A 112,199-nucleotide genomic window follows, 5' to 3' on the forward strand; every position below is an offset into this window, starting at 1 on the left:
AGTCCGGTGCGAAAGCCAGGGCGCGGCAGGCGCATGATCCTAACCAGCTCCGTGCAGGTAAGTGTCGACGACCGCATCCCAGTGCCCCTGGGCGCGCAGCAGGGTATCGGCGATCTCGCGGGCCGCTCCCTGGCCACCGCCGCGCTCGGTGACCCAATCCGCATGCTTCTGGATATAGGTCGGTGCGTTGGGCACGCTGATGCCGATGCCGGCACGACGAATGGCGCCGACATCGGGCATGTCGTCACCGCAGTAGGCCACCTGCTCGAGCTCAAGCCCCAGACGCTTGGCGAGTTCCCGCAGGACCGGAAGCTTCTTCTCGACGCCCTGGAAGACATGCTGGATACCCAGTGCCGCGGCGCGGTGACTGACCATGCTCGATTCGCGGCCGGTGATCAGCGCCACTTGGAAGCCGGCACGCTTGAGCAGCTTCAGGCCGTGGCCATCCTGTACATTGAACGCCTTGATCTCGATGCCATCGGCCTGAAAGTAGAGCTGCCCGTCGGTGAGCACGCCATCGACGTCCAGCGCAAGCAGGCGAACCTGGCGTAGACGGGCGGTGAGCTGCGGGTCCTGGAGGGGGGAGGTATGGGGCATGAGGGCTCCGTATCGTTGGGGTCAGATCACACCGCTGGCCAGCAGGTCGTGCATATGCAGGGCGCCAACCGGGCGCCCCTCATCATCGACCACGGCCAGGGCGGAGATGCGGTGGTCTTCCATCAGGCTGACTGCCTCGGCGGCCAGGGTGTCCGGGGTGGTTCGCTTGCCGGGGCAGGTCATCACGTCATCGACGCTCAGGCCGCTAAGGTCGCTGTGCAGGTCCAGGGTACGGCGCAGGTCGCCGTCGGTGTAGACCCCGGCGAGACGGCCGTCAGGTGCCACCACGCAGGTGAAGCCCAGACCCTGGCGGGTAATCTCCAACAGGGCGTCGCGCAGCGGACTTCCCAGGGGGACCTGCGGCAACCGACTACCAGTGTGCATCAGGTCGCTGACGCGCAGCAGCAGTCGCTTGCCGAGACTGCCCCCGGGGTGTGAGAGGGCAAAGTCCTCGGCGGTAAAGCCGCGGGACTCCAGCAGCGCTACGGCCAGGGCATCGCCCATGGCCAGGGCGGCGGTAGTGGAGGCGGTGGGCGCCAGGTCGAGGGGGCAGGCCTCGCGCTCGACCCCGGTGTCGAGATGGGCATCGGCGTGGCGGCCAAGGCTCGACCTGGGTCGCCCGGTCATGCTGATCAGCGGTACCTTCATGCGCTTGAGCAGCGGCAGCAGAGCGGTCACTTCGGCGGTCTCGCCGGAGTTCGAGAGGGCCAGTACCACGTCGCCGGGGGTGATCATCCCCAGGTCGCCGTGACTGGCCTCCCCGGGGTGGACGAAGAAGGCCGGCGTGCCGGTGCTGGCAAGCGTCGCGGCGATCTTGCCGGCGATATGGCCGGACTTGCCCATGCCGGTGACCACCACGCGCCCGCGGCATGCGAGTATCAGCTCACAGGCGTGGTCGAAGGCCTCGTCGAGGCGTGCCGCCAGGGCGTCGATGGCTTGCTGCTCGAGGCGCAGGGTGCGTCGGGCGCTGTCGCGAAGGGCCGATCCGGCCCCAGGAGTTTCGGGTGTCATGATGCCGATTGTTGCCTGTTGTAAGGGTTCACTCAAGGGCTGCCGCCGAGACTGGCCGTGCCGAGCCAGGTCAGGTAACCGGCATAGGACGCGGCCAGCACCGCGCCGGGAAGTCGGCCGAGGTGGTTGCGGCGTTGCCAGAGCAGCAGTGCACCCAGCGCCAGAGTCAGCACCAGCAGCACGGGATAGTCACGCTCGCCGGCGGCGGGATCGGCGGCGCCGGGCGCCAGCAGGCCCGGGATCGGCAGTACTGCCAGCAGGTTGAAGAGATTGGAGCCGATCACATTGCCGATGGCGAGATCATGGTGACGCTTGAGCGCGCTGGCCACACAGGCCGCAAGCTCGGGCAGGCTGGTGCCGATGGCGACGATGGTCAGGCCGATGACGAGTTCGCTGATGCCCAGGTCGCGGGCGATCTCGCTGGCCCCCCATACCAGCCCGCGGGAGCCGGCTACCATCACGGCAAGTGTTGCCACCAGCCATAGCAGGGCACGAGTCAGCGGCATGTCGGGGATTTCGCCCGCCACTTCCTCCTCGGCATCCGGCGTATCGGCACGGAACAGCCACCACAGGCTGAACAGTAGCAGGGCAATCAGCAGTGCTGCATCCAGGCGGCCGAGGTGGCCGTTGGCCAGGGCGTAGCCGGCCAGGCCGGTGGCGCCAAGCAGCAAGGGGAGTTCGCGGCGCACCACGGAGAAGCGCACCGGGATGGGCACGACCAGGGCGGTGACACCCAGCACCAGGCCGATATTGGCAATGTTGGAGCCCAGGGCGTTGCCGGTGGCCAGGTCGGGAATGCCGTCGAGGGAGGCCATCAGCGACACTACGATCTCCGGTGCCGAGGTGCCCAGGGCAACGATGGTCATGCCCACCAGCATGGTGCTCATGCCCGCGCGGCGGGCGGTGGCGGCCGCCGCACCAACGAAATGGTCGGCGCTCCACAGCAGGGCCGCAAGGCCCAGCAGTATGGCGATCAGGGGGTACAGCATGACAACTCGGCTCGCTCAGTCGGTAGCGGAAGGTCGCCATTAAACGTGCTGGCCAGGCAGGGTGCAACCCGCCGCACCGCATCGGGCTAGCGTCTGGCAGGATGGTTAGGATACGATGTTCGATAATTTTTTCAGGATGGCTTGGCCGATGAGTGACACTCCCTTCGTGGTGGTGGAGGGGCTGCATTTCGCGCGTGGCGACAGGGAGATCTTTCGCGGCGTCGACATGACGATCCAGCGTGGTGGCGTTACCGCTATCATGGGCCCCAGTGGCAGTGGCAAGACCACCCTTCTCAAGCTGATCGGCGGTCAGCTCGTGCCGGATTCGGGGCGGGTGCTGATCGATGGCCAGGATGTCCATCGCCAGTCGCGGCGGGACCTCTTCACCATGCGTCGCCGCATGGGCATGCTGTTTCAGAGCGGTGCGCTGTTTTCCGACCTGAGCGTCTTCGAGAACGTGGCCTTCCCTCTGCGGGTACATACGGATCTGCCCGAGGCGATGGTGCGTGATCTGGTGCTGATGAAGCTCGAAGCGGTGGGACTGCGGGGCGCTCGAGAGCTGATGCCGGCGGAGCTTTCCGGGGGCATGGCGCGCCGCGTGGCCCTGGCGCGGGCCATTGCTCTGGACCCCGAGCTGATCCTCTATGATGAGCCTTTCGTCGGCCAGGATCCGATCTCCATGGGGGTGCTGGTGCAGCTGATCAAGCGCCTCAATCAGGCGCTGGGGCTGACCTCGATCGTTGTCTCTCATGATATCAAGGAGACGCTGAGTATCGCCGACTATGTCTATGTGGTGGCCGATGGTCGCGTGATGGCTCACGGTACGCCCGAGCACCTCGACGTGGATCGTGATCCGCGTGTCAGTCAGTTCGTGCATGGGGAGCCGGATGGACCTGTGCCTTTCCACTACCCATCGCAGGACTTCGTCAGCGACATGCTTGCCCCGGGGGGCGCCCGATGATCCATCGAATTCGACACCTGGGGCGCCGCGGCTGTGATCTGTTCGAGGCCCTCGGCCGTGCCGGTCTCTTCCTGTGTCAATCCGCCGTGGGGGTGCCGAGCAGGGAGGGGGTCTATCTCTGGGTGCGCCAGATGCACTTCGTCGGTGTGCTCTCTCTGGCCATCGTCCTCGTCTCGGGGCTCTTCATCGGCATGGTGCTGTCGCTGCAGGGCTATACCATTCTGGTCGACTTCGGTGCCGAGGATGCGCTGGGCCAGATGGTGGCACTCTCGCTGTTGAGGGAGCTGGCCCCAGTCGTGGCGGCCCTGCTGTTCGCCGGTCGGGCCGGGTCGGCGCTCACCGCCGAGATCGGACTGATGAAGGCGACCGAGCAGCTGACCAGCATGGAGATGATCGGTGTCGATCCGCTGCGCCGGGTGGTGGCGCCGCGCCTGTGGGCGGGCTTCGTGGCCCTGCCGCTGCTCACCGTGGGCTTTGGTGTGGTGGGTATCTACGGTGGCTACCTGGTCGGGGTCGACTGGCTGGGGGTCTTCGAGGGCTCCTACTGGTCCAATATGCAGGCCAGCGTCGACTTTATCGACGACGTGGGTAACGGCATCATCAAGAGTCTGGTGTTTGCCGTGGTGGTGACCTGGATCGCCGTGTTCCAGGGCTATGATCTGGTGCCGACGTCGGAAGGCATCTCGCGGGCCACGACACGCACCGTGGTCTACTCCTCGCTGGCCGTGCTCGGCCTTGATTTCGTACTGACCGCCATGATGTTCGGCGGGCTCGCCTGATGACAAGCGTCTGCCCTGTTGTATGGAGATTCTAGATGAAGCGCAGTAAAACCATGGAGCTGGGGGTGGGGCTGTTCATGCTTGCCGGTATTCTCGGCGTGCTCTTCCTTGGCCTGCGGGTCAGCGGCCTGGCGATGCAGGCCCCCAGCGATACCTTCCGCCTGGAGGCCAACTTCGCCAATATCGGCGGCCTCAAGACACGGGCGCGCGTGACCATGGCGGGCGTTACCGTGGGGCGCGTGGCGGCCATCGAACTCGATACCGACTGGTACGATGCCAGGGTGGTGCTGGAGATCGATGACGAACTGGAAGGTCGTCTCTCCAGAGATACCACCGCGTCGATCCTGACCTCGGGGCTGCTCGGGGAGCAGTACGTTGGCCTTTCCGTGGGGGGGGATCCCGAGACGCTGGCCGACGGCGATACCCTGCGTGATACTCAGTCGGCGCTGGTGCTCGAAGAACTCATCCAGCAGTTTGTGTCGAACATGGTCAGCGACTAGGGCGCCGATCGTCTGATGCAGGCTGACTCCTCCTTAATGACCCCGATATGGAGATGTTGAACATGATTCGTATCCCCTTGACCCTGGCGGCACTGCTGCTGAGCATGCTGTTCAGCCTGGCGGTCCAGGCGGCCCCCGAGCGGCAGCCCGACGAGGTCATCCGCCACAGTGTCGAGACGTTGACCGGCAAGATCGAGGGCAGGCGTGACCATTTCGCCGAGAACATGGCCGAGCTCGAGGCGCTGGTCGACGAGAGTCTCGACGAGATCGCCGATTTCCGTTATATCGGCGCCAGCGTGATGGGGCGTTACTTCTCCAATGCCACGCCCCAGCAGCGATCGCGCTTCGTCGATACCTTTCGCCAGACCCTGATCGATACCTATGCCAAGGGGCTGGTCACCTTCGACTATCGTGAGCTGCGTGTGCTTTCCAGCCAGGGCCCCAGGCGCCATGAGGATCAGGCCAGCGTCGATATGGAAGTGGTAGCCAAGGATGGCACCGTCTATCCGGTCAGCTATTCACTGCGTCTCTCGGGCGATGAGTGGCGAGTGGTCAACGTCATCGTCAATGGCATCAATCTGGGACTGACCTTCCGTAACCAGTTCGATCAGGCGATGCGCGACAACGCGCGCGACTACGATGCCGTCATCGATGGCTGGTCGCCCGATGTCGGCGTCGAGGAACTGGAGCAGGGCGCGTGAGCAGGTTGCTGGCACGCAACGGCCTGGACCTCGAGGCCAGGGAGAAGTGCCTGGTGGTCTGTGGTGCGGTGGGCTTCGAGCACGCCGCCGAACTCGCCGATGCAGGCAGCCGCTGGCTCGCCCGGCGCCAGGCCGGGGAGGTCGTCAGTTTCGATCTGCGCGGTGTCGCCGGCGTCAGCAGTGCGGCACTTACGGTATTGCTGGAGTGGGCGCGCGCGGCACGCCGGGCCGGCCTGACTCTCGAGCGAGTGCGCCTTTCCGCAGCGCTGTTGCGGCTCACTGATCTGGCCGGCCTCGAGCGCCTGCTGCCGGTGGAGTCGATGCGCGGCTAGTCGCGGCCAGCAGGGGCGATCGCCAAGAGCGGTGCTTTTCATTACCATGGGGCATCCATAATCCGCCGTCGACGATGAGATGATGTCATCGTGCGCGGTGTATTTGATCGTTTCCGCATCATATTTCGTACGATAAGGAGTGCCTGACCATGCAACCCAGTGACGTCAAGGAATTGCTCGAGTCACGTATCGATGACTGCGAGTTCCATATTCAGGGCGAGGGCTGCAACTTTCAGGTGGTGGCCGTTGGCGAACGCTTTGCTGATCTGTCGCCGGTCAAGCGCCAGCAACTGATCTATGGCGCTCTCACCGAAGAGATCGCTTCCGGCGCGCTGCATGCCGTGAGCATCAAGACCTATACCCCGGCGCAGTGGCAAGGTGCGCCGGAGAATTCCGGCGTCTGAGAACCCGAGCCCTCATGGACAAGTTGATCATTACCGGCAACGGGCCGGTCGACGGCGAGGTTTGGGCCAGCGGCGCGAAGAACGCCGCCCTGCCCATCCTCTGCGCCACCCTGCTGGCCGACGAGCCGGTGACCATTGGCAATCTACCGCATCTGCAGGACATCACCACCACTCTGGAACTGCTCGGGCACCTGGGTGTGGAAGCGGTGATGGGCGAGAAGATGACCATCCAGCTCGACGGTTCTCAGGTGGCGCACTGTGATGCCCCCTATGAGCTGGTCAAGAAGATGCGTGCCTCCATTTTGGTCCTGGGACCGCTGTTGGCTCACTTTGGCCACGCCGACGTCTCCCTGCCGGGGGGCTGCGCCATCGGCTCACGCCCGGTAGATCTGCATCTGAGAGGCCTGGAGGCCATGGGGGCGGAGATTCGCGTCGAGGGCGGCTATATTCGCGCCCGTGTGGAGGGGCGGCTGAAGGGGGTCACGATCTTCTTCGATACCGTCACCGTCACCGGTACCGAGAATCTCCTGATGGCCGCGGCACTGGCCGAGGGCACCACGGTGCTCGAGAATGCCGCACGGGAGCCCGAGGTGGTCGACCTGGCCGAGCTGTTGATCAAGATGGGAGCCCGCATCCGAGGTCACGGCACCGACACCATCACCATCGAGGGCGTGCCGCGTCTGCATGGTGCCTATCACGATGTGATGCCCGACCGGATCGAGACCGGTACCTTCCTGGTGGCCGCGGCGCTGTCGCGTGGCCGCGTCAAGGTGCGTCGCACCCGTGCCGATATTCTCGAGGCGGTGCTGGCCAAGCTCGAGGAAGCGGGTGCCGAGATCACCACCGGTGATGACTGGATCGCCCTGGACATGCACGGCAAGCGCCCGCGACCGGTCAATATTCGTACCGCGCCCTATCCGGCCTTTCCGACCGACATGCAGGCCCAGTTCGTGGCCATGAATGCGGTGGCCGATGGCAGCTCCCGGGTGGTGGAGACCATCTTCGAGAACCGCTTCATGCATGTTCAGGAGCTCAATCGCATGGGGGCGCGGATCGCGCTGGAGGGCAATACCGCGGTGATCGAGGGGGTCGAGCGGCTATCCGGCGCTCCGGTGATGGCCACCGACCTGCGTGCCTCGGCGTCGCTGGTGATCGCGGCGATGATGGCCGAGGGGGAGACTCTGGTCGACCGCATCTACCATATCGATCGCGGTTACGAGTGTATCGAGGAGAAGCTGCAACTGCTGGGCGCACGCATTCGGCGTGTACCCGGCTAGCCTGTACCCGGACCAAGGCAAGAGCATGAGCAAACAACTGATCGTGGCCCTCTCCAAGGGCCGTATCCTCGAAGAGACGCTGCCGCTGCTGGCCGATGCCGGCGTCGAGCCGGTGGAGGATCTGGGCAAGAGTCGCAAGCTGCTGTTCGACACCAACCTGCCCGACGTCAAGCTGGTGGTCATTCGAGCCACCGATGTGCCGACCTATGTGCAGCTGGGTGCCGCGGACCTGGGTATCGCGGGCAAGGACGTGCTGCTCGAGCATGGGGCGGCGGGTCTCTATGAGCCCCTCGACCTCGAGATTGCGCGGTGCAAGCTGATGACCGCCGGGATCGTCGGCGCCGAGCCGGCCAGCGCCAGGCGGCGGGTAGCCACCAAGTTCGTCAATATCGCCCGGCGCTGGTATGCCGAGCAGGGCATTCAGGCCGAGGTCATCAAGCTCTATGGTGCCATGGAGCTGGCACCGTTGATGAATCTGGCCGATGAGATCGTCGATATCGTCGATACCGGTAATACCCTGCGCGCCAATGGCATGGAGCCCCGGGAGCTGATTGCGCCGGTCACGACTCGGCTGGTGGTCAACAAGGCGTCCATGACCATGAAACATGCGCGCATCAAGCCACTGCTCGAGCGCCTCAAGCAGGCGGTTGTTGCCCGTCGCGAAGACGTTGCCGGCTGAGCTGCCTGACGACCGAATCGGACAGCTTGATATCAACAGGCCCGACACCATAGAGATACAGTCATGACCGAGACCAACGCCTCTTCCGGAATCTCCCGCCTCGCGACCGCCGACGCCGACTTCTCGGCACGGCTCGACCATCTGCTCGCTTGGGAGGGGGTCTCCGATGGCGAGGTACAGGCCCGGGTCGCCGAGATTCTCTCCGCGGTGAAGGAGCGCGGCGATGCGGCCCTGGTGGAGGCCAGCAATCGCTTCGATCGCCTTGCGGTCGCGGACATGGTCGAGCTCACCCTCGATGCGCCGCGCCTGCGCCGGGCCTATGAGGGACTGCCCGATGACCAGCGCGAGGCGCTGGCCCAGGCGGCGGAGCGTATCCGGCTCTACCATGAGCATCAGAAGCCCGAATCCTGGCACTACACCGAGGAGAACGGTACCGTGCTCGGCCAGCAGGTCATGCCGCTGGATCGTGCCGGCATCTACGTGCCCGGCGGCAAGGCGGCCTATCCCTCCTCGGTATTGATGAACGCTATTCCTGCCCATGTGGCCGGTGTTCGCGAGATCATCATGGTGGTGCCTACGCCGGACGGCGTGCTCAACGAGCTGGTGCTGGCCGCGGCACATCTGGCCGGTGTCGATCGTGTCTTTACCGTGGGTGGCGCCCAGGCGATTGCTGCGCTGGCCTTCGGCACCGAGACGGTGCCACGGGTCGACAAGATCGTCGGTCCGGGCAACATCTATGTGGCCACCGCCAAGCGGGCGGTATTCGGTCAGGTGGGCATCGACATGATCGCCGGTCCTTCGGAGATCCTGGTGATCTCAGATGGTGGCACCGACCCCGAATGGCTGGCCATGGATCTCTTCTCTCAGGCCGAGCACGACGAGGATGCCCAGGCGATTCTGGTGAGCTGGGATGGCGAACATCTGGATGCCGTGGAGGCGGCCATCGACCGCCTGCTGCCGACCCTGGATCGCCACGCGATCGTGCGCGAGTCTCTCTCCCGACGCGGGGCGCTGATTCGCTGTCGCGATCGCGCCGAGGCGGTGGCCCTGATCAATCGCATTGCCCCCGAGCATCTCGAACTCTCGGTCGCCAATCCCGAGGGGTGGCTACCCGAGGTGCGTCATGCCGGTGCCATCTTCATGGGGCGCTATACCGCCGAGGCACTGGGCGACTACTGCGCCGGGCCCAACCATGTGCTACCCACCTCGGGAACGGCGCGATTCTCGTCGCCGCTGGGCGTCTATGACTTCCAGAAGCGTTCATCGATCATCCACTGCTCCGCCGAAGGTGCTTCAACCCTCGGTAGGGTTGCCTCGGTGCTGGCGCGTGGTGAGTCGCTGACCGCGCATGCACGTAGCGCCGAGTATCGCATCAAGACGTGAACCGCTGTGTCGGGATGAGCAAAAAAGGCCCTGCCGAAAGACAGGGCCCTTCGCCTGGTAGGGCGAGCGCTTACTGGGAGGGGGGGAGTTGAGGGGATGGTCGTTCGCCGACCTCTACCGTCAGCGTCAGCTCCTCGCCACCACGCACTACGGTAAGGGGTAGATTGTCGCCGGGTTCCACGGCAGCGATATCGGCCATCGTTTCCCGCGCATCGAAGATCGCCCGGCCATCGATGGAGACCAACACATCACCGGGGCGCAGGCCGGCCTGATCGGCGGGGCTGCCAGGCACGACGCCTGCGATGATCACGCCGCGCGGCGTCGTCAGGCCGAAGGAGGCAGCCAGCTCCGGATTGAGCTCCTGAGCCTCGACCCCTAACCAGCCACGGATCACGCGTCCCTGGATGACCAGTTGCTCGAGGATATTGCGTGCCAGGTTGGCAGGGATGGCGAAGCCGATGCCCTGGGAGCCACCGGAACGTGAAAAGATGGCGGTATTGATACCGACCATGGCGCCATCGGGGTTGATAAGTGCCCCCCCGGAGTTGCCAGGATTGATGGCAGCATCGGTCTGGATAAAGTCCTCGTAGGCGTTCAGTCCCAGGTGACTGCGCCCGGTGGCGCTGATGATGCCCATGGTGACCGTCTGGCCGACCCCGAAGGGATTGCCGATGGCCAGGGCCACGTCGCCGATGGCCACCTCCGTGGAGTCGGCCAGCTCGATGACCGGCAGATCATCAAGCGTGATGCGCAGCACGGCTAGGTCGCTTTCGGGGTCGGTGCCGATCACTTCCGCCAGCGTCTCGCGCCCGTCACGCAGTGCGACCTGGATCTGATCGGCGCCACCGATGACGTGATGATTGGTCAGCACGTAGCCCTGCTCGCTGACGATCACACCCGAGCCCAGGCTCGAGAGCATGCGTTGGCGGGCAGGCATGTCGTCGCCGAAGAATTGTCGAAAGAAGGGGTCCGACATTAGTGGATGTTGGTCGCGTTCGACGACCCGAGACGAGTAGATATTAACCACGGCAGGGGCGGCACGCTCCACCGCTGCGGCGTAGCTGGCCGGTCCCTGCTCGCGGGAGAGCGGTGGCGCCTGACGCAGCTCGGGTGCCGGGCGCGCGATGGTGTCACGGGGTCCCTCTGCTTCGGGGGATGTTGCAAGTGGTTCGCGGGATGCGGGAGAGGGCATTACAACCGGGGCGTCACTGCCATGGCGCCCCGACAATTGCGGGAAGGCATTGAGCAGTGCCACGGCAAGCAGGAGCCCGATCACGACGGGCAGCAGATAGGGCGCGAGCAAGCGAAGGTGATGGCGCGGCGATCGGTAGGGCATGCGGGGCACGATCCTCGTCAGAGCGGTCGCCGAAGCGTGGCGGCGACGGTTACAATCGGCGCATGGTAACACCTTCATTCCACAGCGTCCGGAGGAGACGATGGCTCATCGCGATGCCCTGGTAGCCGCCTGCGATAGCAGGCTGCAGGCCAGCCGCTTCAAAGACTACACCGTCAATGGTCTGCAGGTGGAGGGGCGAGAGGAGGTCTTGCGCCTACTTAGCGGCGTCACCGCCAGCCAGGCACTGCTCGACGAGGCGGTCGCCTGGGGAGCCGATCTGGTGCTGGTGCACCACGGTTACTTCTGGAAGAACGAGCCGGTAGCGATTACCGGCATGAAGCGCCGGCGTCTGCAGACCCTACTGATCCACGATATCAACCTGCTGGCCTATCACCTGCCGCTGGATGCTCACCCCGAGCTCGGCAACAACGCCGAATTGGGGCGGCGTCTCGGTTTTACGGTGGAGGGGTGCGCCGACGGTGCAATGGGAGAGGGATTGCTGTGGCTGGGGGCGCCACCAGCAGCCATGAATGCCCGGGCGCTCAGCGCTCATGTGGGCGAGCGCCTGGGGCGCGAGGCGCTGCTGGTAGAGGCGCCTCATGTTGGCGAGATTCGCCGCGTGGCTTGGTGCACCGGTGGGGCTCAGGACATGATTACGGCGGCCTGGGAGGCGGGGGCAGATGCCTTCATTTCCGGCGAGATCTCCGAGCGCACAACCCATCTGGCTCGCGAGCTGGGCATCCACTACCTCTGTGCGGGGCATCATGCCACCGAGCGAGATGGCGTTCGGGCTCTGGGGGAGTGGTTGGGCGTGGAGTTCAGCCTCGAGCACCGTTTCGTCGATATCGACAACCCGGCATAGTCCCAGGGAGTGAGCGCCTCGCTTCATGAAGCGGGGCCTCGATCGTGACAAAAAGTAGTGGCAGGCGTCGAACGGCTCAGTAGCGGGGAGCGTCGAACTTCTCGCCATCCTGGCTATCGGCTTCTTTGAGACCGAAGTCTTCGGACAGGGTGCCGCCCGAGCCGTCGGCGTAGTCACGGGGCGTTGGGGGAGTGTTATCGCTCCCTTCTTCGGTAGCTGTTGCGGCCTCATCCATGGCCAGACCACGGGCCGGTCGGGAGCGTACACCGAGGGTGTCGGCGTCTGCGGCGAGGCGCGCGGCCAGCGCCTCGCCATTCTGGCGCAGTGTCTCCGTCAGTCGTCCAATCTCGTCGAAGTGTTCGCCCATGCCGTCGTGCAGGGCCGAAAGCTCCCTGTCGCGTTCGGCCAGGCGCTGGCGCAGACGCTGCATACCGTCGGTACCGGCATAGAGCAGGTGGTATCCCAGTGCCCCCAAGCCGACACCGGCCAGCAGGCAGGCAATGGCTAGAATCCAGTTGATGTTGCTCTCGTCCACGTCGGTCTCCCTGCGGCGGTGAACGATCCTGCGGCCGACGTTACGGCGAGCGGATCCGATGGTGGGGCGGTGGCCCCGACGCGCACTATTATAGGGGCGAGCCTAGGCGATGGGTCAACGCGTGCTGGCACCAGCGATGCGCTTCGTTGTTCAGACGCGTATAATATGCCTCCTGTCGAAGCCGAAACAGGCCGTTTTCGTCCTCATGAATGCCGCCAATCGAGACACTCGCCCGACCCCCATGGCCCGCTATCGGGCCGACCTGGAACGCCACGACTTCCAGTATGATGCCGCCCAGGCCCAGGCCGTGGAGCATCTGCAGCGTCTCTATGACGATCTGCTGCGTTCGCCCCAGGCACCTGCCCGCGCCAGCTCAACGGGCGGCGGGCTGGCTTCGCGCGTGGCGGGGCTGTTCGGCAAGCGAGCGCGCAGTGAGCCCGCCGAGACGGACCCGCCGGCGATTCGCGGCCTCTACTTCTGGGGAGGCGTGGGTCGTGGCAAGACCTATCTGGTGGATGCCTTCTACGAGTCCCTGCCTTTTCCCGAGAAGATGCGCACCCACTTCCACCGCTTCATGCAGCGGGTGCATAACGAGCTCGAGCACTACAAGGGCGAGAAGAACCCCCTGCGCCTGATTGCCGCCAAGTTCGCGGCCGAGGCCAGGGTGATCTGCTTCGATGAGTTCTTCGTCAAGGACATCACCGATGCGATGATCCTTGCCAATCTGCTCGAGGCGCTGTTCGAGCGAGGCGTGGTACTGGTGGCAACGTCCAATATCGTGCCCGGCGAGCTCTACAAGGAGGGGCTGCAGCGTGCGCGCTTCCTGCCCGCCATCGATCTGCTGGAGCGGCACTGCGAGGTGGTCAATGTCGACTCGGGTATCGACTATCGGCTGCGGGCGCTCGAGCGTGCCGAGATATTTCATTCGCCGCTCGATGATGCCGCGGAGGTCGAGCTGGCACGTAGCTTCCGCGCAATAGCCGGCCAGGATGGCGAGTCCGATGTTCCTCTGGAAATCAATCATCGTGTGCTTCACGCACGTCGACTCCACGATGATGTGGTGTGGTTCGAGTTTCGCGAGCTCTGTGATGGGCCTCGCAGCCAGAACGATTACATCGAGCTGGCGCGGGAGTTTCACTCCGTGCTGGTCTCCAATGTGCCGCGCATGGATGGGAAGTCAGATGATCAGGCGCGGCGCTTCATCAACATGGTCGACGAGTTCTACGACCGGGGTGTCAAGTTGCTGATGTCCGCCGAGGTGCCTGCCGAGTCGCTCTATAGCGACGGCCGCCTGGAGTTCGAGTTCGAGCGGACCCTCTCTCGCCTGCAGGAGATGCAGTCCCACGACTACCTCGCCCTAGCCCACAAGCCTTAGCCGGACTGCACCCGGGGCTGTGAGCTCTGAACAGTAAGTTCCCTTGACCTAGGCTTGGCTTACGGCTTGCACCGGCATTGCACAGCAGGGCCGCATTCATGTAGAATTCGCGCGCTCTACTCGTTGGTCTCGCGCGTCGAGGCCAACCAAGAAGAATAGGGATGGTTCCATGCCGGTCATCCGGTGGCAGAACCCAATACACTTGATTGGTGAGATTTCATGAAGACGTTCACTGCCAAACCGCAGTCCGTCGAGCGCGACTGGTACGTCGTCGACGCCGCGGACAAGACGCTCGGCCGACTGGCCACCGAAATCGCTCGTCGCCTGCGCGGCAAGCACAAGCCGGAGTACACCCCCCACGTGGACGGCGGCGACTATATCGTCGTGATCAACGCCGAGAAGGTGAAGGTGACCGGCAACAAGGCCAAGGCCAAGACCTACTATCGTCACACCGGCTATCCCGGTGGCCTGCGCTCCATGACCTTCGACAAGATGCTTGATCACGCTCCCGAGCGTATCATCGAGAGTGCCGTGAAGGGCATGCTGCCCAAGGGTCCCCTGGGTCGCGCCATGTACACCAAGCTCAAGGTCTACGCCGGTGCCGAACATCCGCACGCCGCCCAGCAGCCGCAAGAACTGAACATCTGAGGGAATCTCCGCCATGACACAGCAATACTACGGTACCGGGCGCCGCAAGACCTCTACTGCCCGCGTTTTCCTGAAGCCGGGCACCGGCAAGATCACCGTCAACAACCGTGAGCTGGACCAGTACTTCGGCCGCGTCACCGGCCGCATGGTCGTTCGTCAGCCCCTCGAGCTGACCGAGACCCTTGGTCAGTTCGATGTCTACGTCACCGTCAAGGGTGGCGGTGGCTCTGCCCAGGCCGGCGCGATTCGTCACGGCATTACCCGTGCCTTGATGGCCTACAACGAAGACTTCCGTGCGCCGCTGCGTCAGGCGGGTTATGTGACCCGTGATGCGCGTGAGGTCGAGCGTAAGAAGATTGGTCTGCGCAAGGCGCGCCGTCGTCCGCAGTTCTCCAAGCGCTGATCACCAGCCGCCATGGAGTATGCGACGCCCGGGTTATCAACCCGGGCGTTTCTTGTTCTGCGTCAACAATTTGTGTGCATCAAGCCGTCTTGGGCAGGGTCCTTTTCCTTGTGCACGGCGGCGCGATTTCTTAACATGTACCGCATTTGGTGTCCGTGGTCGCGGGGATGATGCCCGTGATGGGTCAACGGGTAAGCTGATGGGAGAAACCTTGAAATGGCAGATAACGGCGTGAACAAGGGTCGGCGCCGTTTCCTCGTGGGTGCTACCACCGTTGTCGGTGGGATTGGTGCTGTCGGGGTTGCGGTCCCCTTTGTGGCTTCCTGGCAGCCGAGTGCCAGGGCGAGAGCGGCGGGCGCGCCGGTTCAGGCTGATGTGTCCAAGCTTGAACCCGGCCAGCGTATGACCGTGGAGTGGCGTGGCAAGCCGGTGTGGATCGTCAACCGCACTCCGGAGATGATCGAGCGCATCGAGTCGTTCGATGACTCGCGGCTTACCGATCCTGCATCAGACGTGCCGCAGCAGCCGGCCTACATCGATGGCCCCCTGCGCTCCATCAAGCCCGAGATCGGGGTCCTGATCGGCATCTGTACCCACCTGGGTTGCTCACCGCTGTTTCGTCCAGAGCCCGATGCGGACGATGTGGGCACCGACAACTGGCCGGGTGGCTTCTTCTGCCCCTGCCATGGCTCGCGCTTCGATCTGGCGGGCCGGGTATTCCGCGGGGTGCCGGCGCCCACCAACCTGGAGGTGCCGCCTTACCGCTTCGAGTCCGACGATATCATCATCGTTGGCGAAGATGAGGAGACTGCCTGATGGGTAACCCGAACAAGCCGATGGCGGAAAAGGGCTTGATGCGCTGGGTCGATGAGCGCTTCCCCGCGACGCAGATGTGGCAGGAGCACCTGTCCAAGTATTACGCCCCCAAGAACTTCAATTTCTGGTACTTCTTCGGCTCGCTGGCCCTGCTGGTGCTGGTCAATCAGATTCTTACCGGGATCTGGCTGACCATGAGCTACAACCCCTCTGCCGAGGGCGCCTTCGCCTCCGTCGAGTACATCATGCGCGATGTCGAGTGGGGTTGGTTGATTCGCTACCTGCACTCCACCGGCGCCACGGCCTTCTTCGTGGTCGTATACCTGCACATGTTCCGCGGCCTGCTCTATGGCTCCTACAAGGCGCCCCGCGAGCTGGTGTGGATCTTCGGCATGGCGATCTACCTGGCGTTGATGGCGGAGGCCTTCATGGGGTATCTGCTGCCCTGGGGTCAGATGTCCTACTGGGGTGCCCAGGTGATCATCTCGCTGTTCTCCGCGATTCCGGTCATCGGTCCCGACCTGACCCAGTGGATTCGTGGTGACTTCCTGATCTCGGGCATTACCCTCAACCGCTTCTTCGCCCTCCACGTGGTGGCGCTGCCCATCGTGATCCTGGCGCTGGTGGTGCTGCATATCATCGCCCTGCACGAGGTCGGTTCCAACAATCCTGATGGCATCGACATCAAGAAGAAGAAGGACGAGACCGGCAAGCCGCTGGATGGCATTCCCTTCCATCCGTACTACACGGTGAAGGATATCGTCGGCGTGGCTGTCTTCCTGTTCGTCTTCGCGGTGGTGATCTTCTATTTCCCCGAGGGGGGGGGCTACTTCCTCGAGAAGCCAAACTTCGAGCCGGCCAACCCGCTGAAGACGCCGGACCACATCGCCCCGGTGTGGTACTTCACGCCCTTCTACGCGATTCTGCGTGCGATCACCTTCTCGCTGTTCGGGCTCGATGCCAAGTTTCTCGGCGTGATCTTCATGGGCGCTGCCATCGCGGTGCTGTTCGTGCTGCCGTGGCTGGACCGCAGCCCTGTGCGCTCCATGCGCTACAAGGGCTGGATGTCCAAGGTGATGCTGGTGCTGTTCGCGATCAGCTTTGTCATTCTTGGGGTCCTGGGCGTGCTGCCGGCTACCGATGGCCGTACCGTGCTGGCTCAGGTGTGCACCGCCGTCTATTTCGCCTTCTTCCTGCTGATGCCGATCTATACTCGGCTGGAGAAGACCAAACCCGTTCCGGAGAGGGTGACTGGCTAATGAAAAAGCAACTGTTCGCACTGCTCTTCGCGCTGGTGCCCCTCACGGCCATTGCCGCTGGAGGCGCGAGCGTCCCGTACTCCATGACCCCCGACCTCGATGACAAGGCATCGTTGCAGCGGGGCATGCAGCTCTTTACCAACTACTGCATGGGGTGTCATTCGCTTGAGCACCAGCGCTTCGCTCGTGCTGCCGAGGACCTGGGGATGCCTCAGGATCTGGTCGAGGAGAATCTGATCTTCTCCTCGGATCTGGCCTTCAATGACCAGATGCATATCGCCATGAACAAGGACGATGCCGAGGCCTGGTTCGGTGCGCCGCCGCCTGACCTGACCCTCGAGTCACGACTGCGCGGTACCGACTGGATCTACTCCTACCTGCTCTCGTTCTACAAGGACCCGAGCACCGGTACTGGTGTGAACAATGCCGTGTTCGACATGGTGGCCATGCCCAATGTGCTCGAGCCGTTGCAGGGCGTGCAGGAGATGGTGTGCTCCGAGACCGATCGTCCTGTTGAGGGTGCCGAGCTCGATCCGTTGACAGGCAAGTACCAGTCCTGTGATGTGCTCCAGGTGACTCAGCCGGGCGAGCTGGAGCCGGATGAGTTCGAGGAGGCGGTCTACGACCTGACCAACTTCCTGGCCTATGTGGGTGAGCCATCCAAGCTGCAGGCCCAGGCTCTGGCCCCGAAGGTGCTGATCTTCATCTTCATCTTCGGCGTCATTGCCTACCTGCTCAAGCGTGAGTACTGGCGCGACATCCACTGACCGACGGGTTGCAGAGAGACGGGGGCGCATGGCCGACGGCCATGCGCCCCCGTGACGTATGTGTCGCGTCAATCGCTTCCCCGCGGAGCGAGGCCCGCGTGTTATCATGGTTATTCGATTTGATGCGAGGATTGTTTCATGGGTGTAGTGGCCAAGCGGTCGTCGATGATCTTCTATTCCGGTGGCTCCGATCATTTCAGCCATCGGGTGCGTATCGTGCTCGCCGAAAAGGGGGTGGCGGTAGACATCGTGGAGGTCAACCCGGACCAGCCCCCCGAGGATCTCGCCGATCTCAACCCCTACAACAGCGTGCCGACCCTGCTGGATCGAGATCTCGTGCTGTATGAGTCCAAGGTGATGATGGAGTACCTGGACGAGCGCTTCCCACACCCCCCGCTGCTGCCGGTCTATCCGGTGGCGCGTGCCCAGAGTCGCCTCTGGATGCACCGTATCGAGCGCGAGTGGTGCCCGCTGGTGGAGCAGATCGAGCAGGGGAGCAAGAAAGAGGCGGACAGGGCGCGCAAGGAGCTGCGTGAGAGTCTCGTCGGAATCTCGCCCATCTTCGAGGACATGGCGTTCTTCATGAGCGAGGAGTTCACCCTGGTGGACTGCTGCCTGGCACCGATTCTGTGGCGTCTGCCCGCCCTGGGCATCGAGCTGCCCGAGAAGCAGGTAGTCCCCCTGCTCGACTACATGGAGCGAGTCTTCGAGCGAGACGGCTTCAAGGCGTCACTGAGCGAGCGCGAACGCGAGATTCGCAGCTGATACACTTTTCCCGGCCGCCTTCGGGCGGCCGGCCAACGCAGGAGGGAGAGGCGATGGACTCCAGTCGTCCCAGCCTATCCAGTCGCCCCTACCTGGCCAGAGCCTTGTTCGAGTGGCTGCTGGACCATGACCTCACGCCCCATATCGTGGTCGATGCCGAGCATCCCCAGGTGGAAGTGCCGCGACAGTTCGTACAGAATGGCCAGATCGTTCTCAACCTGTCGCCAAACGCCGTTCGTGAGCTGGCGATGGAGAACGACGCGATCAGTTTCGAGGCGCGCTTCGGTGGTCAACCCATGCGGGTGATGGTGCCGATTGATGCCCTGGTGGCCATCTATGGTCGCGAGAATGGTGTCGGAATGGTCTTCGGTCATGAACCGGTGATGCCCCAGCCGGCCGAGGACGAGCTGCCGACGCTGGCCGAGGTCGAGCGTGACGCCGACACCTCGCAGGAGAAGAAGGCGTCGGAAGAGAAGGATGAGGGCTCTCGACGGCCGCCCAAGGGAAGGCCTTCCCTGCGGGTGATCAAGTAGTTCTTATGCCAGCGCGGTGGTGGATCATGCAATACGGCAGGCCTTGGGGCCTGCCGTATTGCGTTTGCAGCGAGCAGTCGAGCTGTTTCGGTTCAGTCGAGCCGGCTTAGTCGAGATAGTCGAAGACCTTGACGATGCGCTGCATGCCGCCCAGCTGCGAGACCGCCTGGACGATGCGCTCGGCCTCGGCACGGGTCACGATGCCCATCAGATAGACGCTGGCATTCTCGGTGATCACTCGGATGCGGCTTGAGTCGATCGCCTGGTTGGCGGCCAGGTGGGTGCGGATGCGGGTGTTGAGCCAGGTGTCCGAGAGCCGCTGACTGGCGGGCAGGTTACCGGCGATGCTCAATTCGTTGTGGACATTGCGCACATTGCGTACCTGACTCGCCACTTCGCTGGCTTTCACCTTGAGTTCCTCGCTGGGTACCTGGCCAGTGAGCAGCACCAACCCCGCGTAACTGTCCACATTGATCCGCGCGTCACCCAGGCGGGCGTCGGTGCGGCCAAGGTTGTGGGTGATCTTGGTTTCGATGCTCTGGTCTTCGATCTGGTCGCCGGCAGTGCGCTTGCCGTAATTCTCCTCGATGGTGCCTTGATGGGTTACGCTGGTCACGGTGGTGCAGCCGGCGAGGCCCAGGGCGGCGATCAGCAGCAGGGCGCTGAGCAGGGGGAGGCGTGTCATCATTCACTTGCTCCAAAGAGTTGTTCGTCGATCAGGTCGCAGAGGCAGTGGATTGCCAGCAGGTGGACCTCCTGAATCCGTGCGGTAGAGGTCGCCGGGACGCGGATCTCGCAGTCGTCCTGGCCGAGCAGCGAGGCCATGTTGCCTCCGTCGCGACCGGTGAGGGCCACCACCGTCATGTCGCGGTCATGGGCGGCCTGGATGGCCTGAATCACGTTGGCCGAGTTGCCGCTGGTGGAGATCGCCAGCAGGATATCGCCGGGTTGGCCCAGGGCGCGTACCTGCTTGGAGAACACCTCGTTGTAGCTGTAGTCGTTGGCGATGGAGGTCAGGGTAGAGGTGTCGGTGGTCAGGGCCAGGGCGGGGAGGCTGGGGCGCTCCCGTTCGAAGCGATTGAGCAGTTCCGACGAGAAGTGCTGACTGTCGCCGGCGCTGCCGCCATTGCCGCAGGCCAGGATCTTGCCCTCGCTGACCAGGCACTGGACCATCATCTGGCTGGCGACCTCGATAAAGGGCGGCAGCACTTCGCTGGCATAGGTCTTGGTATCGATGCTGGCATTGAAGTGATCGAGAATGCGCTGCTGGAAATCCATGCTGAGTCAGGTTCCTGTGGCGGGTTAGTAGGCGTCGAAGGCGTTGACCACCCACTGGATGTCGAGTTCGGGTGGCAGGCCGGTGACGGCCACCACATCGAAGCGGCAGGGACATGATAGCCGGTTGTTCTGTAGATAAAAACGTGCCGCCCTGATCAGGCGGCGCTGCTTGGTGGCGGTTATGGTCTCGAGGGGGTGGCCGTGGCGGATATCGGCGCGATGGCGCACCTCGACGAAGACCAGGGTATCGCCATCGCGCATCACCAGATCCAGCTCGCCTCCCTTGGCGTGCTGGTTGGTGGCCACCGGCTCGAGGCCGCGGTCGGTCAGCCAGGCCGCAACGAGGCGTTCGACTGCCTCGCCGCGGGCCCTGGCATCACGGGGTCCGCTCATCGCCGAAAGCCCCTGGACTGAGTACCGGTTGCGGGACGCCATCGACGAAGCGTGCCCAGGGCAGCGTGCGCTGGATGCGTCCATCAGGAGTGGCGCGCAGTGTGCCGGTCGCCCCGAACAGTTCACTGCTCGGGACCAGCTGGAACTGGGGTAAGCGTCGCGCCAGCTCGAAGGCGTCGACCCCCATGGCGCTTAGCCGGAACAGGTTGGGGTCCGTCTCCTTCTGCAGGGCGCGATAGCTTGATGCGAAGGGGAGGGCATCCTCCCCGCCCGCCGCGGCATCGGGGATCTGCCAGGGGATATCCAGGAACATGACGTCATTCAGGTCGCTGTCGAGGCGTGGATTCAACTGTCCGCTGAACAGGTGAGAAGTGGCATAGATCGGTAGTTTGTTGGCACCGTAGTAGTCAAGGGTCGGGGGTACCTGGCGCGCGTAGTCGGGCAGTGCCAGCATGAACAGGAGGTCGGGACGGCTCTCGGCGATGGTGCGGCGAGTGCTCTCGGTGGCGGATGCGCCGGGGTTATAGCGCACCGCCTTGGTGACCTTGCCACCCTGGGCGCGCCACTCATCCCAGAAGGCCTCGCCGACCCGCTGACCCCAGCCGTTGTCCGGGACCAGCAGGGCCGCGCGGCGATGGCCGTCGTCCCAGGCGCGACGGGCGACTTGCATGGCTTCGCCCTCGGCAGAGAGGCCATACTGGAAGAGACCTTCGGCGGCATTGGTGGCTCCCTTTCCATAGTTGAGAGCCAGGGTGGGGAGCGGCACCTGGTTGAGACGCTCCAGCTCGCTTACCCGATCCTTGCTGAGCGGGCCAATGACCACCTGGGCGCCACGGTTTTCGGCTTCGCGGTAGAGCGATTCGAGGTTGCCCGAGGTGCTGTCAATAAAGCTGAGACGGACGCTGGCATCATCCGATAAACGGTGTTGGGTACGGATACCCTCGCCGATCGCCGTGGCGATACGCGACAGTGGGCCCGATTCTGGCAGTAACACAGCGATGTGTTGCACCTCCTGACCCCTCAAGTTGCGTAGCGCGATGAGATCCGCCGGCAGGCGTCGTGCCGCCGGGTGACGCTGGTTACGACTACGCCATTCGTCCAGGCGAAGGAAGAGACGGTCGATATTGCCATCACCACTGCGCACCGTCTCCATCAGCTCCACCCAGCCGCGGGTCAAAGCGCCCTGGAGCTCGCCGAGCTGGGCTAGTCGGCGCTGTTCGACGCCACCCAGGGCTCGCCAGATGGGGTCATTGAGTGCCTCGTCATCGGACTCAGCCTGCACCAGCAGTAGAGCCCTGGCAGCGGCGAAAGGTTTGCCTTGCTCGAGCAGGGCCAGGCCGCGTTGCTCGCGCAGGGCCAGTGTCTGGCTGCGGTTGAGGGCGAGCCCGTCGAGACCCTGGGTGGCCTGGATGACGGCCTCGGGATCGCCCTCGCTCTCGCCGAGGTCGGCCAGCAGAAGCGCCCAGCGAGTCAGAGGGTCGCCGGCAAGTTGCGATCGATCAATCTGGCGGGCGATCTCGAGTGCCTGGGTGCGCTGGCCCTGGCGTGCTAGGATGTCCGCCGCGTCCAGTCGAGTGCGGGCCGCCTGGGCCGGTTCCTGTTGTTGGGCCTGTTCAAGTAGCGTGGCGGGGTCGTCATCGGTGACGCGCTCGACGATGCCCGGCTGGTAGGCACAGCCGGCCAGCAGCAGCGCGAGAAGCGCGATGGCCAGCAGGCCGCGTGTCAGTTTGAGCATGAATCCTTCCTTTATTCATCCGTCGTATCGGGAGCCCGCCCAGGAGGCGACGTGTCAGAACCGAACTCAGCTTCATTGTACGTGGTCGCCACGCCAATTGGGAATTTGCAGGACCTGAGCCCGCGGGCCGCTACGGTGTTGTCCGAGGTGGCCATGGTGGCCGCCGAGGATACCCGGCACACCGCTCGCCTGCTGCGCCACCTGGGGGTGCGTGTGCCCATGCTGTCGCTTCATGAGCACAACGAGTCGGCGCGCGTCGACCGTATCGATGCATATCTGGCCGCGGGCGAGTCGATTGCCCTGGTCTCTGATGCCGGCACACCACTGATCAGTGATCCTGGCTTCGTGCTGGTACGCGAACTGCGTGCCCGAGGGCGACGCATCGTGCCGGTCCCGGGTGCCTGCGCGCTGGTGACGGCGCTCTCGGCCGCCGGCTTGCCCACTGACCGTTTTACCTTCCACGGTTTTCTGCCGGCCAAGGGTGGCGCCCGCCGCGCTCAGCTCGAAGAGCTGTCGGGGCGCGCCGAGACCCTGGTGTTCTATGAGTCGCCTCACCGTATTCGCGATACCCTGACGGATATCGGTGAGGCTCTCGGCGGGCGCCATCTGGTCGTGGGCCGGGAGTTGACCAAGACCTTCGAGACCTTTCTGGAGGGAAGTGCCCTCGAGCTCGCCGCGCGCATGGAGGAAGACCCGAACCAGGCGCGTGGCGAGTTTGTGGTGATGGTGGCCGGTGCACCGCCTCGCGAGAAGGGAGTGGGTGTCGAAGTGGAGGGCGAGGCGTTGCTGGCGGCGCTGTTGGCCGAGGGGGCTGGCGTCAAGCAGGCCGCGGGAGTGGCGTCCCGGCTTCTGGGTGGTGCCCGCAAGGCCTGGTATGCCCGCGCCCAGGCGCTGAAGGATGGCGATTGAGTCTGGCCTGTTCCTTCCGTCAGCATTCGGCCGAAGGCGTTTGGTGTCACTTTTGTTGAGGGGGTGCCGGGGCGCTGGTATCCTTGCCGCGGGAGTCGGCCAGACAGTCGCCGCCGGAGTGATCCGGGGGAGGAAAGTCCGGGCTCCACAGGGCAGAGTGCCAGGTAACGCCTGGGCGGCGTGAGCCGACGGAAAGTGCAGCAGAGAGCAGACCGCCTACGTCTCCCTCGGGAGGCCGGTAAGGGTGAAAGGGTGCGGTAAGAGCGCACCGCGCGCCTGGCAACAGTGCGTGGCACGGTAAACCCCACTCGGAGCAAGACCAAATAGGAACCCGCTGGCGTGGCCCGCGTCGGGTTCGGGTAGGTTGCTTGAGGGCCGTGGTGACGCGGCCCCTAGATGAATGGCTGTCCACGACAGAACCCGGCTTATCGGCCGGCTCCCCCCTGTTTCAAGAAGGTGTCCATTTTCAGTCCGGCGGCGGAGCTCTCCGTCGCCTTACCGTGGATCGAGAAGCGCATGCAGTCAGCCCCTGACACACCCCCGCGGGGATTTCGACACGCCAGCGTCCTGCTCGACGGAGCGGTCGACGCCCTGATCCACGATCCCGAAGGCGTCTATCTCGATGGCACCTTCGGTCGCGGTGGTCACTCGCGAGAGATACTTTCACGCCTCGCCCCCCGGGGTAGACTGCTGGCCATCGATCGTGACCCCCAGGCGATCGCCGAAGCCGGCACCATCGATGACCCCCGTTTCACCATCGAGCGCGCCGAATTTGCTCGTCTCGCCGAGGTGGCCCGTGGCCATGAGCTGCATGGCCGCCTGTCCGGCGTGCTGCTCGATATCGGCGTCTCGTCACCCCAGCTCGATGACCCCGAACGCGGCTTCAGCTTTCTGCGCGATGGCCCCCTGGACATGCGCATGGACCCCACCCGGGGCGAGAGCGCGGCGGAGTTTATCGCACGGGCCGGCGAGGCCGAGCTCTCCCGGGTCTTCAAGGAGTACGGCGAGGAGCGTTATGCCCGGCGCCTGGCCAGGGCGATTCTCGAACGTTGTGGCGAACGACCCTTCGAGCGCACCGCCGACCTGGCTGAGGTGGTCAAGGCAGCGCACCCCGCCTGGGAGAAGCACAAGCACCCCGCGACGCGGGTCTTCCAGGCCCTGCGTATCCAGGTCAACGGTGAGCTCGACCAGCTCGATGCGGCCCTGGAGGCCGCGCTCGAGGCACTGGCGCCGGGCGGGCATCTGCTGGTCATCAGTTTCCACTCCTTGGAGGACCGCCGGGTCAAGCGCTTCATTCGCCATCATGTGCGTGGCGATACCCACCTGCCGCGGGGCATGCCGATTCGCGATGACCAGCTGGAGCGCCGTCTCGAGGCCCTGGGCAAGGCTCGGCGGCCCGGCGAGGCGGAGGTCAAGGAGAACCCCCGCGCGCGCAGCGCGGTGATGCGAGTGGCGCGCAAGCGCTACTGAGGGAGATGGCATGACACAGGGAAGGTCCATTACGGCTCGTCTCGCCTGGCCCTCGGCGCTGCGCCTGAATCTGCCTGCACTGCTGTTACTGATGCTGCTGCTCGCATGCCTTGGGAGTGCCATGGCCGTCATCGCGGTCAGCCACCTGACCCGTGAGGAGTACGCTGCCCTGCAGCAACTCGAGCGTGAGCAGCAGCAGCTGCAGACCGAGTGGGGACAGCTTCTGCTCGAGGAGAGTGCCTGGTCGTCGCCGGCGCGCATTGAGCATCTCGCCGTGGAGCGTCTCGAGATGCGCCTGCCCGGGGTGGAAGAGGTGGAGGTGATCCAGCCATGAGTACCGAGGTACGCAGCGGTGTCTCGCCGCGTCGTCCATCGCCCGGTGCGCCCATGGGCCGGCTGCGCTATGGGGTGATCCTGGGGCTGGTGCTGGTTGGACTGGGACTGCTGGTGGGGCGCGTGGTGGTCCTCCACGTGCTCGACCGTCCCTTCCTGCAGGGGCAGGGTGACGCACGCACGCTGCGTACCGACTCGCTTCCCGCCCACCGAGGCATGATCGCCGATCGCCACGGCGAGCCACTCGCCATCTCCACGCCGGTGGTCACCCTGTGGGCCAATCCCCAGGATGTGCCCGAAGATCCCATTCAGCGCGTCCAGCTGGCAACGGCGCTGGGCGTGGACCTCGAGGCTCTCAATGAGCGCCTGGCACGCTATTCCGAGCGTGAGTTCATGTATCTGCGCCGTCAGATGACGCCCGAAGCGGCCCAGCGGGTTCTCGACCTGCGGGTACCCGGTGTCTATCGTCAGGATGAGTACAAGCGCTACTACCCGGCCGGCGAGGTAGCCGCCCAGCTGCTTGGCGTGACCAACGTCGACGACATGGGGCAGGAGGGGCTTGAGCTCGCCTATCAGCCCTACCTGGCGGGAACGCCGGGGCTGCGCCGGGTGCTCAAGGATCGCCGCGGTCGCCTGGTGCGTGATCTCGAAGTGTTGCGCGAAGCCAAGCCCGGTGGCGAGCTGACGCTCGCCATCGACCAGCGCCTGCAGTACATGGCCTATCGCGAGCTCAAGGCCGCGGTGGCGGAACACGACGCCGATGGTGGCGTGGTGGTGATGCTGGACGCTCGCACCGGCGAGGTGCTGGCCATGGCCAATCAACCCTCCTACAACCCCAATAATCGTGCCGGGCTCGACCCCCAGGGACTGCGCAACCGTGCCATCGTCGACCCCTATGAGCCGGGGTCGGTGGTCAAGCCTCTGGCGATGGCGGCGATGATCGAGCACGGTGGCATCGATCCGGATAGGGTCGTCGACACCGCTCCGGGCTGGATGGTCATCGACGGATTCACGATCAAGGACATTCTCAACTACCGCGACTTGGACTTGGCGGGGATCCTGCGCAAGTCGTCCAACGTCGGCATGTCCCGGCTGGCCCTGAGCCTCGATGAGCCGGTCATCCCCCAACTCTACCGTCGTCTGGGCTTCGGCCAGCCGCCGGGAACCGGCTTTCCCGGGGAGGCCGCCGGCGAGGTGCCGGCGCCGGTACGCTGGTCGAGCAGCCAGTGGGCGGCACTCTCCTATGGTTATGGCCTCTCGGTCACGCCACTTCAGCTGGCCAGTGCCTTCACCGCCATCGCCAACGAGGGGCGCCTGCTGCAGCCCTCGCTGCTGCGCCTGAATGAGCCGGTGGCGGGTGAGCAGGTCATCTCGTCCGCGGTGGCGCGCCGGGTGCTGGAGATGATGGACAAGGTTGTCGAGCCGGACACCGGGGCGCGCCGAGCCGAGGTGCCGGGCTACCGGGTCGCCGGCAAGACGGGCACCGTGCGCAAGACCGGTGCCGGCGGTTATCAGGAGAACGCCTATCGCGGCTTCTTCGTGGGCATCGCTCCGGTCAGCGATCCCCGTATCGTGACGGTGGTGATGATCGACCACCCGCGCGGTGACGCCTACTACGGTGGCGCGGTGGCCGCTCCGGTATTCTCGCGTGTCGCCGGTAGTGCGCTGCGGCTTCTCGATGTGCCTCCCGACCGGCGTGACCTCGTGAAGGTCGAATAGCATGCCTCTCCTGCCAACCTCTGTCTGAAGCGAGTCCAGCCATGATGATCGCCATGTCCCACCTCGACGCTACCCTGGCGCGGCTCTGGCCCGGTTGCGGGCTGAACGGTGCGCCAGAGGGGAAGACCCGACTACAGACCGACAGCCGGCGGGTGACGGCGGGTGATGTGTTCGTCGCGGTACCCGGGGTGCAGGTGGATGGGCGCGATTATATCGACAGGGCGCTCGCCGACGGCGCGGTAGGGGTGCTCTGCCACACCGGAGACGGTCGTGACTGTCCGGATGATGCCCGGGTGGTGGCGCTTGCCGGGCTGCGCGAGCGACTGGGAGAGCTCGGCCGTCTGCTCTACGGCGTGCCCGACGATCTGGAGCTGATCGGTGTCACCGGTACCAATGGCAAGAGTTCGGTGACCCACTACCTGGCCGAGCTGAGTCAGGCGCTCGGTGTCGATGCCGCGGTGATCGGCACCCTGGGCCATGGGCGTCCCGGTGAGCTGTCGGATATCGGTTTGACGACGCCGGGGCCGCTGGCGCTCCAGGCCTCGCTCGCCGAGCTCGCCCGGCAGGGCGTGGCGCGGGTGGCGATGGAGGTCTCCTCTCATGCCCTGGAGCAGGGACGTCTGGCTGCCTGCCGGTTGAAAGCCGCCGTGTTTACCAATCTGAGCCGAGACCATCTCGACTACCACGGCAGCATGGCCGCCTACGCGGCCGCCAAGGCGCGGCTGTTTCGACGCCCGGAGCTCGAGCTTGCCGTGGTCAATGGCGACGATCCCCTGGCGCGCCTGATGCTGGCCGGGGTGGCCGATGGCGTGCGGGTGCTGGCGACGGGGCGCGATGAGGCGGTGACCCTGCGGGTGCTGGAGTGCACTCCCCGCGCCACCGGCCAGCGAGCCCTGATCGCCACCCCCAAGGGTGAGCGAGAGCTGATGCTGCCGTTGGTGGGGCGCTTCAACCTCGATAACGTGCTGTTGGCCATGGCCACGCTGCTGGGCCGGGGGCATGATCTCGAGGCGCTGATCGAAGCGGCGGCCAACCTGGTGCCGGTACCCGGACGCATGGAGGTGCTGGCTCACCCCGGGGCGCCCACCGTGGTGATCGACTATGCGCACACCCCGGACGCCCTCAACAGCGCGCTGGAAGCACTGCGTGACCACCTGCCCGGGCGAGGCGAGCTCTGGTGCCTGTTCGGTTGCGGCGGCGATCGTGATGCCGGCAAGCGAGCGCCCATGGCCGCCGCCGCCGAGCACCATGCCGACCGCCTGGTGGTGACCGATGACAATCCACGCAGCGAGGACCCCCGCGTCATTCGCGACCAGGTGCTGGCAGGACTGAGTGAGGAGGCCAGGCGCAAGGCCTGGGCCATTTCCGGGCGCGGTGCGGCCATCCGGCAAACGCTCCGAGCGGCGGGACCCGAGGATGTCGTGCTGGTCGCCGGCAAGGGGCATGAGACCTATCAGGAGATCGCCGGTGTTCGCCACCCCTTCGACGATCGGGAGGTGGCCCGGCAGGCGCTTCAGGCTCGCTGCACGGGAGGGACCGCCTCATGACCCGCTGCGGGCTGACGAGCCTTGCCGAGGTGGCCGATGCGCTGGGTCTCGAGTGCGCGGAGGATGATCTGCCGATCGAGGCGATCGTCACCGATACGCGCCGGGTGTCGCCAGGTGCGCTCTTCGTGGCCCTGCGCGGCGAGCGCTTCGATGCGCATGACTTCGTGGCCGGGGCCCGCGAGGCGGGGGCCGTGGCCGCCGTGGTCGAAAGGGTGGTGGAAGATCCGTTGCCGCAACTTGTCGTGGCCGATACCCGTCTCGCCCTGGGGCTGCTGGGCCGGGCCAGGCGCCGGGCCTGGGGTGGCCCCGTGGCAGCGGTAACGGGCAATAGCGGCAAGACCACCGTCAAGGAGCTGCTGGCGGCCATTCTCGGCCGGCAAGGAGTGACCCATGCCACTCGAGGTAATCTCAACAACGATTTCGGTGTCCCTCTGACCCTGCTCGAGCTGACCCCGCGCCACCAGCAGGCGGTGGTCGAGCTGGGGGCCAACCATCTGGGCGAGATCGCCTGGACGGTGGGCCTTGCCGAGCCGCGCGTGGCGCTGATCACCAATGTCACCGGCGCCCATGTCGGCGAGTTTGGCGGCATGGGGCAGATCGCCCAGGCCAAGGCCGAGATCCTGGCGGGGCTGGGTCCCGAGGGCATCGCGGTACTCAATCGCGATGATGCCTACTTCGCTACCTGGCGTCGGCTCGCGGCGCCGCGGGAAGTGCTGGATTTCGGGCTGAGTGAGGGGGCCAGGGTCACGGCCCACTCGCTGGTCGCCGACGCTCTCGGACGTTATGCTTTCACGCTTGTCGTCGATGGCTGCCGGCTTGGCGATGTCAGGCTGCGATTGATGGGGCGGCACAGCGTCGCCAATGCCCTGGCGGCGACGGCAACGGCCCTCGCCATGGGTGCCTCCACGCATGATGTGCTGGCAGGGCTCTCGGCGGCCGAGGCGATGCCGGGCCGCCAGGATGTGGTGGCCGGTATCCGCGAGGCCCGAATCATCGATGATAGCTATAACGCCAACCCCGGCGCGGTGAAGGCCGCGCTCGAGCTCCTGGCTGCCTTGCCGGGACCGCGCTGGTGCCTGCTGGGTGCCATGGGAGAGTTGGGAGAGGCGTCCGCGGCGCTGCATGCCGAGGTCGGACGCCACGCACGGGAACTGGGGATCGATTTCCTGGGCACCCTGGGTGAGGCGGCACGCCCCGCCTGTCATGCCTTCGGTGAAGGCGGGTGCCATTTCGACGATCGCGAGGCGCTGGTGCGCCACGCGCTGGATCATCTTCCCCCCGGCGCCAGCGTGCTGGTCAAGGGGTCGCGCAGTGCCGCCATGGAACAGGTGGTGACGGCACTGCGCCAGGACACAACACGGTGAACGTGATACATGCTTCTCTATCTGGCTGAGTTTCTGGCGCAGTACTTCAGCGCCTTCAATGTCTTCGAGTACCTTACACTGAGGATGATCCTGGCCACCATCACGGCACTGGTGCTCTGTCTGTGGCTGGGGCCGGTAATGATCCGTCGCCTGGTCGAGGGGCAGATCGGCCAGGCGGTGCGTGACGATGGACCTCAGTCGCATCTCTCCAAGGCCGGCACCCCGACCATGGGGGGCGCCATGATCCTGATGGCCATTGCCGTGAGCACCCTGCTGTGGGGCGATCTGGCCAACCATTATGTATGGATCGTGTTGGCCGTGACGCTGGGCTTCGGCGCGATCGGCTGGGTCGACGACTACCGCAAGGTGGTGGAGAAGAATCCGCGTGGCCTGCCGGCACGCTGGAAGTATCTCTGGCAGTCGGTGATCGGCGTGGCCGCGGCGGTGCTGTTGTATGCCACCGCCGCCTCGCCGGTGGAAACCAGCCTCATCGTGCCGCTGTTCAAGGAGTTCGTGCTGCCGCTGGGCCTCTTTTATGTGGTGCTCGCCTACCTGGTGATCGTGGGCAGCTCCAATGCGGTCAATCTCACCGATGGCCTCGATGGCCTGGCGATCATGCCGACGGTTCTGGTGGCCATGGGGTTGGGAATCTTCGCCTATGCCAGCGGCAATGCGGTGTTTGCCGAGTATCTGCAGATTCCGGGCATACCCGGCGCGGGGGAGCTCGCCGTGTTCTGCGCCACCATCGCGGGGGCCGGTCTGGGCTTTCTGTGGTTCAACACCTACCCGGCCCAGGTGTTCATGGGCGATGTGGGGGCTCTGGCCCTGGGCGCGGCTCTCGGCGTGGTCGCGGTGATCGTCCGCCAGGAGATCGTGCTGTTTATCATGGGCGGCATCTTCGTGATGGAGACGGTATCGGTGATCCTGCAGGTGGCCTCCTACAAGCTTACCGGTCGCCGCATCTTCCGCATGGCACCGCTCCACCACCACTATGAGCTCAAGGGCTGGCCCGAGCCCCGCGTCATCGTGCGTTTCTGGATCATCACCGTGGTATTGGTGCTGATCGGGCTGGCCACCCTCAAGGTGCGTTGATGGAGCGCGCAGCGATCACCTCGCGGGTCGCCGAGGGCCGGGTGCCGCCGGGGTTCACCCTGGTGGTGGGGCTGGGGCTCTCTGGGCGTGCGATCTGCCGCCATCTGGCGCGTCGCGGTGTGGCCTTCATGGTGGCCGATACCCGCGAAGCGCCGCCCGGGCTGGATGACTTCCGGGCCGCACATCCCGGCGTCGCTGTGCACCTTGGTCCTCTCCAGGATCTCGACTTGATGGAGGCCGGGGAGGTGGTGCTGAGCCCGGGAGTCGACCCACAGACGCCCGGCCTCGAGGCGCTCGCCGGGCGAGTCAATCCTGCCAGTGGCGAGCCGCGCCTGGTGGGCGAGATCGCCCTGTTCGTGCGTGAGGCGGCGGCACCCATCGCCGCCATCACCGGCTCCAATGCCAAGTCCACCGTGACGACCCTGGTGGGTGAGATGGCGCAAGAGTCCGGTGTGAAGGTGGCGGTGGGGGGCAATCTGGGGAGACCGGCCCTCGACCTGCTGGATGAGGTGGGCGACGCCGAGCTGTATGTGCTAGAGCTCTCCAGCTTCCAGCTCGAGACAACTCCGCGACTGGGCGCCGAGTGCGCGCTCTTCCTGAATCTCTCCGAGGATCACCTGGATCGCCACGGTGACATGCCCGGCTACCGGGCGGCCAAGCTGGCCATCTTTCGTGGTGCACACCACGCCGTGGTCAATGCCGATGACCCCCTGACCTGGCCCGAGGACGAGCTCCCCGTCCTCGACCGCTTTACCGTCGGGCCGCCTCTGGATAACGAGTGGGGGGTGGCCAGTCACGCCGGAGCGGACTGGCTGATGCACGGCGAAAGAGCGCTGATGCCCGTGGCGGCCATGCGTCTGGCGGGGCACCACCACCAGGCCAATGCCCTGGCGGCGCTGGCCATGGGGCACCGGCTTGGCTTTCCGCTGTCTTCCATGCGCAAAGTGCTCGAACGCTTCCCGGGCCTGCCCCATCGTAGCGAGCTGGTGGCCGAAGTGGGGGGCGTACGCTGGATCAATGACTCCAAGGGGACCAACGTGGGGGCAACGCTCGCCGCGATCGCCGGCCTCGGCCCCACCCTCGAGGGGCGCCTGATCCTGTTGGCCGGTGGCGTGGGCAAGGGTGCCGATTTTGCTCCCCTGGCCGAGTCCCTGGCCCGCTTCGGCCGCGAGGCGATCCTGTTCGGTAGCGATGCGGGGCGTCTCGAGGCGGCCCTCGCCGGGGCATTGCCGGTGACCCGGAGCGCCGACCTGTCGGCGGCCCTGGCGCGAGCGGCGGCGATCGCCGAGCCGGGAGATGCCGTGCTGCTCTCGCCGGCCTGTGCCAGCCTCGATCAGTTTGCCAACTACCAGGCGCGTGGCGATGCCTTTCGTGACTGGGTTCACCATCATCTGGCACAGGAGGGGGCATGAGCCGTCTGGCACGACTCCGAGAGAGTCTCTCGACCCGCGACCATCCTTTCGATGGCTGGCTGCTGGTGGCCGCGATTGCCCTTCTGCTGACCGGCTGGGTGATGGTGACGTCCGCCTCAACCGGAGTGGCGGCCAGCCTGACCGGCAATCCCTGGTACTTCAGTGCGCGTCACGGCTTCTTCGTTGCGGTGGCGGTGCTGGTAGCGACCGGTGTGTTGCGCATCCCGTTGGGGTGGTGGCGAGCCAACGGGCCGCTGCTTCTGCTGGTGGGGGTAGTGCTGTTGGCGCTGGTCCTGCTGGTGGGGCGTGAGGTCAACGGCAGCAAGCGGTGGCTGTCGGTGCCCGGTATTCCCTTCAATATCCAGGCCTCCGAGATCGCCAAGCTGTGCCTGATCGTCTACCTGGCGGGCTATCTCGAGCGCTTCCTGCCGCAGGTCCGTCGCCATTGGGGGGCCTTTCTGCGTCCACTGGTGGTGCTCGGCCTGTATGGTCTGTTGCTGATCATGGAGCCCGACTACGGTGCGGTGGTGGTGATGACCGGCTGCGTGATGGGCATGCTGCTGATGGCCGGTGCCCCCTGGGGGCGGTTCCTGTTCCTGGCGCTGGTGGTAGCGGCAGGAGGCGCACTGCTGGCCATCGCCGAGCCCTATCGCCTGGCACGCCTGACCAGCTTCGTCGACCCCTGGGCCGACCAGTTCGCCAGTGGCTACCAGCTGACCCAGGCGCTTATCGCCTTCGGTCGTGGCGGGTGGCTGGGCGTGGGGCTTGGCAACAGCGTCCAGAAGCTCTTCTATCTTCCTGAGGCTCATACCGACTTCGTGTTCGCGGTGCTCGCCGAGGAGCTGGGCTTGCTGGGGGCCGTGTGCGTGATCGGCCTGTTCGCCCTGCTGGTGTGGCGTGCCATGGCGGTGGGGCGTCGCGCGGAACTTGCCGGACGGGCATTTTCCGCCTACCTCAGCTATGGCATCGCCCTGGTGATCGGTGCCCAGGCCTTTATCAATATTGCGGTAAGCAGCGGCATGCTGCCCACCAAGGGGCTGACCCTGCCACTGCTCAGTTATGGCGGCTCCAGCCTGCTGGTCTGCACCTGCATGGTGGCGATGCTGCTGCGCGTCGATATCGAGACCCGGCGTGAACAGCGCCGCCGCTCCCCGGCGGCCCCACGAACGGCGGCGAAGGGATCGCCATCACTGGTCAGACAAGGAGCCCAGCAATGAGTCACACCTCCCCGCGTCGAGTGCTGGTCATGGCCGGTGGTACCGGTGGCCATGTGATCCCCGCTCTCTCCCTGGCCCGTGGCCTGCAGGCGAGTGGTGTGGAGGTGGCCTGGCTCGGCAGCCCGCGGGGCATCGAGAACCGTCTCGTGCCCGAGGCGGGCATACCCCTGCACCGGATCGCCGTGGCCGGGCTGCGTGGCAATGGCGCGGCCGGCTGGCTGCTGGCGCCAATCAACCTGACCCGAGCGGTATGGCAGGCGTGGCGGGTGATCCGTACCTTCGACCCCCAGCTGGTCGTAGGGCTGGGAGGGTTCGCCAGTGGCCCCGGCGGGCTCGCCGCCTGGCTGTCACGGCGGCCGCTGGTGATTCATGAGCAGAATGCCGTGGCCGGACTGACCAATCGTGCTTTGGCGCGACTGGCAAGGCGGGTCTACGCCGCCTTTCCCCAGGCCTTTCAGGGCCGCGGGGAGGTGATCGGCAATCCGGTGCGTGATGAGATCGCGCGCCTCGGCGAGGCGCCGCGCGGCGCCGCCGCGATGGCCGGTCGGCCGCTACGGCTGCTGGTGGTGGGCGGCTCCCTGGGGGCCCAGGCACTGAACGAGAGAGTGCCGGCGGCGCTGGCGCGTCTGCCCGAGAATCGGCGTCCCGTCGTGTGGCACCAGGCCGGTAGAGACAAGGATGCCACCACTCGAGACACCTACGCGCAACAGAACGTTTCGGCCGAGGTGACCCCCTTTATCGATGATATGGCCCGTGCCTATGCCTGGGCCGACCTGGTCGTATGCCGAGCCGGCGCGTTGACCGTTGCGGAGCTTGCCGCCGCGGCCAAGCCGGCCCTGTTTGTGCCCTTTCCGCATGCCGTGGATGATCATCAGACCGCCAATGCCAGGGCACTGGTGGAGGAGGGGGCCGCCGAGCTGCTGCCCCAGGCCAGACTTTCCGCAGCAACGCTGGCCGAGCGCCTGACGGTGCTGCTTGACCCCGACACCCTGGCCACCATGGCGTCGCGGGCTCGCGCCTGCGCCCATCTCGACGCCGTCGAGCGTCTGGTGGCCGGCTGCATGGAGACAGGTTTTGAGCGATAGCAGATTACATTCGATGTCCGGTCAGGCCGGGCCCGATCGCCATGGCCGCGGGCTGGGCATGCGCCGCATCCGGAATATCCACTTCGTGGGCATCGGGGGGGCCGGTATGTGCGGCATCGCCGAGGTGCTCGCCAACCAGGGCTACGTCGTCAGTGGCAGCGACCTGCGCGAGTCACCGGTGGTGGCCAGGTTGCGTGGCTGCGGAGTTCGCGTGGCCATCGGTCATGCCACCGAACATGTTGCCGGTGCCGATGTGGTGGTGGTCTCCACCGCCGTGGACGAGACCAATCCCGAGATACGCTGGGCGCAGGAGAATCGAGTGCCGGTGGTCAGGCGTGCCGAGATGCTTGCCGAGTTGATGCGCTTCCGTCATGGCATCGCGGTGGCAGGCACCCACGGCAAGACCACGACCACCAGCCTGACCGCTACGCTGCTCGGCGAGGGGGGGCTCGATCCCACCTTCGTGATCGGCGGCCGGCTGACCAGTGCCGGAACCAACGCGCGACTGGGGGAAGGCGACTACCTGGTGGCCGAGGCCGATGAATCCGACGCCTCCTTCCTGCACCTTCAGCCGCTGGTATCCATCGTTACCAATATCGATGCCGATCACATGAGTACCTACGGCGGCGATTTCGAGCGGCTCAAGGGTACCTTCATCGAGTTCCTGCACAACCTTCCCTTCTACGGGCTGGCCATCCTGTGCATCGATGACGAACATGTGCGGAGCCTGCTGGATCGCGTCAATCGCCAGTTCGTCACCTACGGTTTCAGCGAGGATGCCGACTACGGCATCGAGGGGTTCGTGCAGGCGCAGGGGGAGGTGCGTTTCACCGCTCGACGCCCCGGCGGGCTGGCGCCCCTCGAGGTGAGGCTGGCCATGCCTGGCCGTCACAATGCCCAGAATGCCCTGGCCGCCATCGCCGTGGCCAGTGATGCCGGGGTGGATGACGCTGCCATTCTGCGAGGCCTGGCCAGTTTCCAGGGAGTAGGGCGCCGCTTCCAGGTCCACGGCCACTTTCCGGTGCCCAGGGAAGAGGGCGAGCAGACCCCCGGGAAAGAGGGCGAGGTGATGCTGGTGGACGACTATGGCCACCATCCGCGTGAGGTGGAGATGGTGATTAAGGCGGTGCGTGCCGGCTGGCCAGAACGCCGCCTAGTGATGCTCTATCAGCCCCATCGCTACACTCGCACCCGTGATCTCTACGAGGATTTCGTGCGTGTGCTGGGCGATGTCGACACCCTGTTGCTGCTCGACGTCTACAGCGCCGGCGAGGCGGTGATTCCCGGTGCCGACGGACGCACCCTGGCCGGCACGATCCGCCAGCGCGGTATCGTCGACCCGATCTTCGTGCAGGAAAAGGCGGAGCTGCCCGAGCTGCTGGGGCGCGTGCTGAGGCCGGGCGATATCCTGATTACCCAGGGCGCAGGTGATATCGGCGGGATCGCCCAGGCGCTGGCCGGGTCTGCCCTGGCACTCGATAAGGTGATGCTATGACGCTGATGTCGGAACTGGGACGTGTTGCGGTGCTGTTCGGTGGCAGCTCCGCCGAGCGAGAGGTGTCCCTGAAGAGTGGGCAGGCGGTGCTTTCGGCGCTGGTCCGAGCCGGTGTCGATGCCGTCGGCTATGACCCCGTCGACGGCGGCCTGGTGGGGCTAGAGGCACTGGCCCCGGATCGCGTGTTTATCGCCCTGCATGGACGTGGCGGTGAGGATGGCACGCTGCAGGGCGCACTCGAGTTGATGGGGATTCCCTACACCGGCAGTGGTGTGCTGGGGTCGGCACTGGGTATGGACAAGCAGCGCACCAAACTGGTGTGGCAGGCGCTGGGACTACCGACGCCGGATGCCGAGATGCTGGACCCGGATGCCGACTGGCAGGCCGTGGTCAGGCGCCTGGGGTTGCCGTTGATCGTCAAGCCGGTACATGAAGGGTCGACGCTGGGGATCAGTGTGGTGGAGAGTGTCGAGGCACTGGCCACCGCCTATCAGGAGGCGGCGCAGTTTGATGCGCGGGTAATGGCCGAGCGCTTCGTGCAGGGAGAGGAGTACACGGTTTCACTGCTCGGTGACGATGTGCTGCCGGCGATTCGCGTGGAGGCGGCCGGGGGCTTCTACGACTACGAGGCCAAGTACCTTTCCGACGAGACCCGCTACCACCTGCCCTGCGGATTGCAGAGCGAGGAGGAGGCCGCGCTGGGTGAGCTGTGCCGTCGGGCCTTCGTCGCGGTAGGGGGCGAGGGCTGGGGGCGCGTCGACGCGATGCGCGATGAGCATGGAGATTTTTGGCTGATCGAGGTCAATACCTCTCCGGGCATGACCGACCACAGCCTGGTTCCCCAGGCGGCGGCCCATATCGGCATCGACTTCGAGACGCTGGTGCTGCGTATCCTGGCCGCGACCCTGGAGAGTCCATCGGCATGAGTCAGCGCGGTGGCTGGCTGGGCGTGCTGCTGTTACTGGTGCTGTTCGGCGCTGGTGGCAGGGCCTTGTGGCTATGGCTCGACAGGCCCCTCGAGCGGGTGTCGATCGGCGGCGATCTGGAGCATGTCAGTGCTGACTACCTGCGTGACAGGCTGTCGCCGCTGCTGCGCGGTCATACCTGGTTGTCGGTGAATGTCGCCGAGCTGCGCGAGCAGGCGCTGGCGGTCGATTGGATCGCCGAGGCGCGAGTCAGCCGGGAGTGGCCCAACGCCCTGACCCTGGAGTTGGTGGAGCAGGTGCCGGTGGCGCGCTGGAATGACGACTCGCTGCTCAACCCTCAAGGAGAGCCCTTCGCCATCGGCTCGGTCTCCCCCCCCGGCGGCCTCCCCGATCTCGCCGGCCCGAAGGGCAGTGGTGCCGAGGTGCTCGCCTACCATGAGCGCCTCGCCACACGCTTCGCCGAGATGGGGCTCGAGCTGACCCAGCTGCGTCTGGAGCCGCGAGGCGCCTGGCGCTTCCAGCTCGATGACGGTGTCTGGGTGATGCTGGGTCGTGGTGATCGGGAGGGTAGGCTGGCGCGTCTGACCGCTGCTTGGCAACGACAGCTCGAACGACAGGCGTCGCATATTCGTTATATCGATCTGCGATATCCGAACGGGGTCGCGGTGGCATGGCATGGTGAGGACGACCCCCTCATTCAGGATGGCACGGATGAGGGGTGATCCCTTTTTCCGGTGAAACACCCATGGCGAAGGGCATGCGCCTGTTTCATTTACGACAAAAGCGCCGTATCGTGGGAGGTCTACTTGGTCCCGGGGTGGAGGAAGGTGTTCGCTTTTTCCTATAATTGTCCCCAGGTTGAATTTCGTGTTTCAGGCCCATCGAGTGGGCCAGGTTCGAGGAGACTCCCCGACTCATGGCAGGTCCATCCAACGCGTCCAATATGGTAGTCGGGCTGGATATCGGAACGTCCAAGGTGGTGGCGATCGTGGGTCAGCCCACCGATGACGGCGGCATCGAGATCGCCGGTATCGGCTCACACCCCTCTCGCGGCATGAAGAAGGGAGTGGTGATAAACATCGAATCCACGGTGCAGTCCATCCAGCGTGCCGTGGAAGAGGCGGAGCTGATGGCCGGCTGCGACATTCACTCCGTCTATGTGGGGGTCGCCGGTAGTCACATCAGCTCCATGAACTCCGACGGTGTGGTCGCGATCAAGGAGCGTGAGGTTACCCCCTCGGACATCGACCGGGTCATCGACTCGGCCCGTGCGCGAGCCATTTCCGAGGGGCAGCGAGTCTTGCATGTACTGCCTCAGGAGTTCGCCATCGATGCCCAGGGTGGCATCCGCGAGCCGCTGGGCATGTCCGGTGTGCGCCTCGAGGCCCGCGTCCATCTGGTCACCGCCGCCCTCAACGCCGTCCAGAATATCGAAAAGTGCGTGCGCCGCTGCGGCCTGGAAGTCGACGCCATTATTCTGGAACAGCTTGCCTCCAGCATGGCGGTGCTAACCGAGGATGAGCGTGAGCTTGGCGTTTGCATGGTTGACATCGGCGGTGGCACCACCGATATCGCCGTGTTTACCGAAGGTGCGATTCGCTACACCGCGGTGATTCCCATTGCCGGAGACCAGGTCACCAACGATATCGCCATGGCGCTGCGCACCCCGACCCAACATGCCGAAGAGATCAAGGTCAAGTACGCCTGTGCGCTAACCCAGCTGGCCGCCAGCGACGAGATGATCAAGGTGCCGAGCGTCGGTGATCGCCCGGCACGGGATCTCTCCCGTCAGGCCCTGGCCGAGGTGGTCGAGCCACGTTACGAGGAGCTGTTCACCTTGATTCGTGATGAACTGCGTCGTAGCGGCTACGAGGATCTGGTGGCAGCCGGCGTGGTCTTGACCGGAGGCACCGCACGCATGGAGGGCGTGGTGGAACTGGCCGAGGAGATCTTTCATATGCCGGTGCGCATTGCTTGCCCCCAGAATGTGCGAGGGCTGGCCGATGTGGTGCGCAATCCGATTTATTCGACCGGAGTCGGTTTGTTACATTACGCTCTACAAGAGACACGCCAAGGGCACGGTCGTGAGGCACAAGGCAGCATGATGTCCGCACAGCCCCGGCGCGAGGACGCTGCTCGTCGCGGTGACAGGCAAGGTCCCTCGGCGCTGGCGAGGCTAAAGGGCTGGTTGAAAGGAAATTTCTGACAGGATCGCCGGCGGCGGTTCAGGAGACGGGGCAAATGTTCGAACTGGTAGATAGCGCACCCTCAAGCAGCGCGGTCATCAAGGTGATCGGCGTGGGCGGCGGCGGTGGCAATGCCGTCAATCATATGGTCGAGAGTAGCATCGAAGGCGTCGAGTTCATCTGCGCCAACACCGATGCCCAGGCCCTCAAGCGGGTAGCAGCCAAGACCGTGCTGCAGCTCGGCAACGAGATCACCAAGGGGTTGGGTGCGGGAGCCAATCCGGAGGTCGGGCGTCAGGCGGCGATGGAGGATCGTGAACGCATCGCCGAGCTGCTTGAGGGCGCCGACATGGTATTCATCACCGCCGGCATGGGTGGTGGCACGGGTACCGGTGGGGCGCCGGTGGTCGCTCAGGTCGCCAAGGAGCTGGGTATTCTCACCGTGGCGGTGGTGACACGGCCCTTCCCCTTCGAGGGACCCAAGCGGATGCGTGCTGCCGAGGAGGGGATGCGTGAGCTCTCCGAGCATGTCGACTCCCTGATCACCATCCCCAACGAGAAGCTGCTGTCGGTGCTGGGCAAGAGTGCCAGCCTGCTGACCGCCTTCAGTGCCGCCAACGACGTGCTGCTGGGCGCGGTGCAGGGGATCGCCGAGTTGATCACCAGCCCGGGGATCATCAACGTCGACTTTGCCGATGTGCGCACCGTGATGTCCGAGATGGGCATGGCGATGATGGGTACCGGCGGCGCCACCGGCGAGAACCGAGCCCGCGAGGCAGCCGAGAAGGCCATTCGCAGCCCGCTGCTTGAGGATATCGACCTGCATGGTGCTCGCGGTATCCTGGTCAACATCACGGCGGGCCCCGACCTCTCCATCGGTGAGTTCAACGACGTGGGGGCCACCGTTCAGGAGTTCGCCTCACAGGATGCCACCATCGTGGTCGGCACCTCCATCGATATGGAGATGACCGATGAGTTGCGTGTCACCGTGGTGGCTGCCGGCCTCGATAGTCAGCCGCAGAAGGCGGCGAGCCGCGAGGGTGCCAAGCGTGTCGAGACGGGCAGCGACTATCGCCGCAGTCAGCCGGGGATTGCCTCCCGCCAGGCCGCAGCATCAGCGCCGCGGGCCGAGTCCGAGGAGGCTTCCAAGCCGCGCCCCGAGAAGCGCCGTTCCCAGGAGTTGGATGACTATCTCGATATTCCGGCATTTCTGCGTCGCCAGGCCGATTGACACAGACTATCGGAGCCATGGCATCGAACCGAACGAGCTTTCTTTGTTGAAACGCTCGTTTGGTGCTATAGTGAACGGTGTTTGATAATCCGATAACCGCCTGGCAACTGCCCATGATCAGACAACGCACCCTGAAGAACGTCATCCGCGCCACCGGCGTCGGCCTGCACTCCGGCAAGAAGGTCTACATGACCCTGCGGCCGGCGCCCGTGGATACCGGTATCGTCTTCGTGCGCACCGATCTGGACCCCGAGGTGCAGATTCCGGCACGAGCGGCACTGGTGACCGACACCACTTTATGCACCGCCCTGACCCACGACGGGGCCAAGGTCGCCACCGTTGAACACCTGATGTCGGCACTCGCTGGTCTGGGCATCGATAACGCCTATGTGGACCTCAGCGCCGCCGAAGTGCCGATCATGGATGGCAGTGCCGGTCCCTTCGTGTTCCTGATCCAGTCGGCCGGTATCAGTGAACAGAATGCCGCCAAGAAGTTCATTCGCATCAAGCGTGAGCTCACGGTGAGAGATGGCGACAAGCAGGCGACCTTCCGACCCCACAAGGGCTTCAAGGTTGGCTTTTCCATCGACTTCGATCATCCGGTGTTCGAGAGCCAGACCCAGACCGCGATGGTGGACTTCTCCACCACCTCCTTCGTCAAGGAGGTGTCTCGAGCGCGGACCTTCGGCTTTATGCGCGATCTGGAGTACCTGCGCTCCAACAACCTCGCGCTGGGCGGCAGCCTGGACAACGCCATCGTCGTCGATGACTATCGAATCGTCAACGAAGGCGGTTTGCGTTACGACGATGAATTCGTCAAGCACAAGGTACTCGATGCCATCGGTGACCTCTACCAGCTGGGCTATAGCCTGATCGGCGAATTCCACGGTGTGAAGTCCGGACACGCATTAAACAACCAGCTATGCCGCGCCTTGCTGGATCAGCCCGATAGCTATGAAATCGTCACCTTCGAGGAGGAGAGCGAGGTTGCCCCGATCTCCTTCGCGGCGCCCGCAATGGCCTGATCTTCCGGCATTCGCCGGGAGCGGCGATCGGTAAGCATCAGGAGAAAGGCCCGCCAGGTATCTGGCGGGCCTTTCTCGCTTGGCGGGTGCTGATTTCGGGAGTCGGTCTGGCTTTACGGCTCACGCTCGGCATGGGAGGCCAGTCGCTCGAGGGCGCGTCGCAGTCTCGGGTCTTCGGTGTCGGCGGCGCAGCTGGAGATCTCGTCGGCGGCATGAGCTGGCAGGTGACGCACCTGGCGTAGTGGTCTCCTGGGCGGGCGCACCGGTCTGACCTTCAGAGTGAATCCACGCACCGCCTCGAAGCCCTGCAGCTCGTGCAGCAGTGTCAGGAGTCGTGGCTGCTCATAGCGAAGTCGTGTCAACCAGGCGGCACCGTCGGCGATCAAGGTCAGCCGGCCATCCCGAAAGCCCCCGACGTGCAGGTGTTCACTCAGCTCCTGGGGGAGGTGGGCGCGCAGGTGGGACTGGGCGAGATCGATCATTCTTGCCATTCGCATCAATGAGCCGAGCTCGCCTCGTCCGCCCAGTAGCTGGGACATGGGCTGGGCGCGAAAGCGCTTAACCTTTATACTCATGGGCTTGACTCTCTCGTCCCGCATCAGGCGGGCCAGACGATAATGCAATGGGCCGGTAGCGCCCGTCAGACTAGCACGCCGGGAGCTCCTCGACAGCATGGCCGTGACCCTCAGCCACTCGCCTGCCGTATTCGCCAGGCCCGCTCCAGCGCGGCGTCACGCCCGCTGGTGGCTGGCGGGCCTGCTGGTGGGGTGTCTGTTGCCCGCGGGCCTCGCCCAGGGAGATCTGGCCCGTCAGGCCGAGCGACTGGTGCAGGTGTGCATTCTCGCGCCCGCCATGATTCGTGCCAGCTCGCGGCTCAAGGCGCGTCGACGCAGGCGAGGGTGGTGGCCCCTGGTGCGACAATCCACCCTTTTACCGGTTGGCTCCCCGGCGGCCACTCCCGTGACAGTGGCCCAGGCGACCGCTGACCACGATGTCCTGACCCGCCGCGGCCCCCCTTTCTGCGTGGACATGCTGAATTCTTGAATATTGCCAACCGCCCGGCGGTTGGCGCCATGCCATACGCAGATGACGGACTCTTCATGATCAACTCCCTGTTACGCAAGGTCGTCGGCTCCAAGAACGACCGCGAAGTCAAGCGCATGAGCCGCCAGGTCGAGCGCGTCAATGTTCTCGAGAGCGAGCTCGGTGGGCTCGATGATGCGGCCTTGAAGGCGCGCACCGAAGCCTTCCGCGAGCGCCTCGCCGAAGGCGAGTCACTGGATGCCCTGCTGCCCGAGGCCTTCGCCACGGTGCGAGAGGCGGGCAAGCGCGTCATGGGCATGCGCCACTTCGATGTTCAGATGATAGGCGGCATGACGCTTCACAATGGGCGCATCGCGGAGATGAAGACCGGGGAGGGCAAGACCCTGGTGGCGACCCTGGCGGTCTATCTCAATGCCCTGCCCGGCAAGGGGGTGCATGTCGTCACCGTCAACGATTACCTGGCGCGACGTGATGCCCGGTGGATGCGGCCTCTCTATGAGTATCTCGGACTCAGCGTCGGCGTCATCTATGCCGGCCAGACCCCCGAAGAGAAGCGTGCCGCCTACGCCTGCGACATCACCTACGGCACCAATAACGAGTTCGGCTTCGACTATCTGCGGGACAACATGGCCTTCTCCCTGGAGGAGAAGGTCCAGCGCGGCCTGCACTACGCCATCGTCGATGAGGTGGACTCGATCCTGATCGATGAGGCGCGCACGCCGCTGATCATCTCGGGAGCGGTGGACGAAAACACCGAACTCTACCGGGTGATCGATCGGCTGGCGGTGCACCTGGTTCAGGGGGAAGTGTCGGAAGACACCGATGCCCCGGTCGACGGCGACTTTATCCTGGACGAGAAGCACAAGCAGGTCGAGATCACCGAGAATGGCCACCACAAGGTCGAGGGGCTGATGCGCGAGCAGGGGCTGCTGGGCGAGGAGGACTCCCTCTATGCCGCCCAGAACCTCAATCTGCTGCAGCATATGCACTCCGCCCTGCGCGCCCGCCACCTCTACCACCGCGACGTCGACTATATCGTCAGCGAGGGGCAGGTGGTGATCGTCGACGAACATACCGGGCGTACCATGCCCGGCCGGCGCTGGTCCGAGGGGCTGCACCAGGCAGTGGAGGCCAAGGAGGGGGTCACCGTCCAGCGCGAGAGTCAGACCCTCGCCTCCACGACCTTCCAGAACTACTTCCGCCTCTACGAGAAGCTGGCGGGCATGACGGGCACCGCCGATACCGAGGCCTTCGAGTTCCGTCAGATCTATGGCCTCGATGTGGTGGTGATTCCCACCAACAAGCCACTGGTTCGCCGCGATCTCAACGATCTGGTCTATCTCACCGCCGAGGAGAAGTTCGAGGCGATCATCGAGGACGTCAAGGCCGAGACCGAAGCGGGCAGGCCGGTGCTGGTGGGTACCGCTTCCATCGAGACCTCGGAGTATCTCGCCAACCTGATGAAGCGAACTGGTCTCGCCTTCAATGTCCTCAACGCCAAACAGCACCAGAGCGAAGCCGAGATCATCGCCCAGGCCGGCCGCCCCGGCGCCATCACCATCGCCACCAACATGGCCGGGCGTGGCACCGATATCGTGCTCGGCGGCAACTGGGAGGCGGAGGTGGCCAAGCTCGATAACCCTTCCGCCGCGCAGATCGAACAGCTCAAGGTCGAGTGGCAGCAGCGCCATGAAGCCGTGCTGGCGGCCGGCGGGTTGCATGTGATCGGCTCCGAGCGCCACGAGTCGCGCCGCATCGATAACCAGCTACGCGGGCGCGCCGGCCGACAGGGCGACCCGGGCTCGACCCGCTTCTTCCTGTCACTGGAAGACAGCCTGATGCGCCTGTTCGGCTCTGACCGGGTACAGCGCATGATGAAGGCCCTCGGCCTGGAGCACGGTGAGGCGATCGAGCACAAGATGGTCTCCAATGCGGTGGAGCGCGCCCAGAAGAAGGTCGAGAGTCGCAACTTCGATATCCGCAAGCAGCTGCTCGAGTATGACGACGTGGCCAACGATCAGCGCAGCGTGATCTACGAGCAACGCAACGAAGTGCTCGCCGCCGAACAGGTCTCTGCCGCAGTAGCGGGTATTCGCGAGGAGGTCATGGATCTCGCGATCAGCGACTATGTGCCGCCCCAGAGTCTGCCCGAGCAGTGGGACCTGGCCGGGCTCCAGGAGTACCTCAAGTCCGAGTTCAACCTGGATGTCCCCGTGGTGCAGTGGTCCGAGGAGGATGAGCGCTTCCACGAGGAACAGCTGCGCGAGCGCCTGCAGGCCCTGCACCGTGAGGCCTACGAAGAGAAGGTGGAGCAGGCCGGTAGCGAGCTGATGCGCCGCTTCGAGAAGCAGGTGATGCTGCAGGTGCTGGATACCCGCTGGAAGGAGCACCTGCAGTCCATGGACCACCTGCGCCGGGGGATCCACCTGCGCGGCTATGCGCAGAAGAACCCCAAGCAGGAGTACAAGCGTGAGGCCTTCGAGCTGTTCCAGAACCTTCTGGCCAATATCAAGGCGGACGTGACACGGATCCTGAGTCATGTGCAGGTGCGGCGGCCCGAGGAGGTCGAGGAGCTGGAGCGTCAGCGCCGCGAGGCACTGGAGCGCGAGAAGGCGACCGCGGCGAGCCGTCATGACTCGCCCGACGCCGCCACGGGTGAGCAGGAGGCGGCGGCGCCGGCATCCGAGGGGCGTCCGGTACGCCGGGAAGGTCCCAAGGTGGGGCGCAACGATCCATGCCCCTGTGGATCCGGCAAGAAGTACAAGCAGTGCTGTGGCAAGCTGAGCTGATAGCTGCCTCCGACCAACGCAACAGGAGAGAAGACGATGGCAGTGGGTGATGCGAGCTTTCCCGCGATGCCGGCAATTTCCGGCCTTCGGCTGGGAACCGCCATGGCGGGGATCAAGAAGAGCGGTCGTCGGGATCTGGTGGTGATCGAGGCCCCCGAGGGTGCCCGGGTGGCGGGTGCCTTCACCCGTAATGCCTTCTGTGCGGCTCCGGTGACGGTGGCCCGGGAGCACCTGGCTAGCGGTGAGGTGCCTCGCTATCTGCTGGTCAATACCGGTAACGCCAATGCCGGCACCGGCGAGCCGGGTCTGCGTGACGCCCGTGACTGCTGCGCCGAACTGGCCCGGCTGACCGGGGTGAGTGCCCGGTGCGTGCTGCCCTTCTCTACCGGTGTGATCGGTGAGCCACTCCCCATGGAGAGGCTGCTTGCCGGCCTGCCGGGTGCGCTCGACAGCCTCGGCGACGACGCCGAGTCCTGGTTGCGGGCCGGCGAGGGCATCCTGACGACCGACACTCGTCCCAAGGGAGCCAGTGTCACCCTCGATATCGCGGGTGACAAAGTGGTCATCAACGGAATTGCCAAGGGCTCGGGGATGATCCAGCCCAACATGGCGACCATGCTGGCCTTCGTGGCCACCGATGCTAGCCTTGATCAGTCGCTGCTCGACAGCCTGCTGCGCGAGGCCGTGGACCGCTCCTTCAACTGCATCACGGTCGATGGGGATACCTCCACCAACGACGCCTGCGTACTGATCAGCACCCAGCAAGGCCCGGTGATTGAAGGGGAGAGCGCGCTCGCCACCTTCCGTACCGGCCTGCAACACGTGATGATCGAGCTGGCTCAGGCGATCGTGCGTGACGGTGAGGGTGCCACCAAGTTCGTCACCCTCCGGGTCGATGGTGCCACCAGTCGACAGGAAGCCCTAGATGTGGCCTTTACCGTGGCCAATTCGCCCCTGGTCAAGACCGCGCTGCATGCCTCCGATGCCAACTGGGGGCGCATCCTCGCGGCGGTAGGGCGCGCTCCGGTCGACGACTTCGATGTCTCGCGGGTAAGCATCGATCTGGGCGACGTGCGGCTGGTGGAGGGCGGGGGGCGTGCCTCGAGCTATACCGAGGAGGCCGGTAGCGCGGTAATGGCGCGCGAGGAGATCCCGATCCGCATCGCCCTCGATCGCGGCGATGAGAGTGCCACGGTGTGGAGCACCGATCTCTCCCACGACTATGTCAGCATCAACGCCGACTACCGCAGCTAGGCTGGAACACGGTCAGTGCCGTGAGATCCGGTCAGACACAGACCCCGCGCCGCCGTGCGCGGATACGTTGGAAGAGCGAATGAACGCAATGGTAAAGAGACGGGTGCATGTGGCGGCGGCGGCCATCATCAGCGCCGATGGCAGCGAGGTGCTCATAGCGCGCCGCCCCAGCAATGTCGATCATGGTGGCCTCTGGGAGTTTCCCGGCGGCAAGCTGGCGCCCTATGAAACGGGCCTGGGTGGGCTTAAGCGCGAGCTTCACGAGGAGCTGGGCATCGAGATCCGGAGAGCTCAACCCTTGATCCGCATCCACCATGAGTATCCCGACAAGCATATCCTGCTGGATGTCTGGCAGGTCCATGACTTCTCCGGTGAACCCTTCGGTCGCGAGGGCCAGGCAGTGCGCTGGGTACCCATGGAGGAGCTGGTCAATTACCCCTTCCCGGCGGCCAATCTGCCGATCCTGCGCGCGGTAATGCTGCCCACCGAGTACCTTATCACCGGCGAGGAAGAGGATGAGGCGCTGTTCGACGAACGTCTCGAACGCGCCCTGGTGGAGGATGGGGTACGCCTGGTGCAGCTGCGCGCCAAGCAGCTGGACAGGGCTGCCTACCTGGCTCGCGCGGAATCGGCGCTGGCACGCTGCCGGCAGTACGGTGCCCGTCTGATGCTCAATGCAGACCCCGAGCTGCTCGAGGCGGTGGATGCCGACGGTGTCCACCTGACCAGTGAGCGCCTGATGCAGTTGGAGCGCCGCCCCATCGCCGAGGGCAAGTGGCTCTCTGCCTCCACCCATGATCGCGAACAGCTCGTTCAGGCTGGCAGGCTCGGTTGTGACTTCGTGACCCTCTCGCCGCTACGTACCACGCCGTCGCACCCCGATGTGCCGCCCGTGGGCTGGCATGACTTTCAGGAGCTGGTGGAGCGTGCCACCATGCCCGTCTTCGCGCTGGGTGGCATGACACGTCATGATGCCAACCATGCGCGCGCTGTCGGGGCTCAGGGGGTCGCATCGATTCGCGACTTCTGGAAGTGATATCGTCCCCGGAGCCTTTGCCATCATGAACGACTCGCCCCGCCATCTGGCGGGGCGAGTCGTTTGGGGGGGGGGACGCTCAGCGACCCGGGGTGGCGGGGCGGTTCGCCGCCTGGCGTTGCTCCTGCCAGGCGAAGTAGAGGAACAGGACGCCCATCACCAGGTAGCCGAGGGTATAGTCTCCCGCCGCATTGATGGCGAGCTTCGGCGCGTGCATCAGCCCCACGAAGGAGAAACCCGCGGCCACGGCGGCGAAGGCGGCGGCGCGGCGGAACTGGTGGTCGATCACCGACACGGTCATGGCACCGAGGAGGATTGCCGTGAACATGGCGCCCTGGCCCAGGGGAACCACCCCACTGGAGATGCCGGACACGGTTTCCTCGGCGGCGCGGTTGAAGCGAGTCATCACGTAGTTGGCAAAGTAGGGCAGCATGGCCAGCGCCACCGCCGGATAGTAGCGGGTGTCGTTGGACTGGAAGGCGGTGGCGATCATCGACATGCCGACGAATACCAGGATGGGGGCGACCACCGATACCGGAATGATGGCGGCGAGGGCGGCGATCAGGCCGAACATGGTAGCCAGGGCGTAGACGGCACCGTTGAGGAGGCTGTAGCCGCGGCCAGCGCCCATCCACTTGGCGCCCACCGTGGCGATATAGACGGTGGTGGGAAAGACGCCACCGAACAGGGCGCCGAGCATGGTGCCCACGCCATCCACCGCCTGGCACTCGCGCACATCATACTTGTCGCCGGCGGCCTCCATGGCCTCGACGTTATTCATGGTCTCGATGGCGTTGTACAGGGTGATCGGTAGCACCACGGTAAGCACCGCCAGCATGCCGGTGAACAGTAGCCCCAGCCCCTCCAGCCAGGCCAGGTTGGGCAGTAGCGGATAGAAGCCGAGATGGGTGAAGGCATCGCTGAAGCGCTCGCCACCCGCATCCCCGATCAGGTAGGCCATGGCGGTTCCCACCACGATGGCGAACAGCGAGGTGGGCAGTCGCAGAGGCATCGCCACCCTGGCCACCAGGCCGACGATGATGATCGCCAGCACCAGCAGGCCGATCACCGGCATCTCCAGGGTCTTGAACAGCATCTCGCCGGCGATGAAGGTCAGCGCCACCCCCGCCACGGCGCCCAGCATGGCGGCTCGGGGTAGATGGTGCTGGACCCAGCGGCCGATCAGGCTGATGATCGCCTCGATCGCCCCGCTGATGAAGCAGGCGGCCACCGCCACCTTCCAGGCCAGTTCGGCATCGCCGGTGAGCTGCTTGGCGGGCAGCAGCACGCCGAACAGGAAGACGAACATCACCGGGGTGGAGATGCCGTAGGAGAGCGCGGTGACATCGGCACGGTTCTCCTTGCGCGCCAGGCGTGCCGCGCTCCAGGCGTAGTAGAAGTTGCCGACCATCACCGCCACGGCGGCACCGGGCAGCACCTGGCCGAAGACGATCGACGCCGGAAAGTCCATGCCAAGCATGGTGATGGCGATGATCACGAAGTTGGCGATATTGTTCTGGAACAGGGCGAAGAAGGCGTCGGTGTCCTCCTTCTTGTACCAGGGGTAATGGACCGAGTGATGTACGGGGGGAGCCGCCATGGGGAAGCCTCTGGGTTATCGGATTATTGGAACAGGGCCGAAGAGCAGTTTCGTTTGTATCTGACTGACTGGTCAAGTTCGATCGTTCCACGGACGCCACGCGGCGCCCCGGGCCCCGGCGGCTATCGAGTCGATGGATATCGAAGGCGCGAAGTCTACCCGAAATGCAGACGCCCGGGCAGGGCCCGGGCGTCTGAACTGGCTGAGGTGGTGTCGATCAGTTGACCGCCGCGATCGCCTTGGCCAGGTAGGACAGGTTCTCATGGGAGAAGCCGGCCACGTTGGCGCGGCCGGAGCGCACCATGTAGATGCCGAACTCGTCGCGCAGACGGTCGACCTGTTCCGGCGTCAGGCCGGTGTAGCTGAACATGCCGCGCTGTTCGGCCACACAGGCGTACTTCTCGTCCAGGCCGTAGGGTTTGAGGGCCTCGACGAAATCCCGGCGCAGGGTGTTGATGCGATCACGCATCTCGGTGAGCTCCTCACGCCAGAGTGCGGCGAGCTCTGCGGAGTGCAGGATCTCGCTGACGATGGCGCCGCCATGGGACGGCGGGTTGGAGTAGTTCTCGCGGGCCACGATGGCGACCTGTGAGCGCACGTTCTCCATCTGCTCGGCGTTCCTGGCGACCATGATAAGGCAGCCGGTACGCTCGCAGTAGATGCCGAAGTTCTTGGAGCAGGAGCTGGTGATGATCACCTCATCGAGGTTCTCGGCCAGCAGGCGAACGCCGTAGGCATCCTCGTCCAGGCCCTCGCCGAAGCCCTGGTAGGCGAAGTCGATCAGTGGCAGCAGATTGCGCTCGCGAACGACTTCCAGCACCTGCTGCCACTGGTCCCGGGACAGGTCGAAACCGGTGGGGTTGTGGCAGCAGGCGTGCAGCAGCACCACGTCGCCATCCGGAATCTGCTTGAGCGCGCCGAGCATGCCGTCGAAGTCCAGCCGGTTCTCGGCATCCACATAGGGGTACTTGTGCAGCGTCAGGCCGGCGGCCGGGAAGATGCCCAGGTGGTTCGGCCAGGTCGGATCGCTGACCCAGACGTCCTTGCCGGGCAGCTGGTTGGCGATAAAGTCCGCCGCCAGCCGCAGGGCGCCGGTGCCGCCGGGCGACTGGGTCGCGCTGGCACGACCGGCCTCGAGTACCGGCGACCCCTCGCCCAGCACCATGGGCAGCACCGCCTGGCCGTACGCCGGCGCGCCGTGCGAGCCGATGTAGGTCTTGGTGGTCTCGTTCTTGAGCAGCAGGGCCTCGGCTTCCTTGACGGCGCGCATCACCGGGGTCGTGCCCTGGGCATCCTTGTAGACGCCGACGCCGAGATCGACCTTCTGAGGGTTGGTGTCCTTCTTGAAGGCCTCGATCAGACCGAGGATGGCATCCCCGGGAACCCGCTCAATGTGTTCGAACATTTATTTCGCTACCTCGTCGGTTCTGGCGGCAAGAATGAAGTCGTTGCGGTGCAGGCCCTTGATCTTGTGTGACCACCAGGTCACGGTGACCCGGCCCCATTCGGTCAGCAGGGCCGGGTGATGATTCGCCTGTCCGGCGAGCTCGCCGACACGCTGGGTGAAGGCCAGTGCCTGCTGGAAATCGGAAAAGGTAAAGACCCGCTCGAGCTTCATGATGCCATCGCGCTCGACGATCCGCCACTCGGGCAGCTCGGCGCCGAGCCTCTCGATCTCCTCTTCGGTAACCCGTGGCGCGTCGCTGCGGCAGGCCTCGCAGGCCTGTTGAGAAAGCTGGCTCATGGCGTCTCCTCCAGGAACGATGGTTCACTTCGCAAGGTCGTGCACCAGCGCCAGGCCGTCAAGCCGCGCGGTGCGAGACCCAGTCGCGCACATCGGCATAGGGGTAGCCCTCGAGGGCGCCGAATCCCGGCAGCTGCCTGGCCTTGATCCGGGTGAAAAGAGGAGTGGTGATGCCGCATAGAAAGCGTGCCAGAAGGTCCGGCGTCACGGGGTGATCGTCCCCCTGATCGACCAGGCGTTGACGGAGCTCGCCGAGCAGCGCGTCTGGCTTGTGGCTCGACAGCGGTTCACGCTCGGGCCCCTGGGGGAGTCGCGCGGGTTGGCCACGGCATGCCGAACAGTGGCCGCAATGCTCGGGGGTCCGGCCATCGCCGAACCACTCGGCCAGGCGACGGCTCAGGCAGCGCTCGCTCTCGAAGAGTTCGAGCATGGCATGCAGGCGGGCGATCTCGGTGGTTTCCTTGTCGCGAAAGTCGTCATGGAGCTCGTTGGTCAGCGCCTGGGGGTCTATATCGGGACTCAGTACCTCGAAGACCTCGGTAAGCTGGCGGCTCTGCAGCTCGAGCCAGCCCTTGTCGACGAAGTAGTCAAGCGCGGTGATGACCCGGCTGCGGGTGGTATCCAGGTCGCGCTCCCGGCCCAGCGCCTCCAGGCGGGTGAAGTCCAGGTCGTGCCAGGTGCGGGCCTTGTGGGAAGCATCGAGGATCGCCTGTACGAAGGCCTGGCGCTCGCCCTGGAAGCGGGCCACCAGGTTATCGGGCTCGCACAGCAGCTTGAAACGGTAGTCGGCGAAATAGGCGTGTCGTGGGCGAATGATGCCACGCAGTTCAAGTTGTACCAGCAGGGTCTTGAGTGGTAGCGGTCGTATATTGGCGTGTTGGGAGAGGGTGTTGAGCGTCAGCTCCCAGCAAGGCCCCGCACCCTGCAGCTCATCGATGACGCGGCGGATGCCGTGATGCTCCGGGGTGTCTCCGTAGACGAAGGTCTCCAGCACCCCCAGGGTGTCGTGACCGGCCAGCATCAGGCAGCTGGAGGGCCTGCCGTCGCGTCCGGCTCGGCCGATCTCCTGACTGTAGTTCTCGATCGACTTGGGCAGGTCGAAGTGCACGACCGCACGGATGTCGGCCTTGTCGATGCCCATGCCGAAGGCGATGGTGGCGACGATGCAGTCACTGTGGCCGGACATGAAGTCGCGCTGGATCGCCTCGCGTTTCTCGGCATCCAGACCGGCGTGGTAGGCGGTGGCGCTGATGCCGGCCTTGCCCAGGTAGGCGGCCAGGCGCTCGGCGGTCTGTTGCAGGGTGACATAGATGATGGTGGGGAAGGGTGAGCCGTCGCCACATTGTTGCTGCACGCGTTGTTGCTGCAGCCAGCTCGCCAGCGCCCGAGGGCGCGAATCCGCGGGGACCGGGGCCACCGTCAGGTCCAGGTTCTCGCGATAGAAGCCGGTTGCGGTGACGTCGCCTGCCGCGATGGCGAAGCGTTCGCACATGTCATCGATCACCCTGGGGGTGGCCGTGGCAGTGAGCAGCAGTGCCTGGGGAATCGCGAACTCCCGCTGGTAGTCGGGCAGCTTGAGGTAGTCGGGACGAAAGTTGTGGCCCCATTCGGAGATACAGTGCGCCTCGTCGACCACCATCAACGATATCGGCACTCGGCGAATGAAGGCGCGGAAGCGTTCGTTCTTGAGGCGCTCCACCGAGATCATCAGGATGCGTATCTCGCCACGCTCGACTGCTGCCATCACCGCCGCGGCCTCATCGCGGCTCTGCCCCGATTCGATGCTGGCAGCGGCAATGCCATAACGGTTCAGGAAGGCAAGCTGGTCCTGCATCAGTGCCAGCAGTGGCGAGATCACCAGGGTAAGATGGGGCAGGTGCAGAGCGGGAAGCTGATAGCAGAGCGACTTTCCCGAGCCGGTGGGGAAGATGGCCGCCGCCGAGCGGCCGGCCATCACGGCCTCGATCACAGGCCGCTGGCCGGGACGAAAATCGTCGTAGCCGAAGACTTGCCGGAGTGTTTGCTGGACCATTGAGTGCCACTCCCTGCGAGTGCTGACGGGCCGCCAAGTATAGCCTCTCGGCAGGCGCCTCGTCCCCTCGACCACTGCGGAAAGGTTCTCAGGAGCCCTGATGGCAGGGAGAAGTTGGGAGACACTCTTGGCAAGGCTGGTGAATCACCTCGGGGCGTCATAGCGCGCCATGCGGTCCCGGGTGAAGGCGATTTGCCAGAGCTGAAGATGGCGTGCCCGGAAGGCGCCGGCGCACACCGCGAGGTAGTAGCGGAACATCCGTCGGGTACGCTCGTTGTAGCGGTCGGCAATCTCGTGCCAGTGGTCGTCGACATTGGCCAGCCAGGCCATCAGGGTGCGGTCGTAGTCGGGGCCGAAGTTTTGCCAGTCCTCCATCAGCAGGTGCGGTTCGCTGGCACTGGCGATGTGCATCGCCGAGGGCAGCACGCCATTGGGAAAGATATACCTGTTGACCCAGGGGTCGGCGCTGATCTCGGAGTGATTGGAGCCGATCGTGTGCAGCAGGAAGAGACCCTCTGCCTCCAGTAGCCGTTCCACGGTGGCGAAGTAGGTGGGATAGTTACGATGGCCTACATGCTCGAACATGCCGATGGAGACGATGCGATCGAAACGTCCCGTCAGGTCACGATAGTCCATCAGCTCGATGCACACCGGCAGCCCGGAGCAGCGCTCCTCGGCCAGACTTGCCTGTTCCCGGGAGATGGTGATGCCGGTGACCTCGACGCCGTGGTGGCGTGCGGCATGCTCGGCGAAGCTGCCCCAGCCACATCCGATATCGAGCACCCGCATGCCGGGAGCCAGTTCGAGCTTGCGGCAGGCAAGCTCGAGCTTGGCGCGCTGCGCCTCGTACAGTGAGTCTGCCGCCTTCCAGTAGCCACAGGAGTAGCACATGGTGGGGTCGAGCATGCGTTCGAACAGGTCGTTGCCGAGGTCGTAGTGGGCCTCGCCGACGATATAGGCGCGAGCCTTGCTCTGCAGATTGAAAAATCCCGACTGGAGGCGATACATCAGGCGCTCCGATGGGGTGTGGGCACGATCGCCGAGGCCGTGGCGAAGCAGTCGATAGGCCATCTCGTCGATGCGCTCGCACTCCCACCAGCCATCCATATAGGCCTCACCGAGCCCTAGGGTGCCCTGGTGCAGTACCCGGGAGAAGAAGTCCGGGTGATAGATCCGCAGATCTTGAGGCGCGTCACCGTTGAGGGTGACGCCCGAGCCGTCGAGTAGCTGTTCGATGACTCGGCGGGCACGGGTATCGGGGAGGGCGGTGGGTCTGATTCGAGGGTCACTGGTCATGGCTGGCTCCGCATCCCATGGTCTCGCGTATAGAGCATAGTCGAGCCTGTGAGCGAGGGAAAAATCCGGCACAATAACCGGCTTTGCCACAGCCTTGGGGCGTGGTGGCGACACCTTATTAAGCGATGGGCATGATATGACGACGACGCAACCCCGCATTCAGTGGCTGGGCCGCTGGGGCTTCGTGCTGGCGGCTACCGGTTCCGCGGTGGGCCTGGGCAATATCTGGAAATTCCCCTACATGACCGGCGAGTATGGTGGCGGTGCCTTCGTGCTGGTCTACCTGGCCTGCATTCTGGCGGTCGGAATGCCCGTGATGATGGCCGAGATTGCGCTGGGTCGCCGGGGGCGAGGCAGCCCGGTCGATGCGATACGCCGGACGGCCGCCGAATCGGGGCGGTCGAGCAGCTGGTCGCTGCTGGGCTGGATGGCGATGCTTTGCGGCTTCCTGATCCTCTGCTTCTATGTGGTCGTGGCCGGCTGGTCATTCGCCTATCTCTGGAAGATGCTCAGCGGTGGCTTGGCCGCCGGCAGCGTCGACGATATGGTGGCCATCTTCGCGGCCAACAATGCCAGTCCCTGGAGTCTCGGCCTGTGGAGCACCCTGGTGACGGTGATCACCATGGTCATCGTCGGCAAGGGGGTCCAGGGTGGCATCGAGAAGAGCGTCGGCTGGATGATGCCCGGCATGGTGGTGATGTTGCTGGTGCTGATCGTCTACGGCGTCTTCTCCGGCGGCTTTACCGACGCCCTGCGCTTCCTGTTTGTCTTCGACGCCGGTTCGCTCTCGAGTGAAGGATTGCTGGCGGCGCTGGGCCATGCCTTCTTTACCCTGTCACTGGCCTCCGGTGCCATTCTTACCTACGGCAGCTACCTGCCGGCAGAGGCTTCCATTGCACGTACCACGCTGACGGTGGCGGTGGCCGACACCCTGGTGGCGCTGATGGCAGGGCTCGCGATCTTCCCGGCGATCTTCGCCAATGGCATGGATCCCGGCGAGGGTCCCGGACTGATCTTCATGAGCCTGCCCCTGGCATTTCAGTCCATGCCGTTGGGCACCCTGTTCGGGGTGCTGTTCTTCGTTATGCTCTCCATGGCGGCCTTGACCTCGTCGATCTCCATGGTGGAGGCCACCGTTTCCTGGCTCTGCGACCGTCATGGGCTTTCGCGGCGAGCCGCGGCCTGGGGGGCGGGCATCGTGCTCTGGGTCATCAGCACACTGGCGATGTTGTCCTTCAATGTTGGAGCGGACTGGACGCTGGCGGGCCGCCACCTATTCGACTGGCTCGACTACCTGACCTCGCGCTGGCTGATGCCGCTGGGCGGCCTGGGCACGGCACTGCTGGCGGGTTTCGTTCTGCGTGCCGCGCCCATGCGGGAGGAGCTGGGGCTGGCGTCGCCCGGGTATGTCCTGTGGCTGTTCATGGTGCGCTACGTCAGCCCGCTTGGCATCCTGATGATCTTCGTCGATGCCCTGGGCATCGTCAGCGTGGAATTCGCGGTTCACTGGCCCTGGCTGCTGGCTATGCTGCTGGTGCTCGCCCTGGTCGGGGAGCTGGTCAGCCCTCGGCTCAGGCGCTCGCTTAATAGCTGATACAGGGCTCCCGGTCGCCTGGCCGTCGGCTCCGGGGGCTCTTCTCCTTGCGGTTATATGCTTGTGTCGAACGATAAGTAGAAAATGCCTGCCTCATAAATTACTTTGTGGAATAAAATACGGTTAATTTATGGGTGTTAAGGAATATGAAGCAAGAGCCGCCGCTAACCTCCGACCGGGCTCCCCGGCCCGACGGTCGTGTCAGCCTGGTGGGTGCCGGACCCGGCGACCCGGAGCTGTTGACGATCAAGGCGCTCCGGCGCCTCGAGGCGGCCGAGGTGATCCTCCATGACCGCCTGGTGAGTGCCGAAGTGCTGGCCATGGCCAACCCCTTGGCACGGCGGCTGTATGTGGGCAAGGCACGCTCCGATCATAGTCTTCCCCAGTCCGGGATCAACCAGGCACTGGTGGAGTGGGCGCGCCAGGGCAAGCGAGTGGTGCGACTCAAGGGCGGTGATCCTTTCATCTTCGGGCGTGGCGGCGAGGAGCTCGAGAGTCTGGCGGCGGCCGGCATCGACTTCGAGGTGATACCCGGCATCACCGCGGCCTCGGGATGTGCAGCCTATGCGGGTATTCCGCTGACCCACCGCGACCACGCCCAGTCGGTACGTTTCATCACCGGTCATCTGAAGAACGGGAGTGCCGAGCTGGACTGGCCGGCACTGGCGAGTCCCGGGCAGACCCTGGTGTTCTATATGGGGCTGCATAGCCTGCCCGAGATCTGTCATCAACTGGTCGTCCATGGCCTGCCCGAGGAGACGCCGGTGGCCTTGATCGAGCAGGGCTCCACCGCCCGCCAGCGCGTGCACCGGGGAAGTCTTGCGGGGCTGCCGGAAGTCCTTGCCGCTGGTGGCCTGCAGCCACCCACCCTGATCATCGTCGGCGGCGTGGTGGCTCTGCATGATCGCCTTGACTGGTTCGAGCCCACGATGGCCGTTACCGCCGGATGGGAGACCGCTCGGCGGCGTCCCTGATCGAGAATCGTGCGCTCCTTGGCCTATTCGTCATTTTTGGGGTTTTCGGCATTGCCGAGGGTTCGCCGAAATTCGCGTTGCCATCGAGCCAGCAGGGCCTGGCGCTTGAGCCTGTCGAGGCCGGCGAGCAGGCCGGGCCCCAGGTCGGGAGGGCGCAGGGCATCACCGAAACGCTCCCGCAACTGGGTGGCGGTTCCCGGGCCGCTCATGGCGGGGTGGAGGGCGCCTAAGGTGGTGGCGTCTGCCAGGGTGCGCTGCCCCTCCAGGCTGAGCAGAAAGCTCATGAACAGGCTGGCGCTGGCCGGATTCGGGGCCTGGCGTGGAACGAAGGCCAGTCGCTGGGTTACCAGGGTGTAGTCATCGGGGATGATCAGCATGAGGTCAGGGTCATCCTCGACGACGGGAGTGGCGTAGCTGCCCAGGAGGTTGTAGCCGATCAGGAAGCGGCCATCCTGAAGACCATCGAGCATCTGCGAGGTGGTCTCGACCAGCTGGGCGTCGACGTTGCCCAGGGCAGCCACCAGGTCCCAGTAGCGCGGCGAGAGTCGCGACTCTTCCATGGCGTAGGCATAGCCTGCGCCGCTGCTTGTCGGATCATAGGTGGCCACCCGGCCCGCCAGTGCCTCGGGATGTGTGTCCAGCAGCTCCAGCAGGTCGGCATGATTGCGCGGCGTGGCACCGATCTGCGCCAGTTCACGGTGCACGACCATGACGATGGGCTCGAAGGTGAAGGCGACCAGCTCGCGACGCCAGTGTGCCCACGTCGGCCAGTCGCCGGGAATATGGGCGCGTAGAGGGCGGGCATGGCCGGCGTTGGCCAGCGCGAACTGCCAGGGCATGGCCGAGGAGATCATCACATCGGCCTCACCGGGATGTGACAGGAAGCGTTCATTCAGCGCCAGGGTCGTCAGGTTTCGATAGGTGATATCGACCTCTGGGTGGCGTCGCTGGAAGGCGTCCAGCAGCGGTCGCGCCTGGGGCAGGTCGAGGGCAGCGTGAATCACCAGCGGCTGTCGTGGTGCGGCGTCGTCGCTTGCGGTCAGGTGCAGGGTCTGGGCGGCGTGAGCATGAAATGGCAGCAGGTAAAGCAGAGCAAGGAACAAGCCTCGGACGAGTAAATGACGGTTCACGATGCTGTCTCCGGAAAGTCCAGCTCCACCCGCAGGCCGCGGCCCGCTTCACCCTCGCTTAGCGAGAGTCTCGCGCCATGCTTGTGGGCAATGCCGTCGACGATGGCGAGTCCCAGCCCCGAGCCCTCACCGTCGTCGCGGCCACTATGGAAGGGGCGCAATACCGCCAGTCGCTGCTCGGCCGAAATGCCCGGGCCGTCATCCTCGATGAAGAGCCGGGGAGGGTGGCTCAGTACGCCGAGGGTGATACGACGAGCGCCATAGCGGCGGGAGTTGTCGATAAGATTGGTCAGGGCTTCCTGCAGCTGCCAGTCGCTCGCCGCAACCAAGACCGGTGACGCGGAGCAGTCGGCACCGAGGTCGACACCCGCCTGGTGGCAGGCTACCCAGTGCGCGCGTACCGCCTGGCGTACGCAGTCGTTGAGGTCCAGGGGAGTGAGCTCGGGGCGCTGTTCGGGGTTGTCGAGGCGGGTCAGCGACAAGAGTTGCATGGCGAGCCGTGCGCTCCGTTCGCCGGCGGCGTGGATCGCTTCCAGGGCGGTGTGCCACTGCTCGGGTTGCGTTTGGCGCAGGGCCAGCTCCGCACGCGCCGAGATGCCGGCCAGGGGGGTGCGCAGCTGGTGTGACGCATCACCGATGAAACGCTCCTGGTTGGCGCGCACCCGCCGCATCCGCGCCAGCAGGTCATTGAGTGCCTCGCGCAGCTCGGCGAGCTCCCGGGGCAGCTCCAGCTCCAGTGGGGCCAGCGTGCGGGGGTCCCGAGTACGGATCGCCTTGCGCAGGCGCGTCAGCGGCTTCAGCGCTCCGCGCACGGCCATCAGCAGGGTCGCTATCGCCAGTGCCCCCATGCCCAGGATGCCCGCCAGGTTGCCGCGCAGCAGCTCGAGGCGCAGGGCGACACGTCCTTCGCGGGTGTGGGCAACCCTGACCTCGAACCGCTCCTTGCTGCGCCAGCCCTCGAGGTGCGATTGACGAATCCCCAGGCGCAGACGCAGCTCCTGCCAGGTGATATCACGATAGAACAGGGGGGCGTCATCGGTGTCGTGGGTGTCGGTGATGGCAGGCAGCTTGGCATTGCCGGTGATGTGCCGGCCCTGCTGGTCGACCAGGCTGTAGAAGACACGCTCCTGGGCATCACCCGCGAGCATCTCCAGGGCCGCGGGGGGCAGGTCGAGCCAGAGCCGCCCATCCTGCCACTGCACCTGCTCGGCGATGGCCAGGCTGGAGGCGTCGAGCAGACGGTCATAGGCACGGTCGGCGGTGGCCCTGGCCTCCAGCCAGGCCTGCAGCAGCAGCAGGGCGCCCAGTGTCAGCAGCGGCAGGGCCAGCCAGGCGAGCAGGCGTCCATACAGGCTGTGGGCGAGCGTCACGACCCGGCTTCCAGAAGGTAGCCCACGCCGCGTACCGTTCTGAGGGAGAGCTGCCCGGTGGGGAGGCGTTTTCGCAGGCGGTGCACATAGACCTCGATGGCGTTGTCACCCATCGACTCACCGCCGAAGGCCTCCTCGGCGAGTCGGGACTTCTCCACCGGTTCACCGGCATGGCGAAGCAGGCAGGCCAGCAGCCGCTGTTCCCTGGGCGGCAGCGGAAAGGGCTCGCCGCCTAGGGTGAAGCCGAGGGTGGTGGCGTCGAGCTCGAGCGGCCCCAGCGTCAGGCGAGTGGTGCGGGCATGGCGACGCAGCAGGGCCCGTACTCGAGCCTCCAGCTCATCCAGGGCAAAGGGTTTTCCCAGATAGTCATCGGCGCCCAGATCGAGGCCGCGGACACGATCGGCCACGGCGCCGCGAGCGGTCAATATCAGCACCGGTGTCTGCCGGTCATGGCGGCGCAGTGCCTCCAGCACCTCGAGGCCTCCTGCGCCGGGCAGATTGAGGTCGAGCAGCACCAGATCGAGGCCGTGGCCGACGGTCGCTAGACGCGCCAGTGCCGCATTGCCATCGCTCAGGTGATCGACCCGGTGACCCTCGCCACGCAGCAGCTCCAACAGGGAGTCGGCCAGCAGGGTATCGTCCTCCACCAGCAGCAGCTTCATGACATCTCCTCGGCGTCGACCCCTCGCGGTCGACACTCCAGGCTATTGGCGGCCCGAGCCAGGGCCTGGGAGGCCTCGTTGCTGTTCAGGCGCCCCGTCGGCCCCGAGAGGGCCAGCCAGCGCCGGGGTACGCCCGGTAGTTCGGGCAGTGGTTGAGTGACCATGACGCCGCCGGCGAAGGCGAGGCAGGGCGGCATGCTGGGGTCCAGGGGCCACCCCATGCCCGGATGCAGGTCATGACGCAGCGGAGTGGCGGGCAGGGAGGCGAGGCGGCACTCGACCGTCTCTCCGACCTGCTCCAGCAGCGAGGCCGTCTCGCCGAGCTCCCTGGCCATCTCATCGAGGAGTGGCTGGACCCGGGCGGCGAGTCGTTGGGCGGGCGCCTGTCGGCGTGCCAGCCGCCCGGGGCTGTCGCCCAGTTGCCAGAGGCCATCGCTACCGCGGCGCACGTAGTCGAAGCGGGCCAACGAGCCGAGTAGGCGCAGCAGGGTGCTCTTGTAGAAGCCGGTGGCCTGGGCCAGTTCGGCGAGGCTCATGGTGGTGCGCTCTCCGTCGAAGGCTTCCAGTACCGTCAAGGCGCGCTCGACGGCTTCCACGCGATCCTGCGCCATACTCGAAATCTCCTTGAGGGACGGCATCGCCATGCGGGGTGTTGGGGGGGCAGCGCCTGGCGGCGTCGTACTTTGGTCGCAATCCACCCGAGCGGTGTTGACGCCTCGTGTGGTGCCCACTAGGTTTCTACTCTGAAGAATGAAGTTCTGCCTTACAGAATTGTAAGCCAGATGACTGAACCCGGCAAGTGGCAGTACCCAGCAAGACGCCTGCTCTTGCTTTCACCCGACACAATAAAGGGGACACCTTCATGTTGATCAAGACGTCGCTCAGCCTCGCCGCCGTCGCCGCACTGACCGTCGGCGCCGGAAGTGCCATGGCGTTCGAACCCGAGGGCAAGGTGGAGTGCATCGCGCCCGCGGATCCCGGTGGCGGCTGGGACTTCACCTGCCGCAGCGTGGGCAATGTCCTGCAGGACCTGGACCTGGTGCCCGGTAACGTTCAGACCATCAATATGGCGGGGGCCGGCGGTGGTGTGGCCTATGCCCATGTGGTGAGCAAGCGTGCCGGTGACGAGCAGCTGCTGGTGGCGGCCTCGACCGCCACCACGACCCGCCTGGCCCAGGGCCAGTTTCCGGGCATGGACGCCGACATGGTCAACTGGATCGGGGCGCTGGGCGCCGACTACGGCGTGATCGCGGTGGCGGCGGACTCCGAGTACCAGGATCTGCCGGCCCTGATGGCGGCGATCGACGAGGATCCCCGCAGCGTCAAGTTCGCCGGGGGCAGCGCCAAGGGCGGCTGGGACCATCTGAAGGTGCTGATCGCCGCCGATGCCGCCGGTGTCGATGAGCTTCCCCGAATTCCCTACCTCTCCTACAACAATGGGGGAGAGGCGATGACCCAGGTGGTCGGCGGCCACGTCGATGCCTTTACCGGCGATATCTCCGAGGCTCAGGGCTTTATGGAATCCGGTGACCTGCGCGTGCTGGCCGTGCTCGCCGAGGAACGTCTGCCCGGCGAGTTCAGCGGCATCCCCACCGCCCGGGAGCAGGGCATCGACGCCCTTGGCCCTAACTGGCGCGGCTTCTACATGCCCGCCGATATCTCCGACGCGTCCCGTGAGTACTGGCTCGAGGCCATGGATACCATCTATGAGAGCGAGCAGTGGAAGGAGCTGATGGTCAGCAATGGCCTGATGCCGTTCCATATGACCGCCGAGGAGTTCGAGACCTTCGTCAAGGAGCAGATCGCCGATATCGAGCAGCTCTCCAAGGACATCGGGCTGATCCAGTGAGTACCATGAACGATCGCATCTTCGGCATTCTGCTGATCACCCTGGCCGTCGCGTACGGCTGGGGTGCCACTCAGCTTCCGGCGCCCTTCGGCGGCAGCGAGGCGGTGGGGCCCGAAACCTTCCCGCTGCTGCTCTCGGTGGTGCTGGTTCTCTCCAGCCTCTATCTCATCGTGCGCCCCGATCCCGACAACGCCTGGCCCTGGAGTCGCACCGGCCTGGAGCTGGTGATTGCGGTGGTGGTGCTGGTGCTCTATGCGGCGCTGCTGCAGCCACTGGGCTTTATCCTCAGCACCACCCTGGCGGTGGGTACCCTGTGCTGGCGGATGGGCAGCGCCCCGCTGCGCGCCTTCATCACCGGGGCGGCCTCCGGGGTGGGCGTGTTTCTGCTGTTCAACTTTGCCCTCGACCTGGCCTTGCCGTTGGGGCTGCTCTCTTTCCTGGAGGTGAGTTGATGGAGACCCTCGGCTATCTGATCGACGGCTTCGGGGTAGCCCTGGCGCCGCATAATCTGATGTTCGCACTGCTCGGCGCCTTCCTGGGCACCCTGATCGGTGCCCTACCGGGCCTGGGGCCAGCCAACGGGGTCGCGATTCTGATCCCGCTGGCCTTCAGCCTGGGGCTGGCGCCCGAAACGGCACTTATCATGCTGACCGCGGTCTACGCCGGGGCCATGTATGGTGGACGGATCTCCTCGATCCTGCTCAATATCCCCGGCGACGAACCGGCGATGATGACCTGCCTGGATGGCTACCCCATGGCCCGTCAGGGCAAGGCCGCCGAGGCGCTGGCAATCTCTGCGGTGGCGTCGTTCATCGGTAGCCTGATCGCCACCATCGGCCTGATCCTGCTGGCGCCGCTGCTGGCGCGGTTTGCCTTGACCTTCGGCCCCGCGGAGTATTTCGCGCTGTTTCTGCTGGCGTTTGCCACCCTGGGGGGGATCACCGGCAAGAACCCCATGAAGACAGTGGTGGCGGCCTGCATAGGCCTGATGATCGCGACGGTGGGCATCGATAACACCGGCGTGCAGCGCTATACCTTCGGTGTGCTGGAACTCTACGAAGGGGTGGACTTCATCATCGCCATCGTCGGCCTGTTTGCCATCTCCGAGTTGCTGTTCTTCATCGAGGAGAAGGCCGGCGGCGGCAAGGAGAAGATGGTCGTCAACAAGCTGTCGCTGAAGTGGGCCGATATCCGCAATATCCTCCCGTCGAGCCTCAGGGGCGGTGTGCTGGGATTTATCGCGGGGGTGCTCCCGGGGGCTGGGGCGTCGCTGGGCAGCTTTATCGGCTATACCCTCGAGAAGAAGGTGGTCGGCAAGAAGGGCTATTTCGGCCAGGGTGACCCGCGCGGCGTGGCCGGCCCCGAAGCCGGCAACAACGGGGCCTCCAGCGGTGCGCTGGTGCCCATGCTGACGCTGGGGGTGCCGGGAAGCGGTACCACGGCGGTACTGCTGGCGCTGCTGATCTCGCTGAACATCACCCCCGGTCCGTTGATGTTCACCCAGAACGCCGACATCGTCTGGGGGGTGATCGCGGCGCTGCTTATCGGCAACTTCCTTCTGCTGTTGTTGAACATTCCGCTGGTGGGTATCTTCGTGAAGCTGCTCTCGGTGCCGCCGATGTTCCTGCTGCCGGTGGTGACCATGATCGCCTTCGTGGGCATCTACTCGATCAGCAACACCACCTTCGATCTCTACTTCATGGTGGCCTTCGGCGTCGCCGGCTACCTCTTCCGCAAGCTGGAGATCCCGCTGGTGCCAATCATCCTCGGCCTGCTGCTGGGGCCGGAGATGGAGAAGAACCTGCGCCACGCCATGGATATCTCCGACGGTGACTGGGCCGTGCTGTGGGACAGCGGCCTGGCCATCGGCCTATGGGCGTTCGCCGGTCTGGGGCTGATTCTTCCCTATGTCGTTGGCCCTCTGCTGCGTCGACGCATGGGGGTCGCATCGGCATCTTCCGGCAATCCCGAAGGGGACTGAGCCTTCTCGAGGATGGCGAAGCGGGGCGTCGACTCGGTCGGCGCCCCGCTCTGTCATGCGAGGGGCATGGCTCGCGCACTGCGCTTTTCCTTGTACACGGGTATGTTGGTCCGAGCATCAGCAGAGAGTGATTCATCGATGGGGACGGTAGATGGTCAGGACGAGGGCGCGACGCATGGGGCTATGGTTTCTGGCGGTGCTGGTGCTGGTGCTGGCGTGGGGCGGCATGGGAGTCTGGCAGCGCGCCAAGCCACTCCCCGAAGGTGTTGGCATGGCATTTCCCGAGCGCCCCGCCGAACAGGTACGTTTTCTGGCCGACCGCACCTGGTATGACGCCCAAGGCAGGCGCCATCTCGACCAGGCCATCTTCGATGAGGCACTGGCGTTGATCGGGCAGGCACGTCGGCTGGTGGTGGCAGACATGTTCCTGTTCAATGACTTCGCCGGGAGTGCCTCCGGCGCGACGTTCCGCCCCCTCTCGGCGCAATTGACCCAGGCGCTGATCGAGCAGAAACGTGACTACCCCGAGCTCGATGCCGTGGTGATCACCGACCCGCTCAACACCCTCTACGGCGGCCTCGCGCTCGATCACTTCGAGCGCCTGCGTCAGGCAGGGGTGCAGGTGGTCGAGACCGATCTGGCCCGACTGCGTGCTTCCAATCCGCTCTGGTCCGGGCTCTGGCACCTGGGTCCGCGTTGGTTTGGCAATCGTGTCGATGACGGCTGGCTGCCCAATGTGCTGGGGCCCGGGCGCGTCACCCTGCGCAGCTATCTGGCCCTGCTCAACTTCAATGCCAATCATCGCAAGACGCTGGTGGTGGATCGTGGCGAAGAGTGGGCGGGGCTGGTGACCTCGGCCAATCCCCATGATGCCAGCAGCCTGCACGGCAATGTGGCGCTGGCCTTCCAGGGGGCGGCAGCACTGGATCTGCTGTCCAGTGAGCGGAGCGTGGCGTCCTGGTCGGGTGTCACCCTGGCCGACCCCGCACCCGGCCCGGCATCCCCGTCGCCGGCGGCCGGGGCTGGAGTGCAGTTGCTGACCGAGGGGGCGATTCGCGATGCCCTGCTGGCCGCCATTTCGGCCAGTGACCCCGATGACCGCCTCGACGTGGCGGTGTTCTATCTGGCCCACCGCGGGGTGATCGAGGCACTGGTGCAGGCGAAAAGCCGTGGCGTGCGGGTGAGGGTGCTGCTCGATCCCAATCGCGACGCCTTCGGCATCGAGAAGGGGGGGATTCCCAATCGGCCGGTGGCCCTCGAGCTGCATCGGCAGGGGGTGGAGGTGCGCTGGTGCGTGACGCATGGCGAGCAGTGTCACACCAAGTTACTGCTGCGTCGTCCCGCCGGCGGCGGTCAGGGCGAGCTGATTCTGGGCTCGGCCAACTTCACGCGACGCAACCTGGATAATCTCAACCTCGAGACCAGTGTGCGCTTGGTGGGGCCGGCCGATACGTCGGCTCTCCAGGAGGCCGGGGCCTTCTTCGATGAGCGCTGGAACAGTTCGCCCGAGCGTACCACCAGCGAGCCGTTTGGCGCCTTCGACAAGGCGCCGCTGTGGCAGCGTCTGCGCTACCGTGCCATGGAGGCGACGGGGCTATCCACCTTCTAGCATCGGCGACAGGCATCGCCTCGCTAGTCATCAGTCCACATGGGTGACGGCCTGGCGACGAGCATCCAGGTGCCAGGGCAGGCCGAGACGGGCATTGCGCTCCAGCTCGGCGATCACCTGGGCACCCAGCAGCAGGATGATCGCGCCGACCTCCAGGCTCAGCAGTACCACGATCAGGGTGGCCAGGGAGCCGTAAACGGCGTTGACGAACGAGAGATTGGCGAAGTAGTAGACCAGCAGCAGGCGAACGCCCTCCCATAGCAGGGCGGCCACGAAGCCCCCTATCAGGGCACGACGCAGGGCGATCCTGACGACCGGGAGCACCTTGTAGATGGCGCTGAACAGCAGGAACACCCCGACGAAGCTTGTCAGGTTGAGTAGTGGCTCGGAGAGCCCGGCCAGGGGCAGACCGTGTCCCGTCAATGCCAGTGTCAGGGTGTTGAGACCGCTGACCAGGCTGACCACCAGCGTGAGTGCCAGCAATCCCGCCCCCAGCACCACCATAAAGGCGTAGGGGAGCAGTACCGAGACCCAGACGCTCCTTCCCTGATGCTGGGAGTCCGGGGCGTGGAAGATGATCGCCAGGGCATCCTCGAGCATGCGGAAGGCGAACGAGCTGAACAGCAGCAGGACAGGAAAGCCCAGCAGGCCGATTACCTCGCGAGACTCGAGTAGGGCACGCACCGCTTCCAGCAGCACCTCGGCGTGGGCCGGTGCCAGGTGGCGGGCCTGGATCGAGAGCACCTCCAGCAGGTGCGCCTTGTCGACCACCTCGGCCAGCAGCACCACCAGCAGGGCAAACAGCGGAACAATGGAGAGCAGGATGTTATAGCCTACCCCGCCGGCGAGCAGCACCCCGCGGTTGCGCAGAAAGGCACAGAGTACCCGCCACAAGAAGCGTGTGACCCGCGGAAGCAGAGTGAGGGCAGGGGAGTGTGCAGGTGAGGGGGGTGTCATCGGCATGGCGATCCGCGGCAGTTACCTCATCATACGCCCGCTCGGCCATCTGTCGTCAACGCGACATTTCGGAGTCAACCCTGCATCTCTTGCGGGGAATGCGCATGGCGGTGTGCTAGTGGAGGCCGCATAATGCGGTGGAGCCTTTACCGGTGACTCCCCGGTATTCTCGGTTACCCACCTTCTTTCGACACTGAGACTCCATGACAAAATTCGAAGAGATCGGCACCGCTTCCATTCCTGGCCAGGGCACCAGGCTGCGCCTGCTCAAGCGAAATGATGAGTTCTCCATTCGCATCGCAGGGTCTCCCGGTGAGCTGATGAACACCCGCCTGCATGGCTCCGAGGATGCCCTGGCAGAGCTGGCGTGTCAGCGAGTTACCGAGCGTCCCGGTGCCCGGGTACTGGTGGGCGGGCTGGGAATGGGCTTTACCCTGGCGGCGGCCCTCGCCGGCCTGGGTGAGGATGCCGAGGTCGTGGTGGCCGAGCTGGTGCCCGGCGTGGTGGAGTGGAATCGAGGGCCGCTAGGTGCTGCCGCTGGCCATCCGTTGGACGATGCGAGAACGCGGGTCGTGGTGGGAGATGTCGGAGAGCTGCTGCGGGACGAGCCTGGCGGCTTCGATGCCATCCTGCTCGATGTCGACAACGGCCCCGAGGGTCTGACACGCCGCGAGAATGACTGGCTTTACTCGCCTGAGGGGCTGGCCGCCGCTCAGCGGGCGCTGCGTCCCAACGGGGTGCTGGCGGTGTGGTCAGCGGGCGAGGATTCGGCCTTCACCGAGCGCCTGCGGCGGGTCGGGCTGCTGGTCGAGACGGTCACGGTCCGGGCCCAGCGCTCGGGCAAGGGGGCCAGGCACTGCATCTGGCTGGCTTGCTGAAATGTCGGACAGGCGAGTCGCAGTGGTGCTTCCTTGCCTGACCCGGCAGCTTGCGAACAGAATCTTACTCCCAGGGAGAACCCCACGATGAATGAAACGGTTGGCGGGGAGCGACTCTCCAAGCGGCTGGCTCGTGAGCTGCCCTGCTCACGCCGCGAGGCCGAGCTCTATATTGCCGGAGGCTGGGTGAGCGTTGACGGCCGGGTCGTCGAGGAGCCCCAGTTCAAGGTCGTCGACCAGGCGGTCACGCTGCTGCCGGGAGCCACCCCCCGGGAGATTTCGCCGGCGACGCTGCTCTACCACTGTCCTGCCGATATGGACGCTAGCGAGGGAGAGGATCTGGCAAGACGCGTGATTCGCAAGGCCACCCACTGGTCGGAGGACCCTGCCGGAAAGGGGGTGTTGAAGGCGCACTTTCGGGGCCTGGTCACCTGCCTGCCGCTGGGGCCCGCGGAAGCGGGCTTGCTGGTGTTCACCCAGGATCGTGGTGTTATCCGACGCCTCGAGGAGAAGCGCTCGCGGCTTGAGGAGGAGTGGTTGGTGGATGTGACCGGCAGCCTGGACGAGCATGGCTTAGCGGCACTGAGAGATGGCCCTGGGCTACCGGGCCAGCGCATGGCAGCGTGCAAGGTCAGCTGGCAAAGCGAGAATCGGCTACGCTTCGCCGTGAAGGGGGCGACCCCGGGTCAGTTCGAGTCGATGTGTCGGGCCGTGGGGTTAGGCGTGGTGGCTAGCCGGCGCCTGCGCATTGGTGGCGTGTCACTGGGTGCGGTGCCGGCCGGGCGATGGCGCTACCTGCGTCGCGACGAGCGCTTCTAAGGCCCGGCGGCGGCACACGGAGGCTCTTTCCCCGGTGGGTGCCGCTCTGTATGCTGATTCTGAGAACTGGCCTCAGCCTGACTTCGGCCATCGCTTGCCGAGTGGGTGTCGACCCCTGGCTGAATCGATAACGAAAAGGATGCATCCATGTCGGAAACCAATCAGACATCACCGTTCAAGGACAACCGCGTGCGTGGCCTCGCCGGGGTGGCAGCCGTCGGCATCGTCTGGGCGATCATCGCCCAGTCCAGTGCTGGCAGCCACAAGGACGCACGGGAAGCGTTGGAAGAAGAGATGGCGGTGCTCGAGTCGCGCAACCAGGCATTGAGCACGCAACTGGAGGAGCGCAGGCAGGCCGGCGAGGAGGTCGAGGCGCTGGAGGCCGAGATCGCCGAGCTCGAGCAGCGTCGCCAGGCCCTGGAAGACGATGTTCAGGCGCGTGAGGCCGAGGCACAGGAGCGCCTGGAAGCCGTTCAGGCCGAGATCAGCAGCGCCGAGAGCCGGCTTGAGGAGCTGCAGGAGTCCCAGAAGGCTCTGGAGACCAGTATCGCGACCCTCGAAGAGGAGCAGGCGACGCTCGAGCAGGCCCTGACGGAGCTGCAGCAGGAGCACGATGCCGTGGCGCAGGCGCGCAGCGATGCCGAAGAGGCACGTGAATCCGCCGAGAGCGCCCGCCAGGAGGCCGAAGCCCAGCGCCAAGAGGCCGAACAGGCGCGCCAGACCGCGGTGGAGGAGCGCCAGGCGGCTGAGGAGGCGCGTCAGCAGGCAGAGGCCCGTCTGGATAGCCTGAACGAAGAGATCGTCTCTCTAGAGGAGAACAAGGCGACGCTCAAGGATGAGGTTGAGTCCAGCAAGGCCGAGCTCGATGAGCTGCAGGCTCGGCTGAGGGAGCTTGGCGAAGAGCGTAATGCCCTGACCCAGGAGCTCGAATCTCTGCGCAGTGAGCGTGATGCGGCCGAGCAGGCGGTCAAAGACGCCCAAGGGCAGCTCGAGGATACCAAGCTTGCCATCGGCATCGGTCGTGATGAGCTGGCCAGCGTGAAGAGCAAGGTCGAGAGCCGGGAGACGCAGCTTCAGGAGCTGGAGTCCCAGCTGGCCTCCTGGCGCCGCAAGCTCGAGTCGCTGCAGATCGGTAGTGAGGCGTCAAGCGGCGAGGAGGCAGCGTCCTCGGCTAACCAGAGTGAAACCGGCATGGAAACCGAGGCCGCAAGTACGCAGCAGAATGGTAACGCTCCGAATCGGGATGGCGAGGAGGCATCGTCCCCTACCGAGACCGATATCGGCCATGATGCCGAGGCCGGTAGTGTGCCACAGGGCGATGGCGATGCCCCGAGCCAGGGCGATCAGGGTGAAGCCACCGACACGGGGGCGAGCGTCGAGTCGGACGCAGAGGCCTCTACCCGGCAGGAGTAAGACAGGGCGATATCGCGTCGCGAGAACGGCGGGCCAGCAAGGCCCGCCGTTCGTTTATGGCGGGTTCGGTCGCCTTGCCCCAGGGCGTATAATGGTACTCAGCGCGTCGGCCGCGAGCCGGCCCGAAGAATCCAAGAGAGAAGGAGCAGGACGTGATCGAAGGGGTCAAGCATATTGTCGCCGTGGCATCCGGCAAGGGCGGGGTCGGCAAGTCCACCGTCACCGTGAACCTGGCCCTGGCAATGGCCGCGGAAGGCTATCGCGTGGGCATCCTGGATGCCGATATCCACGGCCCCAGCCAGGCCCAGATGCTTGGTGTGGGCGAAGGCGTGCGTCCTCAGGGCGCCGGTGAGAATGCCATGCATCCGCTCCAGGCCCATGGCATTCAGGCCATGTCCATGGCCTTCATGGTGGATATCCGTGAGCCCATGGTGTGGCGCGGGCCGATGGTGGCGGGTGCCTTCCAGCAGCTCATGAATCAGACCGTCTGGGACAACCTGGACTACCTGTTTGTCGACATGCCCCCGGGCACCGGCGATATTCAGCTGACCCTGGCCCAGAAGGTACCGGTGGATGGCGCGGTGATCGTCACCACGCCCCAGGATATCGCGCTGCTGGACGCTCGCAAGGGCATCGAGATGTTCCGCAAGGTCAATGTGCCGGTGCTTGGGGTGGTGGAGAACATGTCGCTGCATACCTGCTCGAACTGCGGGCATGCGGAGCCGATCTTCGGCGAGGGGGGCGGCGAGCGTATCGCCCAGGAGTACGAAACCCGAGTGCTGGGGCGTCTGCCACTCTCGCTCTCCATTCGCGAGCAGGTTGATGGTGGCCGGCCCACTGTGGTGGCCGAGCCGGAGGGCGAGGTGACCGGCACCTTCCGGGACATGGCGCGCCAGGTGGCCGCACAGCTGCAGGGTAAGACCAGCGACGGACCGAGCATCTCGTTCAGCGACTGAACCCTTGAACAGGCACAGCGGCGTGACGCCCATGCCCGGGGCCGTTATCATGGCAGCCCCGGGCACCGTCTGCCCCCGACTTTCACAGCCGCAGGATAGGTTTCGATGAGCATCAAGTCCGACAACTGGATTCGCCGCATGGCCGAGCAGGAGGGGATGATTGAACCCTTCGAGGCCGATCAGGTTCGCTATGTGAACGAGCGTCGGGTGATCTCCTACGGAACGTCCAGCTACGGGTACGATGTGCGTTGTGCCGACGAGTTCAAGGTGTTCACCAATATTCATTCGGCGGTCGTGGATCCCAAGGCCTTCGACGACAAGAGCTTCGTCGATGTGAAGGGAGACGTCTGCGTGATCCCGCCGAACTCCTTTGCCCTGGCGCGTACCGTGGAGTACTTCCGCATCCCGCGCAGCGTGCTGACCATCTGCCTGGGAAAATCCACCTATGCTCGTTGTGGCATCATCGTCAACGTGACTCCGCTGGAGCCTGAGTGGGAGGGGCATGTCACCCTGGAGTTTTCCAACACCACCAACCTGCCGGCCAAGATCTACGCCAATGAGGGCGTGGCACAGATGCTGTTCCTGGAGTCCGACGAGGTGTGTGCGACCTCCTACAAGGATCGTGGCGGAAAATATATGGGCCAGCGGGGTGTGACCCTGCCGCGTACCTGACCCGGCTTCGCCGGGCCAGGAGCCTGAGGAGCGGCGCTTCGCGCCTGGAAGCCTGAAGCTGGAAGAAGAATCGCCCCCACGGCCTTGCCATGGGGCGATTCACATTAGGCTGCTATCCAGCTTACGGTTCCAGATCCTCGTCCAGCTCCTCGGCGGCATCGGCATGGGACATGCGCAGGCCATGAGGCGGCAGCGGCGTGCCATCGAGGGTCCCCCCCTGACCCGTGAACTGCAGGCGTCCCTCGAGGCACCACTTCACGGCGATGGGGTAGATCAGGTGCTCCCGGGCATGCACCTTCTCCTTCAGCGTTTCCTCGCTCTCCTCTCCGGCGAGTTCGACCACGGCCTGCATCAGGACCGGTCCGCCGTCGAGCTCCTCGGTAACGAAGTGCACGCTGCAGCCGTGCTGGGTGACGCCGTCGGCCAGTGCCCGGGCATGGGTATTGAGGCCCTGGTAGTCGGGCAGCAGCGACGGGTGGATATTGATCAGCCGCCCCATGAAGCGTTGCACGAAACGCGGGGTGAGAATACGCATGAAGCCGGCGAGGACGACCAGGTCCGGCTCGTGGCGCTCGATCACCTTGATCAGGGCGCCATCGTAGGCGTCGCGACTCTCGTACTCGCGGTGGGGCAGGACCACGGCATCGATACCCGCCTCCCGAGCACGGGTCAGTCCGTAGGCCTCGGGCTCGTTGGAGACGACCGCGACGATTTCGCCACCCAGCTCGTCGTGAGTCTGAGCATCGATCAACGCCTGAAGGTTGCTGCCGTTGCCGGAGATCAGCACCACCACCCGGCGGATGTCGGCGGGTTCTGGGGTGAAGTCCTGCAAGGTGTCGCTCTCGTAACGCTCGCTCATCCTGCCAGGTTCTCCAGGATCACCTGTTCACCATCGGCCCCGCCGGCGACGATCTCGCCGATACGGTAGACCGTCTCGCCCTGCGCCTGAAGGTGGGCTCGCGCCTCGTCGGCCTTCTCGGCCGGCACCACGATGACCATTCCGATGCCGCAGTTCAGTACCCGGTACATCTCCTCCTCGGCCACGTTACCCTGCTCGCGCAGCCACTCGAAGATCGCCGGGCGCTCCCAGGCGGTGACGTCGACCCGGGCGGCCAGGCCTTCGGGCAGTACCCGGGGCAGGTTCTCGGTGAGGCCTCCGCCGGTGATATGGGAGAGGGCATGGACCGGAACGGCACTCACCTTGATCAACGACAGCAGCGGCTTCACATAGATGCGTGTCGGTGCCATCAGTGCATCGCCCAGCGACTCGCCGTCGAGTTCTGTCTCCAGCGAGGCACCGGAGACCTCCAGGATCTTGCGGATCAGCGAGTAGCCGTTGGAGTGAGGCCCGGATGAGGCCATGCCCAGTAGCACGTCGCCCTCGGCGACCCGCTTGCCGTCGAGGATCTCGGACTTCTCTACGATGCCGACGCAGAAACCGGCCAGGTCATAGTCGCTGCCGGCGTACATGCCAGGCATCTCGGCGGTCTCGCCGCCGACCAGGGCGCAGCCGGCCTTCTCGCACCCGACGCCGATTCCTTCGACCACATCGGCGGCGATCTCCACATCGAGCTTGCCCGTGGCATAGTAGTCAAGGAACTGCAGCGGCTCGGCACCGGCCACGACCAGGTCGTTGACACACATCGCGACCAGATCGATGCCGATGGTGTCGTGGCGGCCCAGATCCATGGCCAGGCGCAGCTTGGTGCCAACGCCATCGGTGCCCGAGACCAGCACCGGCTCGCGGTAGCCCTTGGGCAGTTCACAGAGGGCGCCGAAGCCACCTAGTCCACCCATCACTTCCGGCCGGGTGGTACGCTTGGCGACCCCCTTGATGCGGTCGACCAATGCATTGCCGGCGTCAATATCGACACCGGCGTCCTTGTAGCTGAGCGAGGGGCGTTTGGAGGAGTCGGTCATCGGGAGTCCTGTCGGGTAGTCGATGCAGCGAGAGTCGCCGCATGGTAGGCAAATCAGGGCCAGAATTGTAGCATCACCGCGAACGGCTGGCAGCCCGTCGGCGGTCGCGAAACAAGGAGGTAGCAATGCGCAGGCAATGGTGGGTTGCAGCCGGGGTGGCAGCGCTGGCGTTGTGGTTCTTTATCAGTATCGAGCCGGTGTTGATGCCGTTCTTCGTCAGCATGGTGCTGGCCTATCTCGGTGACCCCCTGGCCGACCGCCTGGAGGCACTGGGCCTGTCCCGCCGGCTCTCCGTATCGCTTGTGTTCCTGTTGCTGACACTGGTCATCGTGGTTGCCCTGCTGCTGGTCGTGCCGGTGCTGGGGCGTCAGCTCGGCCAGCTGGTGGAGTCGCTGCCGGCGGTGCTCAACTGGGTGCAGCAGACGATGGTGCCGAGGGTCCAGTCGCTGACCGGGCTGGACCTCACCACCGATATCGACGCCCTGCGTCAGGCGGTGGTGGACAACTGGAAGGAGACCGGCACCTTCGCGGCGACCCTGCTCTCGGGGGTGTCGCGCTCGGGTCTGGCGCTGGTCGGCTGGATCGGCAATCTGGCGCTGATTCCAGTCGTCACCTTCTACCTGCTGCTCGACTGGGACGTCCTGGTGGCCAAGGTGCGTGACTGGCTGCCGAGACGCTGGGAAAATACCGCGAAGCGCCTGGCTGGCCAGTGTGACGAGGTGCTGTCATCGTTCCTGCGCGGTCAGCTGATCGTGATGCTGTGCCTGGGCATCATCTATGCCATCGGTCTGACGCTGCTGGGCGTGCGTTTCGGCCTGTTGATCGGACTGCTGTCGGGGCTGGCCAGCATCGTGCCCTATCTGGGCGTGATCGTAGGCATCAGCGTGGCGGGGGTGGTGGCCTTCTTCCAGAGCGGTGAGTGGTGGATGCTGCTGGGCGTGGCAGCCGTGTTCGGTTTCGGCCAGCTGGTCGAAAGCGTGGTGCTGCAGCCCAAGCTCCTGGGCGACAAGATAGGCCTGCATCCGGTGGCGGTGATCTTCGCGGTACTGGCCGGTGGCAATCTGTTCGGCTTTACCGGAGTGCTGCTGGCGCTGCCGGCCGCTGCTGTGATCATGGTACTCTTGCGGGAACTCAATGCCCGCTACAAGAGCAGTGCCTTGTACGACGAGACCGTCAATCATCGCCACGACAAGGAGTCACCATGAGCCGTGCGCCCGCGCAGCTGCCACTGGGCGTGGGGCTGCGTGACGATGCTACCTTCGTCAACTTTCACGCCGGCCCCAATGCCACCCTGGTGGGGCGCCTGACCCAGCAGCTGGAACAGGAGGGGGAGCCCTTCCTCTACCTGTGGGGCGCGCCGGGCGTGGGGCGGAGCCATCTTCTTCAAGCGGCTTGCCATGGGGCCTCGGATCAGGATCGGCGTGCGCTGTATCTACCGCTGGAGGAGCTTGGCCACTTCCCCCCGCTGATGCTCGAGGATATCGAGCGCCTGGATCTGGTGGCCATCGATGATCTGGATCGGGTGGTGGGGCGGCCACGCTGGGAGGAGGCCTTGTTTCACGCCTTCAATCGTCTGCGTGATGCCGGCAAGCGGCTGGTTGTGGCCGCCGAGGCGCCCCCACGCCAGCTCCCCGTGAAGCTGCCCGACCTGGCCTCGCGCCTGACCTGGGGCGTGACCTTTCATGTCCAGGGGCTGGATGATGCGGGACGCCTGGCTGCCCTCCAGCTGCGTGCCCGGGTGCGTGGCATGCTGCTCACCGATGACGTGGCTCGCTACATCCTGCACCGCGGACCGCGTCGCCTCGACGAGCTGTTCCGCCTGCTGGAGGAGCTGGATCGGGCCTCGCTCTCCGCCCAGCGCAAGCTGACCATTCCCTTCGTCAAGCAGGCGCTGGGCTGGTAGAACCACTGAGGTGTCAGCGTGAGAGTGGCACCTCTCGCTGCTGTCCGTTGCCCAGCGAGATCTGGCGGATTACCACCCGGGGCTTGCCAGTCCGGGGGTCGGGGCCGGCGCCCGAGACGTAGAACTCGCCGGCTGGCAGGCCGGCGATCCGGAAATAGCCATTGCCATCGGTGCGCGTGGTGTGGGTGTACTCCCTCGCCCTGGGGTCGGCGGGTTTCACGGCGATCCCGGCCAGGGCCTTCTCGGCAGCTTCCGCCGAGTAGCTGGTGACCGGTGCCACCGAGACGCCGGCATCCGGAATGGGTTGCCCGCTCAGCGTCAGCCGACCGGATACCACCGCGCTGCCCTGCTTCTCGAGCCTGGCATACTCGCTCTCCGGGAAGGCGACCTCCCGGTTGGCGCGGGCTGGAGTGGCGTCACGCTGTGCCTCGCGAGTTTCCTGCGGGGCGTCGCGCTGGGTTTCACCTCGCTCGATGACCTCGATGCGCTCTGTGGGGGCGGGGGGGACGACCTCGCAGCCAGCCAGCACCAGTGCCGCCAGAACGAGGGGGATATGGCGTTTCATGATGAGCTTCCTATCCGGTTTCGTGTCGATGGGGCGCCCCGTGCCTCGACCAAGGGTAGCGTAAAAGGGGCGCCGAAGGCAGGTCGTAACCAACGCAAACCGCCGCCCTGATGGGGCGGCGGTTCAGGCTCTCGAGGAGCGCGGGGAGGGCAGCCCCCCCTGGTGTCAGCGCTTACTGGCTGGCCTTGGTGCTGGCCGCCTGAGCCTGCTTGACACTCTCCTCGGTCAGCTTCTGGCTCTGCTGGACAAAGTCCTGCTGCAGGGAAGCGACCTTTTCGGCATCACCCTTGAGACGCTCGGCGAGGTCCTTGGCGACTTTCTGCTGGCCTTCCATGTAGGAGCGCAGGCCTTCGGCATCCTTGACGCTCATCAGGCTGCGAAGCTGGGCCAGGCCGGTATCGGTGTAGGCCTTGGTGGCGTCCAGTTGGGCGTGGGCCAGCTTCTCGCTGTAGTCCACCGCCAGGTTGGCATAGGCGCGTGCCGGGGCGAAGAAGATGGACTCGAACTGCTTGGTGTCGAAGGCCTTGGTGTCGAAGGCCTTGGTGTCGAAGTTGAAGGCGTTCATCATGGTGGAACCTCCTGGTTTCACTGTGCACATGGGAGCGATTTCTGCTCTGTTGCAATGCACAATAGCAGAGCGTCTTGTGCAGCGCAACATCGATATCGCCGATTATCTCGACGAGCGCAGGGAGAGGCGGGCCTTGCCGAATTCGTCCGGCGGCACCATGGTGGGAGGGAGTCATTCACTACCCACATCAGGAGGCGAGAGATGAGCGCGACGCGTAGCGAACGTGACAGCATGGGGACACTGGAGGTGCCGGCGGAGGCGCTCTATGGGGCCCAGACCCAGCGTGCGGTCAATAACTTCCCGGTCTCGGGTCAGGCGATGCCGCCCCCCTTCATCCATGCCATCGCCCGCATCAAGCTGGCCGCTGCGCGGGTAAATGCCGAGCTGGGCCTGCTCGATGCCGAACGCGCGGAGGCGATCGTCACCGCCGCCGAGGAGGTGATTCGTGGTGAGCATGATGATCACTTCCCGGTGGATGTCTTTCAGACAGGCTCCGGCACCTCCAGCAACATGAATGTCAACGAGGTGCTGGCCAACCTTGCCAGCCGTGAGGAGGTAGAGGTGGGCCCCAATGACCATGTCAATATGGGGCAGTCCAGCAACGACGTGATTCCCACCGCCATTCATGTCGCGGCGTCGCTGGAGGTGACCAACCGGCTACGGCCCGCCCTGGTGCATCTACGTGAGACCATCGACCATCGCGCCACTGAGCTCGATGGTGTGGTCAAGACCGGTCGCACGCATCTGATGGACGCCATGCCCTTGCGCATGAGCCAGGAGCTGGGTGGTTGGTCGAGCCAGCTGGGGCAGGCGATCGAGCGGTTCGATAGTGCCCTGGTCAGGCTCTGTCGGCTGGCCCAGGGAGGCACGGCGGTGGGAACCGGGATCAATGCCCATCCGGAATTTGCCACTCGCATGGCCGCGGAACTCTCCGCCCAGACCGGTCTCGCCTTTACCCCCAATGACAGCTTCTTCGCCAGCCTGGGCTCACAGGATGCGGCGGTGGAACTCTCCGGCCAGCTCAGGGGCCTGGCCTGCGTGATCATGAAGATCGCCAATGACCTGCGCTGGATGAACTCCGGTCCTCTGGCGGGCCTCGGCGAGATCGAACTGGAGGCCCTGCAGCCGGGCAGCTCGATCATGCCGGGCAAGGTCAACCCGGTCATTCCGGAGTCGGCGGCCCAGGCGGCCGCTCAGGTGATCGGGCACGATACCGCGATTACCGTTGCCGGGCAGAGCGGCAATTTCCAGCTCAATGTGATGCTGCCGCTGGTGGCTCACAACCTGCTGAGCTCGATCACCCTGATGAGCAACACCGCCTGGCTGCTCGGCAATCGGACCATCGCCACTTTCCAGGTGCGTGAAGATAATCTCGCCGAGCCGCTGTCACGCAACCCCATCCTGGTCACGGCGCTGAACTCGGTGATCGGCTACAACGCTGCGGCGGCCATCGCCAAGCAGGCCTATCAAGCCGGCAGGCCGATCATCGAGGTGGCAGAGGAGCAGACCGATCTCTCCCGCGAGGAGCTGGAACGTCTGCTGGACCCCGTGGCACTGACGCGAGGGGGGATTCCGGAATAGCCGGGCGAAGCCCGAAGCTGGAAGAGCGTCGCTTCGCTCCTGGAAGCGAGAAGCTGGAAGAGCCCCTCCTGACCCAATGCCGGTGGGTTCCTGCTGTTTTCCAGCTTCCAGCTTACTCTTGCTGCTCTTTCACCTTGCCCAGGCGGGCGGTTTCCCGAGCCTCGCGGTGCTCGGCCTGTTCGGCGTCGGGGGTATCATGCTCATCGGCTCGGACAGGCCGGAAGCAGAGCGTGCTCAGGATCGGAAAGTGGTCCGAGCCGAATCCGTCGAGTCGTTTCAGCTCGCGCAGGGTGAAGTGTTCACTGGTGAAGACGTGGTCCAGCGGCCAGCGTAGCAGGGGATACTTGGCATGGAAGCTGCTGAACATGCCGCGACCACGGCGCGGGTCGAGCATGCCACTGACCCGGCAGAACAGCCGGGTGGTACGTGACCAGGCGACATCGTTGAGATCTCCGGCCACCAGTGTCGGTACCGGGTCCGCGTGAATGGCCCTGCCGACCAGCAGCAGTTCGGCGTCGCGCCACAGGGACTCCTTGCTCTCACCGGGGGCAGGTGGACGCGGATGCAGGGCATGGAAGCGGATCTCGTCGCCGCAGCGTAGCCGGACGCCGGCCAGAATCGACGGAATGTCGTCCTGAATCAACCACTCGACCCGGGGTGAGATCAGGGGCAGGCGGGAGTAGAGATGCATGCCATAGAGGTTATCCAGCGGAATCCGCACGGCATGGGGCCATTCATGGTTCAGGGCGGCATCCAGCTGCTCCTGCCACCAGCCATCCGACTCCAGCGTCAGCACGATATCGGGTCGGTGATTGTGTATCTGGGTGATCAGATCCCGGGCATTGCGGTTGGGGGTGAGCACATTGGCGATCATCAGCGTCAGGCAGCGATCATCGTTGCCCGGCTCGGCTGCTTTAACCTGCACCGGCCAGAGCGGGGTCCACGGCAGCACATAGGCGAGCTGGATCGCCACGACCAGCAGACAGGCGCTCAGGCCGACCCACGACCAGGGGCCGTCGGAGAATGCCCCGATGGGCAGCAGCAGCAGGGCGACACTGGCCAGCTGCACGCGAGGGAATTCGGCGATGCGAATCCACCACCAGGTGACGCGCAGCCGGGCCGCCAGGGTAATGACGAGCAACAGCAGGGCAAGCGCGGCGTAGAGAATGGAGATCATGGCGCTGGCTCACTTGTGGGTTGTGGCACCAGCATACCCTGTCGCGTTTCCTGGCTCGACTGTTGCTGGCACGACGTTAATTGGCCCGACGTTTGTTGGCTCGATCATTGCCGCTTCGCCTGGGGCACGCGGACTCGACTACATGACGCGGCGGCGCAGCAGGGCGGTAATGGCCTCCCCAACCAGGACCAGCAGGATGATGGCGACCAGGATAGTCGCCACCGTCTGCCAGGCGAAGGTGTCGATGGAGCCCTGCAGGATCACGCCGATGCCGCCGGCCCCGACCAGCCCCAGCACCGTGGATTCCCGGATATTGATGTCCCAGCGCAGGATGACGATGGCGAAGAAGGCCGGGACCACCTGAGGGACGATGGCATAGACGATCACCTTCGCCTTCGAGGCACCGGTGGCCTCCATGGCCTCCACCGGGCGGCGGTCGATCTCCTCGATGGCCTCGCCCATCAGCTTGCCGATGAATCCCACCGAACGACACATGATGGCGAGTATTCCGGCCAGCACGCCGGGGCCGAAGATCGCCACAAACAGGAGTGCCCAGATGATGGTATTGACCGAGCGACTCGCCACCAGGATGAAGCGACCTAGCCACAGGCAGGCACGATTGGGCGTGGTGTTCTGGGCGGCAATATAGGAGACCGGCAGAGCGATGAAGATGGTCAGCATGGTGGCAAGGGTGGCGATATGCACGGTCTCGACCATGGCATCGAGGATCTCGCCGAGTCGGCTCGGGTCCGGCGGCCACATGCGAGACCCCAGGCTCGAGATCTGGTTGGGCGCATCCCACACCCAGGGCCAGAAGATGTCGATATCGCGTACCGCCCAGACCACCAGCATCAGCGTCACCAGCATCACGCCGTAGCGGACAAGCTGTTCCCGAGGGGTATGGCGTCGCCAGATGCGAGCGGCCAGCAGGTCGTCGTTGTCTACCATATCCTCTTCCTTACCCAGCCGCTGACGCCCTCGCTGATGAGTATTACCGCGATGATCACCAGCAGGATGGCGAAGGCGAAGTCATAGTCGTAGCGTCCGAAGGCATTCATCAGGGTACTGCCGATGCCCCCCGCTCCGACGATCCCTACCACCGCAGAGGCGCGCAGATTGCTGTCGAGCTGATACATGGAGAGCCCCACCTGACGCGGCAGGATCTGGGGGAAGACGGCATAGTAGAGCGTTGCCAGGTAACCGGCGCCGGTGGAGCGCATGGCTTCCACCTGGCCCCAGTCGATCTCCTCGATCTCCTCGGCGAGCAGCTTGCCGACGAAGCCGATGGAGTAGAGGGTCAGGGTCAGGATCCCTGCCAGGGGGCCGAAGCCGACGGCAGCCACGAAGAGGATGGCGACGATCACCGGGTGGAAGCTGCGAGACACGATGATCACCGTGCGGCCCAGCAGGTAGATCGGCAAGGGAGCGATGTTGCGTGCCGCCATTACCGCGAAGGGGATCGACAGCAGGACCCCGAGCAGCGTGGCGAGAATGGCGATCTGCAGGCTCTCCGTAAAGCCGGTCAGCAGCAGGTCGAAGCGGGAGAAGTTCGGCGGAAAGCCTCCACCGAAGATGCGCGCCGCCCGTGGCAGCCCTTCGCCGATGCGCTCCCAGTTGAAGGGCAGGGTGGCCAGTGCCCAGCTCAGATAGCCAGCCAGCAGGACCAGCAGGCCATAGCGCAACAGGGGGTTGGCGATAAAGGATGGCTTGCGCCAGGCGCGGGCGCCGCGCTTCTCGCCGGGATCAGGTCCGGTCATGATCGGTCTCCCGCTCCTCCGTGCCCGTCTCGGGTGTCGTGGTCGCGTCTTCCGGCGACTCGATGCCGCCGTAGATGGCGTCCAGTGCCTCCTTTTCGAACTCGCCGGGCGTGCCATCGAAGATCATGGTGCCGTGTCTCAGGCCGACGATACGGTCGGTGTAGCTCCTGGCCTGGGCCACGTTATGGATATTGATCAGTACCGGGAGTGATAGCTCGCTGGCCAGGCTCTGCAGCAGCATCATGATCTGTTCCGAGGTGCGTGGGTCCAGTGATGCCGTGGGCTCGTCGGCCAGCAGCACCTCCGGTTCCTGCATCAACGCACGCACCACCCCTACCCGTTGGCGCTCACCACCGGAGAGTTCGTCGGCACGCTTGTTGGCATAGTGAGCGATCCCCACGCGTTCCATCAGTACGAAGGCGCGCTCGATATCCTCCGCCGGAAAACGACGTGTCACGGCCTGGAAGAGGCTGACGTAGCCCAGTCGGCCGGCCAGCACGTTCTCCATCACGGTGAGGCGGTCGATCAGGTTGAAGCCCTGGAAGACCATGCCTATCTTGCGTCGCACGCGGCGGAGCTCCCGCTGGCGCAGGTTGATGATCTCGGTGCCGTTGAGCCTGATCGACCCCGAGGTGGGCTCCACGAGGCGGTTGATGCAGCGCAGCAGGGTGCTCTTCCCTGCGCCTGAGGCGCCGACGATGGCGACGACACTATCGCCCTCCACGGCAAGATCGAGCCCCTTGAGCACGGGCTCGTCCTGACCGTAACGCTTGATCAGGTTGGTTATCTCCAGCATCGGCGGATCCAGGCAGGCGAAGGAGCGACGGAGTGACAGAGACGCCGGCCTTAGAGCCGGCCGGCGTCGTCTTGTCAGCGAGGATTACTCGAGGTTATCGGGGGTGTACTCGACCCCGTTGGCACTCTGGATGGTGCGGATCACCTTCCAGTGCTCCTGATAGTTGATGGGGATAAACTTCTCGACCCCCTCGAACTCCTCGCCCAGCTCGGTGCCGGCGAAGTCGAAGCTGAAGAAGGCCTCCTCGATCCTGTCGACCAGGTCCGGGTGCAGGTTATGGGCGTAGTTGTAGGAGGTGGTCGGGAAGCTGTCCGACTCATAGAGGATCTTGACGTCATCCGGGTCATACAGGCCACGAGCGGCCATGCGCTCGACGACCTCCGAGGCGACCGGGGCGGCGTCGTAGTCCTGGGCCACCACGCCGAGCATGGACTGGTCGTGGCTTCCGGAGTAGACCACCTCATAGTCTTCGCCAGGGACGATGCCCATCTCGGGGAACAGGGCTCGCGGCGCCTGGTTGCCGGAGTTGGAGGTGGGCGAGGTATGGGCGACCCGCTTGCCCTTGAGATCCTCCAGCTCGTCGATGCCGGAGTCGACGTGGGTATAGAGCTGAAGGGTATAACCGAAACGCCCGTCGTCGGAGCCCATCAGCGCGAAGGGCACGGCCCCCGCCAGGTTGACGGCGAAGGGGGTGGGGCCGGTGGAGAAGCCGGCAATATGCAGGCGACCGCTGCGCATCGCCTCGACCTGAGCCGAGTTGGACTGCACGGCGAAGAAGCGCACATCGCGTCCGGTCACCTCCTCGAGGTGTTCGATGAATGGCTGCCAGATATCGGAATAGATCGCCGGATCTTCCACCGGGGTGTAGGCGAAGATCAGGGTGTCGGGGTCGGCCCACTCGGACTCGTCGGTCGGCCGGTCGGCGACCATGTCGCCGTTCTCGTCGCAGTAGATGGCATCCAGGGCGCCGCGTTCGCACTCCTCCTGAGCCTGGGCCTGGGTCGTGGCCAGCAGGGAGAGGGGCAGCAGCGAGGAGAGGGCCAGCGTGGCGAGCGGGAGCTTTCGAGACCGGAAAGGATGGTGGATCATGGTGTGCCTCGTGAGATTATTGTTGTGTGACGCGTTCGGAAGTCGACATGTGAATGATTGATTCCGAATACCATCAACCCAATCTAGAGTTCGGGATGAAAGCATGTCAACCACTTTCCCTGCCGTGACAGATCAGTGGCAGAACCGTTACCTGCTGATGCGCCATGGCCACAGCCTGGCCAACCAGCAGGGGGTGATCATCAGCTCGCCGGAGCGCGGGCTGGCCGATTACGGCCTCTCCCGCCAGGGGCAGCAGCAGCTCGATCGTCTGCTGTCTATCTGGCACTGGGCGGTCCCCGACCGCATTCTGCATTCGGACTTCCGGCGTACCAGCGAGACGGCAGAGCGCATCGCAGGGCACTTCGGGCTCGCGCTCGACGCCGAGCCGCGCCTGCGGGAACGCCACTTCGGCAGCCTCGAGGGCGAACAGGATGACCGCTATGCCGAGGTCTGGGCCAGTGATTCCCGCGACCCGGGCCACCACCAGGCGGGGGTCGAGAGCGTGGTCGAGGTGGCGGCACGGATGCGGGCGGTGATCGCCGAGCTGGAGCGGCGCCATAACGGGGAGAGCATCCTGCTGGTCAGCCACGGAGATCCGTTGCAGATCCTGCTGACCGCCCTGGAGGGGCGTGAGCTGAGCCGGCATCGCGAGCGCGAGCCGCTCAGCCCGGCGAGCATCATCCCCTTGCCGTCGGCGCCTGCTGTTCCGGGTGGCGGCTGATCCGTCGGGCCAGGTAGTGATCCAGCTGCTGTTGCTGGTCGGCTGTCAGGCTCAGTCCGAGCTTGGTTCGCCGCCACAGGATGTCATCGAGGGAGCGCGCCCACTCCCGTTCGATAAGGTAGTCCACCTCGGCGGCCGTCAGTCCGGCGCCGAACGCCTCGCCGAGAGCGGCCTGGGAGTCCTTGCCGTCGAGAAAGGTGTGGCACAGGCTGCCATAGGTGCGTGCAAAGCGCCGCGCCTGGGCGGTGTCCAGAAAGGGGTAGGTCGTCAGCAGGCGTGCCTCGAAGCCGGCCTGGTCGCCGATATCCCCCCCGGGCAGTGGGGTGGCGGCGGTCCAGGCGGCGGCCATCCTTGGGAGATATGGGCTCAGGGCCGTCAGGGCCGCCTCGGCGAGCTTTCGGTAGGTGGTGATCTTGCCGCCGAATACCGAGAGCAAGGGGGCGCCCCGGGTATCCAGGTCGAGGGTGTAGTCTCGGGTCATGGCCGAAGGATCCGCCGACTCGTCGTCGCAGAGTGGGCGTACGCCGGAGAAGGTGCGGATTACGTCATCACGGGTAAGCCGGGCGGTGAAGTGAGCGTTGATCACCGAGAGCAGGTAGTCGACCTCCTCCTCGCTGGCTTCGACCTTGGCGGGGTCGCCCCGGTAGCGCCGGTCGGTGGTGCCGATCAGGCTGAACCCCTCATCATAGGGCAGCACGAAGACGATGCGTCCGTCGCTGTTCTGAAGGATAAAGGCGCGCTCATCCTGGTTGAGGCGGGGCACCACCAGATGGCTGCCCTGGATCAGGCGCACCCCGTAGCGTGAAGTCCTTCTGGCCTGGCGACTTACCACCTCTTCCACCCATGGGCCGGCGGCGTTGACCAGGGTGCGGCAACGCCGGGTCAGGCGTCGGCCCGAATCGGACTCTTCCAGCTCGATCTCCCATTGACCCTCCGCCTCCTTGATCCCGATACAGCGTGTGCCGACCAAGATCTCGGCGCCGTTGTCGCGGGCCTGGATGGCATTTAGCACCACCAGGCGGGCGTCATCCACCCAGCAGTCGGAGTATTCGAATCCGCGAGTGATCTCTGGAATCAGGCCCAGGTCTGGGGTAAGCGTGATGGCCCGTGAGCCAGGCAGTTTCTTGCGCTTGCCGAGATGATCGTAAAGGAACAGCCCGGCACGCAGCATCCAGGTCGGGCGCAGGTGAGAGCGGTGCGGGAGGATGAAGCGCAGTGGCCAGATGATATGCGGGGCCTTGGCGAGCAGCACCTCACGCTCGCGCAGGGCCTCGCGCACCAGGCGAAACTCGTGATGCTCCAGATAGCGCAAGCCACCGTGGATCAGCTTGCTGCTGGCCGACGAGGTGGCGCCGGCGAGGTCCCCCTGCTCGCACAGGCCGACCGTCAGGCCACGGCCGGCGGCATCGTTGGCAATGCCGCTGCCGTTGATGCCGCCGCCGATCACGAAGAGGTCGAGCACCTCATCGGACGTATCGTTCATGGGGCTTCCTTCCGGAGTATCCGGCGTCGCATGATGTTTGAATTCGAAAATATACGAAAGCAAAACGAACATCAAGGCGCGGCCTTGCCCCTGGCCAGGCGGGTCACCGTGTACATCTCGGGCGAGAGGCGTCGGGCGAGAAAGGGGGAGTCAGGCGATATGCAGTGCTACATCATGCTGCTCGAGCAGGCGGCAGATGGCGTCGGGTGGTGTGCGGTCGGTAAACAGGGCGTCGAGCTGGGTCAGGTTGCCCTGTCGAACCACCGGGTTGCGCTGGAACTTGGAGTGGTCGGTGGCCAGAAAGATCTTGCGGGAGTTGCGGATGATGGCCTGTGCGACACGCACTTCCTGATAGTCGAACTCCAGCAGTGAGCCATCCTCGTCGATGCCGCTGATGCCGATGATGCCGAAGTCGACCTTGAACTGGTTGATGAAGTCGATGGTCGCCTCGCCGATGATGCCGCCATCGCGGGAGCGGACCTGACCGCCGGCGATGATCACGTTGAAGTCCTCCTTGTGCTGGAGAATCGCCGCCACATTGAGATTGTTGGTGATCACCTCCAGCCCCTGGTGGGCGAGCAGTGCCTCGGCGATCACCTCGTTGCTGGTACCGATGTTGATGAACAGCGAGGAGTGGTCGGGCACGTGTCGGGCGAGCAGGGCAGCGATACGCTGCTTGGCCTCGAGGTTGAGGGTCTTGCGGGTCGAGTAGGCGGTATTGACGGTGCTCGACTCCAGCCCAGCCCCACCATGGACGCGGCGGATGCGCCCCTCGGCGGAGAGGGTGTTGAGGTCGCGGCGGATGGTCTGGGGCGTGACCGCGAAGTGTTCGGTGAGCTGCTCGATACTGGCATAGCCCTGGCGACGCACCAGCTCGATGATCGCGTCCTGGCGTTGCTGTTGGTTCATGGGGTCTCCTCGGCTTCCCGGATTCTATGTCATCGCCACGGCCCTCGCGGGTGGCGTGTCGGTGCGTTGGCGTTTGAGCGCGGTGATCGACTGGAGTAGTCTGAATGATCATAAACGAACATTGCCATCAGGGCTTCGCCCAGTTTTGCCATTAACCCCGTCACAGGATGCTTGCCATGGCTTCTTACCTTCTAGCCATTGACCAGGGCACTACCAGCTCCCGCGCAATCCTCTTCGATCGCCATGGGGAGTGCGTGGCTTCGGCACAGCGTGAGTTTCCCCAGCACTTTCCCCACGATGGCTGGATTGAGCATGACCCCGAGGATATCTGGGAGAGCGTGCTCGCCACCTGTCGCGAGGTGCTGGCCGAGGCGGGGGTGCCCCCCCAGGCGATCGCCGGGGTCGGTATTACCAATCAGCGCGAGACGACCCTGGTGTGGGATCGGAACACCGGGCAGCCGCTATACAACGCCATCGTCTGGCAGGACCGCCGCACCGACGAGGCGTGCCATGCCTTGCGCCGGGCGGGGCATCTTGATGATGTTCAGGCGCGAACGGGTTTGCTGATCGACCCCTACTTCTCGGCCACCAAGCTGGCCTGGCTGCTCGACGAGGTGCCTGATGCCCGGGCCCGGGCCGAGCGTGGCGAGCTGGCCTTCGGCACCGTCGATACTTTCCTGATCTGGCGTCTGACCGGTGGTCGAGTGCATGCCACCGATGCCACCAACGCCTCGCGTACGGCCCTGTTCAATATTCATGAACAGTGCTGGGACGAGGCGCTGCTGGCCCTGTTCGATATTCCGGCGAGCCTGCTGCCCGAGGTCAAGGACTCCAGCGACGACTTTGGTGTGCTGGAGCGCCAGTGGCTGGGGCATGAGCTGCCCATCGCGGGGGTGGCGGGCGACCAGCAGGCCGCCCTGGTCGGACAGGCCTGCTTCTCGCCGGGCATGGGCAAGAGTACCTATGGCACCGGCTGCTTCATGATCGTCAACACCGGGGAGAGCCCCGAGGTCTCGCGCAATCGCCTGCTGACCACGGTGGCCTACCGGTTGAATGGCAAGCCCACCTACGCCATGGAGGGCAGCATCTTCGTGGCGGGGGCCACCGTGCAGTGGTTGCGAGACGGCCTGCGGCTGTTTGCCGATGCCGCCGAGACGGAAGCCCTGGCCTGCCAGACCCGCAGTGGGCACAGCGTCTATCTGGTGCCGGCCTTTACCGGTCTCGGGGCACCGCACTGGGATCCCAGGGCACGAGGTGCCATTCTTGGTCTGACCCGGGACACCGGGATTGCAGAGATCGTGGCCGCCGGGCTGCAGGCCGTCTGCTATCAGACTCGGGACCTGCAGGCGTGCATGGATGACGATATGGCGGCATCCCCGGGCATCCTGAGGGTCGATGGCGGCATGGTCGCCAACAATTGGGTGATGCAGTTTCTCGCTGACATGCTCGGTGTCTCGGTGGATCGGCCGACGGTGCTGGAGACCACGGCACTCGGCGCGGCCTATCTTGCCGGCCTGCGCCTGGGTTGGTATCGCGACCTCGAGGAGATTGCCGGGCTCTGGCGGTGTGAAAGGCGATTTTCGCCGCAGATGGACGAAGGGGAGCGTGAGCGCCTCTATGCCGGCTGGAAGGAGGCCGTCGAGCGGGTGCGCACCCAGTAGTCCTGTGCCGGGCCAAGATGCTGATTCCTCGGCCTTGGCGGGAATATTGGGCTTGCATTTTCGGAATGGATGGGTAGAATACGCATCCGTTGCCACGCATGATGCCATGCGGCAGACGAGATGCAGGACCATAGCTCAGTTGGTTAGAGCGCCACGTTGACATCGTGGAGGTCGGCGGTTCAAATCCGCCTGGTCCTACCAGACTTCGAATCACCCCCGCAGCCTCGCTGCGGGGGTGATTTGCTATGCAGGCGTGCTAGGTGAGGTCGGTGCGCTCGATAAAGGTGGCGACCAGGGCCTCGACTCCCTCCCGGTCGGCGGCATTGAAGCGGGCTTGCCGCGGGCTGTCCAGATCAAGCACGCCCCACAGGTGATCGTTCACGATGACCGGTACGACCAGCTCGGACCGCGATGCTGCATCGCAGGCGATATGGTCGACCACGGCGTGGACGTCATCCACCCGCTGGGTGGTGCGAGTGCGTGCCGCGGCACCACACACCCCCTTGCTGAAGGGGATCGGGTGGCAGGCCGGCTTGCCCTGGAAGGGGCCCAGGGTAAGCAGTTCGGGCTCGCCCTGTAGATAGAAGCCGACCCAGTTAAGGTCGGCTACCTGCTCCATGATAAAGGCGCAGGTCTGGGCGCTATTGGTCAGCCAGTCACGGGTATCCAGCAGCGCCGCCAGTTGGCGGTTCAGCAGCGAGTAGTCGGGTGTCATCTTGGCTCCTTGAAACGCAAGGGCCGGCCTTGCGGCCGGCCCTTTAGCTATCCGAGTCATTCGTCACTCGGGGCTGATCCGTCGCCAAGCCTTCGAGGAGGCGCTGTGAACCCTTCCCTGGGCGCTACCGACGCCGTCCATGGCCTAGGACCTCCTCTTCGGCTTGCCCCCGGCGCCCCTCGCGGCAGGCAATCAAGCTACCTTACTTCCAGCCGGGTACCGCCTGAGCGCCAAACAGCTCCTCGGCCTTGGCCTCGACCGCTTCGGTCTGATAGGCCTTGACCAGCTGCTGGATCGCCTCACGCTCCTCGTCACCGCCACGCACGGCGATCAGGTTGACGTAGGGGGACTCCGGACCCTCCTTGATCAGGGCATCATCCAGGGTCAGGCCGGCCGGCTGGGCGAAGGTGTTGTTGATAAAGGCCATGTCCACATCGGGCAGTACCCGCGGCAGCTGGGCGGCCTCGATCTCGCGGAACTCGAAGTCGCGCGGATTGGCGGCGATATCCAGCGGGGTGGCTTCGAGGTTCTCGGGATCCGCCAGCTCCAGCAGTCCCAGATTATGCATCAGGATCAGAGAGCGACCCTCGTTCGAGGGGTCGTTGGGCAGGGCGATGGTGGCGCCGTCCGGGAGCTCCTCGATGCTGTCGTACTTGTCGGAGTAGGCGCCGATGGGGTAGACGAAGGTGTAGCCGGCGACGGCGAAGTCGTAGCCACGATCCTCCACCATGGAGCGCATGTAGGGCTCGTGCTGGTAGGCGTTGGCGTCGAGGCTGCCGTCGGCCAGGGCGGCATTGGGGGTGACATAGTCGGTGAACTCGATGATCTCAACTTCGAGGCCATACTCGCGCTGGGCGATCTGGGCGGCGACCTCCATCACCTGGGTCTCGGGGCCGGCGACGGTGCCGACCTTGATGGCGTGATCGTCGGCGAGGACGGCGCCGGCGCCCAGGGCCAGGGCGGAAGCGAGGGCGGTAGTGAGCAGTGTCTTGTGCATGAAACGGAATCTCCAGGTCTCGAGTCGGTGTAGGTGATGATAACGAAATAAGAATAAAAATTTAAATAGCATTTGGCTATTTATGATCGCTCTTGCGCACCAGATAATCCCCCAGGCTCTGAAAGCCCTGCACCATGACGACCAGGATCGCCACGGTAATCAGCATGATGGTGGGGTTGAAGCGATTGTAGCCGTAGCGGATGCCCAGGTCGCCCAGGCCGCCGCCACCGACGGCACCGGCCATGGCCGAGTAGCTCACCAGGGTCACGATGGTAACGGTAAGGGCGGTGAAGATGCCGCCCCTGGCCTCCGGCAGCAGTACCTTGTGAATGATCTGCCAGGGAGTGGCGCCCATCGACTGGGCAGCCTCGACCAGGCCCGGGTTGATCTCGTTGAGCGCACCCTCCACCAGGCGTGCGATAAAGGGAATCGCGGCGATGGTCAGTGGCACCGCGGCGGCGTTGGTGCCGATGGAGGTGCCCACGAGCATGCGCGTGAAGGGGATGATCGCCACCATCAGGATGATGAAGGGGATGGAACGGCCGATATTGGTGACGATGCCCAGTACACTGTTGAGCACCGGCTGGGCCAGCACCTGGCCAGGACGGGTGACATAGAGCAGCACTCCCAGCGGGATGCCCGCCAGGGCTGAGATCACCCCCGAGATGCCCACCATATAGAGGGTGTCGAGTGTTGCCTTGAGAATCAGTTCAAGCATCGCGCTGGACATGGCCGAGCACCTCCACCTTCAGGTCGTGGGATTCGAGATAGTCGAGGGCCTCGCGGGTCTTGGCCGCAGGACCCATGAGTTCGGCGATCATCAGGCCCAGCGTGCGCTCCTGGATCGATTCCACCTTGGCCTGAAGGATGCTGACATCGACGCCGCACTCTCTGGCCAGGCGCGAGACCAGCGGTGCGGCCACGGCATCGCCACGGAAGGCCAGCCGCACCACCGGGTGAGTGTGCGGGCCCGGTGACTCTTCGAGGCGCTCGATAAGGGCGCGCGGAGGCTCCAGCTTGAGAAAGTCATTGAGGAACTCACGCCCCAGATGCGTGCTGGGTGAGGTGAAGAAGTCGCCCACCTCGGCCTCTTCCACCAGCTCGCCGTCGGAGATCAGGCTGACGCGATGGCAGATCGACTTGACCACCTCCATCTCATGGGTAATCAGCAGGATGGTCAGGCCGAGCTGCTGGTTGATATCGCGCAGCAGGGCGAGGATCGAGCCGGTGGTCTGGGGGTCGAGGGCCGAGGTCGCCTCGTCGCACAGCAGTACCTTGGGACGGCTGGCCAGGGCGCGCGCGATGGCCACGCGCTGCTTCTGACCGCCGGAGAGCTGGGCCGGGTGCTGGCTGGCCTTGTCGGCGAGGCCGACCAGCTCCAGCAGGGGGGTGACGCGGCTGCGGATCTCGGAGCGTGGCATGCCCATCAGCTCCAAGGGGAGGGCGACGTTGGCGAAGACCGTGCGATTGGTCAGCAGGTTGAAGTGCTGAAAGATCATGCCCATGCCGTGCCGCGCCTGGTTGAGCGCCTGACGCGACAGGCCGGTGAGCTCCCGCCCATCGACGGTGACGGTGCCCGTAGTGGGGCGCTCGAGAAGGTTGACACAGCGAATCAGCGTCGACTTGCCGGCCCCGGAGAGGCCGATCACGCCATGGATTTGGCCCGCAGGCACGTGGAAGTCGACCTGCTTGAGTGCCTGGACGCTTCGGGCGACGCCATCACGGCGTCCCTTGAGCTGGTAGGTCTTGGAAACGTTGTGGAGTCGGATCATGGATGCCACCGCTGGGGGCGCCGAGGCGGGCGGTGCAGGATGGGGGCAAAAAAAGGCCACCCTGGCGGGTGGCCATCAACGCTGGACACACCCTTTTAGCTGCACTTCACGGCTTGATCGAGTCATGCCGCGGGCGCCCGCAAGCCGGGTTCAAATCGGCGCCGTTCAATGTAGCCGGCAAGCATAGGGGCAGGCCTTCGACCTGTCAATCCTGCCGCATGGCATCCTGTTGGATGCCGCCTGGTGCCACAACATGCTTTGTCGATGGCGTGTTTTCCAGTGGATATTGTGGAATTGCACGGCGATGGACGGGGAGGGGAAGAATTTCCTACACTCATGCCTCTTTCCGCCCCGTACGGGGGCACCAGCAGCCAAGGAGACATCATGTTCACTGGCATCGTGCAGGGCACCGCCGAGGTGGTGGCCATCCATGAGGCCGAGGCCTTCCGAACCCATGTTGTCCTGTTGCCGGAAGCGCTGCGCAGTGGGCTGGAGGTCGGCGCCTCGGTGGCCCACAACGGGGTCTGCCTGACGGTAACCGCCATCGCCGAGGAAGGGGTGAGCTTCGATCTGATGCGCGAGACGCTGCGGGTCACCAATCTCGGCACTCTGGGGGTGGGGGATCGCGTCAATATCGAGCGGGCCGCGCGCTTCGGTGATGAGGTCGGTGGCCACGCGATGTCGGGGCATATCATGGCGCAGGCTGAGCTGGTCGAGCTCGATGAGGCGCCCAACAACCGCCGGCTATGGTTCGAGCTGCCGCATGCCCTGGGACGCTTCCTGTTCGACAAGGGGTATATCGGTGTGGATGGGGCGAGCCTTACCATCGGTGAGGTACGCCGGGCCACCGGCGGGCAGGGGCCGCGCTTCTGTGTCGACCTGATTCCCGAGACACTGCAGCGCACCACCCTGGGGGAGCGTGTGCCGGGTGACTGGGTCAATATCGAGATCGATCCCCAGACCCAGGCGATCGTCGAGACGGTCGAGCGGGTGCTGGCGACCAGGGCGACCGAATAGTGACGTCGAGAAGGCGTTGGTGGACGGACTGGCGATTGCCCCATGAGTTGCTTATACAGAGTGCAGGATTGAAGACCGCCGAATAGGCGGTCGCCTCGCATCAACGGAGGGCTTTGGGTACCATGTGCCGCTTTTCCCGCCCCCCGGAACTCCCATACCGTCCACGCGCGCAGGAACGAGCCCCATGAAGAGCCTGATAGACAAGCATTTCAAGCTAGCCGAGCACAGCACCAGCATCAAGACCGAGGTCATCGCGGGGATCACCACCTTCCTGACGATGGCCTATATCATCTTCGTCAACCCCAGCATCCTCTCCGAGGCCGGCATGGACTATGGTGCGGTCTTCGTGGCGACCTGCCTGGCTGCGGCACTGGGCTGTCTGGTGATGGGGCTGTGGGCCAACTACCCCATCGCCCAGGCGCCGGGCATGGGACTCAACGCCTTCTTTACCTACGGTGTGGTGCTCGGCATGGGCTACACCTGGGAGGCGGCCCTCGGGGCGGTGTTCTTCTCGGGGCTTATCTTCCTGCTGCTCAGCATCTTCCGGGTGCGTGAATGGATCATCAACTCGATTCCGCTCTCGCTGCGTCTTGGCATCGCGGCCGGTATCGGCCTGTTCCTGGCAATGATCGCCATGAAGAATGCCGGCATCGTGGTCGCCAATCCGGCCACCTACGTGTCGGTGGGGGACCTCTCCGAGCCCTCGGCACTATATGCCTTGCTGGGCTTCTTCGTGATAACCGCGCTTTCTTACATGCGGGTCACCGGCGCGGTGATGATCGGTATCCTCGGCATCACCGTGCTCTCCATGCTGCTGGGGCATAACGAGTATGGTGGCCTGATGTCCATGCCGCCCTCCATCCTGCCCACCTTCATGGCGCTGGACCTGGCCGGGGCGCTGGATATCGCCATGCTGAGCGTGATCTTCGCCTTCCTGTTCGTCGATCTGTTCGACACCTCCGGCACCCTGATCGGCGTGGCCCACAAGGGGGGACTGCTGGACAAGGAGGGCAAGCTGCCGCGCATCGGTCGCGCCATGATGGCCGACAGTACGGCCTCCATGGCCGGCGCCGTGCTGGGTACCTCCACCACCACCAGTTATGTGGAGTCCACCGCCGGCATCGTCTCGGGCGGGCGCACCGGCCTCACCGCCGTGGTGGTGGCCGTGCTGTTCCTGATCAGCCTGTTCTTCGCCCCGCTGGCGGGTTCCATCCCGGCCTATGCCACCGCCGGCGCACTGCTCTATGTGGCGGTGTTGATGGCCAGCAGCCTGGCTCACGCCAACTGGGATGATCCCACGGATGCCGCGCCGGTGTTGATCGCTGCCCTGGCCATGCCGCTGACCTTCTCCATCGCGGAAGGGATTGCGCTGGGCTTCATCAGCTTCGTTGCCATCAAGGCGTTGTCGGGCCGCTTCCGCGATCTCAACCCCGCGGTGATCGTGCTGGCCCTGCTGTTTGCCGCCAAGTTCCTGTTCCTCGACTGAACGAACACTCACTACCGAGAACCGTCATGAGCATCTACGGCGACTATATCAAGTCCGTCATTCGCACCGTTCCCGACTGGCCCAACCCAGGGGTGAACTTCCGCGATATCACCCCGCTGCTGCAGAACAGTGCGGCCTTTCGCAAACTGATCGACAGTTTCGTGCATCGCTACCAGGAGATGGACATCGATGCCGTGGCGGCCATCGATGCACGCGGCTTCATCGTCGGTGCACCGCTGGCCTATGAGCTGGGATGCAGCTTCGTGCCGGTGCGCAAGAAGGGCAAGCTGCCGTTTCGTACCATCAGCGAGACCTATACCCTGGAGTACGGCGAGGCCGAGGTGGAACTGCACTCCGACGCCTTTCAGAGCGGTGATCGCATCCTGATCGTCGATGACCTGATCGCTACCGGCGGTACCATGCTGGCCGCGGCCAAGCTGATCAGCCGCAGCGGTGGCCAGGTGGTGGAGACCGCCACCATCGTCGATCTGCCTGATCTCGGTGGGTCGCAGCGCATCCGCGAGGCCAAGTACAGCGTCTTCGCCGTCTGCTCCTTCACCGAGGACGAGTAACGTCATGAGCACCAACCGCTACCACCAACACTTCACCGTCTCCTGGGATCAGCTGCACCGCGACGTGCGCGAGCTCTGCCGCCGCCTGGTGGAGCGCGACTTCAAAGGGGTCATCGCCATCACGCGCGGCGGCCTGATTCCCGCAGCGCTGATTGCCCGCGAACTCAATGTTCGCGTGATCGACACCGTCTGCATCAAGAGCTATGACCATATGGAACAGGGCGGACTCGATGTCCTGAAGGGTGTCGACCATGACGGCGACGGCTGGCTGCTGGTCGATGATCTGGTGGATACCGGCAAGACCGCACGCAAGGTGCGCGAGATGCTGCCGCGTGCGCACTTCGTGACCGTCTACGCCAAGCCCGAGGGCAAGCCCCTGGTCGACCAGTATCTGACCGAGGTGGCTCAGGAGTGCTGGATCCAGTTCCCATGGGATATGGGTGTGGCCTATGTCGAGCCGCTGGTCGATCAGGTCAAGCGCTGAGGCGAGGAGGGCCGGGGATGGCTGCACCATTACCCGCCAGCTGGCAGCAGTGGCTGGAGGAGGAGTTTCAGGCGCCCTACATGCAGGCGCTGCGCGACTTCCTGGCCGCCGAGAAGGCGGCCAGAAAGGTGATCTACCCGCACTCCTCGGAGTGGTTTCGAGCCTTCGAACTGACACCGCTGGAGAGGGTCAAGGTCGTGATCCTCGGCCAGGACCCCTATCACGGCCCCGGTCAGGCGCATGGACTGTGCTTCTCGGTGAAGCCTGGCGTGCGCACACCGCCCTCCCTTGTCAATATCTACAAGGAGCTCGAGGCAGACGTCGGTTTCACACCCGTGTCCCACGGTAACCTGGAGCACTGGGCGCGCCAGGGCGTGCTGTTGCTCAACACCTCGTTGACGGTGGAGCAGGGCTGCGCCGGCTCGCATCGGGGACGTGGCTGGGAGGCCTTCACCGATCGTGCGATTGAAACGGTCAGTGCCCACGCCGAGCCCTCGGTATTCCTGCTGTGGGGCAGCCATGCCCGTCAGAAGAGAACGCTGGTGGACCGCTCGCGCCATCTGGTGCTGGAGTCGCCACACCCTTCGCCGCTCTCGGCCTACCGCGGCTTCTTCGGTAACCATCACTTCTCCCGGGCCAATGCGTTTCTCGCCGAACACGGCCGTGAGCCCATCGACTGGCAGCTACCCGAGCGCATCGATGAGAGTACGCCTTAACCTCAACGCAGGATGCGAGTAGAATGGCGCGCAATTTGTCGCCCGGGTCCATGCGACCAAGGTCGATGGGTTCCGCCGCCCGTAACTCTCGCTGTACTACCTAAGAGGTTCCGCCCATGAGCGTCCATGCCATCCAGCACCCCCTGGTCCAGCACAAGCTGGGCCTGATGCGTGAAGCCGGTATCAGCACCAAGAGCTTTCGTGAACTGGCCGGTGAACTGGCCAAGCTGCTCACCTACGAGGCGACCCAGGATCTGGAGCTTCAGACCCAGGATATCGATGGCTGGAGTGGCGAGAAGATCCCGGTTCAACTGCTCAAGGGCAAGAAGGTCACCATCGTGCCGATCCTGCGTGCCGGTCTGGGCATGCTTGATGGTGTCACCGACCTGATTCCCAGTGCCCGGATCAGCGTGGTAGGCCTCTACCGGGACGAGGAGACCCTCGAGCCGGTGCCCTATTTCGCCAAGTTCGCCAAGGGGCTCGACGAGCGCATGGCCATCGTCATCGACCCCATGCTGGCCACCGGCGGCACCATGGTGGCAACGCTGGACATGCTGCGGGAGCGGGGCTGCAAGCATATGAAGGTGATCGTGCTGGTGGCCGCCCCCGAGGGTATCAAGCGGGTACAGGACGCCTACCCCGATATCGAGATCTATACCGCCGGGGTGGATGAGCGCCTCGACGAGAACGGCTATATCGTCCCGGGGCTGGGCGATGCCGGAGACAAGATCTTCGGTACTCGTTGAACGGCCTTACGTCTCTACCGAGTTACCCCTGATGCCGACACCCGTTACCCGTCCGTGGTAGCGGGCGTCGTGTGTGTCGCTTCCTATCTACCGTGCTTCGTTAAGTTCTCGATGCTGCGAAATGTTCGTTTTCGATCATGTCGCGGAATCGACGGCCCCGCCTTTTCTCCTCTAAACGTCTATTGGACGAAAGTTTAGTAATTAAAAAAGCATGCACTAACAGAGTGCTCTTCGCGCGTCCTGGCCTATCGGTGGGTCGGTGGCGTCATTTTCGGTTGGTGACATTTGTGTTTGAAACCGAATTTCGGCTACGTTGTATTCAGCAGACACTGAAAACAAGCGATAACAACGAACGGTCGAGATCTGTATGTCATTGATTTTAGAAAACATCGATCAGGTGATCGGTGGTGCCACTCATATCTCGGGCGTGAACCTGGAGCTCCAGCCGGGCTCGTTCAATGTCCTGTTGGGACGAACGCTGGCGGGAAAGACCACACTGATGCGGCTGATGGCCGGGCTGGATGCGCCTGCCCGGGGTCGCATCCTGATGAACGGCGAAGACGTGACCGGACGCTCTGTTCGCAAGCGTAACGTCTCGATGGTCTATCAGCAGTTCATCAACTACCCGACCCTCACCGTCTACGACAATATCGCTTCCCCCCTCAGGCTGGCCAAGGTCGCCACCGCCGAGATCGATCGGCGTGTGCGGGAAGTCGCCGAGATGTTGCATATCGAGCACCTTCTCGATCGCCTGCCTCTCGAGCTCTCCGGCGGTCAGCAGCAACGGACCGCCATGGGGCGAGCGCTGGCGAAGGATGCCGATGTGGTGCTCTTCGATGAGCCGCTGGTCAACCTCGATTACAAGCTTCGAGAGGAATTTCGCGACGAGCTGCGTTCGGTGTTCAGTGAGCGCAACTGTATCGCGGTATATGCCACGACAGAGCCCGGGGAGGCCCTGGCTCTGGGTGGCAATACCGCTGTCCTGCATGAAGGACGCCTGGTGCAGTATGGCCGGACAGAAGATGTCTATCATCGTCCACGTGACATCCTGGCCGCAGAGCTGTTTTCCGAGCCCCCGATCAATATCGTGAAGTGGGTTGTCTCTGGCGGGGAGGTGACCTTCGACAAGACGCTGCATTTTCCCATCAATGATGATCTGCGCGGTCTTGCCCCCGGGGAGTACCGCTTTGGCGTACGTGCTTCCCATATCTCTCTCCTGCCGCGGGCCGAGAGTGATATCGAGCTGAAGATGACAGTCGACCTGGCGGAGATCAGCGGGTCCGAGACGTTTCTTCATGTGCACAACGATCTGTATCACATGACGGCGCACCTCGAGGGGGTTCACGAATTTCGTGACGATGCGCCCGTAACGCTCTATTTTCCTACCCACAAGATCTATGCCTTCGATCATGAGGGTGCGGTGGTGCATATACCGAGCCACCTGGGAGGAGTCTGACATGGCCGAGATCACCCTGAAGTCCCTGGCACATACCTACCTTCCTGACCCTCGCTCGCCTGAGGACTACGCCATCCGCGAGATGGACCATGTGTGGCATCAGGGGGGCGCCTATGCCCTCCTGGGGCCTTCGGGCTGCGGTAAATCGACGCTTCTCAATATTATTTCGGGCTTGCTGGAGCCCTCCAGCGGCGAGGTTCTCTTCGACGGTGAGGTGGTCAATTACCTGCCTCCCGAGGCGCAATATCGCTCAGGTTTTCCAGTTTCCCGTGGTCTACGACACCATGACGGTCTACGACAACCTGGCCTTTCCACTGCGCAACGTGAAGACACCGGCACGGCGTATCCATGAGCGTGTCATGGAGGTCGCCGAGGTGCTGGAGCTTACGCCACAGCTCAAGCGCAGGGCCAGGAACCTTACCGCGGACGAAAAGCAGAAGGTCTCCATGGGCAGGGGGCTTGTGCGAGAAGATGTCTCCGCCATCCTCTTCGACGAGCCGCTCACCGTTATCGACCCACAGCTCAAGTGGAAGCTGCGTCGCAAGCTGAAGGAGATCCACCAGCGTTTCGAGATCACCATGGTCTACGTGACCCATGACCAGCTCGAGGCCTCTACCTTTGCCGACAAGATCGCCGTCATGTACGAGGGTCAGGTCGTGCAGTTTGGAACCCCAAGGGAGCTGTTCGAGAGGCCTAACCATACCTTCGTGGGGTACTTCATCGGCAGCCCTGGCATGAACTTTCTGGAGGTGGAGGCCAGGGGCGGGAACGTGATGGCCGGAAGCGTCGAGCTGGCGGTCGAGCAGGCCATTCATGATGCGGTGAGCCATGCCACGTCCACCAACATCAAGCTAGGTATTCGCCCGGAGTTCATCGAGGTGCTCGCCGAGCGGGTCGAGGGGGGGATGGAGGCGAGGGTGAATCACGTTCAGGACTTCGGGACCTATTCGATCGTCTACCTGACATTGGGCAGGATAGAGCTGAAGGCGCGTATCGAAGAGGATCAGGTTGCGCCGACCGGCCAGGCCTGGCTGCGTTTTCCCAATGAGCGACTCGGCCTTTACATCGATGAGTTCCGCGTGGAGGTCGGCCATGAATAAGGTTTACAACAACCGCGCCTAATGGCTGATTCTGCCGATGCTCCTGCTGGTGGCCTTTTCGGCCGTTATCCCCCTGATGACGGTGGTGAACTACTCGGTACAGGACGTCTTCGATGCCAATACCCGCTTCTTCACGGGCACCGAATGGTTCAGGGAGATGCTCAATGATCCGGCGCTGCAGGCCGCCGTATTGCGTCAGTTCGCCTTCTCGCTGACCGTGCTGGCCATCGAGGTGCCACTGGGGATCGGCATCGCCCTGATAATGCCCAGGAAGGGGTGGCAGGCCTCGGCCGTGCTGATCCTGGTGACCATGCCACTGCTGATTCCATGGAACGTGGTCGGCAGCATCTGGCAGATTTTCTCGCGGGGGGACATCGGCCTGCTGGGCTGGAGCCTGCGGGAGCTTGGCTATGGCTACAACATCACCTCGAGCCCGGTAGATGCCTGGGCGACCATCATCCTGATGGATGTCTGGCACTGGACGCCACTGATCGCACTGCTTTGCTACAGCGGTCTGCGTTCTATCCCCGATGCCTACTACCAGGCGGCGCGTATCGACCGTGCCTCGAAATGGTCCGTGTTCCGCTACATTCAGCTGCCCAAGCTTACCAATGTGCTGGTGATAGGGGTGCTGCTGCGTTTCATGCACTCCTTCATGATCTATGCCGAACCCTTTGTGCTTACGGGGGGAGGCCCCGGCAGCTCCACGACCTTCCTGAGCCAGTCGTTGACGACCATGGCGATCGGTCAGCAGGACCTGGGCCCCTCGGCGGCGTTCTCGCTGATCTATTTCCTGATCATCCTGCTGGTCACCTGGGTGTTCTATACGGCGATCATGAATATGCAAAAAGATGATTACAATAGGGAGGCATGATATGCGCGACTCAGTGCCCACCACCCCGGATGCGGTACGCCAGCAGGCGGCAGCCGCCAACAACCGTCGGCGTCGCAAGGCGCGTCCGGCCTCTCGCCAGTGGCGCCGTCGGGCACTGATGACCGCCTATATCCTTTTCGTTCTGTTGCCTATCTACTGGCTGCTGAACATGTCCTTTCAGTCCAATACCGAAATCCTTGGTGGACTGACCCTGTGGCCCGACAACTTCACCATCGAGCATTACGCCAAGATCCTGACCGAATCCAGCTGGTATATGGGCTACGTGAACTCGATCACCTATGTGTTGATGAACATGTTGATCAGCATTGCGGTCGCGCTTCCAGCCGCCTATGCCTTCAGCCGGTACCGGTTCATCGGCGACAAGCATCTCTTCTTCTGGCTGCCAGCATCACGCTGGCCAGTACGGCCTTGCATGCCGATGATCATGATGCACGCGCCATTGCCGAACGCCTTGTCGATGAGCATTTCCAGAACTCGACGCTATCCCGTGAGGAGCAGATCGAAGAGCTGCTGTGGTTCGCCAAGGCGGCCGAACCCTTCCGTGACATGGAGATCAACACCGTCGCCGAGGGCCTGACCACCCATATCTACGAGCGGGATGTACTGGCCGAGGCATTCAGCGAACTGACGGGTATCGAGGTCACCCATAACATCATCGGTGAGGGTGATGTGGTCAATAACATGCAGACCCAGATGCAGTCAGGGCGAAATATCTACGATGCCTATGTGAATGACTCCGACGCTATCGGGACGCATATTCGTTACGGCACCACCATCAATATCTCCGATGCCATGCAGAATGAGTGGGCCGACTATACTCTGCCGACCCTGGACCTGGACGACTTTATCGGCCTGCAGTATGGCACTGGTCCAGATGGCAGCATCTACCAGCTACCCACCCAACAGTTCGCCAACCTCTACTGGTTCCGCCATGACTGGTTCCAGCGGGAGGATCTCCAGGCGCAGTTCCGTGACATCTATGGTTATGACCTGGGGGTGCCGACGAACTGGACCGCCTACGAGGATATCGCCGAGTTCTTTACCGAACATGTCGGTGAGATCGACGGTACCAAGGTCTATGGGCATATGGATTATGGGCGCCGTGATCCATCGCTTGGCTGGCGCTTCCATGACTCCTGGCTCTCCATGGCGGGCATGGGCAGTCCCGGGGTGCCCTTCGGCAATCCCGTGGATGACTGGGGTATTCGCGTCAATGAGGAGAGCCAGCCGGTCGGCGCCAGCGTGTCACGTGGAGGCGCCACCAACTCGCCGGCATCGGTGTTCGCCGTGACCAAGATGGTGGAGTGGCTCAAGAAGTACGCACCTCCTGAAGCCAGTGGCATGACCTTCGGTGAAGCGGGGCCGGTGCCTGCTCAAGGCAATGTCGCACAGCAGATGTTCTGGTACACCGCCTTTACTGCCGATATGACGGACCCGGGCCTGCCGGTCACCGATGACGAGGGCAATCCCAAGTGGCGCATGGCACCGTCGCCCACCGGCCCCTACTGGGAGGAGGGCATGAAGGTAGGTTACCAGGATGTGGGCTCCTGGACGTTCTTCGACTCCACGCCGGAGGAGCGACGCACCGCGGCCTGGCTGTTCGCTCAGTTCACCGTCTCCAAGACGGTGTCGCTGGAGAAACTCATGGAGGGACTCACGCCAATTCGCGAGTCGGATGTCTTCTCACAACAGATGACCGAGATGGCGCCCAGACTCGGTGGACTGGTGGAGTTCTACCGCAGCCCGAATGAGTCGAACTGGACGCCTTCCTCCACCAACGTGCCGGATTATCCGCGCATGGCCCCGTTGTGGTGGCAGAATCTGGCGCCGGCCGTCAGCGGTGATATCGCGCCTCAGGAGGCGCTCGACAACCTGGCAGGTGACCTCGACAGCATCATGGCGCGCTTGGCGCGAGCCAAGGTCTTCACGACCTATGCTCCCAACCTCAACGACGAGCAGGACCCGCAGTACTGGCTCGACCAGCCAGGCTCCCCCAAGGCGAAGCTCGACAACGAGATGCCACAGGGGTCGACGGTGCCTTACGACGAGATGATGGAGGCCTGGATGGCCGCGGGGTCTCGCGAGTGACCAGGGAAGGAGTCGCCTGACGCGAAGTTCGCCTGCGCTGGCCTTGCCTGAGACACCCAGCACCCTGCCACTGCTTGTCGGCACCCACGACCTTTCAACCAGGAGCGAGCCCGGTTCGGCGTCTGCCGAGTCGGGCTCATTGCCTTTCTGAAGATAACGGCGAGCAACAGGTGACAGGCTGGCTCGATTCACAGCTTCCGACGCATGGCCTCGTCGGGTTCATGGTGGAGGGACGTGATGCCAATGGGGGATGGCCGGAAATGGTCGTCCCCCAAGGGAGGACCACCTGCTAGAATGCCGCGCGAGCATACGCTAGCCACCCATTCCAGGAGCCTTGTCATGCCAATTTCCGCGGCCTCGCGACCCGCCACCTCCCTGCCACGTACGTTGCTGACCGGCGTGCAGATGCTGTTTGTTGCCTTTGGCGCCCTGGTGCTGGTGCCCTTGCTCACCGGTCTGGATCCCAGCGTGGCGCTGTTCACCGCAGGTATCGGGACACTTCTGTTCCACGGTGTGACAAGAGTGACGGTACCGGTCTTTCTGGCGTCGTCGTTCGCCTTTATCGCGCCGATCCAGGGCTCGATCGCCAACTTCGGGGTATCGGCGACCCTGGGCGGGCTGATGGCTGCCGGCTTCGTGTATGTGGTCATCTCCCAGGCGGTGCGCCTCAAGGGAACCGCCTGGCTGCATCGGCTGCTGCCGCCGGTGGTGGTAGGGCCGGTGATCATGGTGATCGGCCTGGCCCTGGCGCCGGTGGCGGTGAGCATGGCGACCGGCGAGACCAGCGACCATATCGACTATGGCCCGGCGCTGTTTCTCTCCATGGCCAGCCTGCTGGTGACCCTGGTGCTGGCGGTCTTTGGCCGCGGGATCGTGCGCCTGATACCGATCATGGGAGGCATCGTCACCGGCTACGGACTGGCGCTGCTCATGGGGCTGGTGGACTTCACGCCGGTGCATGAATCGGCCTGGCTGGCGATTCCCGAATTTACCGCGCCGAGCTTCCACTGGGCGGCGATCCTGTTCATGATTCCGGTGGCGATCGCACCGGCGGTGGAGCATATCGGTGACATGGTCGCCATCGGGTCGGTGACCCGCAGGAACTACCTGGAGAAGCCCGGCCTGCACCGTACCCTGCTGGGCGATGGCCTGGCCACCGTCGCGGCGGCGCTGTTTGGCGGCCCACCCAACACCACCTATTCCGAGGTCACCGGAGCGGTGACCCTGACCCGCGCCTTCGACCCGCGCATCATGCTGGTGGCGGCCTGCACCGCCATCGCCCTTGCCTTCGTCGCCAAGTTGGGCGCACTGCTCCAGACCATTCCGGGGCCTGTGATGGGGGGCATCATGACCCTGCTGTTCGGCTCCATCGCCGTGGTGGGCATGAATACCCTGGTGCGCGCGGGTCACTCGCTGACGGCGCCGCGCAACCTGGTGGTGATTTCGCTGATCCTGGTATTCGGTATCGGCGGGATGCAGGTGGGGGGCGGTCAGTTTACCCTGCAGGGGGTGAGTCTGGCCGCCCTGGTCGGCATTGTCCTCAACTGGGTGCTGCCCCGCGTCGAGGAAGATGAATAATCAGTCTCGATAACGACGGGTGAGATCAACATAGGCGCCGACGCGACGGCCGCGGCAGCCCTAGTCTCGATAGCGACGGGTGAGATCGCGATAGGCGTCAACGCGACGGTCACGGAGGTACGGCCAGATACGCCTCACCTCCTCGCCGCGACCCATGTCCAGGGTGACCATCAGGCGCTCGGCCTGGCAGCCGGCATGAGCCAGCAGTTCCCCCTGGGGGCCGGCGATAAAGCTGCCGCCCCAGAAGTCGATGCCACGACCAACACCGGAGTGGTCGGGCTCGTGGTCGATGCGGTTGGCCACCATGACCGGCACGCCATTGGCGACGGCATGGCTGCGCTGGATCAGTGTCCAGGCATCCTTCTGCCGCTGCTTCTCGTCATCGTCATCGGCAGGGTCCCAGCCGATGGCGGTGGGGTAGAGCAGCAGCTCGGCGCCGGCCAGGGCCATCAGTCGCGCCGCTTCCGGATACCACTGATCCCAGCACACCAGCACACCGAGCCGGCCGATCGAGGTATCGATGGGCGCGAAGCCCTGTCCGTCCCCGTCGGCGTCTCCTGGAGTGAAATAGAACTTCTCATAGAAGCCCGGGTCGTCGGGGATATGCATCTTGCGGTAGTGGCCGACGGCGCCGAGCTTGCCGTCATAGACCACGGCGGTATTGTGGTAGAGACCGGCGGCGCGGCGCTCGAACAGCGAGCCGACCAGCACGATGTCGAGTTCGGCGGCCAGTGCCGCCAGTCGGCTGCCGGTAGGGCCATCCAGGGGTTCGGCCAGATCGAACAGCTCGGTCTCCTCGTACTGGCAGAAATAGTGGGTGGCATGCAGTTCCTGCAGCATCACCAGCTCGGCGCCGGCGGCGGCCAGCTCACGAATGCCGGCCTCGCTCTCGGCGAGGCTTCTGGCCTTGTCGGGCCAGCCGGGTTGCTGGACCAGGCCGACTTTCAGATGGCGGGACATGGTGATTTCTCCTCGGTACTTGTTTCTCGTGGCTTCTCCGGTGACAGGTTTCCGAGGGGGCGCTGTGAATACTTCCCTGTACGCTACCGACGCCATCCCTGGCGTAGGACCCCCTCTTCAACCTATCCCCGGCGCCTCTCGCTTCAGATCTCTACGGTCGCCTGGATGTTTAGGCTGCCGCGGGGCAGCTGCATGGTCAGGCAGTGCAGGCTGCCGTGCTGGCGGATCACGCTTCGACAGTCGATGGGCACGATATCGCGGTCCGGAAACGCCTCGGCCAGGGCGGCGAGGGCCCGGGTGTCGGCGGCGTCGGCGTAGGTAGGCACCAGCACGGCGCCGTTGATGATCAGGAAGTTGGCATAGGTGGCCGGCAGTCGATGGCCATCCTCGGGATCCCAGCATGGGGCCGGCCAGGGCAGGGGCACCAGCCGGTAGGGCTGGCCGTCGGCGCGCCTGAGTGTCTCGAGTTCAGCCTCCATGGCCGCCAGCGCCGGGTAGTGTGGGTCCTGCTCGTCGTCGCAGCGTACATAGGCGATGGTGCGGGGGTCGCAGAAGCGTGCCAGGGTGTCGATGTGGCTATCGGTATCATCGCCCTCCAGGTGGCCGTTGGACAGCCACAGGACTCGGGTGACACCGAAATCTCGATGGAGCCATGCCTCCACGCTGCGGCGGTCGAGACCGGGGTTGCGGTTGGGATTGAGCAGGCAGGCCTCGGTGGTCAGCAGAGTGCCTGCACCATCGCTCTCGATGGCGCCTCCCTCCAGTACCAGGCCGCGTTCGCTGACGGGGCAGGCGAAGATACCGGCCTCGGCAAGGCGACGGGTCAGGGTGTTGTCCCGGTTGGCGGGAAACTTGCCGCCCCAGCCGGTGAACGCATAGTCGTGCAGCAGCAGCTGGCCATCGCGCTCCACCGCCAGGGGGCCATGGTCGCGGGCCCAGGTGTCGTCCGCCTCGGCGACCACCAGCCTCAGGCGATCGTCGGGAACACCGAGAAGGGCGAAGCGTCGCGTGAGGTGGTTGCGGGTCTGGGGGGAGGGTACGCTGATCAGTACCCGCTGGTAGCGCGCGATGGCGACCACCATCGCCTCCAGCGTCGCCTCGATACGCTCAAGCATCGAGGCCCAGTCGCTCTCCAGCCCGGGCCAGGTCAGTTGGATGGCATCCTGAGGGTGCCATTCGGGGAGCAGGCGTGTCGCCATCGATCTTGTCCTGGTCATTGGGGTGTCAGGACGCGAATGTAGGTGCCCCGGACCCGCTATGCAAGGGCAGCGGAGCCGGCGTTGATACCCTTGTCGTCGAGGGTGGTATCCTTCATTCACCAACAACCGCTCTCGGTTGGCTAAGGAGTGGCATGCGTGCCCATTACGCGTTTTCAGTGATAGCCCTGTCTGGCCTGATTCTCGCCGGCTGTTCAACGCTTCCCGGTGATGACGGGGTGGCGGCCACCACCGGTGAGTGGTTGACCCGTTCGGGCGAGGCGATCGGTGCACAGAGTCGGCGCCTGGCTGAGTGGTTCGGGCGTGATGAAGCCTCGGACGACGAGGCGATGCGTCCCGAACTCCTCGAGGAGCGCCAGACGCTGCTAGATCAGCCCTATATCGACCCGTTGACCCGGTACCTGGAGACTCATGCCGAGGACCCTCGTTATGCCGACGTGTTGACCGATCTCTCCCATGAGCGTGATCGACGTTGTGCCGCGATCGCCAACAAGTATGCCGAGCGTCCCGCCAGCCGTGAGAACCTGGCCCTCTATCGACGTGGGTACCTGTACTCCTGTCCTGCCGAGGTCAATGCCTTCTATGCGCGTGTACGAAAAGAGGAAGTGCGCCGCCCTGTTGCCCGCCCCCAGCCCGAGAGCGCGCCGGAGCCCGAAACGGACGATGCCCCCCTGGCAGAGCACGACGAACAGGTCGAAGAGGTGCTTGACCGGCGCAAGAGTAACGACTGCTACCTGCTTTTCACCATACGCAACCTGGGTGAGGCAAAAGAGGTCTGTCGCACGCCCGCCGAGCAGGGGGATGCCCGTGCCCAGCGTCATATGGGCAGCATGGCCGAGCTGGAAGGCCAGCTGGAGGAGGCGATGCGCTGGTATCGGCGTGCCGCCGATAATGGCGATGCCCAGGCCCGCGAGCGGCTTGAGGCGGTCGCGGCCTCGAGCCGCGATGCCGGTGACGAGGATGCCCGATGAGGCGTCGGCGCGTCCTCCTTGGACGCCGGCCCACGATCATGTTACTGCTGGCGCTGCTGGTACTGCTGTTCTTTGGCGGCATGTGGCTGCTCTCTTCGCTTAACTTGCGCCATGCCGAGGGGGCCCTCACCGAGCTGCGTGAGCGGCAGATTGCAGATACCTTCAATGCCAACCTCGACCGCATCGATGCCCATCATCGACGCATGGAGCAGAATGGCTGGGGATTGTCCCGGGCCGCCGTGCTGCTGACCGAGATGGAGGCAGGTGAGGCCGACGTCTCCGGCATCCTGAAGCAGACCCTGGAGGAGTTCACCGACGCCAGTGGGGCCACCCTGTGGCTTCCTCGACTGTCACGGCCGATTGCCATGTTTGCTCATCGTGATGGCACACAGGTGGTCGTCGAGCCTCTGGAGCGAGGCTGGATGCAGCCGGAGGCGTTACAGTCCCGTCTCGATACCTGGCGTGAAGGCAGTCCCCAGCCCCACTGGACCGGGGCCTACTTCAAGCCGAATATCAACGACGCGGTGGTCAGTGTCAGTGTGCCGGTACGTGATGGTGTGGGGCGAGTGGTGGGCATGGCGGGCAGCGACTGGGTCGCCGACGATATCATCAGCATGGTCAGCGGCATAAAGGTCACGCCGAACACCTTCGCCTTCCTGGTGGACAAGGACAATCGAAACCTCTCCAGCCTGGCGGTCGCCGAGGATCTGCAGCGGGCACAGCGATTGATCGATGAGGTGTCGGCCCTGGAACTGCATCGAGAGGTTGATGCCCTCTCGGCGGGAGAGGGCATGAAGCGCCTCGATATCACCCTGGCGGGGCAGCGCTGGTCGCTCTATCACGACGCGACCCGTGCCGGAATGGTGTTCGGCATTGCGGTGCCCCAGGCGGAAATCGATGCCGTTCTGGCGCCCATGCGCGGGGTCAACTTTCGCCTGCTGGCCGGCATCGGGCTGGTCCTGTTACTGCTGGCGGGGGTGATCCTCTTCCTGGTGGCGGGATTGCTTCGCCAGTTGCGCACGCTCTATACCGATCCGCTGACCGGGCTACCCAACCGAGCACGCCTGTTGACCGATCTCGAGGGCGCGCGCGAGGGCTCACTGATGCTGGTCAATGTCGACGGCTTCAAGCAGATCAACGATCTGTTTGGCCATCAGTGTGGCGATCGCGTGATCCAGCGCCTGGCGGCCAGTCTTCAGGCGCTTCTGGAGGCGCACGGCTGTCATCATGGCCAGCTGTATCGCATGCCGGGAGATGAGCATGCGGTCTGGTTGCCCGGCACCATGACGGACAGCTCCCTGCGTAGCACGGTAGAGGCTCTGCACCAGGCGCTGAGCGGGCTGCGGGTCGATTGGCGAGGACAGGAGCTCCCGGTGCAGCTATCCCTCGGGGTGGCCTCGACCTGGCGGCTCGAGGCGGGCCAGGACACCCTGTTGTCCTCGGCCAGCATCGCCCTCAAGCAGGCGCGTGTCGAATCACGCCCCTATGTGTTCTATGACCCGGCCGTGCAGGTACGGCGCAACTATGAGCGCAACCTGGCCTGGGCCAATCGGCTGGGAGAGGCCCTGGATGAGAGCCGGATCGTATCCTATTTTCAGCCGATCATGGATACGGTGAGCGGGCGTGTCGAAAAGTTCGAATGTCTGGTGCGCATGGTGGAACGGGATGGTGAGGTAATCGGCCCCGGTGCCTTCCTGGAGGTGGCCCGACGCAGCCGACTCTATCATCGCCTGACGCTGACCATGGTCGATCGCTGCCTGGTGGCGGTGGACGAGACGCCCCACGAGTTCTCATTGAACCTCTCAAGCGAGGATATCGTCGATCCGGAAATCAGCGAGGCACTGTTGGCGCGGGTGGCCGACAGTGGCGCCGGCGATCGACTCATCTTCGAGATCCTCGAGTCCGAGGGGGTCGACAACTATGCCGCCGTGAGCGCCTTTATCGTTCGCGCCAAGGCGCTGGGGGTACGGATCGCCATCGATGACTTCGGCAGTGGGTATTCGAGCTTCGAGCATCTGCTGCGTCTCGACGTGGACCTGCTCAAGATCGACGGAAGCCTGGTGCGTCAGCTCGACACCGACAGCGATGCCGAGACCCTGATCCGGGGTATCGTAAGCTTTGCCCGCGAGATGGGCATCGTTACGGTAGCGGAGTTCGTTCACAACGTCGCGGTACTGGAGAGGGTGCAGGCATTGGGCGTGGACTTCGCCCAGGGGGCCTGCATCGGCATGCCCGGGCCTCACCCGGAATTCGCGACCCCTATCGGCGGGGTCCGTGCAAATCCTGTGAATTAGCCCCTGTCGGCGATGCAGTGGCAGCGCAAAAGCCTTACCATGAGCGCCCGCCGCCTTACAGCAGGCTCACCCGCCTTGCCATGGGGCCCTCGCCGACAAGGAATGCCATCATGCTGGATAGACTGCCCTTCCTGATCGGGTTGCGCTATGTGCGCGCCAAGCGCCGCAACCACTTTATCTCCTTTATCTCGCTGACCTCCATGCTGGGGCTGATGCTCGGCGTGGCCGTGTTGATCCTGGTGCTCTCGGTGATGAACGGCTTCGATCATGAATTGCGCACGCGCATCCTGGGCATGGTACCCCATACCAAGATCGAGTCGCGCACAGGCATGGTGGAGTGGGAGGCGCTGGCCGAGCGGCTGATGGAGCGTGAACGGGTCATCGGCGCGGCTCCCTATGTGGAGCAACAGGGGATGTTCTCGGTGGGGGGGCGCAATGAAGGTGCCATGGTCAACGGCATCCACCCTGAGTGGGAAGACAGGGTATCGATCATCGGTGATAACATGCAGCAGGGCAGCCTTGCCGATCTCGAGCCCGGCGAATGGAATATCGTGCTCGGCTCCATCCTGGCGCGGCGTCTGGGGGTCGGGGTCGGCGATCGCGTTACCCTGCTGGTGCCCGAGGCCTCGATCACTCCGGCCGGCGTCTTCCCGCGACTCAAGCGTTTCACCGTCAGCGGTATCTTCAGCGTCGGGGCCGATCTCGACGCCGCCCTGGCCTATGCCCATATCGAGGATATGCAGACCCTGGCGCGACTGGGGGATGCGGTGGGAGGGCTGCGCCTGGAGCTCGATGACCTGTTCGCCGCCAGCGCCGAGACACGCACGATCGTCAACGAGCTGGGGGCTGGCTACCGCGGCTACGACTGGACCTTCTCCCACGGCAATCTCTTCCAGGCAATCCAGATGGAGAAGCGCATGATCGCGCTGCTGTTGACGGTGATCATCGCCGTGGCGGCCTTCAATATCGTCTCGACGCTGGTCATGGTGGTCACCGACAAGCACGCCGATATCGCCATCCTGCGCACCATCGGGGCCACGCCTCGGTCGATCATGGGCATCTTCGTGGTCCAGGGTCTGGCCATCGGCATCATCGGCATTCTGGTGGGGGTGGGGCTTGGCGTGCTGCTTGCGCTGACCATCTCCGACATCATCGACTGGGTCGAGACGGTGTTCGGGATCCAGTTCCTCGACGCCGGTGTCTACTTTATCAGCAACCTCCCTTCGCGACTCCACTGGGATGATGTGGGCAATATCGTCGCCTCGGCCCTGGTGCTGACCTTCTTCTCTACCCTCTATCCGGCATGGCGGGCTGCCCGCGTGCAGCCGGCGGAGGTGTTGCGCTATGAGTAACGCTTCGAGCCTCAATCAGGAGATTTCCATGCAACGTACCTTCGGGCAGACGATGCTGGAGTGTCACGACCTGACGCGTATCTACCGCGAGGGTCCCCAGGACATCACCGTGCTCGATGGTCTTTCCCTTACCGTCAATGCCGGCGAGCGGGTCGCCGTCGTCGGCAGTTCGGGGTCGGGCAAGACCACCCTGCTCAACCTGTTGGGGGGGCTGGACCTGCCGAGCCGCGGTGAGGTACGCATCGCCGGAGAGTCACTGTCGAACCTTGGCGAGGCGGCACTCGGACGGTTTCGCAATCAGCATATCGGCTTCGTCTATCAGTTCCACCATCTGCTGGCCGAGTTCACCGCCGTCGAGAATGCGGCCTTGCCCCTGATCGTGCGTGGTCAGCGCAAGAGGGTTGCAGAAGACGCTGCCATGCAGCTGCTGGAGAAGGTGGGCATGGCATCACGTGCCGACCACAAGCCCGGCGAGCTCTCGGGCGGCGAGCGCCAACGGGTGGCGATCGCCCGGGCGCTGGTCACCGACCCCAGCCTGGTGCTGATGGATGAACCCACCGGCAATCTGGATCAGCACACTGCGGCCGGGATTCTGGCTCTGATGGACGAGCTGGCCCGTACCGCCGCCTGCGCCTTTGTCATCGTCACCCACGACCCGGCCCTGGCGGCCCATCAGGACCGTGTCCTGCGCCTCGATGATGGACGCCTGAGCGAGCAGCCACGCGGGTAGGCGACCCTGTGGGTCAAGTTTGGCCAGGATTGCAGCGGCCGCCTCTCGAGGCGGCCGCTCGCGTTGGGGCGAAGGAGACGGTGATCCCGGACAGGCTGATGGGTACCCTAGAGGGTCTCGTCACAGCAGGTTCTGCGCCGGCGCCGATGGCGAGCCTTCCAGCTTCGCGAGACCTGCCAGCGCCACAATAGCCGCACCGCCAGGTTGCCAACGAGGGCCAATATCACCGCCATGACCACCGATCCCAATGCAAGCGCCGGCAGGATATCGCCGAGACGCTCGGCGACCCAGTGGGGGGAGAGGCGCTCGGGAGCCTCCCGGCCAGGGATGTTCATCAACCAGGCGCCGAGGCGATAGTTGGCATAGAAGATCAGCGGCATGGTCAGCGGATTGGTGACCCATACCAGCCCCACCGAGAGGGGCAGATTGCAGCGCGCCAGCTTGGCACCCCCGGCGGCGATGGCCATCTGCAAGGGGATCGGCAGCATGGCGCTGAACAGGCCCACCGAGAAGGCATTGGCCACGCTGCGACGGCTCAGCACCCATAGTGCGGGGTCGCCGATCAAGGCGCTCATGAAGCGTAGCGAGCGCTGACGCCTCAGGGCGTCCGGATGTGGCATATAGCGCTGTAGCAGGCGGCGCGGCATGGGCACTGGTTCGTGGCATCGTGACCTGTCCTATTATCCATACAAGACTGTGGGGCCGCACCTGTGGTCTTCCTCGTTATGGGGCCTAGGCCCCGATTGCCGGAGCCAGGCAATGCCAAGAGGATGGGCTCTTCCCCTGGCCCTTGCCGTGCTGTCGGGTATCGGGCTGGGGGCCAATCCGCCGCCGGGTCTCGCCGAAGGGGTGGGCCTGGCGCTGCTGGTGGCGCTGGCCCTGCGCTGGCGAGGTGCGGTGGCGGGTGTGTTGACGGTGGCCTGGATGGCGAGCGCCGTGCTGATCGTGCAGGGCGGGCAGCTTCCCCCCGGGCTGGGCGGGGTCGACCTGATGCTGGAGGGCCGGCTCGAGTCGGTGGTCGAGCGGGGCAGGGTGACACGACTCGGCGTCAGCGTGGAGCGTTGCCAACCCCTTCGCTCACACCGGCTACCCTGTCGGCACCTGCACCGGGTTCGTCTCAACGCCTATGCGCCGCCTCCCATGATGACCGGTGAACGCTGGCGGTTCACCGTCAGGCTGAGGCCGCCCGGCGGGCTCGCCAATCCCGGCGCCTTCGACTATCGCGCCTGGTTATGGCGCGAGGGCATCCAGGCCACCGGTTATGTTCGTCAGTCTCCGGCGCCTCAGCGACTCTCGGCAGCCTCTGTCGATCCGCGGCAGATGGCGCTGGCGCTGCTCGACCACCAGGAGCTTCCTGCCCGGCCGGGTCGCTGGCTGGCCGCCCTGACTCTGGGAGCCAGCGAGCGACTCTCCGATGGCGATTGGGCGTTGCTCAATGCCAGCGGCACCACCCACCTGATGGTGATCTCCGGGCTTCATGTGAGCCTGGTAGCGGGCGTCGTGCTGCTGCTGGGGCGAGGCGTGGCACGCCTGCTGACACCGGGACGCTGGCGTCTGGCGGTGTGGCCCTGGTGGTTGGCGGCGTTGGGAGCGAGCGGCTATGCGCTGCTGGCGGGGCTCGAGCCGCCGGCGCTGCGAGCCCTGATCATGGCCCTGGTGGGCCTCTGGGTGGCCAGCGGGCGCCATGCACCGGGACCCTGGCAGGGGTGGTGGCTGGCACTCGCCGTGGTGCTGTTGCTCGACCCGCTCAGTGCCTGGCGACCGGGGCTGTGGCTCTCCTTCGCTGCGGTGGCCATGCTGATTCTTCTCTGGCAGGGCAGGCCGCGCCCCCGGGGGATACGTGGCTGGTTGTGGGGGCTGGTGCGCACTCAGCTGATGTTGGCCCCGGCGATGGCGGGTGCCGTGCTGCTGGCCTTCGAGCGCCTGGCGCCGGCC

General features: G+C 64.6%; 108 protein-coding genes, 1 tRNA gene, 1 other RNA gene and 2 pseudogenes (2 of these 112 running past the window's edge). 73 read left to right on the forward strand and 39 right to left on the reverse strand.

Going from position 1 to position 112,199, the window contains the following annotated elements:
* The 4 genes in view from lptC to GRB80_RS03130 are tightly spaced (at most 32 nt apart) and all read right to left on the reverse strand, a layout consistent with a single transcriptional unit that may run on beyond the window.
* A protein-coding gene (gene lptC / locus GRB80_RS03115) for an LPS export ABC transporter periplasmic protein LptC (protein WP_161422514.1) crosses the window boundary here: on the reverse strand, positions 1–35 show its beginning. Its footprint begins 550 nt before the window's first position; only the first 35 of its 585 coding nucleotides appear in the window; the start codon lies at positions 33–35; its stop codon lies off the left edge, out of view.
* Positions 36–39: 4 nt separating this feature from the next.
* Complete coding sequence (locus tag GRB80_RS03120) at positions 40–597, reverse strand: KdsC family phosphatase (protein WP_132042309.1); 558 nt, start codon at positions 595–597, stop codon at positions 40–42.
* A 21-nt stretch (positions 598–618) separates the two neighbouring features.
* Positions 619–1,608, reverse strand: a complete 990-nt coding sequence (locus tag GRB80_RS03125) for a KpsF/GutQ family sugar-phosphate isomerase (protein WP_132042310.1) — start codon at positions 1,606–1,608, stop codon at positions 619–621.
* 32 nt (positions 1,609–1,640) lie between these two features.
* A complete protein-coding gene (locus tag GRB80_RS03130) occupies positions 1,641–2,597 on the reverse strand; it encodes a calcium/sodium antiporter (RefSeq protein WP_161422515.1) in 957 nt (318 codons plus the stop codon).
* Between the two features lie 148 nt (positions 2,598–2,745).
* Here GRB80_RS03130 and GRB80_RS03135 point away from each other — a divergent pair, with 148 nt between their 5' ends.
* From GRB80_RS03135 to hisD, 9 genes are all read left to right on the forward strand, one after another.
* Positions 2,746–3,558 (forward strand): ABC transporter ATP-binding protein, encoded by an 813-nt coding sequence (locus GRB80_RS03135; protein WP_132042313.1) that lies wholly within the window; start codon positions 2,746–2,748, stop codon positions 3,556–3,558.
* Positions 3,555–4,337 (forward strand): lipid asymmetry maintenance ABC transporter permease subunit MlaE, encoded by a 783-nt coding sequence (gene mlaE, locus GRB80_RS03140; protein WP_132042315.1) that lies wholly within the window; start codon positions 3,555–3,557, stop codon positions 4,335–4,337. Before GRB80_RS03135 ends, mlaE begins: the two co-directional genes overlap by 4 nt.
* Positions 4,338–4,372: 35 nt before the next feature.
* Positions 4,373–4,837 (forward strand): outer membrane lipid asymmetry maintenance protein MlaD, encoded by a 465-nt coding sequence (gene mlaD / locus GRB80_RS03145; protein WP_132042316.1) that lies wholly within the window; start codon positions 4,373–4,375, stop codon positions 4,835–4,837.
* Between the two features lie 62 nt (positions 4,838–4,899).
* On the forward strand, positions 4,900–5,538 hold the full coding sequence (locus GRB80_RS03150) for an MlaC/ttg2D family ABC transporter substrate-binding protein (protein WP_374708616.1): 639 nt from the start codon (positions 4,900–4,902) through the stop codon (positions 5,536–5,538).
* Positions 5,535–5,870 (forward strand): STAS domain-containing protein, encoded by a 336-nt coding sequence (locus GRB80_RS03155; protein ID WP_161422517.1) that lies wholly within the window; start codon positions 5,535–5,537, stop codon positions 5,868–5,870. The genes GRB80_RS03150 and GRB80_RS03155 overlap by 4 nt, the downstream gene beginning before the upstream one ends.
* Positions 5,871–6,019: 149 nt before the next feature.
* Positions 6,020–6,274, forward strand: coding sequence for a BolA family protein (locus GRB80_RS03160; protein WP_132042322.1), 255 nt, complete (start codon positions 6,020–6,022; stop codon positions 6,272–6,274).
* 14 nt (positions 6,275–6,288) lie between these two features.
* The gene (murA, locus tag GRB80_RS03165) at positions 6,289–7,551 is read left to right on the forward strand and encodes a UDP-N-acetylglucosamine 1-carboxyvinyltransferase (RefSeq protein WP_132042323.1); all 1,263 of its coding nucleotides are present in this window, start codon (positions 6,289–6,291) and stop codon (positions 7,549–7,551) included.
* A 25-nt stretch (positions 7,552–7,576) separates the two neighbouring features.
* Positions 7,577–8,230 carry an ATP phosphoribosyltransferase gene (gene hisG / locus GRB80_RS03170; RefSeq protein ID WP_132042325.1) on the forward strand — a complete coding sequence of 218 codons (654 nt, stop codon included), beginning with the start codon at positions 7,577–7,579 and terminating at the stop codon, positions 8,228–8,230.
* Positions 8,231–8,293: 63 nt separating this feature from the next.
* On the forward strand, positions 8,294–9,613 hold the full coding sequence (hisD, locus tag GRB80_RS03175) for a histidinol dehydrogenase (protein WP_132042326.1): 1,320 nt from the start codon (positions 8,294–8,296) through the stop codon (positions 9,611–9,613).
* Positions 9,614–9,683: 70 nt separating this feature from the next.
* On the opposite strand, the gene GRB80_RS03180 is transcribed toward hisD, so the two are convergent.
* Entirely contained in the window at positions 9,684–10,949 is a 1,266-nt protein-coding gene (locus GRB80_RS03180; protein WP_132042328.1) for a S1C family serine protease, read from the reverse strand.
* A gap of 100 nt (positions 10,950–11,049) precedes the next feature.
* On the opposite strand from GRB80_RS03180, the gene GRB80_RS03185 reads away from it, so the two are divergent.
* Positions 11,050–11,811, forward strand: a complete 762-nt coding sequence (locus tag GRB80_RS03185; RefSeq protein WP_132042330.1) for a Nif3-like dinuclear metal center hexameric protein — start codon at positions 11,050–11,052, stop codon at positions 11,809–11,811.
* A 76-nt stretch (positions 11,812–11,887) separates the two neighbouring features.
* On the opposite strand, the gene GRB80_RS03190 is transcribed toward GRB80_RS03185, so the two are convergent.
* The gene (locus GRB80_RS03190) at positions 11,888–12,346 is read right to left on the reverse strand and encodes a Z-ring associated ZapG family protein (RefSeq protein ID WP_161422518.1); all 459 of its coding nucleotides are present in this window, start codon (positions 12,344–12,346) and stop codon (positions 11,888–11,890) included.
* A 205-nt stretch (positions 12,347–12,551) separates the two neighbouring features.
* Between GRB80_RS03190 and zapE the strand changes: the two genes are divergently transcribed.
* The 8 genes from zapE (at position 12,552) to GRB80_RS03230 (ending at position 18,912) form a co-directional block, all read left to right on the forward strand.
* Complete coding sequence (zapE, locus tag GRB80_RS03195; RefSeq protein WP_132042334.1) at positions 12,552–13,721, forward strand: cell division protein ZapE; 1,170 nt, start codon at positions 12,552–12,554, stop codon at positions 13,719–13,721.
* 219 nt (positions 13,722–13,940) lie between these two features.
* Positions 13,941–14,369, forward strand: coding sequence for a 50S ribosomal protein L13 (rplM, locus tag GRB80_RS03200; protein WP_132042336.1), 429 nt, complete (start codon positions 13,941–13,943; stop codon positions 14,367–14,369).
* A 13-nt stretch (positions 14,370–14,382) separates the two neighbouring features.
* A complete protein-coding gene (gene rpsI, locus GRB80_RS03205; protein WP_132042338.1) occupies positions 14,383–14,772 on the forward strand; it encodes a 30S ribosomal protein S9 in 390 nt (129 codons plus the stop codon).
* 216 nt (positions 14,773–14,988) lie between these two features.
* Positions 14,989–15,588 carry a ubiquinol-cytochrome c reductase iron-sulfur subunit gene (petA, locus tag GRB80_RS03210; RefSeq protein WP_132042340.1) on the forward strand — a complete coding sequence of 200 codons (600 nt, stop codon included), beginning with the start codon at positions 14,989–14,991 and terminating at the stop codon, positions 15,586–15,588.
* Positions 15,588–16,847, forward strand: coding sequence for a cytochrome b (locus GRB80_RS03215; protein WP_132042342.1), 1,260 nt, complete (start codon positions 15,588–15,590; stop codon positions 16,845–16,847). The genes petA and GRB80_RS03215 overlap by 1 nt, the downstream gene beginning before the upstream one ends.
* Positions 16,847–17,614 carry a cytochrome c1 gene (locus GRB80_RS03220; protein WP_132042344.1) on the forward strand — a complete coding sequence of 256 codons (768 nt, stop codon included), beginning with the start codon at positions 16,847–16,849 and terminating at the stop codon, positions 17,612–17,614. Before GRB80_RS03215 ends, GRB80_RS03220 begins: the two co-directional genes overlap by 1 nt.
* A 138-nt stretch (positions 17,615–17,752) precedes the next feature.
* The gene (gene sspA, locus GRB80_RS03225) at positions 17,753–18,379 is read left to right on the forward strand and encodes a stringent starvation protein SspA (RefSeq protein WP_132042346.1); all 627 of its coding nucleotides are present in this window, start codon (positions 17,753–17,755) and stop codon (positions 18,377–18,379) included.
* A 53-nt stretch (positions 18,380–18,432) separates the two neighbouring features.
* Positions 18,433–18,912 carry a ClpXP protease specificity-enhancing factor gene (locus GRB80_RS03230; protein ID WP_132042348.1) on the forward strand — a complete coding sequence of 160 codons (480 nt, stop codon included), beginning with the start codon at positions 18,433–18,435 and terminating at the stop codon, positions 18,910–18,912.
* Between the two features lie 106 nt (positions 18,913–19,018).
* On the opposite strand, the gene GRB80_RS03235 is transcribed toward GRB80_RS03230, so the two are convergent.
* The 4 genes from GRB80_RS03235 to GRB80_RS03250 are packed head-to-tail and all read right to left on the reverse strand — an operon-like array spanning position 19,019 to position 22,318.
* A complete protein-coding gene (locus tag GRB80_RS03235) occupies positions 19,019–19,597 on the reverse strand; it encodes a BON domain-containing protein (protein WP_132042454.1) in 579 nt (192 codons plus the stop codon).
* Entirely contained in the window at positions 19,597–20,190 is a 594-nt protein-coding gene (locus GRB80_RS03240) for a phosphoheptose isomerase (protein ID WP_132042350.1), read from the reverse strand. Before GRB80_RS03240 ends, GRB80_RS03235 begins: the two co-directional genes overlap by 1 nt.
* Positions 20,191–20,214: 24 nt before the next feature.
* Positions 20,215–20,583 (reverse strand): YraN family protein, encoded by a 369-nt coding sequence (locus tag GRB80_RS03245; protein ID WP_161422519.1) that lies wholly within the window; start codon positions 20,581–20,583, stop codon positions 20,215–20,217.
* A complete protein-coding gene (locus tag GRB80_RS03250) occupies positions 20,567–22,318 on the reverse strand; it encodes a penicillin-binding protein activator (protein ID WP_132042354.1) in 1,752 nt (583 codons plus the stop codon). The genes GRB80_RS03245 and GRB80_RS03250 overlap by 17 nt, the downstream gene beginning before the upstream one ends.
* A 51-nt stretch (positions 22,319–22,369) precedes the next feature.
* On the opposite strand from GRB80_RS03250, the gene rsmI reads away from it, so the two are divergent.
* From rsmI to lpxC, 17 genes are all read left to right on the forward strand, one after another.
* Positions 22,370–23,227: a 16S rRNA (cytidine(1402)-2'-O)-methyltransferase gene (gene rsmI, locus GRB80_RS03255; RefSeq protein WP_132042356.1), complete on the forward strand. Its 858-nt coding sequence runs from the start codon at positions 22,370–22,372 to the stop codon at positions 23,225–23,227.
* 91 nt (positions 23,228–23,318) lie between these two features.
* Positions 23,319–23,671: RNase P RNA component class A (gene rnpB / locus GRB80_RS03260), an RNA gene on the forward strand.
* 72 nt (positions 23,672–23,743) lie between these two features.
* Entirely contained in the window at positions 23,744–24,697 is a 954-nt protein-coding gene (gene rsmH / locus GRB80_RS03265) for a 16S rRNA (cytosine(1402)-N(4))-methyltransferase RsmH (protein ID WP_161422520.1), read from the forward strand.
* Positions 24,698–24,707: 10 nt separating this feature from the next.
* Positions 24,708–25,031, forward strand: coding sequence for a cell division protein FtsL (gene ftsL / locus GRB80_RS03270; protein ID WP_132042360.1), 324 nt, complete (start codon positions 24,708–24,710; stop codon positions 25,029–25,031).
* Positions 25,028–26,749, forward strand: coding sequence for a peptidoglycan D,D-transpeptidase FtsI family protein (locus tag GRB80_RS03275; RefSeq protein ID WP_161422521.1), 1,722 nt, complete (start codon positions 25,028–25,030; stop codon positions 26,747–26,749). Before ftsL ends, GRB80_RS03275 begins: the two co-directional genes overlap by 4 nt.
* Before the next feature lie 41 nt (positions 26,750–26,790).
* Positions 26,791–28,296, forward strand: coding sequence for a UDP-N-acetylmuramoyl-L-alanyl-D-glutamate--2,6-diaminopimelate ligase (locus tag GRB80_RS03280; RefSeq protein WP_161422522.1), 1,506 nt, complete (start codon positions 26,791–26,793; stop codon positions 28,294–28,296).
* Positions 28,293–29,660: a UDP-N-acetylmuramoyl-tripeptide--D-alanyl-D-alanine ligase gene (locus GRB80_RS03285; protein ID WP_161422523.1), complete on the forward strand. Its 1,368-nt coding sequence runs from the start codon at positions 28,293–28,295 to the stop codon at positions 29,658–29,660. The genes GRB80_RS03280 and GRB80_RS03285 overlap by 4 nt, the downstream gene beginning before the upstream one ends.
* Before the next feature lie 9 nt (positions 29,661–29,669).
* A complete protein-coding gene (mraY, locus tag GRB80_RS03290; protein ID WP_161422524.1) occupies positions 29,670–30,752 on the forward strand; it encodes a phospho-N-acetylmuramoyl-pentapeptide-transferase in 1,083 nt (360 codons plus the stop codon).
* A complete protein-coding gene (gene murD, locus GRB80_RS03295) occupies positions 30,752–32,164 on the forward strand; it encodes a UDP-N-acetylmuramoyl-L-alanine--D-glutamate ligase (RefSeq protein ID WP_161422525.1) in 1,413 nt (470 codons plus the stop codon). The genes mraY and murD overlap by 1 nt, the downstream gene beginning before the upstream one ends.
* Positions 32,161–33,381: a putative lipid II flippase FtsW gene (gene ftsW, locus GRB80_RS03300; RefSeq protein ID WP_161422526.1), complete on the forward strand. Its 1,221-nt coding sequence runs from the start codon at positions 32,161–32,163 to the stop codon at positions 33,379–33,381. Before murD ends, ftsW begins: the two co-directional genes overlap by 4 nt.
* Positions 33,378–34,466 carry an undecaprenyldiphospho-muramoylpentapeptide beta-N-acetylglucosaminyltransferase gene (gene murG / locus GRB80_RS03305; RefSeq protein ID WP_132042374.1) on the forward strand — a complete coding sequence of 363 codons (1,089 nt, stop codon included), beginning with the start codon at positions 33,378–33,380 and terminating at the stop codon, positions 34,464–34,466. Before ftsW ends, murG begins: the two co-directional genes overlap by 4 nt.
* A gap of 13 nt (positions 34,467–34,479) precedes the next feature.
* On the forward strand, positions 34,480–35,961 hold the full coding sequence (gene murC, locus GRB80_RS03310; RefSeq protein ID WP_161424219.1) for a UDP-N-acetylmuramate--L-alanine ligase: 1,482 nt from the start codon (positions 34,480–34,482) through the stop codon (positions 35,959–35,961).
* Positions 35,958–36,887 carry a D-alanine--D-alanine ligase gene (locus GRB80_RS03315; protein ID WP_161422527.1) on the forward strand — a complete coding sequence of 310 codons (930 nt, stop codon included), beginning with the start codon at positions 35,958–35,960 and terminating at the stop codon, positions 36,885–36,887. The genes murC and GRB80_RS03315 overlap by 4 nt, the downstream gene beginning before the upstream one ends.
* Entirely contained in the window at positions 36,884–37,609 is a 726-nt protein-coding gene (locus tag GRB80_RS03320) for a cell division protein FtsQ/DivIB (protein ID WP_132042378.1), read from the forward strand. Before GRB80_RS03315 ends, GRB80_RS03320 begins: the two co-directional genes overlap by 4 nt.
* Before the next feature lie 194 nt (positions 37,610–37,803).
* Complete coding sequence (ftsA, locus tag GRB80_RS03325) at positions 37,804–39,093, forward strand: cell division protein FtsA (protein WP_132042380.1); 1,290 nt, start codon at positions 37,804–37,806, stop codon at positions 39,091–39,093.
* A gap of 35 nt (positions 39,094–39,128) precedes the next feature.
* The gene (gene ftsZ / locus GRB80_RS03330) at positions 39,129–40,304 is read left to right on the forward strand and encodes a cell division protein FtsZ (RefSeq protein WP_161422528.1); all 1,176 of its coding nucleotides are present in this window, start codon (positions 39,129–39,131) and stop codon (positions 40,302–40,304) included.
* 113 nt (positions 40,305–40,417) lie between these two features.
* Entirely contained in the window at positions 40,418–41,329 is a 912-nt protein-coding gene (gene lpxC, locus GRB80_RS03335) for a UDP-3-O-acyl-N-acetylglucosamine deacetylase (RefSeq protein WP_161422529.1), read from the forward strand.
* A gap of 113 nt (positions 41,330–41,442) precedes the next feature.
* On the opposite strand, the gene GRB80_RS03340 is transcribed toward lpxC, so the two are convergent.
* The gene (locus GRB80_RS03340) at positions 41,443–41,904 is read right to left on the reverse strand and encodes a DUF721 domain-containing protein (protein WP_161422530.1); all 462 of its coding nucleotides are present in this window, start codon (positions 41,902–41,904) and stop codon (positions 41,443–41,445) included.
* Positions 41,905–42,001: 97 nt separating this feature from the next.
* Here GRB80_RS03340 and GRB80_RS03345 point away from each other — a divergent pair, with 97 nt between their 5' ends.
* The 4 genes from GRB80_RS03345 to GRB80_RS03360 all read left to right on the forward strand — a co-directional run bounded on the left by GRB80_RS03345 (position 42,002) and on the right by GRB80_RS03360 (position 47,452).
* On the forward strand, positions 42,002–42,373 hold the full coding sequence (locus tag GRB80_RS03345) for a hypothetical protein (protein ID WP_132042388.1): 372 nt from the start codon (positions 42,002–42,004) through the stop codon (positions 42,371–42,373).
* A gap of 56 nt (positions 42,374–42,429) precedes the next feature.
* Entirely contained in the window at positions 42,430–45,162 is a 2,733-nt protein-coding gene (gene secA / locus GRB80_RS03350) for a preprotein translocase subunit SecA (RefSeq protein WP_161422531.1), read from the forward strand.
* Between the two features lie 36 nt (positions 45,163–45,198).
* Positions 45,199–46,416 carry a bifunctional glutamate N-acetyltransferase/amino-acid acetyltransferase ArgJ gene (gene argJ, locus GRB80_RS03355; protein ID WP_161422532.1) on the forward strand — a complete coding sequence of 406 codons (1,218 nt, stop codon included), beginning with the start codon at positions 45,199–45,201 and terminating at the stop codon, positions 46,414–46,416.
* An 88-nt stretch (positions 46,417–46,504) separates the two neighbouring features.
* Complete coding sequence (locus GRB80_RS03360) at positions 46,505–47,452, forward strand: Nudix family hydrolase (RefSeq protein ID WP_161424220.1); 948 nt, start codon at positions 46,505–46,507, stop codon at positions 47,450–47,452.
* Between the two features lie 79 nt (positions 47,453–47,531).
* Here GRB80_RS03360 and GRB80_RS03365 read toward each other — a convergent pair whose 3' ends face one another.
* The 5 genes from GRB80_RS03365 to cfa all read right to left on the reverse strand — a co-directional run bounded on the left by GRB80_RS03365 (position 47,532) and on the right by cfa (position 54,124).
* The gene (locus GRB80_RS03365; protein WP_161422533.1) at positions 47,532–49,052 is read right to left on the reverse strand and encodes an NCS2 family permease; all 1,521 of its coding nucleotides are present in this window, start codon (positions 49,050–49,052) and stop codon (positions 47,532–47,534) included.
* Positions 49,053–49,269: 217 nt separating this feature from the next.
* Positions 49,270–50,457 carry an amino acid aminotransferase gene (locus GRB80_RS03370; RefSeq protein WP_161422534.1) on the reverse strand — a complete coding sequence of 396 codons (1,188 nt, stop codon included), beginning with the start codon at positions 50,455–50,457 and terminating at the stop codon, positions 49,270–49,272.
* Positions 50,458–50,796 (reverse strand): 4a-hydroxytetrahydrobiopterin dehydratase, encoded by a 339-nt coding sequence (locus tag GRB80_RS03375; protein WP_161422535.1) that lies wholly within the window; start codon positions 50,794–50,796, stop codon positions 50,458–50,460.
* Positions 50,797–50,854: 58 nt separating this feature from the next.
* A complete protein-coding gene (locus GRB80_RS03380) occupies positions 50,855–52,828 on the reverse strand; it encodes a RecQ family ATP-dependent DNA helicase (protein WP_161422536.1) in 1,974 nt (657 codons plus the stop codon).
* Positions 52,829–52,972: 144 nt separating this feature from the next.
* A complete protein-coding gene (gene cfa, locus GRB80_RS03385) occupies positions 52,973–54,124 on the reverse strand; it encodes a cyclopropane fatty acyl phospholipid synthase (protein ID WP_161422537.1) in 1,152 nt (383 codons plus the stop codon).
* A 136-nt stretch (positions 54,125–54,260) separates the two neighbouring features.
* On the opposite strand from cfa, the gene GRB80_RS03390 reads away from it, so the two are divergent.
* Together GRB80_RS03390 and cobA are read left to right on the forward strand one after the other, a co-directional pair.
* Entirely contained in the window at positions 54,261–55,718 is a 1,458-nt protein-coding gene (locus tag GRB80_RS03390; protein ID WP_161422538.1) for a sodium-dependent transporter, read from the forward strand.
* Positions 55,719–55,864: 146 nt separating this feature from the next.
* The gene (gene cobA / locus GRB80_RS03395) at positions 55,865–56,692 is read left to right on the forward strand and encodes a uroporphyrinogen-III C-methyltransferase (RefSeq protein WP_161422539.1); all 828 of its coding nucleotides are present in this window, start codon (positions 55,865–55,867) and stop codon (positions 56,690–56,692) included.
* A gap of 23 nt (positions 56,693–56,715) precedes the next feature.
* On the opposite strand, the gene GRB80_RS03400 is transcribed toward cobA, so the two are convergent.
* From GRB80_RS03400 to GRB80_RS03415, 4 genes are read right to left on the reverse strand one after another with little or no spacing between them, the layout of a single operon-like run.
* On the reverse strand, positions 56,716–57,822 hold the full coding sequence (locus tag GRB80_RS03400) for an ABC transporter substrate-binding protein (protein ID WP_240721692.1): 1,107 nt from the start codon (positions 57,820–57,822) through the stop codon (positions 56,716–56,718).
* The gene (locus GRB80_RS03405; RefSeq protein ID WP_161422540.1) at positions 57,819–59,192 is read right to left on the reverse strand and encodes a sensor histidine kinase; all 1,374 of its coding nucleotides are present in this window, start codon (positions 59,190–59,192) and stop codon (positions 57,819–57,821) included. The genes GRB80_RS03400 and GRB80_RS03405 overlap by 4 nt, the downstream gene beginning before the upstream one ends.
* Positions 59,189–59,854 (reverse strand): response regulator transcription factor, encoded by a 666-nt coding sequence (locus GRB80_RS03410; protein ID WP_161422541.1) that lies wholly within the window; start codon positions 59,852–59,854, stop codon positions 59,189–59,191. The genes GRB80_RS03405 and GRB80_RS03410 overlap by 4 nt, the downstream gene beginning before the upstream one ends.
* A complete protein-coding gene (locus GRB80_RS03415; protein ID WP_132042412.1) occupies positions 59,851–60,465 on the reverse strand; it encodes a helix-turn-helix domain-containing protein in 615 nt (204 codons plus the stop codon). Before GRB80_RS03415 ends, GRB80_RS03410 begins: the two co-directional genes overlap by 4 nt.
* A gap of 251 nt (positions 60,466–60,716) precedes the next feature.
* Between GRB80_RS03415 and GRB80_RS03420 the strand changes: the two genes are divergently transcribed.
* The 4 genes from GRB80_RS03420 to GRB80_RS03435 all read left to right on the forward strand — a co-directional run bounded on the left by GRB80_RS03420 (position 60,717) and on the right by GRB80_RS03435 (position 65,293).
* Positions 60,717–61,703: a Bug family tripartite tricarboxylate transporter substrate binding protein gene (locus GRB80_RS03420; protein WP_161422542.1), complete on the forward strand. Its 987-nt coding sequence runs from the start codon at positions 60,717–60,719 to the stop codon at positions 61,701–61,703.
* A 5-nt stretch (positions 61,704–61,708) separates the two neighbouring features.
* Positions 61,709–62,155 carry a tripartite tricarboxylate transporter TctB family protein gene (locus GRB80_RS03425; protein ID WP_202597156.1) on the forward strand — a complete coding sequence of 149 codons (447 nt, stop codon included), beginning with the start codon at positions 61,709–61,711 and terminating at the stop codon, positions 62,153–62,155.
* Positions 62,155–63,684, forward strand: a complete 1,530-nt coding sequence (locus tag GRB80_RS03430; RefSeq protein ID WP_161422543.1) for a tripartite tricarboxylate transporter permease — start codon at positions 62,155–62,157, stop codon at positions 63,682–63,684. Before GRB80_RS03425 ends, GRB80_RS03430 begins: the two co-directional genes overlap by 1 nt.
* Positions 63,685–63,859: 175 nt before the next feature.
* Positions 63,860–65,293, forward strand: a complete 1,434-nt coding sequence (locus GRB80_RS03435; RefSeq protein ID WP_161422544.1) for a phospholipase D family protein — start codon at positions 63,860–63,862, stop codon at positions 65,291–65,293.
* 30 nt (positions 65,294–65,323) lie between these two features.
* Here GRB80_RS03435 and GRB80_RS03440 read toward each other — a convergent pair whose 3' ends face one another.
* A complete protein-coding gene (locus tag GRB80_RS03440; RefSeq protein WP_161422545.1) occupies positions 65,324–66,250 on the reverse strand; it encodes a YihY/virulence factor BrkB family protein in 927 nt (308 codons plus the stop codon).
* A 203-nt stretch (positions 66,251–66,453) separates the two neighbouring features.
* Here GRB80_RS03440 and GRB80_RS03445 point away from each other — a divergent pair, with 203 nt between their 5' ends.
* The 5 genes from GRB80_RS03445 (at position 66,454) to dcd (ending at position 70,988) form a co-directional block, all read left to right on the forward strand.
* On the forward strand, positions 66,454–67,128 hold the full coding sequence (locus tag GRB80_RS03445; protein ID WP_161422546.1) for a spermidine synthase: 675 nt from the start codon (positions 66,454–66,456) through the stop codon (positions 67,126–67,128).
* Between the two features lie 87 nt (positions 67,129–67,215).
* Positions 67,216–67,947: an RNA pseudouridine synthase gene (locus GRB80_RS03450; protein WP_161422547.1), complete on the forward strand. Its 732-nt coding sequence runs from the start codon at positions 67,216–67,218 to the stop codon at positions 67,945–67,947.
* A 147-nt stretch (positions 67,948–68,094) separates the two neighbouring features.
* A complete protein-coding gene (locus GRB80_RS03455) occupies positions 68,095–69,360 on the forward strand; it encodes a coiled-coil domain-containing protein (RefSeq protein ID WP_161422548.1) in 1,266 nt (421 codons plus the stop codon).
* 155 nt (positions 69,361–69,515) lie between these two features.
* Entirely contained in the window at positions 69,516–70,316 is an 801-nt protein-coding gene (gene apbC, locus GRB80_RS03460) for an iron-sulfur cluster carrier protein ApbC (protein ID WP_374708620.1), read from the forward strand.
* A 105-nt stretch (positions 70,317–70,421) separates the two neighbouring features.
* Positions 70,422–70,988 carry a dCTP deaminase gene (dcd, locus tag GRB80_RS03465; RefSeq protein WP_132042428.1) on the forward strand — a complete coding sequence of 189 codons (567 nt, stop codon included), beginning with the start codon at positions 70,422–70,424 and terminating at the stop codon, positions 70,986–70,988.
* A 121-nt stretch (positions 70,989–71,109) separates the two neighbouring features.
* Here the strand turns inward: dcd and purN are convergent, their stop codons facing one another.
* On the reverse strand, positions 71,110–71,847 hold the full coding sequence (purN, locus tag GRB80_RS03470; RefSeq protein WP_161422550.1) for a phosphoribosylglycinamide formyltransferase: 738 nt from the start codon (positions 71,845–71,847) through the stop codon (positions 71,110–71,112).
* Positions 71,844–72,908, reverse strand: a complete 1,065-nt coding sequence (gene purM / locus GRB80_RS03475; RefSeq protein ID WP_161422551.1) for a phosphoribosylformylglycinamidine cyclo-ligase — start codon at positions 72,906–72,908, stop codon at positions 71,844–71,846. The genes purN and purM overlap by 4 nt, the downstream gene beginning before the upstream one ends.
* A gap of 125 nt (positions 72,909–73,033) precedes the next feature.
* Here purM and GRB80_RS03480 point away from each other — a divergent pair, with 125 nt between their 5' ends.
* Complete coding sequence (locus GRB80_RS03480; protein ID WP_161422552.1) at positions 73,034–74,113, forward strand: AI-2E family transporter; 1,080 nt, start codon at positions 73,034–73,036, stop codon at positions 74,111–74,113.
* Positions 74,110–74,811 carry a DnaA regulatory inactivator Hda gene (hda, locus tag GRB80_RS03485; RefSeq protein ID WP_161422553.1) on the forward strand — a complete coding sequence of 234 codons (702 nt, stop codon included), beginning with the start codon at positions 74,110–74,112 and terminating at the stop codon, positions 74,809–74,811. Before GRB80_RS03480 ends, hda begins: the two co-directional genes overlap by 4 nt.
* 13 nt (positions 74,812–74,824) lie before the next feature.
* Here hda and GRB80_RS03490 read toward each other — a convergent pair whose 3' ends face one another.
* Both GRB80_RS03490 and GRB80_RS03495 read right to left on the reverse strand, forming a co-directional pair.
* The gene (locus tag GRB80_RS03490; RefSeq protein ID WP_161422554.1) at positions 74,825–75,376 is read right to left on the reverse strand and encodes a carboxypeptidase-like regulatory domain-containing protein; all 552 of its coding nucleotides are present in this window, start codon (positions 75,374–75,376) and stop codon (positions 74,825–74,827) included.
* Positions 75,377–75,548: 172 nt separating this feature from the next.
* On the reverse strand, positions 75,549–75,941 hold the full coding sequence (locus GRB80_RS03495; RefSeq protein WP_374708619.1) for a phasin family protein: 393 nt from the start codon (positions 75,939–75,941) through the stop codon (positions 75,549–75,551).
* Between the two features lie 204 nt (positions 75,942–76,145).
* Here GRB80_RS03495 and GRB80_RS03500 point away from each other — a divergent pair, with 204 nt between their 5' ends.
* A complete protein-coding gene (locus GRB80_RS03500) occupies positions 76,146–77,525 on the forward strand; it encodes a class II fumarate hydratase (protein ID WP_161422556.1) in 1,380 nt (459 codons plus the stop codon).
* Positions 77,526–77,637: 112 nt separating this feature from the next.
* Here GRB80_RS03500 and GRB80_RS03505 read toward each other — a convergent pair whose 3' ends face one another.
* The 5 genes from GRB80_RS03505 to phnD form a co-directional block, all read right to left on the reverse strand.
* On the reverse strand, positions 77,638–78,702 hold the full coding sequence (locus GRB80_RS03505; protein WP_161422557.1) for an endonuclease/exonuclease/phosphatase family protein: 1,065 nt from the start codon (positions 78,700–78,702) through the stop codon (positions 77,638–77,640).
* A gap of 138 nt (positions 78,703–78,840) precedes the next feature.
* Positions 78,841–79,650: a phosphonate ABC transporter, permease protein PhnE gene (phnE, locus tag GRB80_RS03510; protein ID WP_132044859.1), complete on the reverse strand. Its 810-nt coding sequence runs from the start codon at positions 79,648–79,650 to the stop codon at positions 78,841–78,843.
* Positions 79,644–80,459, reverse strand: coding sequence for a phosphonate ABC transporter, permease protein PhnE (phnE, locus tag GRB80_RS03515; protein WP_161422558.1), 816 nt, complete (start codon positions 80,457–80,459; stop codon positions 79,644–79,646). The genes phnE (GRB80_RS03510) and phnE (GRB80_RS03515) overlap by 7 nt, the downstream gene beginning before the upstream one ends.
* Positions 80,446–81,255, reverse strand: coding sequence for a phosphonate ABC transporter ATP-binding protein (phnC, locus tag GRB80_RS03520; RefSeq protein ID WP_132044855.1), 810 nt, complete (start codon positions 81,253–81,255; stop codon positions 80,446–80,448). The genes phnE (GRB80_RS03515) and phnC overlap by 14 nt, the downstream gene beginning before the upstream one ends.
* Positions 81,256–81,339: 84 nt before the next feature.
* On the reverse strand, positions 81,340–82,344 hold the full coding sequence (phnD, locus tag GRB80_RS03525; RefSeq protein WP_161422559.1) for a phosphate/phosphite/phosphonate ABC transporter substrate-binding protein: 1,005 nt from the start codon (positions 82,342–82,344) through the stop codon (positions 81,340–81,342).
* Between the two features lie 103 nt (positions 82,345–82,447).
* Here phnD and GRB80_RS03530 point away from each other — a divergent pair, with 103 nt between their 5' ends.
* A complete protein-coding gene (locus GRB80_RS03530; RefSeq protein ID WP_237561910.1) occupies positions 82,448–83,065 on the forward strand; it encodes a histidine phosphatase family protein in 618 nt (205 codons plus the stop codon).
* On the opposite strand, the gene glpD is transcribed toward GRB80_RS03530, so the two are convergent.
* Both glpD and GRB80_RS03540 read right to left on the reverse strand, forming a co-directional pair.
* A complete protein-coding gene (gene glpD / locus GRB80_RS03535; RefSeq protein ID WP_237561911.1) occupies positions 83,022–84,548 on the reverse strand; it encodes a glycerol-3-phosphate dehydrogenase in 1,527 nt (508 codons plus the stop codon). The two genes, GRB80_RS03530 and glpD, sit on opposite strands and share 44 nt — an antisense overlap.
* Before the next feature lie 150 nt (positions 84,549–84,698).
* Positions 84,699–85,457 carry a DeoR/GlpR family transcriptional regulator gene (locus GRB80_RS03540; RefSeq protein ID WP_132044849.1) on the reverse strand — a complete coding sequence of 253 codons (759 nt, stop codon included), beginning with the start codon at positions 85,455–85,457 and terminating at the stop codon, positions 84,699–84,701.
* A gap of 176 nt (positions 85,458–85,633) precedes the next feature.
* Here GRB80_RS03540 and glpK point away from each other — a divergent pair, with 176 nt between their 5' ends.
* On the forward strand, positions 85,634–87,118 hold the full coding sequence (glpK, locus tag GRB80_RS03545; protein WP_161422561.1) for a glycerol kinase GlpK: 1,485 nt from the start codon (positions 85,634–85,636) through the stop codon (positions 87,116–87,118).
* A gap of 124 nt (positions 87,119–87,242) precedes the next feature.
* Positions 87,243–87,319, forward strand: a tRNA-Val gene (locus tag GRB80_RS03550).
* A 55-nt stretch (positions 87,320–87,374) separates the two neighbouring features.
* On the opposite strand, the gene GRB80_RS03555 is transcribed toward GRB80_RS03550, so the two are convergent.
* The 4 genes from GRB80_RS03555 to GRB80_RS03570 all read right to left on the reverse strand — a co-directional run bounded on the left by GRB80_RS03555 (position 87,375) and on the right by GRB80_RS03570 (position 90,602).
* Positions 87,375–87,833, reverse strand: coding sequence for a GAF domain-containing protein (locus tag GRB80_RS03555; RefSeq protein WP_132044845.1), 459 nt, complete (start codon positions 87,831–87,833; stop codon positions 87,375–87,377).
* A 202-nt stretch (positions 87,834–88,035) separates the two neighbouring features.
* Positions 88,036–88,830 carry a MetQ/NlpA family ABC transporter substrate-binding protein gene (locus GRB80_RS03560; protein ID WP_132044843.1) on the reverse strand — a complete coding sequence of 265 codons (795 nt, stop codon included), beginning with the start codon at positions 88,828–88,830 and terminating at the stop codon, positions 88,036–88,038.
* 76 nt (positions 88,831–88,906) lie between these two features.
* Positions 88,907–89,560: a methionine ABC transporter permease gene (locus tag GRB80_RS03565; protein WP_132044841.1), complete on the reverse strand. Its 654-nt coding sequence runs from the start codon at positions 89,558–89,560 to the stop codon at positions 88,907–88,909.
* Positions 89,541–90,602, reverse strand: coding sequence for a methionine ABC transporter ATP-binding protein (locus GRB80_RS03570; protein WP_132044839.1), 1,062 nt, complete (start codon positions 90,600–90,602; stop codon positions 89,541–89,543). The genes GRB80_RS03565 and GRB80_RS03570 overlap by 20 nt, the downstream gene beginning before the upstream one ends.
* Before the next feature lie 384 nt (positions 90,603–90,986).
* Between GRB80_RS03570 and GRB80_RS03575 the strand changes: the two genes are divergently transcribed.
* The 12 genes and pseudogenes from GRB80_RS03575 to GRB80_RS03630 all read left to right on the forward strand — a co-directional run bounded on the left by GRB80_RS03575 (position 90,987) and on the right by GRB80_RS03630 (position 102,740).
* On the forward strand, positions 90,987–91,619 hold the full coding sequence (locus GRB80_RS03575) for a riboflavin synthase subunit alpha (RefSeq protein WP_132044837.1): 633 nt from the start codon (positions 90,987–90,989) through the stop codon (positions 91,617–91,619).
* 184 nt (positions 91,620–91,803) lie between these two features.
* Positions 91,804–93,105 (forward strand): NCS2 family permease, encoded by a 1,302-nt coding sequence (locus GRB80_RS03580; RefSeq protein WP_132044835.1) that lies wholly within the window; start codon positions 91,804–91,806, stop codon positions 93,103–93,105.
* Positions 93,106–93,131: 26 nt separating this feature from the next.
* Positions 93,132–93,677: an adenine phosphoribosyltransferase gene (locus tag GRB80_RS03585; RefSeq protein WP_132044833.1), complete on the forward strand. Its 546-nt coding sequence runs from the start codon at positions 93,132–93,134 to the stop codon at positions 93,675–93,677.
* A gap of 4 nt (positions 93,678–93,681) precedes the next feature.
* Positions 93,682–94,161 (forward strand): xanthine phosphoribosyltransferase, encoded by a 480-nt coding sequence (gpt, locus tag GRB80_RS03590; protein WP_132044831.1) that lies wholly within the window; start codon positions 93,682–93,684, stop codon positions 94,159–94,161.
* 17 nt (positions 94,162–94,178) lie between these two features.
* On the forward strand, positions 94,179–94,877 hold the full coding sequence (gene ung / locus GRB80_RS03595; protein WP_161422562.1) for a uracil-DNA glycosylase: 699 nt from the start codon (positions 94,179–94,181) through the stop codon (positions 94,875–94,877).
* A gap of 116 nt (positions 94,878–94,993) precedes the next feature.
* The gene (upp, locus tag GRB80_RS03600) at positions 94,994–95,623 is read left to right on the forward strand and encodes a uracil phosphoribosyltransferase (RefSeq protein ID WP_132044827.1); all 630 of its coding nucleotides are present in this window, start codon (positions 94,994–94,996) and stop codon (positions 95,621–95,623) included.
* 367 nt (positions 95,624–95,990) lie between these two features.
* Positions 95,991–97,079, forward strand: coding sequence for an ABC transporter ATP-binding protein (locus GRB80_RS03605; RefSeq protein WP_161422563.1), 1,089 nt, complete (start codon positions 95,991–95,993; stop codon positions 97,077–97,079).
* A 1-nt stretch (position 97,080) separates the two neighbouring features.
* Positions 97,081–98,179 (forward strand): annotated as a pseudogene (locus GRB80_RS03610) (ABC transporter ATP-binding protein).
* A gap of 37 nt (positions 98,180–98,216) precedes the next feature.
* A complete protein-coding gene (locus GRB80_RS03615) occupies positions 98,217–99,053 on the forward strand; it encodes a carbohydrate ABC transporter permease (RefSeq protein WP_237561912.1) in 837 nt (278 codons plus the stop codon).
* Position 99,054: 1 nt separating this feature from the next.
* Positions 99,055–99,456 (forward strand): annotated as a pseudogene (locus GRB80_RS03620) (ABC transporter permease family protein); the annotation flags it as partial.
* A 26-nt stretch (positions 99,457–99,482) separates the two neighbouring features.
* Positions 99,483–101,162, forward strand: coding sequence for an ABC transporter substrate-binding protein (locus GRB80_RS03625; RefSeq protein WP_374708612.1), 1,680 nt, complete (start codon positions 99,483–99,485; stop codon positions 101,160–101,162).
* Positions 101,163–101,501: 339 nt separating this feature from the next.
* A complete protein-coding gene (locus GRB80_RS03630) occupies positions 101,502–102,740 on the forward strand; it encodes a uracil-xanthine permease family protein (protein ID WP_161422564.1) in 1,239 nt (412 codons plus the stop codon).
* A gap of 60 nt (positions 102,741–102,800) precedes the next feature.
* On the opposite strand, the gene GRB80_RS03635 is transcribed toward GRB80_RS03630, so the two are convergent.
* Both GRB80_RS03635 and GRB80_RS03640 read right to left on the reverse strand, forming a co-directional pair.
* Positions 102,801–103,700, reverse strand: coding sequence for a carbon-nitrogen hydrolase (locus GRB80_RS03635; RefSeq protein ID WP_132044813.1), 900 nt, complete (start codon positions 103,698–103,700; stop codon positions 102,801–102,803).
* 143 nt (positions 103,701–103,843) lie between these two features.
* Positions 103,844–104,899, reverse strand: a complete 1,056-nt coding sequence (locus tag GRB80_RS03640) for an agmatine deiminase family protein (RefSeq protein WP_161422565.1) — start codon at positions 104,897–104,899, stop codon at positions 103,844–103,846.
* A gap of 152 nt (positions 104,900–105,051) precedes the next feature.
* Here GRB80_RS03640 and GRB80_RS03645 point away from each other — a divergent pair, with 152 nt between their 5' ends.
* The 4 genes from GRB80_RS03645 to GRB80_RS03660 all read left to right on the forward strand — a co-directional run bounded on the left by GRB80_RS03645 (position 105,052) and on the right by GRB80_RS03660 (position 110,264).
* Complete coding sequence (locus GRB80_RS03645; protein WP_161422566.1) at positions 105,052–105,888, forward strand: SEL1-like repeat protein; 837 nt, start codon at positions 105,052–105,054, stop codon at positions 105,886–105,888.
* On the forward strand, positions 105,885–108,182 hold the full coding sequence (locus tag GRB80_RS03650) for an EAL domain-containing protein (protein WP_161422567.1): 2,298 nt from the start codon (positions 105,885–105,887) through the stop codon (positions 108,180–108,182). The genes GRB80_RS03645 and GRB80_RS03650 overlap by 4 nt, the downstream gene beginning before the upstream one ends.
* 110 nt (positions 108,183–108,292) lie before the next feature.
* Positions 108,293–109,534 (forward strand): lipoprotein-releasing ABC transporter permease subunit, encoded by a 1,242-nt coding sequence (locus GRB80_RS03655; RefSeq protein ID WP_132044805.1) that lies wholly within the window; start codon positions 108,293–108,295, stop codon positions 109,532–109,534.
* Positions 109,535–109,562: 28 nt separating this feature from the next.
* Entirely contained in the window at positions 109,563–110,264 is a 702-nt protein-coding gene (locus tag GRB80_RS03660) for an ABC transporter ATP-binding protein (RefSeq protein ID WP_237561913.1), read from the forward strand.
* Positions 110,265–110,371: 107 nt separating this feature from the next.
* Here GRB80_RS03660 and GRB80_RS03665 read toward each other — a convergent pair whose 3' ends face one another.
* Positions 110,372–110,911, reverse strand: a complete 540-nt coding sequence (locus GRB80_RS03665; protein ID WP_161422568.1) for a DUF2062 domain-containing protein — start codon at positions 110,909–110,911, stop codon at positions 110,372–110,374.
* 112 nt (positions 110,912–111,023) lie between these two features.
* Between GRB80_RS03665 and GRB80_RS03670 the strand changes: the two genes are divergently transcribed.
* Positions 111,024–112,199, forward strand: the 5' portion of a protein-coding gene (locus GRB80_RS03670) for a DNA internalization-related competence protein ComEC/Rec2 (RefSeq protein WP_161422569.1). The gene runs 1,107 nt beyond the window's last position; 1,176 of the gene's 2,283 nt are visible here — the first part of the coding sequence; the start codon lies at positions 111,024–111,026; the stop codon falls past the right edge of the window.

The sequence above is a fragment of the Halomonas icarae genome (genome assembly GCF_009901955.1).
GTDB classification, from domain to species: domain Bacteria; phylum Pseudomonadota; class Gammaproteobacteria; order Pseudomonadales; family Halomonadaceae; genus Halomonas; species Halomonas icarae.

Coding starts and splice junctions, on each gene's coding strand:
- rplM (WP_132042336.1), top strand. CDS start 13,941: ATGAAGACGTTCACTGCCAAACCGCAGTCCGTCGAGCGCGACTGGTAC.
- GRB80_RS03480 (WP_161422552.1), top strand. CDS start 73,034: ATGCGCAGGCAATGGTGGGTTGCAGCCGGGGTGGCAGCGCTGGCGTTG.
- mlaD (WP_132042316.1), top strand. CDS start 4,373: ATGAAGCGCAGTAAAACCATGGAGCTGGGGGTGGGGCTGTTCATGCTT.
- GRB80_RS03445 (WP_161422546.1), top strand. CDS start 66,454: ATGACAAAATTCGAAGAGATCGGCACCGCTTCCATTCCTGGCCAGGGC.
- GRB80_RS03245 (WP_161422519.1), bottom strand. CDS start 20,583: ATGAGCGGACCCCGTGATGCCAGGGCCCGCGGCGAGGCAGTCGAACGC.
- GRB80_RS03150 (WP_374708616.1), top strand. CDS start 4,900: ATGATTCGTATCCCCTTGACCCTGGCGGCACTGCTGCTGAGCATGCTG.
- secA (WP_161422531.1), top strand. CDS start 42,430: ATGATCAACTCCCTGTTACGCAAGGTCGTCGGCTCCAAGAACGACCGC.
- GRB80_RS03450 (WP_161422547.1), top strand. CDS start 67,216: ATGAATGAAACGGTTGGCGGGGAGCGACTCTCCAAGCGGCTGGCTCGT.
- GRB80_RS03570 (WP_132044839.1), bottom strand. CDS start 90,602: ATGATCCGACTCCACAACGTTTCCAAGACCTACCAGCTCAAGGGACGC.
- GRB80_RS03130 (WP_161422515.1), bottom strand. CDS start 2,597: ATGCTGTACCCCCTGATCGCCATACTGCTGGGCCTTGCGGCCCTGCTG.
- upp (WP_132044827.1), top strand. CDS start 94,994: ATGAGCGTCCATGCCATCCAGCACCCCCTGGTCCAGCACAAGCTGGGC.
- GRB80_RS03495 (WP_374708619.1), bottom strand. CDS start 75,941: ATGAACGCCTTCAACTTCGACACCAAGGCCTTCGACACCAAGGCCTTC.
- hda (WP_161422553.1), top strand. CDS start 74,110: ATGAGCCGTGCGCCCGCGCAGCTGCCACTGGGCGTGGGGCTGCGTGAC.
- GRB80_RS03430 (WP_161422543.1), top strand. CDS start 62,155: ATGGAGACCCTCGGCTATCTGATCGACGGCTTCGGGGTAGCCCTGGCG.
- GRB80_RS03370 (WP_161422534.1), bottom strand. CDS start 50,457: ATGTTCGAACACATTGAGCGGGTTCCCGGGGATGCCATCCTCGGTCTG.
- GRB80_RS03125 (WP_132042310.1), bottom strand. CDS start 1,608: ATGACACCCGAAACTCCTGGGGCCGGATCGGCCCTTCGCGACAGCGCC.
- GRB80_RS03380 (WP_161422536.1), bottom strand. CDS start 52,828: ATGGTCCAGCAAACACTCCGGCAAGTCTTCGGCTACGACGATTTTCGT.
- GRB80_RS03455 (WP_161422548.1), top strand. CDS start 68,095: ATGTCGGAAACCAATCAGACATCACCGTTCAAGGACAACCGCGTGCGT.
- GRB80_RS03280 (WP_161422522.1), top strand. CDS start 26,791: ATGATGATCGCCATGTCCCACCTCGACGCTACCCTGGCGCGGCTCTGG.
- ung (WP_161422562.1), top strand. CDS start 94,179: ATGGCTGCACCATTACCCGCCAGCTGGCAGCAGTGGCTGGAGGAGGAG.
- lpxC (WP_161422529.1), top strand. CDS start 40,418: ATGATCAGACAACGCACCCTGAAGAACGTCATCCGCGCCACCGGCGTC.
- GRB80_RS03425 (WP_202597156.1), top strand. CDS start 61,709: ATGAACGATCGCATCTTCGGCATTCTGCTGATCACCCTGGCCGTCGCG.
- GRB80_RS03490 (WP_161422554.1), bottom strand. CDS start 75,376: ATGAAACGCCATATCCCCCTCGTTCTGGCGGCACTGGTGCTGGCTGGC.
- ftsZ (WP_161422528.1), top strand. CDS start 39,129: ATGTTCGAACTGGTAGATAGCGCACCCTCAAGCAGCGCGGTCATCAAG.
- GRB80_RS03315 (WP_161422527.1), top strand. CDS start 35,958: ATGACGCTGATGTCGGAACTGGGACGTGTTGCGGTGCTGTTCGGTGGC.
- GRB80_RS03630 (WP_161422564.1), top strand. CDS start 101,502: ATGCCAATTTCCGCGGCCTCGCGACCCGCCACCTCCCTGCCACGTACG.
- GRB80_RS03435 (WP_161422544.1), top strand. CDS start 63,860: ATGGGGCTATGGTTTCTGGCGGTGCTGGTGCTGGTGCTGGCGTGGGGC.
- GRB80_RS03660 (WP_237561913.1), top strand. CDS start 109,563: ATGCAACGTACCTTCGGGCAGACGATGCTGGAGTGTCACGACCTGACG.
- petA (WP_132042340.1), top strand. CDS start 14,989: ATGGCAGATAACGGCGTGAACAAGGGTCGGCGCCGTTTCCTCGTGGGT.
- GRB80_RS03360 (WP_161424220.1), top strand. CDS start 46,505: ATGGTAAAGAGACGGGTGCATGTGGCGGCGGCGGCCATCATCAGCGCC.
- GRB80_RS03230 (WP_132042348.1), top strand. CDS start 18,433: ATGGACTCCAGTCGTCCCAGCCTATCCAGTCGCCCCTACCTGGCCAGA.
- GRB80_RS03235 (WP_132042454.1), bottom strand. CDS start 19,597: ATGACACGCCTCCCCCTGCTCAGCGCCCTGCTGCTGATCGCCGCCCTG.
- GRB80_RS03275 (WP_161422521.1), top strand. CDS start 25,028: ATGAGTACCGAGGTACGCAGCGGTGTCTCGCCGCGTCGTCCATCGCCC.
- murC (WP_161424219.1), top strand. CDS start 34,480: ATGTCCGGTCAGGCCGGGCCCGATCGCCATGGCCGCGGGCTGGGCATG.
- GRB80_RS03135 (WP_132042313.1), top strand. CDS start 2,746: ATGAGTGACACTCCCTTCGTGGTGGTGGAGGGGCTGCATTTCGCGCGT.
- GRB80_RS03415 (WP_132042412.1), bottom strand. CDS start 60,465: ATGGCGCAGGATCGCGTGGAAGCCGTCGAGCGCGCCTTGACGGTACTG.
- argJ (WP_161422532.1), top strand. CDS start 45,199: ATGGCAGTGGGTGATGCGAGCTTTCCCGCGATGCCGGCAATTTCCGGC.
- GRB80_RS03530 (WP_237561910.1), top strand. CDS start 82,448: ATGTCAACCACTTTCCCTGCCGTGACAGATCAGTGGCAGAACCGTTAC.
- GRB80_RS03420 (WP_161422542.1), top strand. CDS start 60,717: ATGTTGATCAAGACGTCGCTCAGCCTCGCCGCCGTCGCCGCACTGACC.
- GRB80_RS03160 (WP_132042322.1), top strand. CDS start 6,020: ATGCAACCCAGTGACGTCAAGGAATTGCTCGAGTCACGTATCGATGAC.
- GRB80_RS03580 (WP_132044835.1), top strand. CDS start 91,804: ATGAAGAGCCTGATAGACAAGCATTTCAAGCTAGCCGAGCACAGCACC.
- GRB80_RS03440 (WP_161422545.1), bottom strand. CDS start 66,250: ATGACACCCCCCTCACCTGCACACTCCCCTGCCCTCACTCTGCTTCCG.
- glpD (WP_237561911.1), bottom strand. CDS start 84,548: ATGAACGATACGTCCGATGAGGTGCTCGACCTCTTCGTGATCGGCGGC.
- GRB80_RS03320 (WP_132042378.1), top strand. CDS start 36,884: ATGAGTCAGCGCGGTGGCTGGCTGGGCGTGCTGCTGTTACTGGTGCTG.
- GRB80_RS03240 (WP_132042350.1), bottom strand. CDS start 20,190: ATGGATTTCCAGCAGCGCATTCTCGATCACTTCAATGCCAGCATCGAT.
- ftsA (WP_132042380.1), top strand. CDS start 37,804: ATGGCAGGTCCATCCAACGCGTCCAATATGGTAGTCGGGCTGGATATC.
- GRB80_RS03640 (WP_161422565.1), bottom strand. CDS start 104,899: ATGGCGACACGCCTGCTCCCCGAATGGCACCCTCAGGATGCCATCCAA.
- ftsL (WP_132042360.1), top strand. CDS start 24,708: ATGACACAGGGAAGGTCCATTACGGCTCGTCTCGCCTGGCCCTCGGCG.
- GRB80_RS03505 (WP_161422557.1), bottom strand. CDS start 78,702: ATGATCTCCATTCTCTACGCCGCGCTTGCCCTGCTGTTGCTCGTCATT.
- GRB80_RS03250 (WP_132042354.1), bottom strand. CDS start 22,318: ATGCTCAAACTGACACGCGGCCTGCTGGCCATCGCGCTTCTCGCGCTG.
- rpsI (WP_132042338.1), top strand. CDS start 14,383: ATGACACAGCAATACTACGGTACCGGGCGCCGCAAGACCTCTACTGCC.
- phnE (WP_161422558.1), bottom strand. CDS start 80,459: ATGACCGGACCTGATCCCGGCGAGAAGCGCGGCGCCCGCGCCTGGCGC.
- cobA (WP_161422539.1), top strand. CDS start 55,865: ATGAAGCAAGAGCCGCCGCTAACCTCCGACCGGGCTCCCCGGCCCGAC.
- GRB80_RS03605 (WP_161422563.1), top strand. CDS start 95,991: ATGTCATTGATTTTAGAAAACATCGATCAGGTGATCGGTGGTGCCACT.
- phnD (WP_161422559.1), bottom strand. CDS start 82,344: ATGATCCACCATCCTTTCCGGTCTCGAAAGCTCCCGCTCGCCACGCTG.
- GRB80_RS03285 (WP_161422523.1), top strand. CDS start 28,293: ATGACCCGCTGCGGGCTGACGAGCCTTGCCGAGGTGGCCGATGCGCTG.
- GRB80_RS03215 (WP_132042342.1), top strand. CDS start 15,588: ATGGGTAACCCGAACAAGCCGATGGCGGAAAAGGGCTTGATGCGCTGG.
- hisD (WP_132042326.1), top strand. CDS start 8,294: ATGACCGAGACCAACGCCTCTTCCGGAATCTCCCGCCTCGCGACCGCC.
- GRB80_RS03645 (WP_161422566.1), top strand. CDS start 105,052: ATGCGTGCCCATTACGCGTTTTCAGTGATAGCCCTGTCTGGCCTGATT.
- cfa (WP_161422537.1), bottom strand. CDS start 54,124: ATGACCAGTGACCCTCGAATCAGACCCACCGCCCTCCCCGATACCCGT.
- GRB80_RS03555 (WP_132044845.1), bottom strand. CDS start 87,833: ATGACACCCGACTACTCGCTGCTGAACCGCCAACTGGCGGCGCTGCTG.
- GRB80_RS03665 (WP_161422568.1), bottom strand. CDS start 110,911: ATGCCGCGCCGCCTGCTACAGCGCTATATGCCACATCCGGACGCCCTG.
- GRB80_RS03540 (WP_132044849.1), bottom strand. CDS start 85,457: ATGAACCAACAGCAACGCCAGGACGCGATCATCGAGCTGGTGCGTCGC.
- phnC (WP_132044855.1), bottom strand. CDS start 81,255: ATGCTGGAGATAACCAACCTGATCAAGCGTTACGGTCAGGACGAGCCC.
- mlaE (WP_132042315.1), top strand. CDS start 3,555: ATGATCCATCGAATTCGACACCTGGGGCGCCGCGGCTGTGATCTGTTC.
- GRB80_RS03390 (WP_161422538.1), top strand. CDS start 54,261: ATGACGACGACGCAACCCCGCATTCAGTGGCTGGGCCGCTGGGGCTTC.
- GRB80_RS03340 (WP_161422530.1), bottom strand. CDS start 41,904: ATGAGTATAAAGGTTAAGCGCTTTCGCGCCCAGCCCATGTCCCAGCTA.
- gpt (WP_132044831.1), top strand. CDS start 93,682: ATGAGCACCAACCGCTACCACCAACACTTCACCGTCTCCTGGGATCAG.
- zapE (WP_132042334.1), top strand. CDS start 12,552: ATGAATGCCGCCAATCGAGACACTCGCCCGACCCCCATGGCCCGCTAT.
- rsmH (WP_161422520.1), top strand. CDS start 23,744: ATGCAGTCAGCCCCTGACACACCCCCGCGGGGATTTCGACACGCCAGC.
- GRB80_RS03220 (WP_132042344.1), top strand. CDS start 16,847: ATGAAAAAGCAACTGTTCGCACTGCTCTTCGCGCTGGTGCCCCTCACG.
- GRB80_RS03345 (WP_132042388.1), top strand. CDS start 42,002: ATGGCCGTGACCCTCAGCCACTCGCCTGCCGTATTCGCCAGGCCCGCT.
- purM (WP_161422551.1), bottom strand. CDS start 72,908: ATGACCGACTCCTCCAAACGCCCCTCGCTCAGCTACAAGGACGCCGGT.
- dcd (WP_132042428.1), top strand. CDS start 70,422: ATGAGCATCAAGTCCGACAACTGGATTCGCCGCATGGCCGAGCAGGAG.
- GRB80_RS03655 (WP_132044805.1), top strand. CDS start 108,293: ATGCTGGATAGACTGCCCTTCCTGATCGGGTTGCGCTATGTGCGCGCC.
- GRB80_RS03120 (WP_132042309.1), bottom strand. CDS start 597: ATGCCCCATACCTCCCCCCTCCAGGACCCGCAGCTCACCGCCCGTCTA.
- GRB80_RS03410 (WP_161422541.1), bottom strand. CDS start 59,854: ATGAAGCTGCTGCTGGTGGAGGACGATACCCTGCTGGCCGACTCCCTG.
- GRB80_RS03365 (WP_161422533.1), bottom strand. CDS start 49,052: ATGGCGGCTCCCCCCGTACATCACTCGGTCCATTACCCCTGGTACAAG.
- glpK (WP_161422561.1), top strand. CDS start 85,634: ATGGCTTCTTACCTTCTAGCCATTGACCAGGGCACTACCAGCTCCCGC.
- GRB80_RS03560 (WP_132044843.1), bottom strand. CDS start 88,830: ATGCACAAGACACTGCTCACTACCGCCCTCGCTTCCGCCCTGGCCCTG.
- mraY (WP_161422524.1), top strand. CDS start 29,670: ATGCTTCTCTATCTGGCTGAGTTTCTGGCGCAGTACTTCAGCGCCTTC.
- purN (WP_161422550.1), bottom strand. CDS start 71,847: ATGAGCGAGCGTTACGAGAGCGACACCTTGCAGGACTTCACCCCAGAA.
- ftsW (WP_161422526.1), top strand. CDS start 32,161: ATGAGCCGTCTGGCACGACTCCGAGAGAGTCTCTCGACCCGCGACCAT.
- GRB80_RS03185 (WP_132042330.1), top strand. CDS start 11,050: ATGGCTCATCGCGATGCCCTGGTAGCCGCCTGCGATAGCAGGCTGCAG.
- GRB80_RS03565 (WP_132044841.1), bottom strand. CDS start 89,560: ATGTCCAGCGCGATGCTTGAACTGATTCTCAAGGCAACACTCGACACC.
- GRB80_RS03585 (WP_132044833.1), top strand. CDS start 93,132: ATGAGCATCTACGGCGACTATATCAAGTCCGTCATTCGCACCGTTCCC.
- murD (WP_161422525.1), top strand. CDS start 30,752: ATGGAGCGCGCAGCGATCACCTCGCGGGTCGCCGAGGGCCGGGTGCCG.
- GRB80_RS03635 (WP_132044813.1), bottom strand. CDS start 103,700: ATGTCCCGCCATCTGAAAGTCGGCCTGGTCCAGCAACCCGGCTGGCCC.
- GRB80_RS03615 (WP_237561912.1), top strand. CDS start 98,217: ATGCTCCTGCTGGTGGCCTTTTCGGCCGTTATCCCCCTGATGACGGTG.
- GRB80_RS03500 (WP_161422556.1), top strand. CDS start 76,146: ATGAGCGCGACGCGTAGCGAACGTGACAGCATGGGGACACTGGAGGTG.
- murA (WP_132042323.1), top strand. CDS start 6,289: ATGGACAAGTTGATCATTACCGGCAACGGGCCGGTCGACGGCGAGGTT.
- GRB80_RS03650 (WP_161422567.1), top strand. CDS start 105,885: ATGAGGCGTCGGCGCGTCCTCCTTGGACGCCGGCCCACGATCATGTTA.
- phnE (WP_132044859.1), bottom strand. CDS start 79,650: ATGGTAGACAACGACGACCTGCTGGCCGCTCGCATCTGGCGACGCCAT.
- hisG (WP_132042325.1), top strand. CDS start 7,577: ATGAGCAAACAACTGATCGTGGCCCTCTCCAAGGGCCGTATCCTCGAA.
- GRB80_RS03575 (WP_132044837.1), top strand. CDS start 90,987: ATGTTCACTGGCATCGTGCAGGGCACCGCCGAGGTGGTGGCCATCCAT.
- murG (WP_132042374.1), top strand. CDS start 33,378: ATGAGTCACACCTCCCCGCGTCGAGTGCTGGTCATGGCCGGTGGTACC.
- GRB80_RS03180 (WP_132042328.1), bottom strand. CDS start 10,949: ATGCCCTACCGATCGCCGCGCCATCACCTTCGCTTGCTCGCGCCCTAT.
- GRB80_RS03375 (WP_161422535.1), bottom strand. CDS start 50,796: ATGAGCCAGCTTTCTCAACAGGCCTGCGAGGCCTGCCGCAGCGACGCG.
- sspA (WP_132042346.1), top strand. CDS start 17,753: ATGGGTGTAGTGGCCAAGCGGTCGTCGATGATCTTCTATTCCGGTGGC.